General features: G+C 49.9%; 106 protein-coding genes, 2 tRNA genes and 1 pseudogene (1 of these 109 running past the window's edge). 56 read left to right on the top strand and 53 right to left on the bottom strand.

The window, feature by feature from the left end:
* Positions 1-1386 precede the first annotated feature (1386 nt).
* The 3 genes from MMIC_RS04450 to rnr form a co-directional block, all read right to left on the bottom strand.
* Positions 1387-2613 (bottom strand): tyrosine-type recombinase/integrase, encoded by a 1227-nt coding sequence (locus MMIC_RS04450; RefSeq protein ID WP_072659263.1) that lies wholly within the window; start codon positions 2611-2613, stop codon positions 1387-1389.
* A 190-nt stretch (positions 2614-2803) separates the two neighbouring features.
* Positions 2804-2890: transfer RNA gene (locus tag MMIC_RS04455), tRNA-Leu, on the bottom strand.
* A gap of 58 nt (positions 2891-2948) precedes the next feature.
* Positions 2949-5114: a ribonuclease R gene (gene rnr / locus MMIC_RS04460; protein WP_083530441.1), complete on the bottom strand. Its 2166-nt coding sequence runs from the start codon at positions 5112-5114 to the stop codon at positions 2949-2951.
* A 58-nt stretch (positions 5115-5172) separates the two neighbouring features.
* Between rnr and MMIC_RS04465 the strand changes: the two genes are divergently transcribed.
* From MMIC_RS04465 to MMIC_RS04475, 3 genes are all read left to right on the top strand, one after another.
* Positions 5173-5259 (top strand) — tRNA-Leu (locus MMIC_RS04465).
* Positions 5260-5784: 525 nt separating this feature from the next.
* Complete coding sequence (locus MMIC_RS04470) at positions 5785-6690, top strand: site-specific tyrosine recombinase XerD (RefSeq protein WP_072659264.1); 906 nt, start codon at positions 5785-5787, stop codon at positions 6688-6690.
* A gap of 77 nt (positions 6691-6767) precedes the next feature.
* On the top strand, positions 6768-7940 hold the full coding sequence (locus MMIC_RS04475) for a citrate synthase (RefSeq protein WP_072659265.1): 1173 nt from the start codon (positions 6768-6770) through the stop codon (positions 7938-7940).
* On the opposite strand, the gene MMIC_RS04480 is transcribed toward MMIC_RS04475, so the two are convergent.
* Genes MMIC_RS04480 through gcvA form a run of 5 tightly spaced genes read right to left on the bottom strand, consistent with a single transcriptional unit; the run spans position 7937 to position 11867 of the window.
* A complete protein-coding gene (locus MMIC_RS04480; RefSeq protein ID WP_072659266.1) occupies positions 7937-8515 on the bottom strand; it encodes a YqiA/YcfP family alpha/beta fold hydrolase in 579 nt (192 codons plus the stop codon). The genes MMIC_RS04475 and MMIC_RS04480 overlap by 4 nt on opposite strands.
* Before the next feature lie 18 nt (positions 8516-8533).
* Complete coding sequence (locus tag MMIC_RS04485; RefSeq protein ID WP_072659267.1) at positions 8534-9475, bottom strand: bile acid:sodium symporter family protein; 942 nt, start codon at positions 9473-9475, stop codon at positions 8534-8536.
* Positions 9476-9485: 10 nt separating this feature from the next.
* Entirely contained in the window at positions 9486-10361 is an 876-nt protein-coding gene (gene metF, locus MMIC_RS04490; RefSeq protein ID WP_072659268.1) for a methylenetetrahydrofolate reductase [NAD(P)H], read from the bottom strand.
* Between the two features lies 1 nt (position 10362).
* Entirely contained in the window at positions 10363-10932 is a 570-nt protein-coding gene (gene dcd, locus MMIC_RS04495) for a dCTP deaminase (protein ID WP_072659269.1), read from the bottom strand.
* 59 nt (positions 10933-10991) lie between these two features.
* Positions 10992-11867 carry a transcriptional regulator GcvA gene (gene gcvA / locus MMIC_RS04500; protein ID WP_072659270.1) on the bottom strand — a complete coding sequence of 292 codons (876 nt, stop codon included), beginning with the start codon at positions 11865-11867 and terminating at the stop codon, positions 10992-10994.
* A gap of 113 nt (positions 11868-11980) precedes the next feature.
* Here gcvA and leuC point away from each other — a divergent pair, with 113 nt between their 5' ends.
* The 5 genes from leuC to MMIC_RS04525 all read left to right on the top strand — a co-directional run bounded on the left by leuC (position 11981) and on the right by MMIC_RS04525 (position 18020).
* Positions 11981-13384 carry a 3-isopropylmalate dehydratase large subunit gene (gene leuC / locus MMIC_RS04505; RefSeq protein ID WP_072659271.1) on the top strand — a complete coding sequence of 468 codons (1404 nt, stop codon included), beginning with the start codon at positions 11981-11983 and terminating at the stop codon, positions 13382-13384.
* A 9-nt stretch (positions 13385-13393) separates the two neighbouring features.
* Positions 13394-14035 carry a 3-isopropylmalate dehydratase small subunit gene (leuD, locus tag MMIC_RS04510; protein WP_072659272.1) on the top strand — a complete coding sequence of 214 codons (642 nt, stop codon included), beginning with the start codon at positions 13394-13396 and terminating at the stop codon, positions 14033-14035.
* Positions 14036-14161: 126 nt separating this feature from the next.
* Complete coding sequence (locus MMIC_RS04515; RefSeq protein ID WP_072659273.1) at positions 14162-14458, top strand: antibiotic biosynthesis monooxygenase; 297 nt, start codon at positions 14162-14164, stop codon at positions 14456-14458.
* A 21-nt stretch (positions 14459-14479) separates the two neighbouring features.
* Positions 14480-15607 (top strand): FIST signal transduction protein, encoded by a 1128-nt coding sequence (locus tag MMIC_RS04520; RefSeq protein ID WP_072659274.1) that lies wholly within the window; start codon positions 14480-14482, stop codon positions 15605-15607.
* On the top strand, positions 15600-18020 hold the full coding sequence (locus MMIC_RS04525; protein WP_083530442.1) for a PAS domain-containing hybrid sensor histidine kinase/response regulator: 2421 nt from the start codon (positions 15600-15602) through the stop codon (positions 18018-18020). The genes MMIC_RS04520 and MMIC_RS04525 overlap by 8 nt, the downstream gene beginning before the upstream one ends.
* 83 nt (positions 18021-18103) lie before the next feature.
* Here the strand turns inward: MMIC_RS04525 and MMIC_RS04530 are convergent, their stop codons facing one another.
* Genes MMIC_RS04530 through MMIC_RS04550 form a run of 5 tightly spaced genes read right to left on the bottom strand, consistent with a single transcriptional unit; the run spans position 18104 to position 21307 of the window.
* Positions 18104-18307, bottom strand: coding sequence for a hypothetical protein (locus MMIC_RS04530; protein ID WP_072659275.1), 204 nt, complete (start codon positions 18305-18307; stop codon positions 18104-18106).
* Positions 18304-18819, bottom strand: a complete 516-nt coding sequence (locus tag MMIC_RS04535; protein WP_072659276.1) for an RDD family protein — start codon at positions 18817-18819, stop codon at positions 18304-18306. Before MMIC_RS04535 ends, MMIC_RS04530 begins: the two co-directional genes overlap by 4 nt.
* Before the next feature lie 55 nt (positions 18820-18874).
* Positions 18875-19699 (bottom strand): metal ABC transporter permease, encoded by an 825-nt coding sequence (locus tag MMIC_RS04540; protein ID WP_072659277.1) that lies wholly within the window; start codon positions 19697-19699, stop codon positions 18875-18877.
* On the bottom strand, positions 19692-20558 hold the full coding sequence (locus tag MMIC_RS04545) for a metal ABC transporter ATP-binding protein (protein ID WP_227819356.1): 867 nt from the start codon (positions 20556-20558) through the stop codon (positions 19692-19694). Before MMIC_RS04545 ends, MMIC_RS04540 begins: the two co-directional genes overlap by 8 nt.
* Complete coding sequence (locus MMIC_RS04550; RefSeq protein WP_072659279.1) at positions 20492-21307, bottom strand: metal ABC transporter solute-binding protein, Zn/Mn family; 816 nt, start codon at positions 21305-21307, stop codon at positions 20492-20494. Before MMIC_RS04550 ends, MMIC_RS04545 begins: the two co-directional genes overlap by 67 nt.
* A 268-nt stretch (positions 21308-21575) precedes the next feature.
* On the opposite strand from MMIC_RS04550, the gene MMIC_RS04555 reads away from it, so the two are divergent.
* From MMIC_RS04555 to glmM, 7 genes are all read left to right on the top strand, one after another.
* Entirely contained in the window at positions 21576-23795 is a 2220-nt protein-coding gene (locus MMIC_RS04555; protein WP_072659280.1) for a hypothetical protein, read from the top strand.
* A gap of 8 nt (positions 23796-23803) precedes the next feature.
* Positions 23804-24778: a tRNA lysidine(34) synthetase TilS gene (tilS, locus tag MMIC_RS04560; protein ID WP_083530443.1), complete on the top strand. Its 975-nt coding sequence runs from the start codon at positions 23804-23806 to the stop codon at positions 24776-24778.
* A 113-nt stretch (positions 24779-24891) separates the two neighbouring features.
* Positions 24892-26826, top strand: a complete 1935-nt coding sequence (gene ftsH, locus MMIC_RS04565) for an ATP-dependent zinc metalloprotease FtsH (RefSeq protein ID WP_072659281.1) — start codon at positions 24892-24894, stop codon at positions 26824-26826.
* On the top strand, positions 26826-27656 hold the full coding sequence (gene folP / locus MMIC_RS04570; RefSeq protein WP_072659282.1) for a dihydropteroate synthase: 831 nt from the start codon (positions 26826-26828) through the stop codon (positions 27654-27656). The genes ftsH and folP overlap by 1 nt, the downstream gene beginning before the upstream one ends.
* A gap of 66 nt (positions 27657-27722) precedes the next feature.
* Positions 27723-28520 carry a diadenylate cyclase gene (locus MMIC_RS04575; protein WP_072659283.1) on the top strand — a complete coding sequence of 266 codons (798 nt, stop codon included), beginning with the start codon at positions 27723-27725 and terminating at the stop codon, positions 28518-28520.
* Positions 28520-29218 carry a CdaR family protein gene (locus tag MMIC_RS04580; protein WP_072659284.1) on the top strand — a complete coding sequence of 233 codons (699 nt, stop codon included), beginning with the start codon at positions 28520-28522 and terminating at the stop codon, positions 29216-29218. The genes MMIC_RS04575 and MMIC_RS04580 overlap by 1 nt, the downstream gene beginning before the upstream one ends.
* On the top strand, positions 29215-30558 hold the full coding sequence (glmM, locus tag MMIC_RS04585) for a phosphoglucosamine mutase (RefSeq protein WP_072659285.1): 1344 nt from the start codon (positions 29215-29217) through the stop codon (positions 30556-30558). Before MMIC_RS04580 ends, glmM begins: the two co-directional genes overlap by 4 nt.
* A gap of 1 nt (position 30559) precedes the next feature.
* On the opposite strand, the gene MMIC_RS04590 is transcribed toward glmM, so the two are convergent.
* From MMIC_RS04590 to ubiG, 5 genes are all read right to left on the bottom strand, one after another.
* The gene (locus tag MMIC_RS04590; RefSeq protein ID WP_083530444.1) at positions 30560-31132 is read right to left on the bottom strand and encodes a YqgE/AlgH family protein; all 573 of its coding nucleotides are present in this window, start codon (positions 31130-31132) and stop codon (positions 30560-30562) included.
* 40 nt (positions 31133-31172) lie between these two features.
* On the bottom strand, positions 31173-32192 hold the full coding sequence (gene pdxA / locus MMIC_RS04595) for a 4-hydroxythreonine-4-phosphate dehydrogenase PdxA (RefSeq protein ID WP_072659287.1): 1020 nt from the start codon (positions 32190-32192) through the stop codon (positions 31173-31175).
* A 6-nt stretch (positions 32193-32198) separates the two neighbouring features.
* Positions 32199-33902 (bottom strand): peptidylprolyl isomerase, encoded by a 1704-nt coding sequence (locus MMIC_RS04600; RefSeq protein WP_072659288.1) that lies wholly within the window; start codon positions 33900-33902, stop codon positions 32199-32201.
* A 61-nt stretch (positions 33903-33963) separates the two neighbouring features.
* On the bottom strand, positions 33964-36051 hold the full coding sequence (locus MMIC_RS04605) for an LPS-assembly protein LptD (RefSeq protein ID WP_072659289.1): 2088 nt from the start codon (positions 36049-36051) through the stop codon (positions 33964-33966).
* A gap of 104 nt (positions 36052-36155) precedes the next feature.
* Complete coding sequence (ubiG, locus tag MMIC_RS04610) at positions 36156-36860, bottom strand: bifunctional 2-polyprenyl-6-hydroxyphenol methylase/3-demethylubiquinol 3-O-methyltransferase UbiG (RefSeq protein WP_072659357.1); 705 nt, start codon at positions 36858-36860, stop codon at positions 36156-36158.
* Positions 36861-36958: 98 nt separating this feature from the next.
* On the opposite strand from ubiG, the gene MMIC_RS04615 reads away from it, so the two are divergent.
* From MMIC_RS04615 to MMIC_RS12885, 8 genes and pseudogenes are all read left to right on the top strand, one after another.
* Entirely contained in the window at positions 36959-38173 is a 1215-nt protein-coding gene (locus MMIC_RS04615; protein WP_072659290.1) for an EAL and HDOD domain-containing protein, read from the top strand.
* A gap of 59 nt (positions 38174-38232) precedes the next feature.
* Positions 38233-39156, top strand: a complete 924-nt coding sequence (locus MMIC_RS04620; RefSeq protein WP_072659291.1) for an ABC transporter permease — start codon at positions 38233-38235, stop codon at positions 39154-39156.
* An 89-nt stretch (positions 39157-39245) separates the two neighbouring features.
* Positions 39246-40052, top strand: a complete 807-nt coding sequence (locus tag MMIC_RS04625; protein ID WP_072659292.1) for an ABC transporter permease — start codon at positions 39246-39248, stop codon at positions 40050-40052.
* A 36-nt stretch (positions 40053-40088) separates the two neighbouring features.
* Positions 40089-40361, top strand: a pseudogene (locus MMIC_RS12965) (type II toxin-antitoxin system RelE/ParE family toxin).
* A 15-nt stretch (positions 40362-40376) separates the two neighbouring features.
* Positions 40377-40640: a HigA family addiction module antitoxin gene (locus tag MMIC_RS04635; protein WP_072659293.1), complete on the top strand. Its 264-nt coding sequence runs from the start codon at positions 40377-40379 to the stop codon at positions 40638-40640.
* A 59-nt stretch (positions 40641-40699) separates the two neighbouring features.
* Positions 40700-41329, top strand: coding sequence for a hypothetical protein (locus MMIC_RS04640; RefSeq protein ID WP_072659294.1), 630 nt, complete (start codon positions 40700-40702; stop codon positions 41327-41329).
* 123 nt (positions 41330-41452) lie between these two features.
* Entirely contained in the window at positions 41453-42334 is an 882-nt protein-coding gene (gene nagZ, locus MMIC_RS04645) for a beta-N-acetylhexosaminidase (protein ID WP_072659295.1), read from the top strand.
* 107 nt (positions 42335-42441) lie between these two features.
* On the top strand, positions 42442-42573 hold the full coding sequence (locus MMIC_RS12885) for a hypothetical protein (RefSeq protein WP_265331364.1): 132 nt from the start codon (positions 42442-42444) through the stop codon (positions 42571-42573).
* Positions 42574-42608: 35 nt separating this feature from the next.
* On the opposite strand, the gene MMIC_RS04650 is transcribed toward MMIC_RS12885, so the two are convergent.
* Positions 42609-44735 (bottom strand): two-component system response regulator, encoded by a 2127-nt coding sequence (locus MMIC_RS04650; protein ID WP_171966455.1) that lies wholly within the window; start codon positions 44733-44735, stop codon positions 42609-42611.
* 269 nt (positions 44736-45004) lie between these two features.
* Positions 45005-45391, bottom strand: coding sequence for a PilZ domain-containing protein (locus MMIC_RS04655; RefSeq protein WP_072659296.1), 387 nt, complete (start codon positions 45389-45391; stop codon positions 45005-45007).
* 235 nt (positions 45392-45626) lie between these two features.
* Between MMIC_RS04655 and MMIC_RS04660 the strand changes: the two genes are divergently transcribed.
* The 8 genes from MMIC_RS04660 to MMIC_RS04695 all read left to right on the top strand — a co-directional run bounded on the left by MMIC_RS04660 (position 45627) and on the right by MMIC_RS04695 (position 53759).
* Entirely contained in the window at positions 45627-46949 is a 1323-nt protein-coding gene (locus MMIC_RS04660; protein ID WP_072659297.1) for a dicarboxylate/amino acid:cation symporter, read from the top strand.
* A gap of 235 nt (positions 46950-47184) precedes the next feature.
* Positions 47185-47457, top strand: a complete 273-nt coding sequence (gene rpsO, locus MMIC_RS04665) for a 30S ribosomal protein S15 (protein ID WP_072659298.1) — start codon at positions 47185-47187, stop codon at positions 47455-47457.
* A gap of 93 nt (positions 47458-47550) precedes the next feature.
* Positions 47551-49647, top strand: a complete 2097-nt coding sequence (gene pnp / locus MMIC_RS04670) for a polyribonucleotide nucleotidyltransferase (protein ID WP_072659299.1) — start codon at positions 47551-47553, stop codon at positions 49645-49647.
* Positions 49648-49731: 84 nt separating this feature from the next.
* On the top strand, positions 49732-50988 hold the full coding sequence (locus MMIC_RS04675; protein ID WP_072659300.1) for a M16 family metallopeptidase: 1257 nt from the start codon (positions 49732-49734) through the stop codon (positions 50986-50988).
* Positions 50985-51722 carry a serine O-acetyltransferase gene (cysE, locus tag MMIC_RS04680; RefSeq protein ID WP_072659301.1) on the top strand — a complete coding sequence of 246 codons (738 nt, stop codon included), beginning with the start codon at positions 50985-50987 and terminating at the stop codon, positions 51720-51722. The genes MMIC_RS04675 and cysE overlap by 4 nt, the downstream gene beginning before the upstream one ends.
* A gap of 87 nt (positions 51723-51809) precedes the next feature.
* Positions 51810-52307, top strand: a complete 498-nt coding sequence (locus MMIC_RS04685; protein WP_072659302.1) for an Rrf2 family transcriptional regulator — start codon at positions 51810-51812, stop codon at positions 52305-52307.
* Complete coding sequence (locus MMIC_RS04690) at positions 52291-53436, top strand: cysteine desulfurase family protein (protein WP_072659303.1); 1146 nt, start codon at positions 52291-52293, stop codon at positions 53434-53436. The genes MMIC_RS04685 and MMIC_RS04690 overlap by 17 nt, the downstream gene beginning before the upstream one ends.
* Complete coding sequence (locus tag MMIC_RS04695; RefSeq protein WP_083530447.1) at positions 53433-53759, top strand: HesB/IscA family protein; 327 nt, start codon at positions 53433-53435, stop codon at positions 53757-53759. The genes MMIC_RS04690 and MMIC_RS04695 overlap by 4 nt, the downstream gene beginning before the upstream one ends.
* A gap of 48 nt (positions 53760-53807) precedes the next feature.
* On the opposite strand, the gene MMIC_RS04700 is transcribed toward MMIC_RS04695, so the two are convergent.
* Entirely contained in the window at positions 53808-54200 is a 393-nt protein-coding gene (locus MMIC_RS04700) for a DUF2846 domain-containing protein (RefSeq protein ID WP_171966458.1), read from the bottom strand.
* Between the two features lie 373 nt (positions 54201-54573).
* On the opposite strand from MMIC_RS04700, the gene MMIC_RS04705 reads away from it, so the two are divergent.
* The 10 genes from MMIC_RS04705 (at position 54574) to MMIC_RS04750 (ending at position 63075) form a co-directional block, all read left to right on the top strand.
* Positions 54574-55413: a phosphate ABC transporter substrate-binding protein gene (locus MMIC_RS04705; RefSeq protein ID WP_083530448.1), complete on the top strand. Its 840-nt coding sequence runs from the start codon at positions 54574-54576 to the stop codon at positions 55411-55413.
* A 179-nt stretch (positions 55414-55592) separates the two neighbouring features.
* On the top strand, positions 55593-56051 hold the full coding sequence (locus tag MMIC_RS04710) for a hypothetical protein (RefSeq protein WP_227819357.1): 459 nt from the start codon (positions 55593-55595) through the stop codon (positions 56049-56051).
* A 57-nt stretch (positions 56052-56108) separates the two neighbouring features.
* Complete coding sequence (locus tag MMIC_RS04715; RefSeq protein ID WP_072659305.1) at positions 56109-56642, top strand: glycine cleavage system transcriptional repressor; 534 nt, start codon at positions 56109-56111, stop codon at positions 56640-56642.
* A gap of 18 nt (positions 56643-56660) precedes the next feature.
* Complete coding sequence (gene def / locus MMIC_RS04720; protein ID WP_072659306.1) at positions 56661-57152, top strand: peptide deformylase; 492 nt, start codon at positions 56661-56663, stop codon at positions 57150-57152.
* A complete protein-coding gene (gene mutM, locus MMIC_RS04725) occupies positions 57153-57968 on the top strand; it encodes a bifunctional DNA-formamidopyrimidine glycosylase/DNA-(apurinic or apyrimidinic site) lyase (RefSeq protein WP_072659307.1) in 816 nt (271 codons plus the stop codon).
* A gap of 320 nt (positions 57969-58288) precedes the next feature.
* Positions 58289-59995, top strand: coding sequence for an arginine--tRNA ligase (gene argS / locus MMIC_RS04730; protein ID WP_072659308.1), 1707 nt, complete (start codon positions 58289-58291; stop codon positions 59993-59995).
* A 31-nt stretch (positions 59996-60026) separates the two neighbouring features.
* Positions 60027-60740 (top strand): SPOR domain-containing protein, encoded by a 714-nt coding sequence (locus tag MMIC_RS04735; RefSeq protein WP_072659309.1) that lies wholly within the window; start codon positions 60027-60029, stop codon positions 60738-60740.
* Positions 60730-61713 carry an aminoglycoside phosphotransferase family protein gene (locus MMIC_RS04740; RefSeq protein ID WP_072659310.1) on the top strand — a complete coding sequence of 328 codons (984 nt, stop codon included), beginning with the start codon at positions 60730-60732 and terminating at the stop codon, positions 61711-61713. Before MMIC_RS04735 ends, MMIC_RS04740 begins: the two co-directional genes overlap by 11 nt.
* Positions 61714-61781: 68 nt before the next feature.
* On the top strand, positions 61782-62261 hold the full coding sequence (locus MMIC_RS04745; RefSeq protein ID WP_072659311.1) for an FKBP-type peptidyl-prolyl cis-trans isomerase: 480 nt from the start codon (positions 61782-61784) through the stop codon (positions 62259-62261).
* A 190-nt stretch (positions 62262-62451) separates the two neighbouring features.
* Positions 62452-63075 (top strand): response regulator transcription factor, encoded by a 624-nt coding sequence (locus MMIC_RS04750; RefSeq protein ID WP_072659312.1) that lies wholly within the window; start codon positions 62452-62454, stop codon positions 63073-63075.
* A gap of 6 nt (positions 63076-63081) precedes the next feature.
* Here MMIC_RS04750 and prmC read toward each other — a convergent pair whose 3' ends face one another.
* The 4 genes from prmC to MMIC_RS04770 are packed head-to-tail and all read right to left on the bottom strand — an operon-like array spanning position 63082 to position 66729.
* Entirely contained in the window at positions 63082-63918 is an 837-nt protein-coding gene (gene prmC, locus MMIC_RS04755) for a peptide chain release factor N(5)-glutamine methyltransferase (RefSeq protein WP_072659313.1), read from the bottom strand.
* 5 nt (positions 63919-63923) lie between these two features.
* A complete protein-coding gene (gene prfA, locus MMIC_RS04760; RefSeq protein WP_072659314.1) occupies positions 63924-64997 on the bottom strand; it encodes a peptide chain release factor 1 in 1074 nt (357 codons plus the stop codon).
* Positions 64978-66306, bottom strand: coding sequence for a glutamyl-tRNA reductase (gene hemA, locus MMIC_RS04765; RefSeq protein WP_072659315.1), 1329 nt, complete (start codon positions 66304-66306; stop codon positions 64978-64980). Before hemA ends, prfA begins: the two co-directional genes overlap by 20 nt.
* A gap of 3 nt (positions 66307-66309) precedes the next feature.
* Complete coding sequence (locus MMIC_RS04770) at positions 66310-66729, bottom strand: hypothetical protein (protein WP_143144880.1); 420 nt, start codon at positions 66727-66729, stop codon at positions 66310-66312.
* Positions 66730-66864: 135 nt separating this feature from the next.
* Between MMIC_RS04770 and MMIC_RS04775 the strand changes: the two genes are divergently transcribed.
* Complete coding sequence (locus MMIC_RS04775; protein ID WP_227819358.1) at positions 66865-67809, top strand: M23 family metallopeptidase; 945 nt, start codon at positions 66865-66867, stop codon at positions 67807-67809.
* 196 nt (positions 67810-68005) lie between these two features.
* Here the strand turns inward: MMIC_RS04775 and MMIC_RS04780 are convergent, their stop codons facing one another.
* The 3 genes from MMIC_RS04780 to MMIC_RS04790 all read right to left on the bottom strand — a co-directional run bounded on the left by MMIC_RS04780 (position 68006) and on the right by MMIC_RS04790 (position 71408).
* Positions 68006-68581: a VIT1/CCC1 transporter family protein gene (locus MMIC_RS04780; protein ID WP_227819359.1), complete on the bottom strand. Its 576-nt coding sequence runs from the start codon at positions 68579-68581 to the stop codon at positions 68006-68008.
* Between the two features lie 14 nt (positions 68582-68595).
* Entirely contained in the window at positions 68596-68865 is a 270-nt protein-coding gene (locus MMIC_RS04785; RefSeq protein WP_072659318.1) for a DUF211 domain-containing protein, read from the bottom strand.
* 275 nt (positions 68866-69140) lie between these two features.
* Positions 69141-71408 carry an NADP-dependent malic enzyme gene (locus MMIC_RS04790; protein ID WP_072659319.1) on the bottom strand — a complete coding sequence of 756 codons (2268 nt, stop codon included), beginning with the start codon at positions 71406-71408 and terminating at the stop codon, positions 69141-69143.
* 109 nt (positions 71409-71517) lie between these two features.
* Here MMIC_RS04790 and MMIC_RS04795 point away from each other — a divergent pair, with 109 nt between their 5' ends.
* A complete protein-coding gene (locus MMIC_RS04795; RefSeq protein ID WP_072659320.1) occupies positions 71518-72426 on the top strand; it encodes a ketopantoate reductase family protein in 909 nt (302 codons plus the stop codon).
* Positions 72427-72543: 117 nt separating this feature from the next.
* Here the strand turns inward: MMIC_RS04795 and MMIC_RS04800 are convergent, their stop codons facing one another.
* From MMIC_RS04800 to MMIC_RS04885, 18 genes are all read right to left on the bottom strand, one after another.
* Entirely contained in the window at positions 72544-74478 is a 1935-nt protein-coding gene (locus MMIC_RS04800) for a bifunctional diguanylate cyclase/phosphodiesterase (protein ID WP_072659321.1), read from the bottom strand.
* Positions 74479-74491: 13 nt separating this feature from the next.
* Positions 74492-75238: a transglutaminase-like cysteine peptidase gene (locus tag MMIC_RS04805; protein WP_227819360.1), complete on the bottom strand. Its 747-nt coding sequence runs from the start codon at positions 75236-75238 to the stop codon at positions 74492-74494.
* A gap of 117 nt (positions 75239-75355) precedes the next feature.
* Positions 75356-76759, bottom strand: coding sequence for a flagellar hook protein FlgE (locus tag MMIC_RS04810; protein WP_072659322.1), 1404 nt, complete (start codon positions 76757-76759; stop codon positions 75356-75358).
* A 25-nt stretch (positions 76760-76784) separates the two neighbouring features.
* Positions 76785-77453 carry a flagellar hook assembly protein FlgD gene (locus MMIC_RS04815; protein WP_072659323.1) on the bottom strand — a complete coding sequence of 223 codons (669 nt, stop codon included), beginning with the start codon at positions 77451-77453 and terminating at the stop codon, positions 76785-76787.
* 10 nt (positions 77454-77463) lie between these two features.
* Positions 77464-79047 (bottom strand): flagellar hook-length control protein FliK, encoded by a 1584-nt coding sequence (locus tag MMIC_RS04820; protein ID WP_171966456.1) that lies wholly within the window; start codon positions 79045-79047, stop codon positions 77464-77466.
* A 224-nt stretch (positions 79048-79271) separates the two neighbouring features.
* Positions 79272-82133 (bottom strand): hypothetical protein, encoded by a 2862-nt coding sequence (locus MMIC_RS04825; RefSeq protein WP_227819361.1) that lies wholly within the window; start codon positions 82131-82133, stop codon positions 79272-79274.
* A gap of 72 nt (positions 82134-82205) precedes the next feature.
* Positions 82206-82892, bottom strand: coding sequence for a MotE family protein (locus MMIC_RS04830; RefSeq protein ID WP_072659325.1), 687 nt, complete (start codon positions 82890-82892; stop codon positions 82206-82208).
* Positions 82893-82894: 2 nt separating this feature from the next.
* Positions 82895-83335 carry a hypothetical protein gene (locus MMIC_RS04835; RefSeq protein WP_072659326.1) on the bottom strand — a complete coding sequence of 147 codons (441 nt, stop codon included), beginning with the start codon at positions 83333-83335 and terminating at the stop codon, positions 82895-82897.
* Positions 83280-84734: a FliI/YscN family ATPase gene (locus tag MMIC_RS04840; RefSeq protein WP_227819362.1), complete on the bottom strand. Its 1455-nt coding sequence runs from the start codon at positions 84732-84734 to the stop codon at positions 83280-83282. The genes MMIC_RS04835 and MMIC_RS04840 overlap by 56 nt, the downstream gene beginning before the upstream one ends.
* Complete coding sequence (locus tag MMIC_RS04845) at positions 84685-85332, bottom strand: FliH/SctL family protein (protein ID WP_227819363.1); 648 nt, start codon at positions 85330-85332, stop codon at positions 84685-84687. Before MMIC_RS04845 ends, MMIC_RS04840 begins: the two co-directional genes overlap by 50 nt.
* A gap of 104 nt (positions 85333-85436) precedes the next feature.
* Positions 85437-86438, bottom strand: coding sequence for a flagellar motor switch protein FliG (fliG, locus tag MMIC_RS04850; protein ID WP_072659329.1), 1002 nt, complete (start codon positions 86436-86438; stop codon positions 85437-85439).
* Positions 86435-88078: a flagellar basal-body MS-ring/collar protein FliF gene (fliF, locus tag MMIC_RS04855; protein ID WP_072659330.1), complete on the bottom strand. Its 1644-nt coding sequence runs from the start codon at positions 88076-88078 to the stop codon at positions 86435-86437. The genes fliG and fliF overlap by 4 nt, the downstream gene beginning before the upstream one ends.
* Positions 88079-88090: 12 nt before the next feature.
* Positions 88091-88399: a flagellar hook-basal body complex protein FliE gene (gene fliE, locus MMIC_RS04860; RefSeq protein ID WP_072659331.1), complete on the bottom strand. Its 309-nt coding sequence runs from the start codon at positions 88397-88399 to the stop codon at positions 88091-88093.
* A gap of 9 nt (positions 88400-88408) precedes the next feature.
* A complete protein-coding gene (gene flgC, locus MMIC_RS04865; RefSeq protein WP_072659332.1) occupies positions 88409-88855 on the bottom strand; it encodes a flagellar basal body rod protein FlgC in 447 nt (148 codons plus the stop codon).
* A complete protein-coding gene (flgB, locus tag MMIC_RS04870) occupies positions 88855-89262 on the bottom strand; it encodes a flagellar basal body rod protein FlgB (RefSeq protein ID WP_227819364.1) in 408 nt (135 codons plus the stop codon). Before flgB ends, flgC begins: the two co-directional genes overlap by 1 nt.
* 49 nt (positions 89263-89311) lie before the next feature.
* On the bottom strand, positions 89312-90673 hold the full coding sequence (locus MMIC_RS04875) for a sigma-54-dependent transcriptional regulator (protein ID WP_072659333.1): 1362 nt from the start codon (positions 90671-90673) through the stop codon (positions 89312-89314).
* Positions 90670-92631, bottom strand: coding sequence for a tetratricopeptide repeat protein (locus MMIC_RS04880; RefSeq protein WP_143144881.1), 1962 nt, complete (start codon positions 92629-92631; stop codon positions 90670-90672). The genes MMIC_RS04875 and MMIC_RS04880 overlap by 4 nt, the downstream gene beginning before the upstream one ends.
* A 206-nt stretch (positions 92632-92837) precedes the next feature.
* A complete protein-coding gene (locus MMIC_RS04885) occupies positions 92838-94235 on the bottom strand; it encodes a sigma-54-dependent transcriptional regulator (RefSeq protein WP_072659334.1) in 1398 nt (465 codons plus the stop codon).
* Positions 94236-94566: 331 nt separating this feature from the next.
* Here MMIC_RS04885 and MMIC_RS04890 point away from each other — a divergent pair, with 331 nt between their 5' ends.
* The 4 genes from MMIC_RS04890 to MMIC_RS04905 are packed head-to-tail and all read left to right on the top strand — an operon-like array spanning position 94567 to position 97487.
* Positions 94567-94827, top strand: a complete 261-nt coding sequence (locus MMIC_RS04890; protein ID WP_083530452.1) for a hypothetical protein — start codon at positions 94567-94569, stop codon at positions 94825-94827.
* Between the two features lie 2 nt (positions 94828-94829).
* Complete coding sequence (locus MMIC_RS04895; protein ID WP_072659336.1) at positions 94830-95318, top strand: response regulator; 489 nt, start codon at positions 94830-94832, stop codon at positions 95316-95318.
* Positions 95318-96901: an HD domain-containing phosphohydrolase gene (locus tag MMIC_RS04900; protein WP_072659337.1), complete on the top strand. Its 1584-nt coding sequence runs from the start codon at positions 95318-95320 to the stop codon at positions 96899-96901. Before MMIC_RS04895 ends, MMIC_RS04900 begins: the two co-directional genes overlap by 1 nt.
* On the top strand, positions 96894-97487 hold the full coding sequence (locus MMIC_RS04905) for a PilZ domain-containing protein (RefSeq protein ID WP_072659338.1): 594 nt from the start codon (positions 96894-96896) through the stop codon (positions 97485-97487). Before MMIC_RS04900 ends, MMIC_RS04905 begins: the two co-directional genes overlap by 8 nt.
* 143 nt (positions 97488-97630) lie before the next feature.
* Here the strand turns inward: MMIC_RS04905 and MMIC_RS04910 are convergent, their stop codons facing one another.
* The 4 genes from MMIC_RS04910 to yhbY form a co-directional block, all read right to left on the bottom strand.
* Positions 97631-98872 carry a GGDEF domain-containing protein gene (locus MMIC_RS04910; protein WP_072659339.1) on the bottom strand — a complete coding sequence of 414 codons (1242 nt, stop codon included), beginning with the start codon at positions 98870-98872 and terminating at the stop codon, positions 97631-97633.
* A gap of 13 nt (positions 98873-98885) precedes the next feature.
* A complete protein-coding gene (locus tag MMIC_RS04915; RefSeq protein WP_072659340.1) occupies positions 98886-99266 on the bottom strand; it encodes a hypothetical protein in 381 nt (126 codons plus the stop codon).
* A gap of 93 nt (positions 99267-99359) precedes the next feature.
* Positions 99360-99602, bottom strand: coding sequence for a BolA family protein (locus tag MMIC_RS04920; protein WP_227819365.1), 243 nt, complete (start codon positions 99600-99602; stop codon positions 99360-99362).
* Positions 99603-99625: 23 nt separating this feature from the next.
* Positions 99626-99904, bottom strand: a complete 279-nt coding sequence (gene yhbY, locus MMIC_RS04925) for a ribosome assembly RNA-binding protein YhbY (protein WP_072659342.1) — start codon at positions 99902-99904, stop codon at positions 99626-99628.
* A 98-nt stretch (positions 99905-100002) separates the two neighbouring features.
* Here yhbY and MMIC_RS04930 point away from each other — a divergent pair, with 98 nt between their 5' ends.
* From MMIC_RS04930 to MMIC_RS04960, 7 genes are all read left to right on the top strand, one after another.
* Positions 100003-100914, top strand: a complete 912-nt coding sequence (locus tag MMIC_RS04930) for a GGDEF domain-containing protein (protein WP_171966457.1) — start codon at positions 100003-100005, stop codon at positions 100912-100914.
* A 59-nt stretch (positions 100915-100973) separates the two neighbouring features.
* Positions 100974-102473: an adenylate/guanylate cyclase domain-containing protein gene (locus MMIC_RS04935; RefSeq protein WP_227819366.1), complete on the top strand. Its 1500-nt coding sequence runs from the start codon at positions 100974-100976 to the stop codon at positions 102471-102473.
* 1 nt (position 102474) lies between these two features.
* Positions 102475-103596, top strand: a complete 1122-nt coding sequence (locus MMIC_RS04940) for a hypothetical protein (RefSeq protein ID WP_143144882.1) — start codon at positions 102475-102477, stop codon at positions 103594-103596.
* A gap of 1 nt (position 103597) precedes the next feature.
* A complete protein-coding gene (ispG, locus tag MMIC_RS04945; RefSeq protein WP_072659344.1) occupies positions 103598-104692 on the top strand; it encodes a flavodoxin-dependent (E)-4-hydroxy-3-methylbut-2-enyl-diphosphate synthase in 1095 nt (364 codons plus the stop codon).
* A 6-nt stretch (positions 104693-104698) separates the two neighbouring features.
* Positions 104699-105940 carry a histidine--tRNA ligase gene (gene hisS, locus MMIC_RS04950; RefSeq protein WP_072659345.1) on the top strand — a complete coding sequence of 414 codons (1242 nt, stop codon included), beginning with the start codon at positions 104699-104701 and terminating at the stop codon, positions 105938-105940.
* A 62-nt stretch (positions 105941-106002) separates the two neighbouring features.
* The gene (locus MMIC_RS04955) at positions 106003-106839 is read left to right on the top strand and encodes a phosphate/phosphite/phosphonate ABC transporter substrate-binding protein (RefSeq protein ID WP_072659346.1); all 837 of its coding nucleotides are present in this window, start codon (positions 106003-106005) and stop codon (positions 106837-106839) included.
* Positions 106840-106912: 73 nt separating this feature from the next.
* Positions 106913-109063 carry a hybrid sensor histidine kinase/response regulator gene (locus MMIC_RS04960; protein ID WP_143144883.1) on the top strand — a complete coding sequence of 717 codons (2151 nt, stop codon included), beginning with the start codon at positions 106913-106915 and terminating at the stop codon, positions 109061-109063.
* Between the two features lie 198 nt (positions 109064-109261).
* Here MMIC_RS04960 and MMIC_RS04965 read toward each other — a convergent pair whose 3' ends face one another.
* From MMIC_RS04965 to MMIC_RS04975, 3 genes are read right to left on the bottom strand one after another with little or no spacing between them, the layout of a single operon-like run.
* Complete coding sequence (locus tag MMIC_RS04965; protein ID WP_072659369.1) at positions 109262-110203, bottom strand: PLP-dependent cysteine synthase family protein; 942 nt, start codon at positions 110201-110203, stop codon at positions 109262-109264.
* Positions 110204-110240: 37 nt separating this feature from the next.
* Positions 110241-111140, bottom strand: coding sequence for a tRNA glutamyl-Q(34) synthetase GluQRS (gluQRS, locus tag MMIC_RS04970; RefSeq protein WP_072659348.1), 900 nt, complete (start codon positions 111138-111140; stop codon positions 110241-110243).
* Between the two features lie 2 nt (positions 111141-111142).
* Positions 111143-112993, bottom strand: a complete 1851-nt coding sequence (locus MMIC_RS04975; protein WP_143144884.1) for a cation:proton antiporter domain-containing protein — start codon at positions 112991-112993, stop codon at positions 111143-111145.
* Positions 112994-113191: 198 nt separating this feature from the next.
* Between MMIC_RS04975 and MMIC_RS04980 the strand changes: the two genes are divergently transcribed.
* Together MMIC_RS04980 and gpmI are read left to right on the top strand one after the other, a co-directional pair.
* The gene (locus tag MMIC_RS04980; protein ID WP_072659350.1) at positions 113192-114559 is read left to right on the top strand and encodes an MFS transporter; all 1368 of its coding nucleotides are present in this window, start codon (positions 113192-113194) and stop codon (positions 114557-114559) included.
* Positions 114560-114561: 2 nt separating this feature from the next.
* Positions 114562-115343: the 5' portion of a 2,3-bisphosphoglycerate-independent phosphoglycerate mutase gene (gene gpmI / locus MMIC_RS04985; RefSeq protein WP_072659351.1), read on the top strand. The gene runs 844 nt beyond the window's last position; the window shows 782 of its 1626 coding nt (coding positions 1-782); its start codon is at positions 114562-114564; its stop codon lies beyond the right edge, outside the window.

Genomic DNA, 115343 nt, shown 5'->3' on the forward strand with positions numbered 1-115343 from the left:
CATGGAAGCATTTACGAAACGCTCGCAAAACCTTGTTCAAAACAATCTTTGGGCAGAACAACGAGGCAGCATGAACTATAAACCATGCGATCAGCTTTCAGACTCATTTACGGATTGGAAAATACTGGTAAATGCGTGCACTGAATATCCCAAAGGTACTGTGAAGCCTTGCGGGTCGAGGGTGATTCGCGCTGCAACGGTTCGCTATTTACGATTTTTTTTGAAATCATGTTGTTGTTATGTCCGTAAACTGTTGGAGCCTCAGTGTTCCAGTCCGTTGATATAACAACTCTAGTCTCATATGGCCACTGTGATGTCTCGTTTTCTGCAAAGCATGAGAAGAGTTGTCTTGAAACGACATAATGCGTACATTGTTTCAATTGTTTTCGTATATATCGAATGTTCACAGTGCGAATTACCCGTGACGGCGTCCCCTTTTCAGTACCTGTGTCTGCAGAGATTGCGTGAAGGGTTCAATTTACCTAGTACGGAAATAACAAAATAGATAGTTACAATAAGTTACAATAATTAACACGGGCTTTGTTAATTATCTTTTCACCGTTAGGCGTTGGTACTACTACATAATATATAAAAAAATAAATAATTAAATAATTACATACCCTACACTCTTACCCCTAAATACTAGACTGTGAGAATAAGTGCCCCCCCTGTAATTATGTTAATTATTAAATTATCTATTTTGGGAGAGAGCAGGATGCTTGAGGAAAAGGCTTCTTTTTGACCATACAAAGTTGCCTCTCCCGCGGGCATCGCCAATCGGATAAAGGCTCAAGTGATGCCAGTAAGATCGCAACCAAGTTCGATTGAAAGTCCGCTCTGCCGAATGACCGCCAAAAATGGGCATTCGATTTGGCACTTATCTGTGTCTACTGTTCTAATGGGAGTCCACACAACTACATGCTGGGCAGCTTGTAGGCAGAACCGTGCCCTGTGATTTGATCCGGCAAATGGCATTAGTATTGATGGCGTCGATGACCTTCATAAACGGAGGTTTAGTGTATCAATGCTCATTATGTACCGACGATCTAACGCTTTGGAGGCAACTATGGTAGAGCGTAGCCAGCCAAAAAAACAACACGATAATCCGCATTAGGAATGTTTTGATGCCCTATGGTATTATTGATTTCCCGCATGGGAACCCGAAGGCCCTTTTTGAGTTATTCCATGTGGCATAGGGAAAATATTATTCTGCTTCATCTTAAGGTGGATCAGTCAGGGAATCATAAAGCAGGATTGCCATGAGGCCAAAGCCTGCAAGTAGAGCAGCGGGGCCATATATAATCATAAAGTAAAAGGTTGCGAAGGGAATGATAATAGAGAGCAAGGTGACAGCTGCGGTTTTCATTTCATGTACTCCATGAAAATTTATATTGTCGCATTGGCATGGCCTATCGGTATCACGCTTGTGCCATCACGTAGTCCGTCTAGATAGTCTGCCCAGTGCTGCATCATTTTCACTCGCTCTGGGAGGTGTCTGGCGTGGTTGTATGCAGCTTTGATTGCATTTCCTTCTTTATGGGCTAGCTGACGCTCTATGGCATCACTTTCCCATCCTTGTTCATGCAAGATCGTTGAAGCCATGCCACGGAAGCCATGTGCGCATATTTCTTCTTTGCTGTAACCAATACGGCGAAGTGATGCGTTGATGGTGTTCTCGCTCATTGGGCGGGATGGGTTGCGAATAGAAGGGAATACGTATTTGCCTGAGCCTGTGAGTCTCTTTACTTCATTCAGGATGGCTAGGGCTTGTTTTGAAAGCGGTACGATATGGGTCACCCTCATTTTCATCTTCTCTGCGGGTATGCGCCACTCAGCCTTGTCAAAGTCTACCTCAGACCATTCAGCATGCCTCAGCTCCCCGGGGCGGGCGAACACATAGGGGGTCATTTGTAGGGCGCACTTCACAACCGTTGTGCCTTCGAATACTTCAATCGCCCGCAATAGGGCGCCGATTGCTTTTGGGTCTGTAATAGTCGCTCTGTGCGTGTTCACAACCGGCGTTAAAGCACCCTTCAGGTCTCTGGTTGGATCGCTCTTGATGCGACTGGTGGCCACACCATATCGAAATATCTGACTGCACAGCATGCGAAGTCGGTGCGCGGTCTCAAAGGTGCCACGGCTTTCCGCCCTCTGAACTACGGAAAGAATGTCTGATGCTTCAATGTCGGCAATGGGCAACGAGCCAATCCATGGGAAGATATGTTTATCCAGCATAGCTTGCTTGTTTACCGTGGTGGTTTTCACCCATATTGTCGATTGTTTCGCCATCCATTCAGTGGCTACTGATTTGAAAGTGGATAGGTGGTTTTTTATTGCGTGGCGCTTTTTTGCCTGTTTGTCTTGATTGGGGTCGATACCTTGGCTTAATTGGCGCTTGGCATCATCTCGAGCCACACGGGCCTGTTTCAATGAAATGGATGGGTATATCCCAAGGGCTAATGTTTTTTGTTTGCCAGCAAAGCGGTAATTTATACGCCAGTATTTGCCGACAGGGGTGACTTGTAAATATAGGCCGCCAGCATCGGATATTCGGATTTGTTTCTTCCCATCTGGAACCGTTGCGGCCTTCGCTTTTATATCTGTTAATGCCATGCATCACCGCCTTGGTTGATGGTATTTCATTGCCTGAATGTAGATATTTTTAGGACGTACCATCACATGTACCATCTAAGTTGTTGGTATGTCAGTAGGCACTATGATGCATAGTGAGACATGAGTGCAATATAAAATATTGAAAATACAGAGGTTTTGATGCGTCATGAGACGTGTTGATAATTGTAAATGGTACCGGGAACGGGAGTCGAACCCGTACAGCATTGCTGCCGAGGGATTTTAAGTCCCTTGTGTCTACCAGTTCCACCATCCCGGCATGCAACTGTTTTTGCGGCGGCAATCCTGCCAAAGCGACAGGATTGCGCAACAGCGGTTTACTCTGAACTTGGTGCGATGCGGACATTGATTTGTCCGCGCACCGGATCAGTGGAATCGATGACTATGTTCAGCTGATCTCCGAGATGATAAGAGAGGCCCCCTGCCTTGGCGCTTAACTGATGCCCTGCATCATCAAGTACAAATGAGCCCGGCAGATCATCTACATTCATGCCGCCTTCAGCCATGGTGGGCTCAATTTCAAAGAAGATGCGGCGTTTAGTCAGGCCTGCAATGCGTGCAGGCATGGTTTTCCCAACATCTTTGGCATGGAATAGCGCAGCCAGCATGGCCTGTGTGTCCCACTCGCCGCGCTGTTGTTTGCGTTCCTGAGTTGAAGTTTGTACGCCAATTTCTGCCAGTGTATTGGCAGGTTGGGCACGATTCGGATCTTCACCCTTGATCAGCGCTTTCAGACGACGATGTACAATCAGATCGGCATAACGGCGAATCGGGCTGGTGAAGTGTGCATAACAGTTATAAGCCAGTCCGAAGTGGCCCGCATTATCAGGCGTATATTTAGCCTGTTGCATTGAGCGCAGCACAAGCCTGTGCAATACATGCGCAAACGGTTTGCCGGCAGACTTCTCCAGTATACGCTGCACATTGCCAGGTTTAACATGAGCCTTTTCAGCTTTGGCTTTTGGCAGGGCCACGAAGAGGCCAAACGGAGCAAGGAATTCGTTGAGTGTTTCAATGGCTTCGCGCTCGGGAGCCGGATGTACACGATAGAGCAGGGCGCACTCCTTATTCTCCATGAATTCGGCTACAGCAGTATTTGCCGCCAGCATCATCTCTTCAATCAGACGGTGGGCAATGTTGCGCTCGGAAGCGGCGATATCCACGACGACATCATCGACAAGTTTTGCGCGAACTTCGGGCATATCCAGATCCAGCGCACCGCGTTGAGCACGTTTATGTTCCAGTTTTCGGAACAGGCGGGATGTATCATCCAGCATCTGACGGATTTCAGGTTTTTCGACTGCAGTTTCATCACCCGTTTCAAGCCATGCAGCTGCCTGTGTATAGGTGAGCCTTGCCTGTGAATGAATCACAGCTTCATAAATATGAATCGAGCGGCGTGTGCCATTGGCATCAAAGCGCATACGCACAGTCATGGCGAGCCTGGCTACGTCCGGATTGAGTGAGCACAAGCCGTTGGAAAGTTTTTCCGGCAACATCGGGATGACCCGGTCCGGGAAATAGAATGAGTTGCTGCGCTCCAGCGCTTCTTTATCCAGTGCAGACTTGCCTTTCACATAGTGGGCAACATCGGCAATGGCAACCCATGCCTCAAAACCTTCACCGCGTGGCAAAACACAGATGGCATCATCAAAGTCACGTGCATCTTCGCCATCAATGGTGACAAATGGTAGGTGACGCAGATCTTTACGGCCTTTGATGTCGGCATTATCCACACGGTCTGAAAATTTGCCGCTTTCAGCAATGACGGTGGCGGGGAACTCTTCTTCAAGTTGCTGTTCGGCCACAATCAGATCAATCAGACGCGATGGACTGAGATCGCTGCCGAGTACTTCCAGCACCTTGCCGCGCAGGTGCCCCGGGCCGCGTTTGGTCTGAATGCGTACCCAGTCACCATCTTTTGCTGCACCGGCATCTGAGCGGGTGATCATGATGGTTTGCGGCATTTTGCGTGAGCGTGGTTTGACCAGGCCGAGACCTTGCTGAATGATAAACTGGCCGACAATAACATTCGGCGCATGCTCGACAATACGGACCACCTCCGCTGATTCGCGACCACGACTGCGTACAGGCTGTACCTCTACAAGGTCACCATGCATGAGATCGCGCATTTGATCCGGTGGCAGGAACAGCCCTTTTTCACGGCCTTCCACATCCACGAAGCCAAAGCCATCCGGGTGTGCGGAAACCTGACCAGTTAGCGTTCCCTGAAGTTTTCCATGGTTTTTTCTGGAGCCATGATCTTTGCGGAAACTTTTTCCTGTATTGCCCTTACGACTTTTTTTTCCGGCATTTGCCCAGGGTGATGCAGGCTGTGCCGGGTGCTCAGATGAGGCCGATGATTCAGGCCTTTTCCTGCGTCCGGGCTTGCGCGAACGGTGGTCGCGCTCGGTAGTCCCGTGCCTGGCCGATTTGTCAGACCGTTTGGCTTTTGTTCTTTTACTATCTTTCTTACTTGACACTAGTGTGCTCCATCCTATGATTCGCCGCCTCTCGCAGCCAAGCTGCAAGAGACCATATGCCGAGGTGGCGGAATTGGTAGACGCGCTGGCTTCAGGTGCCAGTTTCCTCACGGAAGTGCTGGTTCGACTCCAGTTCTCGGTACCAACAAAGAAAGGGGGAAGTGACTTGATGTCACTTCCCCCTTTCGCGTTAGTTTTAAAAAGCCGTTGCTTTACGCAGCGGCTTTTTTAATTCCCGCATCAGCAACCGGAGTCACTGAGCATTCGCGTCAGGGGGAAGCAGGTAAATCCTGCGACCTGTAGTCTCATCTGAACCTTTATTGTTCAGTGAGAGCGATTGTCTGTATTCCACATTAAGCAATATGTCACTGCCGAAGGCCTCGTTAGTCAAAACATCTTCAGCTCACTGTTGATGTTTATCAATTGTTGTGACTCCCGAATATAAACATATTCGATGAGCCGCGTTAGTTAAAATCCGGTCATGATACGGGCTGCTGCTTTTTTTGCTTTAAATCAGAGGGTGATACGCTAAGTGTCCGTCTAAGCGAAGAGCTTGAACCTGTTTTATTGCATGTCGCAAGCCTGTTGCCAGACCGGGTTGGCGGGCAATATACCACAAAAGCGCATCAGCTGCGATGACTGGCGTGTTTGAAGTGATTAGGGTGCAAGCATGGATCAGGCGACGTCAGACATCGAAGAGCGCATCACCGGTAGGCTACAGCGACTGGCTATGCTGCGCGGCTGGTCAGCACAAACAGCGCAGTCATATCGTTCTGACCTGCTACATGCCAGTGCATTTTTTCAGGCCAATCAAACAACCCTGATGCAGGCGGATCAGGCTGCCGTACTTCATTATCTGGCATCATTACGCCGTGATGGATTGAAGGAAAGCACGATTCAGCGTCGCCGCAGTGCGCTCTCCACATGGTTTACCTATCTACAGGATCAGGGCCAGCGCGAGGATCATCCGGCAAGGCATTTGCCGCGTCTGCGCAAGAGCCGGCCATTGCCCAAGCTGATGGGCGAGCAGGATGTGGAAGCACTGCTCAATGCTCCGGACATTCATACTACGACGGGTTTGCGTGACCGTACTATGTTGGAGGTGCTCTATGCGACGGGCCTGCGTGTGAGTGAACTGGTGCATCTTCGTCTGTCGGATATGGATATGGGGGCAGGATTGGTGCGCGTGATCGGCAAGGGGGATAAGGAACGACTGGTTCCTTTTGGTGAAGAGGCAACGCGTTGGTTGCAGGAATGGATGGCTATGCGACCGACTGAGCCTGCAACTCCGTTTCTATTTGCAGGCCGAAAAGGTGCGGCAATGACACGCCAGAATTTCTGGCTCAGGATTAAACAGTATGCCCTGCAGGCGGGTATCAAGCCGCTGCCATCACCACATACCCTGCGCCATGCCTTTGCTACACATCTGCTTAACCACGGTGCTGACTTGAGAGCAGTGCAGATGCTGCTGGGACATGCGCATGTCACTACAACTGAAATTTACACGCATGTAACCCGTGTACGCCTGCATGATGTGGTGAATCACAGTCATCCGCTTGGTCAGGCGGTGAAATAATAGGAACAGCTGTGATGATTTGTTATGCTGCGACCTCTTTACAGACCAATGGGTAAATGTATCGCTGGAGAAATGAAATGGCAGATCACAACACAGATAATTCAATATCCTGTTTTTCACCCGGTTTAGCCGGGATTCCGGTGGCTGAATCGGCAGTATCTTCAGTCGATGGTAAAATCGGTTATCTGGAATATCGCGGTATTGATATCGAACAGCTGGCAGAAAGGTCCTCATTTGAAGAGACCTCCTACCTGCTGCTGCATGGCGTATTGCCGACTGCTGAACAACTCAGTGATTTCGATGCCAAGCTAAAGCATCATCGTCGTATCAAGTTCCGTATTCGTGATATGATGAAATCCTTTCCTGAATCTGCCCATCCCATGGATTCGCTACAGGCAACTGTTGCGGCGCTGGGCATGTTTTATCCTTTTCCCAAGAATATATCCGGTGAAATGGATAAGGCTACGGTGGACAGTGTTTGCATTAATCTGATTGCCAAGTTGCCGACGCTGGTGGCAGCACATGCCCGCATGCGCCATGGCGATGATCCGATTCCACCAAGGGATGACCTGTCGCATGCCGCCAATTTCTACTACATGCTGACGGGTGAAGAGCCGTATCATTTGACAGAGCGAATTCTCGATGTGGCTTTTATTGTGCATGCCGAACATACGATGAATGCGAGTACCTTCTCGACGCTGGTGACCGCTTCCACGCATGCCGATCCTTATACATCGATCAGTGCAGCGATTGGTGCGCTTTCCGGTCCACTGCATGGTGGCGCCAATGAAGATGTATTGGATATGCTTGATGAGATTGGCACAGTTGAAAATGCGGAGGTTTATCTGAACCGCAAGCTGGCCAATAAAGAGAAAATATCCGGGCTCGGTCATCGCGTCTACAAGACCCGGGACCCGCGTGCAACGCTGTTGGTGAAATTGTATAAGCAGCTGACAGACAAGATCGGTGTCGATATTGACTACCGTATTGCACGTCAGATTGAAAAATTATCCGAGAGTACGCTGGGTGCGAAAGGTGTCTGCCCGAATGTCGATTTTTATTCCGGAATCGTTTACCGTAAACTGGGAATTCCAACCGACCTGTTTACGCCGATCTTTGCCATTGCGCGAGTTTCCGGCTGGCTGGCACACTGGAAGGAGCAGCTCGGCAGTGGTCGTATTTACCGTCCGGCGCAAATCTATGTGGGCAAAAAAGGCGACTCTTATATTCCGATAGACGAACGCGGTTAAGTTCGTTGCCGGCCATGCCTGCCGATGTAGTTACTCATGATCGGCAGAGCTTCATCCATGTGTTCAAAGCGGTGTGAGCCGCCATCAAAGCAGTGAATCTCTGCCAGGCCGTCAAAATGCTCTGCGGCCATACGACTGTCCAGCAGTTCATCCTGTTCATCCAGTAGCAGCAGCGGTTTGATAGCCAGCTTGGTTGCTGAAACGCGCATGCTGTCCAACTGATCGCAATGCTCTGTCGTCCATTCATATTGCTCATCGGTATAATAGTTGCGCTGAGGCCCGATCTGCTGGCGTAAGAGTGTCTGATCTACCAGCGGATTGATCAGAATCGAGGCCAGTTTGTATTTGTGTGCCAGATAGACAGCGTAAAAGCCGCCCAGCGATGAGCCTATGACAGTAACGGAGCTGTGAGATTCCAGACCACTTTCAATCAGGGTGCACAAGTCAGTGATTGCATCGGCTGGAGCGTAAGGGCAGTCGGGCGTTAAAACGGATCTGTCCGGGAATGCCTTGATCAGGCGGTATGCCTTGTCACTGTTGCCGGCGCTGTTAAATCCGTGGATGAAAATCAGCATGTTCGATACTGTGCTGGCCTATACTGCAGCAGCAACATCAGCGGTTTTTTTGTGCAGATAGCGTGTCATGCCTGCCGCAGTGACGATGCACCAGACAGCAAACAGTGCACCCGGCAGGGCGGTTTCCGGCTCAAAATGTTTCAGTGCCAAAGCCACTCCCAGACCGGCATTCTGCATGCCGATTTCAATGGAGAGGGTGATACGGTAGCTGTGCTCAAAACGAAACAGTCTGGCTGCGGACCAGCCGAGCACATATCCGAGCGCATTGAGCAGTATCACCAGAAAAACAACAGTCATTGGCGTATCTGCAATGCGTTCCTGATTACTTGCCACTGCATAGCTACATATAATAATGATAGCGATTGAGGCAAAACCCGGCGCGATCTGTTCCGCAAGTTGAATGTTGTTGCCCAGACGCGTGCGCACCAGCATGCCAAGTGCCAGGGGTGTTACAACGGTTAGAATAATAGTCTGCATCATTGGCCAGAATGGAATATCCATGTAGGCGCTGCCAAGCAATTCGACCAGCGTAGGTGTCAGTAGCGGAGAAAGCATGGTGGCAACCATGGTCATGGCAATTGAGAAGGCTACTGCGCCACCTGCCAGATAAGTGATCACATTACTGGCCATGGCACCCGGCGCACAGCCGACAATAATGAAGCCGAGAGCCATGGCAGGTGAAACGCCCTGTAGTGTGCAGATCGATGCCGCGGCAAACCCCAGCATGGGCATGATCCAGTATTGCATGGTGACACCGAGCGCAATGGTTTTCGGTTTGCGCAGTGCAGAGCGTGCATCTTCAGGGTGCAGGACCACACCAAGTGCAAACATGGTGGCGGCAAAACACCAGAGAAAGACATCTTTGAAAACCAGAAACAGCATTGGAAACATGTAGGCCATGACAGCAAAGATGATGGTCAATAAAGCCATCTTGTCGGATAGGTATCGCCACAATGCCATGTTTCAGTGACTACAGCAGGTCTTTGATCTGCTGGTGGATGGCGATGGTCGCTTCTGATTTGTTCAGGGTATAGATATGCAGGCCGGGTGCATCTGCTTCCAGCAGTTCACGACACTGTTTCGCCGCCAATTCAATGCCCAGTGCTTTGACGGCATCCAGATCATGCTGGATCGGGGTCATCTTTTCATGCAGCCACGCTGGAATCACTGCACCACACATGGATGAGAAGCGTACGATTTGTTCAAAGTTTCCGACCGGCATAATGCCCGGAATAATCGGTAGCGTGATGCCTGCAGCATCACACTGGTCACGAAAGCGAAAAAATGTATCGTTATCAAAGAAATACTGAGTAATGGCACAGTCAGCGCCGTTATCCTGTTTCATCTTCAGATAGCGGATGTCATCAGCAACACCACCCTTGGATTCAGGGTGTCCTTCCGGGTAGGTGGCACAGGCAATGGAGAAATCGCCCTGCTCGCGCAGGAATGCAATCAGATCTGTGGCGTAAGAGAAGCCTCCAGCCACTGCTTCAAAACTGTTCATGCCTTCCGGCGCATCGCCGCGCAGGGCAAGAATATTATTAATGCCGGCAGCTTTGTATTCGGCCAGCAGTTCACCCAGTTGTGTTTTGCTTGCACCAACGCATGTCAGGTGCGCCACCGGTGACAGCCCGGTTTTATCCTTGATGCGGCTGACTATGCCCTTGGTCCGGTCCTGTGTGGTGCCGCCTGCACCATAGGTCACGGAGATATAGGCTGGATTAATAGCCTGTAGTTCTTTCAGGCAGCTCCACAGGTTCTCCTCACCCTTGTCGGTGCGGGGCGGGAAAAATTCACATGAGAATAGTGGTTTGTCGGCAGAGTTGAGGATGTCAGAGAGTTTCATATCAGAGCCGTGGTACCGTTACGCCGGTCTGGCCCTGGTATTTACCAGATTTGTCTTTGTAGGATGTCTCGCATACTTCATCTGATTCAAGAAAGAGGAACTGGGCTACGCCTTCACCTGCATAAATTTTGGCTGGCAGCGGCGTGGTATTGGAGAACTCCAGCGTAACGTGGCCTTCCCACTCAGGCTCAAGAGGCGTGACATTGACGATAATGCCACAGCGCGCATAGGTGGATTTTCCAAGGCAGATGGTTAACACAGAGCGAGGGATGCGCATGTATTCCATGGTGCGAGCCAGTGCAAACGAGTTGGGCGGGATAATACAGACGTCGGATTTCACATCGACAAAGCTGTTGGCATCGAAGTCCTTCGGGTCAACGATGGCCGAATTGATGTTGGTGAAAATCTTGAACTCGTCAGAGCAACGTACGTCGTAGCCATAGGAAGACAGGCCGTAAGAGACCATACCGACACCGTCCTCACGCTTCTTGACCTGACCATCGACAAACGGCTCAATCATGCCGTGTTCCTGCGCCATACGGCGAATCCACTTATCCGATTTGATGGACATGATACCCCTCCAGAAATATTGAGTCCCGCAGGATAGCGAGAGTAGCCCGAATCAGCCAGTCACTTGCGAGCTTCATTCAGAAGCCAGATGCGAAAAGCCTGCAGTGAAACCGAGGGTTCCCTCTCGGGTGGTGAGACCAGATGGTAGGCATTCTCACTTGGCAGAGACTGGGCAAAAGGTTGAATCAGACGACCGGAGAGCAGTTCATCCTTCACCAGAGCGGGGTCAACAATGGCGATGCCAAGGCCATCAATGGCTGCCTGAATCGCAAAATTGCGCGTCTCATAAGTTTGTTCATGGGCTGCACGCAACCCGTCAGCACCGGCTGAATGTAACCAGATATGCCAGTCATCCGGCCTGAGTCTGGCATGCAGCAGGGTTTGCGATCTCAAAGCCTCGGTGTTGAGTAGTTGAATCTCAGGGCTACATACCGGCGTGAGTTGTTCGGAAAATAGTTTGTCCACATGCAGCTCTGGCCAGTTACCGTGTCCGGAACGGATGGCACAGTCGACATCCTCCCGTTTGAAATCGACAGGTTCAATCGAGGTGGAGATGCGCACTTCAATGTCCGGATGCAGCTGTTGAAAGCGGGCAAGGCGGGGGATGAACCAGCGCATGGCAAAGGTGGATAACATGCTTACGGTTAGAACATGTTGTTCAGCTTTTGCCTGTAAGCTGTTGATGCTGTCGCTGAGTAGTTTGAATGCCTCCTGAACATCAGGCAGGAGTTTTTCTCCAGCGATGGTTAACTTCAGCCCATGCTGGTTGCGATGAAAAAGCTGCATGTCCAGGTGCTGTTCGAGTCCGCGGATCTGGTGACTCAGTGCTGAAGGTGTGACAAACAAGGCTTCGGCAGCGGTTTTTAGATTCAGATGTGCACCAACTACAGCAAATGCTCTGAGTGCATTGAGCGATGGTAGCTTTACTTCAGACATGAGAAAAACTCAACTTCATATAGAGAATAATTCCTTTTGGATATTGCTAAGTCAACGCTATGATTCAGTCTTGGTTGAGATTAACTCTTCTGAAGTTGGGTATTGGAGTCGAAATGAGTCAAACATTATTCGATAAAGTCTGGCAACAGCACATCGTGAAACAAAATGATGATGGGTCCATGTTACTGTATATTGATCGTCACCTCGTACATGAGGTGACCAGTCCGCAGGCATTCGAAGGTTTGCGCCTGGCTGGACGCAAGCCGTGGAAAGTCAGTGCTGCAGTGGCTACACCTGATCATAATGTGCCGACAACAGACCGGGGGCAAGGTATTGAAGATCCTGTTTCCCGTGCGCAGGTCGAAGCGCTGGATGCCAACTGTGAAGAGTTTGGCATTACCGAGTTTGGCATGAACGATATCCGTCAGGGTGTGGTGCATGTGATGGGGCCGGAACAGGGGCTGGTGCTGCCGGGTATGACTGTGGTCTGTGGCGACTCCCATACATCCACACATGGCGCTTTCGGCTCGATTGCTATGGGTATCGGTACCTCCGAGGTGGAGCATGTGCTGGCCACGCAATGCCTGATTCAGAAAAAGCCGAAGGTGATGCGTATCAGTATTGAGGGTGCTTTGCCTGCTGCAATTACCGGCAAGGATGTGGCGTTGTTCATTATTGGGAAAATCGGAACTGCAGGCGGCACAGGTTATGCGCTGGAATTTTCCGGTGAGGCTATCCGCGCCCTTTCCATGGAAGGACGTATGAGCCTGTGCAATATGGCGATTGAGGCTGGTGCACGTTGCGGCATGGTTGCCGTTGACGATGTGACTATCGAATATGTGAAGGGACGCCCTTATTCACCAAAGGGGGATGCCTGGGAAAAAGCTGAAGCCATGTGGCGTGAACTCTACTCTGATGACGATGCGGAATTTGATGCAGAGCTGGTTTATCAGTCATCTGATATTGTGCCTCAGGTGAGCTGGGGAACCAGTCCTGAGATGGTATTGCCTGTAACTGCAGCCATCCCTGATCCGGCGATGGCCCGGGATGAAGTGCAACGCGAAGGCTGGCAGAGGGCTCTGGAATATATGGGGCTTGAAGCCAATACGCCGATTGCTGATATTGCTATTGATAAGGTGTTTATCGGCTCCTGCACCAATGGCCGCATAGAGGATTTCCGTGCAGCAGCAGCTATTGTGAAAGGCAAAAAGGTGGCGGCAAATGTGAAGCTGGCACTGGCTGTGCCGGGCTCGGGCCTGGTGAAGGCACAGGCAGAAGCTGAAGGTCTGGATGCGATTTTTACGGCAGCAGGTTTTGAGTGGCGCGAACCCGGTTGTTCGATGTGTCTGGCCATGAATGCCGACCGACTGGAGCCCGGCGAGCGCTGTGCCTCCACGTCCAACCGCAACTTTGAAGGTCGTCAGGGTATGGGTGGGCGTACCCATCTGGTCAGCCCTGCCATGGCTGCCGCTGCCGGTATAACCGGTCATTTTGTTGATGTTCGTGATTGGTCATAGGAGATAGATATGCAGGCATTTACTACTTTGAACGCTTTGGTTGCACCTATGGATCGAGCTAATGTCGATACCGATGCGATTATTCCCAAGCAGTTTTTGAAATCGATCAAGCGTACAGGTTACGGCCCGTTCCTGTTTGATGAGTGGCGTTATGAAGATCGCGGCGAGCCGGAAATGGATTGTACCAATCGCCCCAAGCGTGCCGATTTCGTACTGAATTTACCGCGTTATCAGGGGGCTCAGATTCTTCTGGCTCGTGAGAACTTCGGTTGTGGTTCATCGCGTGAACATGCGCCGTGGGCGATTCTCGATTGCGGTTTCAGCTGTGTGATTGCTCCGAGCTTTGCTGATATCTTTTATAATAACTGTTTCAAGAATGGTATCCTGCCGATTGTGCTTGATGATGCGATTGTTGATCAGTTGTTTAAAGAGACCTATGCCTCAGAAGGCTTTGCGCTGACAGTTGATCTGCAGGCGCAGACAGTGACTACGCCATCGGGTCAGAGTTTTGCATTTGAAGTTGATGCTTTCCGCAAGCACTGCCTGATCAATGGTCTGGACGATATTGGTCTGACCTTGCAGGAGGCAGATGCCATCCGAGCCTATGAACAGAATCGAAAACAGCAGGCTCCCTGGCTCTTCCCTGTCTGAGGTGAACTGGAGCTCGGGCTGCAGGAATGATTTGTTTCCTCAGTTCGCAGCTCAACGGGTGGATACTTGTTTGATAGCTGTTTCAAGTGTTAATGTAAGGTCTCAGTAGTTTCTTATGGAGGGGCCATGCATACAACGATAGTTCATGTCCATGTTAAACCTGAGCGAATTGATGCTTTTATTGAGGCGTGCCGTTTGAATCATGAGGCTTCCATTCATGAGTCGGGCAATCGGCGATTTGATGTGTTGCACTCCTCTGATGACCCATGCCGGTTTGTGCTCTATGAAGCTTATGCAACTGCTGCAGGTGCAGCTGCCCATAAAAATACCGAACATTACCAGCAGTGGCGGGATACGGTTGCCGATATGATGGCCAGCCCGCGTCAGGGCGTGCCATATCAGGGGCTGTTTCCAAAAGGGTGATTGAACGGCGGGAGCTTTCATATGTATATTGATCGAATCGACACAGCATCTCTGACTGAAGCAATAACAACTGCTGCCGCACCCTATGACTGTCCTGTGGCTGTGATATTTCTGTCAGAAAAACATGCAGACGCCGTACCTGATTTGATTGACAGACTTAAGGCTCTGGCTGTTCCGTTTATTGGTGGTGTTTTCCCGGCTCTGATTCATGGTGAAAGAGCCTGTCATGAAGGTGCGGTTATCAAGGTGTTCCCGTCGATCCATGCTCCAGTGGTTGTCAGTGGTCTGGATGGAGAAGATTACGCTGTGCCTGAGTTGGCTGATTTGCTGGAAGCCAATAGTGAAAATCAGCCGACAGCGATTGTGATGATGGATGCCATGACTGCCAATAACACAGCACTGCTATCCGGTCTGTTTAATCATGTAGGAAATAAATTGCACTTTTTTGGTGGAGGAACCGGTTACAGCGACTTGCAACACCGCCCCTCGGTTTTTACTGAGCATGGTTTCATCCAGGATGCCGCGGTCATTGCCTTTACCGCCCTGAAGAGCTCCATCGGCGTCCGCCATGGCTGGCAACGCACCAGTGATGAGCCGATCATTGCGACACGTACTCACAAAAATACGGTACATGAATTAAATTGGGAACCTGCTTTTGATGTCTACAAAGCATCTATCAAAGCGTATGGCCAGGTTGATATGATGCCCGATCAGTTTTATGCCACATCAAGTCTGTTTCCATTTGGCCTGTTCAGGGAAGGACAGGAGGATGTGGTGCGTGATCCGATTGGTGTCAATGACAATGGCGATATTCAATTTGTTTCCAGTGTGCCGGAAAACTCTGTTTTGCATCTGCTGCATGGAAACAGTAATACCCTGGTTGAGGCTGCATCGATGGCAGCAGATGATTGTCAATTGCCTCATGATCAGCAGGCCAGTCATTGCCTGATTATCGATTGCTTTTCCCGCACGCTTGCTTTGGGTGATAAGTTTGAATCCGAGCTCAAAGCAGTATCTGACAGGCTGAATAAACATGGTCAGCAGGCGGTGCCGGAAGGGGCTGTGACGTTGGGTGAAATATCTTCGTATGGTGACGATTATCTTGAGCTATTTAATAAAACGGTAGTGATTGGTTTGCTGCATGACTAAGACCCAGCCTAATGCAGCTATCATAAATGATGTGCTTGTGTTGTATGAACTGTCTCTGGCTATCGGCACAGCGTTGGATCCGGTAGCAAATTGCAGGGGATTTTTGAGTATTCTGCAGGCCAGAAAAAACATATCACAGGCTTCTGTCTGGGTGGAGTCTGATCAGTTGCCGGCTGCGAATGATGCCCCCTTATCATTATTGTATGCAAATCCCAGCAGAAGCGGCGGCTCGGTACATGTATCCGGTAGTCAACATCCTTTTGCCAGGGTGATGGAGAGCAGAAGGCCATTGCTGGTTGAGGCGGGAAGTGCTGAGGCTGAGTTGATGATGGATGGCAGAACCTTTGTCGGAGGTGTGTTTATTCTCTATCCGCTGGCAAATCTGGGCTTGCTCGAATTGTATTCGACATCCGATGCCGCTTCTCACCCCCCCAAATCAGTGAATCAGTTGAAGAGCGTGATTGATAAGTTTGCCAATTCACTGGTCGGCTCACTGTCGCATTACAGACTGCAAAAAGCCGAAGCATTGCTGAAGCAGAGCGAGAATAAATACCGTATGTTGGTTGAAAATCTGCCGCAGCGTTTTTTCTTCAAGGATACCAATTCGAAATACATCTCCGGCAGCAAGAATTATGCAGATGACCTGGGTACAAGCCCGGAGGCTCTGGTTGGCAAAACGGATTATGATTTTTTTCCGGCACATATTGCTGAGGGCTATCAAAGAGATGATAAGCGCATCATGTCATCGCTGGTTACGGAAGATATCGAAGAGAGCATCGTTTTTGATGGAGAGGAACGTTTTATTCATACGGTAAAAGCACCGGCACTGGATGAGCACAATCAGGTGATCGGTGTGTTGGGTATGTTCTGGGATATCACTGAGGAGAAACAAGCCGGTGAGCAGATGGCACGATTGGTGGCTTCAGTCGAATATGCTCAGGACGCGATCATTATTTCTGATCTGGATTCCCGCATGCAATATGTGAATCCGGCCTTTGAGAAAATGACCGGTTATTCAGCCGAAGAGGCTGTGGGCCAGTATACTAAAATCTTGCGTAGCGGCAGACACCCGCGTTCCTTTTATGTCGATATGCTGGAAACGGTCAGGCAGGGCAATATCTGGCGAGGCGAAATGATCATCAAGTGTAAGGACGGCAGCTTTCGTTATGTTGAGCGCAATGTTGCTCCGGTGCTGGATGAGCAAGGTGATATCATTTGTCAGGTCAATATTCAGCGCGATATCACTGAACACAAGCAGATGGAAGAACAACTACTGCAATCCCAGAAGATGGAGTCACTGGGCACGCTTGTCGGTGGCGTGGCGCATGAGTTTAATAATGCACTGGCCGGTATGACCGGACGGTTATTTCTGCTTAGAGGCAAAGCTTCTGAGTTGCCATCGGCATTGCACGATATTGATATGATGGAAAAGCTCTGTTTTCGCTCAGCTGATATGGTCAAGCAGATGTTGGCCTTTGCCAGGAAGAGTCCGTTGCAGATGAAAGATGTTGATTTGACGGTTTTTGTGAAAGAAACCTTTAAACTGCACCGCCTCAGTATTCCTGAAAGCATAGATGTGCGAACACGGTTTAGAGCGTCTGCACTACCGGTGCATGGTGACACGACCCAGATTCAGCAGATAGTGATTAATCTTCTGAATAATGCGCGTGATGCCGTGGGCGGCGAAGAAAATCCTGAGATAACACTGGAACTTGATACGTTCAATCCTGATGTCGCCTTTCTCGACGTTCACCCGGACAGCAGGGGCAGGCGGTATGCCCACTTATGCATATCTGATAATGGTTGCGGCATCAACCAAAAGAAGCTGCAGCATATCTTTGACCCATTTTATACCACCAAGGAGGTGGGTAAAGGCACAGGTCTCGGATTGGCAATGGTTTATGGGGCATGTGCCATGCACAAGGGATATGTCGATGTGATATCCAGAAGTGGACTGGGTACCAGCATGCATGTGTATTTGCCGCTGCTTGAGGAGAGGCCCGGCACAAGCAAGGCCACTCTGACTCAGGTCATGGGCGGTCAGGGAGAGATGATCCTTCTGGTTGATGATGAAGAGATGCTCAGAAGCACAGGCAAGGCTGTGCTGGAATCGCTTGGTTATATCGTTTTGGAGGCATGTGACGGAGTTCAGGCGGTTGAAATATTTGAGGCGCATCAGCATGAGATAAGGCTGGTGTTGATGGATGTGGTGATGCCGCATATGGGAGGGGTTGAGGCTGTTAAAAGAATGCAGCATATTCGTAAGGACGTTCCCGCCATCTTCTGCACAGGTTATGACAAGAGCGATGTGTTGGCCGATAGTGGTGTCGGTGACGAGATGATTCTCAGCAAGCCTTACAGTGTTGAGGAGGTCAGTAGAAAAATTCGCACATGCCTCGCTGATGCAAGCTGAGGGTCAGTATTTCATCTGCAGCTTACTCCAGCTTGAACCATTGAGCCGGAGATCAGTTTGACCAGAAGTAAACTTTAGTCGCTTCACCGCTTCCAGATGTTGAAGACGCCGCCTATGATGATTGCGCCGAGGCCGCCAGCGCCGCAGACGATCCAGACCATGCGCCAGTCGATGCCGTCGGTGCTCATCACATCGAGCCATGAGAGCATGAATACCAGTGCAGTGCCGCCTGCGCCGAGCAGCCAGGCAGAAAGGCCGATCTTGAAAAAGATATCGCTGGCTTTCATTTCAGTTTAAGCCGGTAAACGGTAGAGCCCGAGATCAGGTCGTGCAGTGCCAGCTTTTCTTTGCTCAGAGTCATGACCAGTAAACTGATGGCCGGGATGCTTGCTGCAACAAAGAAGAGAAAGTGACCGGTGTCTTTGGTGGCGATGTACCAGAGCGTCATGGCCAGAGCCAGCCAGGTGAGGATCAGCCCTGCAAAGCGGACGCTGGCAGTAAAAGGACTAAGCGGGTCACCGGTTTCAAGCATGGCGAGGCGCAGCTTCCATGGGCGCATGCCAGTGGTCGCCCCACCTTTGACCCAGAAGCCGATAAAATAGGCGGCAACAACAGTCAGGAATAGCAGTCCTTTCAGCCACTGGGGAGGTGTTACACCAAACATCTCTACGCTGATGGTGATTGGCAGGCCGACGAATAACATGGTCACACCAAACAGGATGGTGAGGTCGTAAGCACTGGCAAAAATGCGGACGATAATGCCTGCTCTTGCTCCCTGGTCGCGTGCAGCTTTTTGCATGTGTTTCTCTCCCTGTTAAATGAACAGTATTACGATTTCTGTTTGCGCAACGATGTCAGCGTTGCGTTGGCATGATGGTTTTAACCAGCCAGCTGACCACGAAGAGCCCGCATAATGCCAGCACAACCGATGCACCGGAAGGCCATTCATAAGCATAGGACCAGATCAAGCCGATCAGCGTGCCGCCTACAGAGAATGCAGTCGACAGTATCCAGAGTTCGGCCAGTGATCTTCCCCATATCCAGGCGCAGGCTGCGGGCAGGACCAGCAGGCCTGCAGTTAATACGATGCCGGCAAGCTTAACGCAGAGGATTACTGTTAGTCCGACCAGTCCGTAAAGCAGCAGGCGAAGCGCATTCACCGGAAGGCCGGATGCTTCAGCTGTTACTGCATCAAAAGCGATGCTCCACCATGCACGCGAAGCCAGTAGCATCATCGCAAGAATCAGGCTACTCAGCAGATACAACCACAGTTTTTCATCTGCAGTGACGGTCAGGATGTTGCCGAACAGCAGGCCGAACAGATCCACGCGTGTTGTTGTTGCGGTTGAGATCAGGACGATGCCGAGTGCCATGGAACCGGCAAACAGGATGCCTGTGCCTGCATCTTCAGAGATTCCCTGGCGTTTGGGCATCAGCGCCAGCAGTAGAGCGATAGCGACGGAGAAGAGGGTGGCGACTGGCAATAGTGGCAGCGATAACGATACGGCGATGCCCAGCCCTGCAAGCGATGCGTGTGAAACGCCAACAGTGAGAAACGATAATCGATGTGCCATGACCATGACCGACATGGATGCGGTAACTACAGCAATAAGCATGGCTGGCAGCAGGCTGGCTGTCATTACAGTGCTTGAGAGGAATTCGGTTATTAATTCAATCATGATGGTGATGGGTCTCGTCCGAGTCGGGGCTGCAGCCGATGCAGCCGGCATCATGTGCGACAATCTGGATATGCTCGCCATACATGGCGCGCCAGACGTCATCCGGGATGTTTTCACCCTTCATGGCGTGGTGGTGAATCTGTCGATTCAGGCAGGCGACAGAGTCGACATGAGAGCTGATGGCTGCAATATCATGCTCCACCATAATCGCACACATGCCGGTCTCATCACAAAGCCTTCTCAGCAGACGAAACAGCCGATCCTGACTGACGCTATCCAGCGCAGCAGAAGGTTCATCAAGCAATAACAGCTTTGGTTTTCTGACCAGCGCACGTGCAAGGCGAACGCGCTGTCTCTGGCCGCCTGAGAGCTGACGAAAATCATTGTTTGCCAGAGGCTCCAGATCAACAAGGGCCAGTGCATCCAGAATGGCTGCCCGATCATTGCCACGTTGCCACGGCATCGCATAAGCAGGCATTCCCATGGCGACCACATCGGATACACGCATAGGCAGTCTTGGTTGATGATCATGCAACTGATGTAAAAAACCAATCTGTTTAAGTAACCGGTGCCGGCTGTAACGTGTCAGGCACTCACCCATCAGGTCGATATGACCGCCATCGGGTTGCGTTAGCCCTGCAATGATGTTGATCAGTGTGCTTTTGCCTGCGCCATTTGGCCCGACGATGCCCATGAAATGTCCGCCTTCTACATTCAGGCTGATGTTGTCCAGAATCGGTTTGCTGGCTGGTCCGAAGCGCAGATGGCTGATTTTAACAATGCTTGAACCCATCAGTGAGTGGCCTTTGGTAGCTGCTGCAGGTTTTGCAGCATCAGGTTTTCCCAGTTGGTATCGCAATCAGCCAGCGCATCAAGCTTGATGTGATCTGGAGTCTGGACACTGTGTTGTTTCAGCCAGTCGAGTGCGCGATTGTTGTGTCCTGAATCGCTGATTAACCAGGCTCCAGGATGATCTTCCAGCATATGCAGCGAATCATCGAGAGCATGCGGACCATGCTCGTGGCCGTGGTGGCCAGACTCAAGTATATTCAGGATTGGCACCTGCATATCATTCATCAGTCGGCGCCACGATGGATGTTGCATGATCACGCCCGATGTCTTAACCGGGACCAGTGCCAGTTCCCACTGTTTTTCAATCACATGCGTGATTGCAATCGCCTTGCTCAGGTTGCTGTTGATTGCATTAATCTGCTCCGGATGAAGCTTGCTCATGGCTTCAGCAATCGCGGGAAGGACGGCGCGCACCTCTTTGGGGCTGACCCATCCGTGATCCTTATTCGACCAGAGATCGAGTATGTTTTTGTGATTGGGGGGCAATGGCCAGCCGCCATCATCAAATGAGGAACGAAGCAACAGCCTGCTTCTGGCCAGCTTTTCTATGGTGCGTGGCTGCAGCTGGAATCGATGCGGGTCAGCGCCTGCTGGCAGTAGACACATGACATCTGTCTGTGCGTCCAGCATTTTTACCAGTCCGGCCAATGGTGGCAGCGTCACCGCAATCTCTGCTGCTGCAGCGATGCGCGGGGTGGATAGAGATAACAACAGGGATAGTGCACATGCGGCAATGGTATGAAAGACAACGGGCATGCGGGCAATGCTAGCATGTTACCGGAAAAGTCCATCTATAGATTTAGGGGTGCTCTGAATGACGACGTCCATGTAGTTGTTCAGCAGGAAGAAGAAAAAGTGCGATTTTCCCTTTTCTCACCAATCAGGCACCTGTAGTGCACGATTTTAACAGGGCGTCCATGGCCTGTGCGGACACTCTGACTTATTCAGAGTATCCCCGGTTTTGGCATTGCTTGTGCTATCGTAACTTGATTAAAAGAGGGAATGAAAGGATTATACCTAATCTATGATTTCACCAGATTATTTCTCATTTCGATGGAGTTGGTACAGCCCTGTTCTGAATCGTCAGGAGCAACCGGCAGAGCGTTGCGCTATTGAGGTGAGGCGTTTGCCCATTCGTGTTTCAGGCCGGGATGCGGGCGAATATATCCCTTATGCAGTGCATCCTGAGATAAAGAAAACGATCTCGGCCTCCCTGCACCGATTGCAGGATTATGCTATTCGCTACATGGTGAGAGGAGAAAAAGTTTCTGCCCACTCATTGCCGGGTATGGATGAACGTATGCGCTCGATGGTGGCACATTTGCGCAAGCAGAACCCGCATCTTTCACGCGACATGCTGCATCATTGGTGTGCTGACCCGAAAGGGGCTACCGCACTTTTGAAAGTCTGCGAGGTGTTGTGGGAGCAGGGCTGGAAACAGGATCAGATGGATGCAGCACCCTGGGTGCCAGCAGTGAATGTACTGTTGTTGAAGATGATCAGGCATGGCATTGCATCGCTATCCAGTGAGGAAAGCGGTACTAGTAACCACGTCATGTTGTGCGTGGTGGGCGGCCTTTATGTCTGGGCATTGCAGGCGTTTCTAAAGCGGTATCTGGAAGGGGTGGTCGAGGTTTCTCGCATCGCTTCCTATGAATCCATGATGTTGCCGGTTACGCCCATGGTATTTTTGCACCATCAACCTGAATCGAATCTCCTGTCTGATGATAGCAGGCTGATCCGGTATTACGGACTTGAACCTGAGATTGTACCGCAACTGCGCTACCTGCGTGGTAAAGTGGGTTTCAAGAATGAGGGAGGCATGCTGGCCCTGCTGGGCAAAGACAAGTTGGGTGAACACTTGTTGCGGCGCAGTTGGGCGCGATTGTCACTTTGGAAACTGGCCATGAAATCCGGGCATGGTGCATGGATGCGCTGGGTGCTCGATGCCAAGCTGCTGGACAAACTGCTGGCTGGTCAGATGCAGCCTGATGCCGCAAGTATGGAAAACCTCAAGACTCATGTGGATGAACCGGTTGCAGCATGGCTGCTGGCACATCTTTCCGGAGGACGGGCTGCGAAAAATGCCGGTGAACCATGGCTGCGTGATAATATTACGCTGCTCGCTTTCAGGGTGTTTGATGAGGATGTGCGGGTTGAGATTGCCAGGCGAGAGGCTGAGAAGTCCTGGATAGATAAAGCTGTGCATAGTGCCCCGGCCAGAAGTTCAATACAGGGGGGTTCCTCGACTGCGCGGGGAGTCGGAGGCTTGCGAAGTACAGCTAATGTGCAGCTTGCCCATGACCTTGAACAGGCATGGCAGGATGGTGAACTGGTTCTGATTCAGCCGGATGCAGGCAAGGCTTTGCATAGTGGCAAAGCCCTGTCGCTCAGGCATGGCTGTATGCGTATTGAGTGGTCCGAGTTTCTGGCCGGAATGCACGCGATATCCGGTCCATCTGCAGCTGAATTTCTCGATAAAAAGTTTTTGCCCAATCTGCTGTCTGTTGTTAATGCAAATGAATCCATCTTCCTTGATGAGTGTTCTGCGTCCGGCTGTTTGTTGCGGGGTTCTGTGCTCGCATTGACTGAAACAGGCGTGCTGTTACGAAAGTCTTTACACCATCTTTATGATGAACTTTGCGAACAACGGGCTCTGGATGCCGATACGCTGGTTTATCCGCCACTTTCAATCTGTATGGATATGACGGGTGAATGGATATTTTCTGAACAACAGCATGCGCGGCTCGGTAGTCAGCGCATTGCATTTTCTCTGGCTGTGACTCAGGTCGATGCCGGCGTCTGCAGGGATAGTAATGTTGAACGATTGATGAAAACATGTGTTGGAAAATACGGTCTCAAGCCGATTGGCGGAGTGAATGTGGAGCCGGTGCCGGGAAACGACGGCGTGAAAGTACAATTGCTTCATAATACAGGTTTTGCCATGACGTCATCAGCGATGAAAGAGTTGACCAGCGTATTGTCCAGCCGGGCCGAGATCCGGGAGTTGCGCCCTGATCACAGGGATCTGGCGAGTATTCTGGATGAGTATCAGTTTCCGGCGGGAGGCCTGGATCTGCTGGTCATTCAGCGGCATGGCGAGAAGGAACAGGAACCATGGGTGTTGATGAAGGCGGGTAAACCTTGCCTGGCGGGCGTGGATGTGGACCTGTTCGAATTGCTGGACGAAGATGCTGCTGCTACCCGACAGATTGTAGATCATGGATTGGCCCACTGGGTTTGATGTCATAAATGCAAACGGAATTCCAGAATAATTGGCTGGATGGACAGTGCATAGCTCCATTGTCTGAACCGGTGGCAGTGGGCTGGTCGGGCGGCGCTGATTCAACTGCGCTGCTGCTGGCATTGAGGTCAGCTGGTCACAGGGTTCAGGCCTGGCATGTGGACCATGCATGGCGAACGTCGTCAAAGGATGAAACTGAGTTGCTGGCAATCAGGGCGGAGCAGTGGGGGATTCCGTTTTATTCTGCAAGACTTGAGAGACCAACTGGAAAAAACATCGAGGCTGAGGCGAGAGCCGGTCGTTATGCCTGTTTTGAGCGCTGGGGGCAGAAGCTTGGTGTGAAAACACTGTGTCTGGGACATCACCAGGATGATCAGGCAGAGACAGTATATATGCGTATGCTGCAGGGGGCCGGAGCAGCCGGGTGCAGAGGTATGCACAGAGAGCGAATGCTTGGTGATTTAAGATTGTTGCGACCATTGTTGCATGTGCCGGGTGGTCTGCTGAGGCAGATTTTAAGAAAAAGCGGAATTGAGTGGCTGGATGATCCGAGCAACAGCGATTCACAGTTGTGGAGAAATCGAATCAGGCACAGGGATTTTGCTGCCATGCATCTGGCAGGCGTTGATCCGGGGGCACTTTTTTTGCGCTGGAAGAGTCAGGCTGATCGGCTAACGGACAGGCTGGATATGGCAGCAACAGCATTGCTGAAAAAAGATATGTTGTTTGAACAGGGGGTTGTCTCATTCCCCTGGAAGGCCTGGTATGCGAGTGAACCGGCCGTGCGTGCTCGTGCTTTACAGAAAATGATGGCGGATATGCTTGGTGCGGGCATCACACCTGGGCGGCGCCATATTGAGCTGGTTGAAGCATGGACAATAAAAGATGGCAGGGGGGGGCTTGATTTGTCACGTTGCCGTCTCTATAGAAGGCAAGGACGCTTGCACTTGCAGCCGTCTGTGACAGGAAATATATCGCAATAGTATAATATTATAATAAATAGGCTTATTATTTAATCGAACTTTCATGCATAATAGGCCACGCTTGCGCGATTGTAATGAAAACCCGTTTCTGACGGGAGTGAGGATTTGAACTGATGGGTAAGAATTTACTGCTTTGGCTGGTGATTGGCCTGACCATGATGAGTCTGTTTAATATGTTTTCGGCACCGATGTCGAAAGCAGATAAAATGGCTTATTCAACCTTTATTGAAAAGGTAGACAATGGCATGGTTGAAGCGGCAACCATCAAAGATAAACAGGTGATCGGCCAGTACCGTGATAAATCGGGAGATCTGAGAAACTTTGATGTGAATGTTCCGAATGATCCGACGCTGTCACAGCGTTTGCTGGACAATCATGTTGTGGTCAATGTGAAAGAGCCCGATGAAGTTCCATTCCTGCTTTCAATCCTGATTTCATGGTTCCCTATGTTGTTGCTGATTGCCGTATGGGTATTCTTTATGCGTCAGATGCAGGGTGGCGGTAAAGGCGGCGCGATGGGCTTTGGCAAGAGTAAGGCCAAGCTGCTGAACGAAAATACTGCACGTGTGACATTCGAGGATGTTGCAGGTTGTGATGAGGCGAAACAGGAGGTCACCGAGGTGATCGAATTCCTGCGTGACCCTTCCAAGTTCACCCGCCTTGGCGGTAAGATTCCCAAGGGCGTATTGCTGGTGGGCCCTCCGGGCACAGGTAAAACGCTGTTGGCGCGTGCGATTGCCGGTGAGGCGGAAGTGCCTTTCTATTCTATCTCCGGTTCTGATTTCGTGGAGATGTTTGTCGGTGTTGGTGCATCTCGTGTGCGTGATATGTTTGAACAGGCCAAAAAACATGCGCCATGCATTATCTTTGTCGATGAAATTGATGCGATGGGCCGTCACCGTGGTGCAGGTATCGGCGGTGGTAATGACGAGCGCGAACAGACATTGAATCAGATGCTGGTTGAGATGGATGGATTTGAATCCAACGACGGAGTGATTCTGGTGGCTGCGACCAACCGGCCTGATGTGCTGGATCCTGCTTTGTTGCGCCCCGGTCGTTTTGATCGTCAGGTGACTGTGCCGCGTCCCGATCTGCTGGGCCGTGATCAGATTCTTAAGGTTCACATGCGCAAAGTGCCGCTGGCATCAGATGTGGATACTAAGGAACTGGCGCGTGGCACACCGGGATTCTCGGGTGCTGATCTGGCCAATCTGGTGAATGAAGCTGCATTGAATGCTGCTCGTTTTGATCGTGATAAGGTTGGCCGTGCCGATTTTGAAACGGCCAAAGACAAGGTGATGATGGGCACTGAGCGGCGGTCTATGCTGATTTCCGATGATCAGAAGGAGACAACTGCTTATCATGAGGCGGGTCACACACTGGTGGCCAAGTATCTGAAGCATGCTGATCCGGTACACAAAGTGAGTATTATCCCTCGCGGTCAGGCACTGGGCATTACCATGCAGATGCCGGAAGAGGACAAATTCAATCATGATAAGGAATATCTGCGTGACCAGATCTCTATTATGATGGGTGGGCGTCTTGGTGAAGAGCTGGTGCTGGGGCAGATGACGACCGGTGCATCCAATGACTTTGAGCGCGCAACGCAACTGGCTCGAAATATGGTAACCCAGTGGGGCATGTCCGATGAGATGGGGCCGATGGTATATGGCGAGCGCGAGCATGAGCCATTTCTGGGGCGTGAAATTACCAAGCAGACCAATATTTCAGAAGAGACTGCACGTAAAATTGACAATGTTGTGCGCAAGCTGATCGAAGATAATTATGATCGTGCCAAGAAGATCCTCGAAGATAATATGGACCAGTTGCATCTGTTGGCCAAGGGTTTGATCAAATACGAGACACTGGATACGACTGACATTGATCGTGTAATGGAAGGCAAGGAGCCCTTACTGATCAAAGAGTTCGAGCAGAAATCGAAACCTTCGAGTCAAACACCGCCTGAAAAGCCATCGGCAAAAGTTGATGTGGGTAAGGAATCTGATGAAGCCAAAACATCCGGTGATGAGGCAGGTCAGGTTCACTGATGTCTTCACGCTGGCACCGCCCGCTGACTGAACACAAGCGGGGCGATGCATGGATTATGGGGGTGCTTAATTGCACCCCCGATTCGTTTTCGGATGGGGGAAGTTTCCTGGATATTGAGGCCGCCGTACATCACGGCTTTTCAATGTGGCAGGATGGAGCCCGTCTGATTGATGTCGGTGGCGAATCGACGCGGCCGGGAGCAGCGAGTGTATCTGAAGAAGATGAATTAAAACGCGTGATTCCGGTGATACGTGCGCTTAGTGATGCGGGCTGCGCCGTATCGGTTGATACCATGAAGGCAGAAGTGATGTCTCAGGCCATTGCTGCAGGCGCGGTGATGGTGAATGACGTCAGTGCACTCAGATACGATCCTGACAGTCTGGGCGTGGTTGCCCACAGCGGCGTGGATGTCTGCCTGATGCATATGCAGGGGGATCCCGAAACCATGCAGAATAGCCCGCAATATGATGATGTTGTCGAAGAGGTGTCAGCTTTTTTTGAGGAACGAATCGAGAAGGCTCTGGCCGCAGGTATTCAGGCATCCTCGATTCTGCTTGATCCGGGTATTGGTTTCGGCAAACGGCTTGAGGATAACTTGCTTCTGATCCGTTCACTGGCTGAATTTAAAAAACGATTTCATCTGCCTGTACTGCTCGGTGTGTCGAGAAAATCATTTCTCGGCTTGCTCACAGGTTGCCCGGTTGAAGATCGCGAGATGGAAACGGCAGTGGCCGGGGGCATAGGTATTATTAACGGTGCTGATGTGTTGCGGGTGCATGATGTAAGACTGCAACACAGAGCAATGAAAATCGCATCGGCCTTGTCCTGAACAAGCTTTGCTTGCATGCCGGTTCAATCGAACTACCCTTACTGTTATGAATAACAAGGTGCGCATATGAGCGGCTGGCAGTTTGGAATCTCGGATGTAGTGGATATCACAGTCGTTGCCATCGTGGTCTACTTCTTCTTGCGCCTGATCCGTGGCACCCGCGCCGTACAGATGTTAATCGGCGTGGCCATGGTTGTGATTGTTTATCAGATGGCACAAGTCTTTGGTCTGTTCACCGTTGAATGGATATTCGGGCACTTCTTCTCCGCTTTCATGGTGATTCTGGTCGTGCTGTTCCAGCAAGAGATTCGCCGGGCTCTGGTACGTGTGGCGGTGAATCCTCTTGCATCTGGTTCGACACCGACAGTAACCCTGCTGGATGAACTGGTGGAGTCAGCCTTTTCTCTGGTTCACCGTGGATGGGGTGGTTTGATCGTGATTGAGCGTGATACCGGCTTACGTCACCTGTTTGAATCCGGTGTTGAAATGAATGCCCCGATTCGACCTGATGTGATTCAATCGATTTTTTGCCCTGATGCTCCAATGCATGATGGTGCAGTTATTGTTTGCCGCGATTCACGAGGTGGGCGTGTTGTTGCTGCACGCGTGTTACTTCCGTTGGCGCAGATTACAGCACTTCCGGGCGATTTCGGCACCCGCCATCGTGCCGCGGTTGGCCTCTCTGAAGAGAGTGATGCACTGGTTATCGTGGTATCTGAAGAGCGGGGAGATGTTCATCTGGTTGAGGAAGGAGCATTGGGTGAAGCTCTGAATAGTCGCGAGTTGCACAAGGCTCTGGAAAACAGCCTGTCATCCATGCTCAATATGCAGGGCAAATCGACAGATATGACAGGTAAAGCCTGATGCGTTTGTTCATGCAGCAGTTTCGCAGGTTCAATCTGCATATCTGGGCTATCATTATTGCAGTGGCACTATGGTTACAGGTGCATGGTCAGGGTGAAGGCTCGCTGAATATGGATATTCCTTTGCAGATTCAGGGATTGCCTGCGGGTATGGTGATAGTGAATGATTTGCCGGACCACGTGCGTGTGACCGTAACGGGGCTGCAGACGCGTTTGAAAGACCTGCATCAGCAGGATATGTCGCTACCACTGCAGATCAGTGATATTACAACGCCCGGGGTGGTTGAGCGTGCGCTGCAGGTCGCAGCAGTATCGCTACCGGTCGGATTGCATATTGAGAAAGTACAGCCGGATAGACTGGAACTGCAGGTGGACCGGCTGGTGACGCGCTCTATTCCTGTGAAAGCCCATTTTGAGTTGCCGGAAGGCTGGAAGGCGGCAAAAGTCACTGTCGAGCCGAAACAGGTGCATTTAATTGGTCCGGAAGTATGGCTGGATACCTTAAGGCAAGTGGAAACCACCCCAATCAGGCCTGTATTGAAAGCTGGGACATTCAGGGCGATATCGGGCGTTGAAAGCCCCTCAGGTAAAGCAATCCGCCTGGTTGAAAATAATGTGAGGATTGAAGTTCGCGGTGTGCTGGTGCAAACAGATGCTCCTGTTATACCTGATGGTTTGGGTGGAGGAGAGCAGCAATGAGACGATATTTCGGTACTGATGGTGTGCGTGGTCCGGTCAATCAAACGCCAATGACAGCAGAGTTTGCCTTGTCCCTGGGGCGTGCAGCAGGCCATATTCTAACCCGTCATTTGAATCATAAACCACATATCCTGATTGGCAAAGACACGCGACTCTCCGGTTATATGATTGAATCGGCACTGTGCGCAGGATTAACAGCACAGGGTATGAATGTACTGCTGGTCGGGCCTGCACCAACGCCTGCCGTTGCATATCTGACGCGCAGTTTGAGAGCTGATGCGGGAGTCATGCTGTCGGCATCCCATAATCCTGCCGGTGATAACGGCATCAAGTTTTTTGCCGCTGATGGTTTCAAACTGCCGGATCAGCTTGAACTGGAAATTGAAGATTGTATGGACAATCTGCCTCCTTTGCCCGCGGCGCTTGAGGTTGGAAAAGCGGCGCGCGTGGATGATGCACGAGGCCGTTATGTTGAGTTTCTCAAGGGCTCTCTGCCGCGTGGATTGCGTCTGGATGGTTTGAAAGTTGTGGTCGATTGTGCCAATGGTGCAGCCTATGATGTTGCGCCGCGCATTCTGCAGGAGCTCGGCTGTGATGTGATTGCCATGCATTACAAACCGGATGGATTTAATATTAATCGGGAATGTGGATCGACCTATCCGGAAGATATGACTCGAAAGGTCGTAGAAGTTGGTGCCGATATCGGTCTGGCGCTCGACGGTGATGCGGACCGCCTGATTGCCTGCGATGCGCAGGGTCGAATTGTTGACGGAGATCGGGTTATCGCCATTCTGGCAGAGCATGCCCACAATCAGGGTTTGCTGACCGGTGGCGGGGTAGTGACAACTCTAATGAGTAATATGGGGCTGGGCCGATACCTTGAAACGATCGGCTTGACGATGCACAGGGCTGCAGTTGGTGATCGATATGTTCTCGAAATGATGCGGGAAAAAGGCTGCAATGTTGGTGGTGAACAATCCGGTCATATGATCCTGCTTGATTATAACACGACAGGTGATGGTTTGATGAGTGCGCTGCAATTGCTTTCAGCTATGCAGGCACAGGACAAGGCGCTGGCGGACATGGCATCAGGCATGTCTCTGTTTCCTCAGAAGTTATGGAATATCATGATGACGGAACGTAAGGACGTTATGGCTGATGAACAGGTGCGCAAACTTGTTGCTGATGCAGGGCAGCGTCTGGGTGACAGTGGCCGTATCAACGTGCGTATGTCAGGCACTGAACCAAAACTCAGGGTGATGGTTGAGGCAGAGGATGAAGATTTAATGCTCAATGTGGGCGGAGAATTAACCGAGGCAATTAGCCAAAGGGTGTGTTGATTCAGGCGTGTCCAATTTGATCAGATAGCTGGCTGCGTTTAATGCCCATGCAACGGGCACCAAAATCCCAGCGTTGTTCCGGCGGTTCCTGAAAGACAATGTGCTGGCTGGCCGGAGCAATCAGCCAGTCGTTATTGCTCAGCTCGCTTTCGAGTTGGCCGGTTTGCCAGCCCGCATAACCCAGAATCAGCATGAAATGCTCAGGGCCTTCACCTTTCGCCAGATCCTCAAGGACATCGCGTGATGCTGTCAGGTGTAATTCAGACGTGATTTCCATGGTTGAATCGTAAACCTGCCAGCTATCATGCAGAACAAAACCACGAAAATCATCAACGGGACCACCTTCAAAAACACGCTGGATATCAGGGTTCTGGCCGGGCAGTTGTGCTATATCCTCAATGCCGAGGTCAACGAGAACATCCGATACGGAGATCTCTTGCGGTCGATTAATAATCAGCCCCATGCAGCCATCATCATCATGATGGCAGATCAGGATTACTGAGTCTTTGAAGTTTGGATCCTGCAGGGTCGGGGTTGCCAGAAGCAACTGTCCTGCGAGTTTGTTGATCTGCACGTTGCCTCCTTGCATGATGACAGAAGAAAGCGCTGTCAGATTAAGACGATGCTTTCTGTGCCATCGTAATGGCCATCTCAATGGCTTCGACCAAGCTAGAATAAGATACGTCTTCTGACCCCGCAAGGTCAAGCGCGGTGCCGTGGTCAACGCTGGTGCGGATAAAAGGAAGACCAAGTGTGACATTAACCGATTCTCCAAAGCTAATGGCTTTGATCGGGATCAGGGCCTGATCGTGATAGCAGCAGATGATAGCGTCGAAATTGTGACGATTGGTCGCAGAGAATGCAGTGTCTGCAGGCAAGGGATCTGTTACATCTATGCCGTCCAGGCGTGCTGACTCTGCTGCCGGCATCAATATTTCAATCTCTTCACGGCCGAAATGTCCCTGTTCACCGGCATGTGGGTTTAATCCGCACAGTGCCAGCCTGGGCTTGGGGATGCCAAAGCGGTGAATCAGGTCACGCTGCACAATGCGTATGCAATCAATGGTTGCCTGCATGGAAATGGTTTCGGGAACGTGCTTGATGGCAAGGTGCGTGGTGAGTAGTGCCACGCGCAGCGATGCGGAGGCAAGCATCATGACGAAGTCGGTCTCTGCTTCAGCTTGCGGTTGGCGCGACAGATGGGCGAGAAATTCAGTATGACCCGGGAAGTTGAAACCGGCACTGCGTAATACGGCTTTTTCAATAGGGCCGGTAATCATTCCGGCAGCATGCCTGGCTAAGCAGCTTTCTGCAGCGGTTTGAATACAGCAGATGACTGCCATAGCAGTCATCTGTGACGTTTTGCCCATTACGACCGGGCCGGTAGCAATATGGGATGGTACAGGGTTCCAGCATCGCAAGCCTGTGGCCTTGGCCTGAATGGCACTGTTCAGCGTTGAAAATTCAAATATAACGGTTGGTATATCTATCTGTGTTGCACGCTGCTCCATCCAGAGCCCGGGTGTTACGATGATGATGTGATCGAACAGTTCAGGACGGTTCTTATAGGCCCGAATAATGCAATCCGGACCAATTCCTCCCGGCTCGCCTAAGGTAAGCAGTAATGGTTTCATTCAGGTTTAGAGGAAGGTTAATTCGCGGATGATTTTCCAGCTGTTTCCCTCTTTTTCCAGGACAAGTGCCTTTTTATCACGACTGGAATAGATATCAGATTTATAATCCTGCGTGAATTCACAGCGGACATGCTTATCATCAACAGCTGTAAGCTTCAGATTGCTGATTGAAATACGGATATAGGCTTTGTTTTCAATCATCTCTTTTCGATATGTTTTCCATGCAGCGATAGATGTGTGGGATTTTCCAACATGGAAGTGATCGGAATAGTTGGCAAGGTATGCTTCCAGATCTTTGGAGCTCCATGCCTTGCGCCAGCTTTCAACTACGGCCTCAGGTGTGGTCTGTGTCTCAGCTTTTTGCACTTCGGGTTGAATCTGCGGCGCTGTAGCTCTTTCCCTGCTGATGCCTTCACAACTGAATTTTTCAATCGATGCTGAGGCCTTCAGGCCGGCTAACCAGCGCGGTAGTTGTTCCTGCATGGCGCTGTTGGTGAGGATCTGCTGAATATTATCGCGGTGGGCTTCAAATGAGTTGGGATCGATGTGGCGCTGGTTGATGACGCGGATGATATGCAAGCCAAAGCTTGTCTCTACAACGCCACTGGTTTCTCCGGCTTTGAGTTTAAATGCGGCTTCTTCAAATTCAGGGATCATCATGCCTTTTTTGAACCAGCCCAGATCACCGCCTTTGCTGGCACTTGGTCCCTGTGATTCTTCCTCGGCACGTGCAGCAAACTCTTCATCTGTTGCACCGTTCATTTCCCTGGCTATAACTTCCGCACGCTGTCTGATTTTAGCTTCTGTGCTTTCATCTGCGAGTGGCGGGATTTGCAGCAGGATATGGCGAGCATGAGCTTCATAGTAACTTTCCCCCATCTGTTCAGGGTCCTGCCATCTTTCTTCAAGGACTTTGATGATGTGAAATCCGGCAGGTGCGCGAATGGGGTCGGTGATGCCGTTCACAGGTAAATCCAGTGCTGATGCGAAGCGCTGGGAGATGCCACCATGCATGAACCAGCCCATGACACCCTGCTGTTCCACTTCCGCGGACTGGGAGTAGTTGGTGACCATCTGGGTGAAGTCCTTGCCTTCAACAAGTTGCTGGTGAATCTGACGAACTTTATCGCGAACCTTACTGAGCTGTTCCGGTGTTGGTTCATTCGGGACTGACAGGAAAATCTGGGCGAGTCGCACCTCTCTGCGAGGTTTCGGGTCGGCCAGATATTTACGGTGATATTCCTTCATCGCCTCTTCAGATATGTTCAATTTACTGCGTACGCCTGTGTTGATGAGTTTGCCGATGAGCATCTGGTCTTTCAGGGTTTCTTTGTAATCTTCAAAATCCATGCCCTGCTGCTCAATGGCTTCTTTCAGTTGTCCTGGCAACAGATTGTTTCTGCTTTCAATATCCCGTACGGCATTGTCGAACTCTTCATTCGTGACGCTCAACTCCAGTTTTCGGGCTTCCTGCACCTGCAGCAATTTGTCGATTTTTCCATCAAAGGCCCTCTGTTTCAGATCGTTGTATGATAGTGGGGATGACTGGCCTGATTGGCGGATTTGGGCAACGGCAGTTTGAATTTCACGCTGAACTTCATAACAGCTGATGGCTTCGTTGTTGACGATGGCTGCGATGGAATCAAATGTTTCAGCTTTCGCGGCTGAGATAAAAGTCAGCAGGCTGGTCAGCAAAATCAGGAAGCGCATGTAAACTCCGGGTGAATGGGGTGGTCATAGATATATGGCGGACAATGGGTGGTCCGAAATCTCACGAACCGACGCTACCTAGCCCTTTGAATTCAAGCAAGATTCTGAACCCCAGGTTGGATGCTTTGGCAGTGCCTGTACGGCGGTTGATACGATATCCTTCCGCTCCGAGCTTCCAGCAGGGGTGCTGATACTGCATGCCCAGCGAAGTATATTGGGAGATCTTCAATAGGTGATCATATTGCCAGCTGCCTTTGGCCAGCCATCTGTTGCCCAAACGAAGACTGGCAGCGACATTCAGCAACTGTGATTCTGTGGTGTAGCGTGCATCGGTCAGTTGGTGGGAGAGCGTCAAATTACCCATCTTGCCATTCAGGTTAATGGCTGAGCTGATTGTGGCCCAGTATCGATCAACTGTATTGTATTGCCCCGAGCTATACATACTTATGCCGGAAGCTGGTTGAAAGGTAATTTCGGCGAGCAGATTTGAGAATGGCCGGGTTGCCGCCGGTTTCAGTGCGGCATCAACAGTTTGCCGCTGCAGGCTGTATGAGGCACCGGCGCGAACGACCAGAAAGTCTGTGGCTGCGGATTCAGGATTCACTTTATGCTGTAGACGGTTTTCAAGTACCAGGCTGAATCTGTTGGCTTTTTCAATGCGATCGAAACCGGAAAAACGGTTGCCTGACATCAGATTGCTCCAGGAAAGCAGGCCGAAGGTCGAGTCAAAATTCGGAAGATTACTTTGATCCGGTGCGCTGACAAAATCATATCGCAGGATGGGCGAGATGGCGTGGCGCCATGTGCGCTCACTATTGATGCCTTCAAAATCACTGCGTACTTCCAGGCTGGCCTCAGCCGTGGTTCGCGATGGATTGCTTTGAGCATTGGCAGCCAGCTGTTTGAGCCAATAACGGGTGTGATGTGTTCCCACATGCAGTTTGGCTGAAATACCACCGCCTGCCAGTTCTAACGGGATTTCCATGAATGGATGCAAAACCATGCGCCAGCCATCTACGCCAAGTCTGCGATCAAAGCGGGTGGTCTGCTGTTCAAAACCGAGCGTCAGGCTGGGCAGTGCAGGCCAAATTAAGCTGCTCTGCAGTCGTGGCAGAATCTGCAGTGTTGTTGCATTGCTTGTTAACAGCAGATCCTGCTGATGTTGCGCGGTAAGGCTCAGCTCTTCTTCCAGGTTATCATAGATGCCCGATTGAGAAAGTGTTGCGCTACTTTGCAGATAGCGTGTGCTGCTGCCCTCTTCAGTGCCGAAATCAGCCAGGTAATCACTGTCGCTGACATGGTCGGCCTCCACATCAAAGCTGAAGCCGGCTGGAAGATGCCAGTGTATGTCAGACTGTAATCGGACACGTGATCTGGCCGTTAATGTGTCGTTGATACCGGCTGCAGACATTGTTTCCGTGCCTATGGATGATGCGTGGCGAAATTCCGCTTCACCCATGAAGCCGCGTGCACTCATCCAGCGCGGCGTCAGGGTGGCATCCCAGCTTTCAGCCGGAGCAAAATAAAACGGGAGACCTATCTCGGTGCCTCTGCGGTTGCCACTGCCTACCGATGGCATAAGCAGGCCGGATTTGCGCCTGAGAGGTTGCTGCCACCATGGTGCATAGAGCACGGGCACTTGCCAGAGTTCAAAGCGAGCATCTGTCGTGGTTAAGCTGCCATCCTGCTGGTCGAGCAGGGCGTGATTGGCTCTGACTCGCCATGATTCTTCATTAATCGGGCAGGCGGAATAAATGATCTCTTCAGCTTCAAAGGTCTGATCGTCAATGCGCTTCAGGCGGGCAGCCTGCAGGCGTTCACCCCCCGGCAGCGTAATCACGGCATTTAAAATATTACCTGTCTGGCTTCCCGTATTCATCACTGCTTCATTGGCGCGAATGGTTGCCTGCGGGGACTCAATAACAACATGGCCACGGGCTTCCAGTACCTGTTGTTCAGTACGATAAATCACTTCATCAGCATACAAGATGTCGGCGACTCGTTTGATGATGACATTGCCTTTAGCGACAACGGTACCGTCGGGATTGCGCGCGATTTCATCCGCAGCAATATCAACTGGTGCGGCATAAGCTGTAGACGCCATGAAAAACATGGCTGCAATAAAAAGCAGTCGGGGTAGTTGAAGCATGGGGTGGCAGGCTATCCTGCAATTTCTAACCGTCCACTAAAGTAAACAGGCCGCATGCAATGATCTTTATTGCTTTTGCCCGCTTAAGTCTTCAGGCGGAGCATTTATTCAGGTTTGATAGCAAAACCCAGATAATTCACAGACAGATCATCAGACAGCGTGAAATGATCGGTCAGCATGGCATAGGACATGCCGCGCAGGTCTTTGATTTCCAGCCCTGCGTGCCGGAGTGCCGTATTCATTTCAGAAGGTTTGATAAACTTTGCATATTCATGGGTACCTTTGGGCAACCAGCCGAGGATATATTCAGCCCCCAGAATCGCCTTGATATAGGAGACTGGATTACGATTGAGAGTGGCAAAAAAGAAATGGCCACCGGGTTTAATCATAGCGGCGCAAGCGGAGACAGTGCGTGGCACATCCGGCACATGTTCCAGAACTTCCAGACAGGTTACTGCATCATAATGATCCTGATGCGATTCAGCCCAGCTTTCAGCATCATTCTCGATATATTCAACCGGCACACCGGATTGCTCGCTATGCAGGCGCGCAACTGCCAGTGCTTTGGGGGAGCGGTCAATACCAGACACTGTGGCACCGCGTGATGCCATGCCTTCGGCCAACAGACCGCCGCCGCAACCCACATCGAGAACGCGTGCTTCTGGCAGATCTACCTGACGCGCAATGTAATCGAGTCTGATTGGATTGATTTTGTGCAGCGGTTTGAATTTACCGGTGGGGTCCCACCACTCCTCTGCCATGGCTTCGAACTTGGCAATTTCTTCCGCGTCAAAATGTTGTGTCTGCATATGCGAAATCATGTCGATGCCGCTCGTGCATGGCAAGGCCTGTTTGATGGCATAATAATTGCATGCCTACATAGCATTGTTTTCTTTGGGAGATTCACATGTCGAATGAAATTCTGATTGGTCGCCAACCTATTTTCGACCGTGACTACAACGTGGTTGCATACGAGATGCTGTTTCGGGGCGGGGCTCAGGGTTCCGATGTTGAAATGACCTCGCAGGTGATGGTCAACGCTGTCATGGATATCGGACTGGAAAATATAGCTGGCGCATTGCCTGTTTTTTTCAATATAGATGAGTCATTTTTATTGCATGAGACAGGACTTTCTCAGGCACTGCCACAGCAGCAAGTGGTTCTGGAGGTGCTTGAACATGTGAATCCCGGCCCCGCTGTATTAGAGGCTTGCAGAAACTTAAAAGATGCGGGTTATACCCTGGCTCTCGATGATGTGATTAGCGTTGAACATGCGCGGCCATTTGTCGACCTGGTGGATATTATCAAAGTGGACTGGATTGAGGCTGAGGAAGATCCGGGTAATATCATCAGTGCGTTCAGGCATGAAAATGTAAAGTTTCTGGCTGAAAAAATTGATTCATATGAAGAGGCTGAAAAAGCCAAGGCTCTGGGTTTCGATCTGTATCAGGGTTATTTCTACTGCAAACCCGATATTGTCAGTGGCAGCAAGCCGCCGGAATCACGCATGTCGGTTTTGCGCGCAATGCAGCAGGCTATGACTGCGACCTCGATTGATGAGATGTTTGATGTGGTGAAGCAGGATGTGACGCTCTCCTACCGCTTGTTAAAATATATCAACTCAGCGGCTTTTGCGCTCAGACGTGAGGTGCAGTCGATTGAACAGGCATTGAGTTTGCTGGGGCTGAGTAATATTCGCCGCTGGCTGACCCTGCTGACCATGACATCGCTGGCTGAAAATAAACCGAAAGAACTGATTCGCCAGGCCCTGTGGCGTGCCCGTTTTCTTGAAATGCTGGCAAGGGCGATGGGAGATGAAGCTATCGAGGATGATTTCCTTACCGGCCTGTTTTCCATTCTTGATGCGCTGCTGGATTGCTCCATGCAGGAGTCACTCGTTGAAGTGTCTCTGGCTGAACACGTCCATAACGGATTGATTGATGCCCGGTCAGCAATGGGTGAAAAACTTGCTGTAGCCAGAGCTCTTGAAACGGGTGACTGGGATGTGATCAGGTTGTTCAGTAATGATGGTAAACGCATCACATATGCTGAACTGACACGTCTGCAGACTGAGTCGATGCTCTGGGCAGACCAACAGATGGCGGCACTCTCCGCGTTATAAATAGCTGTTCTCAATTTAGAGGACTTCTTTCCGACCTTCTTCGCGGCTAGGCTGGCCGGGTGTTCGGTCAGATTATATTAACCCGCCTGCTGCAGGCTATTCCCACACTGCTGGGGGTGGCCACACTCGTGTTCTTTTTGCTGCATATGGTGCCGGGAGACCCTGTTGATGCCTTGCTGGGTGAGACAGCCATGCCTGCAGACCGGGAGGCTTTGCGTCAGGCTCTGAATCTCGATCAACCGATTCTTTATCAATATGCCACTTATCTCTCGGGACTTGCCACAGGTGATTGGGGCACAAGTCTGATTGATCACAGACCTGTGCTGGAACGTATTGTTGAGCGTGTGCCTGCGACTGCCAAACTTGCAGTCATCAGTCTCCTGCTGGCTGTGCTTCTGGCGCTACCCCTGGGTTATTGGGCTGCCCGCCATGCAGGCAAAGCACAGGATGTGGGGGCGATGGGGTTCTCCCTGATTGGTGTCTCTATTCCTAACTTCTGGCTTGGCCCCATGTTGATGCTGTTGTTTGCAGTAGGCCTAGGTTGGCTGCCGGTTTCCGGCATGGATCAGCCGGGCTCAATAGTCCTGCCTGCCGTGACACTGGGTACGGCGCTGGCAGCAGTACTCTCGCGCATGGCCCGCTCCTCATGGCTGGAAGCGATGAGTATGGATGCAACTCGAACTGCGCGCGCATTCGGCGTGGCTGATCGTATCATCTGGTGGCGCCATGCTGCACGCCTGGCCGCAATTCCGGTGATTACCATGTTTGCCCTGCAGTTAGGGGCCGTACTTGGTGGTGCGGTGATTACCGAAACCGTATTCGACTGGCCGGGGCTGGGGCTATTGACGATTGAGGCGATACAAAGCCGTGACTATCCGCTGGTGCAGGGCTGTGTGCTGCTTATTGCCGGGTTTTATGTCTTGGCGAATCTGCTGGCCGATCTGCTGGGCATGTGGCTCGATCCGAGGCAGCGGCATGCGTAACGGCTTTTTCACCGCAGAGTACGCAAAGTTACGCAAAGTAAAGTTGATGGGGCGCATGTATGTCTTGAGTCAAAGATTGAGGGCGTTGTATGTCTAAATCGGCACTGAGGCTGGCAGGTTTCTGCCTCTCTTTCCCCTTGCTGGTGCTACTCGTGGCGGCAGTGAGCGGGGAGAATAGTCATGCCATTGATCTCGATGCGGTGTTGCATGGCATGGGCAGTACTCATCTGCTCGGCACCGATGCCTTGGGGCGCGATGTGCTGGCCAGGCTTTCCGAAGGGCTTCAGTTATCCCTGACGGTTGGCGTTACGGTGGTGCTGTTTGGTGGTGCGGTTGGCATTGCTATCGGCATGCTGGCTGGTTGGGTTGGCGGCTGGGTGGATGCACTGCTGATGCGTATCGCCGATATCGTACTCTCTTTTCCGGGAATTTTGCTGGCCATTGCTCTGGCGGCAATGCTTGGCCCCGGTATTGATAATCTGGTCATGGCACTCGTTGCGGTTGGCTGGGTCGGATTTGCACGCCTCTCCAGAGTGCAGGTTTTATCGTTGAAATCAGTACCCTTTGTAGAAGCTTCTATCGCCAATGGAACAGATTCAGCTTACATTGCAGTTCGTCATCTGCTCCCGAATATCGCGGCTCCACTGCTGGTGGAGGCGAGTTTCGGTTTAGCCGCTGTGATTATCGGCGAGGCAGGCCTCTCATTCCTCGGTGTCGGTGTGCAGCCGCCCGATGCTTCACTTGGCACGATGATCCGCGAAGGCACCCGTCTGATGTTGGTCTCCCCCGGTCTCGTTATCTGGCCCGGCCTGATTCTCTTCTCTCTGGTCATGGCCGTGAACCTTCTCGGTGACGCCTTGCGCGATAAACTCGATGTGCGCATGGAAAAAACATAATCGCTCATCGTAAGGCTGGTGATGATTGATTAGGATATAATTGCACTTTACAGTACTGTTCGCGATAAAAAGTTTTTTCAGACCGGCAGCAATGCTGGCATTCAGGCAAAGCATGCACAAAAGCTGTGACGACAACTGGCTCGACTTGATGCTTCGATTTCTCCTGAAGATATGGATATTCCCGGCTGGAAGCTGTATGCACTCAAAGGTGACCTTGAATGTCATTGGTCGCTTTGGGTGAATGGAAACTGGCGCCTGACATTCGCTTTTGAGGGCGAAGATGCTGTGCTGGTTGATTATCAGGATTAACATTAGGAGGTCAGAATGAGTCGTATGTTTAACCCGCCTCACCCTGGCGTATTACTAAAAGAAGATGTGCTTCCCAGTCTGGGGATTTCAGTGACCGATGCGGCCTCACAACTGGGTGTGACGCGCCTAACCCTGTCCAAAATCATTAACGGAAAGTCGTTCATCAGCCCGGATATGGCCCTGCGCCTGGCTGCCTGGCAGGGCATGCAGATGGCCTATGACCTCTGGCAGGCTGAGCAGCAAGTCCCGTCCGAATATTGTTCCGCCCGAGAGATTTAACGCATGTATTACCAAGTTATGTGTCAAAAAAAGACCCTTGTGGCCAAGAGGTAAAAGAGATGTCAGATTATAAAGAAAGGTTAGAGGCAACACTATCGGGGACTAATTGCGGCACGTTTTCTCATGACTTTTCGAAGAATCTAATAAATATAGATCAGCGAGTGCAGTTACTAATTGGTTTAAGAAAGCCGACAGTAACCTTCGAAGAGTGGGTAAATATTATTCACCCTGAAGATAGAAGCATTGCTTTCCTCATACAAAAAGAGTTAGAAAATCAAAGTCCTCATATAAATGTATCCTATCGTATTATCAAAGATAACAACGATAGTTACATAAAAGTTGATTCATTCGTCAAATACAAAGATAAAGTCCCACTAACAACATATGGATTAGTTCAGGATATTACTGATTTGATGAGCCAGAAAGTAGAGCTGGAAATAAAGAATAAAGAGCTAGAATCTATAACCAAACAACTACAAGCTGCGCTAGAAGAAGTAAAAGTTTTAAAAGGAATAATTACTATCTGTTCATATTGTAAAAAAATTCATGCTGACGATGACTCATGGCAACAAATAGAATCATATATAGCCACTCACTCCGAAGCTCAATTTAGCCACGGCATTTGTCCAGGCTGTAGGGATAAACCGATAAAAGAATTAAAGGAGTGGTTAAAGAAAAAAACTTATTAGCCTTACGAAATATCACATCACTTATTGAACTGTTTGATGACTGCTTTTGGCCGAACGCGGACATTCAGAATTAAATTACACAGTTGTTATTCGGCCAGTAATTCTGAAGGAAAGCAGTATTTAATGAATAAACATTTGATTGTCGGGTTGGAAAGTTTGCAATTAACTGAGCTGGAGCGGGTCTGGTTGAAAGAGAAGCCGCCGCTCGGTGTGATTCTGTTTGCGCGCAATATCGAGAGTCCGGCGCAGGTGAAGGCGCTGCTGGATGAGGTGCGTGCATGTGCGGGTAATGATACCTGGGCGGCAATCGATGAAGAGGGTGGCAGGGTCAATAGAATTCCATGGGCGCCATTTAATCAACGACGACATGCTGCGGAGTATGGAGAGATGTATGCCCGCAACGCAGGCACTGCTATCCAGGCTGTATACCAGGACAGTTTTATTACTGGTGAGGCCTTGAAGGAGCTTGGATTTACGCACAACTGTGCGCCGGTGCTGGATCTGTTTTGCACTGAAGGGCATTCAATTATTGGTAAACGCTCCTTCGGGGAAGATGTGGCTCAGGTTGCTGCTCTGGCCACGGCCTGTATGCGCGGCTTGAGCGATGCTGGAATTGAAGCTGTAGGAAAGCATTTTCCCGGCCATGGTCGTGCGAATGCCGACTCACATGTGGCCGTGCCTGAGGTGAGAGCAGAGATGAATACCCTGTTTGACGAATCCGAACCATTTTCAGTCCTGATTAAAGAAGGGTTGAAACATATTATGACTGCGCATGTGGTTTATTCAGCCGTGCGTCCCGAGGTGGCAACGCTTTCCCCATTTTGGGTGCATCATGTACTCAGGGAGCGTATGCACTTTTTCGGACGCATCTGGTCGGATGACCTCTGCATGAAAGGGGTGGGCGATGACGTAGTGCATGCGGCCAAGGCCGCTTTGAACGTCGGTTGTGATGCATTGCTGGTTTGTGAGCCTGAGGGCGTGGCAGATGTGTATCACAGCTTATAGTGCTTTCTGAGCCAAGGTTGATTCAAAGTATAGTGATCCCTGTCACATCAATTTACAGGTTTTTTTGACAACGTAACTGTTACATCCAGCCAGAAGGAGGGATAGTTATGGATAGCAGGCATGTGAATCAGTTTCACCACGATTATGGCACAACGCCGACTATTGGCATGATGGTCCTTGTCACTCTTGTTCTGGTTGCGATGGCCGGTTTAAAGCTGCTAATCAATTATCTTCAATAAACCTGCCGTCCTTCCATGTCGCATATTCTGACTTGTTAAACTGAAAAAGGTTTGTAAATCATAGGTCCGGCTTTTTCGGACGGGACAGGTGGGCTGAACAGGAAGCCTTGAATCTGATCGCATTCACAGCTGCGCAGGAATTCCAGTTGTTCTGTGGTTTCCACACCTTCTGCAACCACGTTCAATTCCAGCGCCTTGGCCAGTGAGATGATGGCTGTGGTAATTGTAATATCCTGTTTGTCCTGAGGAATATCCATAACGAAAGATCGGTCGATTTTGAGCACATCGAGCGGAAAATGTTTGAGATAGGCCATGCTGGAGTAACCTGTGCCGAAATCATCAACAGATAGTTTCATTCCCATCTGTTTCATTTCATTAAGCACCCTCATGGCGGTTTCCGCATCTTGCATCAGGACACTTTCAGTGATTTCAAACTCGAGTAGCTCTGACTCTACGCCTGTTTCATTGATGATTTGTTCGACTGCCTCCAGCAACTGATGGTCTGAAAACTGGTGGCATGAGAGGTTTACAGCCATGGTGATTGGCTCTGCACCTGCTTGCCGCCAGGCTTGAAGTTGTTGGCAGGCCGTTTTAATCACCCATTTCCCCATCGGGATAATCAGACCGGAATCTTCTGCGACCGGGATAAAGTCGGCCGGGGAGACCATGCCTTTTTCAGGGTGAATCCAGCGAATCAGTGCTTCAAACCCTTCCACCTTCAATGTATTGGCATTGATTTTGGGTTGATAAAACAGCGTCATCTCATCGTTTTTCAGTGCTTTGTATAACTCACTTTCAAGCTGGAGCCTGTTCTGGCTCTGCTGACGCAGTTCATCGTCATAAAAGAATACGCCATTGCGCCCTTTATATTTTACCTGATACATGGCGGCATCGGCGTGTTTAAGCAGTGAATCAATTTCGTTCCCATCATCAGGGTAAATTGAGACGCCGATGCTGGAGGTGACCACAACGCGATTACCCACCAGCATGATCGGTTCACTCAGACTCTTCAGGACGCGTTCGGCAACGGTGCTGACATGATGCAGATCTTTGATGTCAGTCAGCATAAGAGTGAATTCATCGCCACCAAGCCTTGCAAGTGAATCGGAACTCCCCTGAATATCTTTCGTTGCGACATCAGTACCGCGAATGCATTGCTGTAAGCGACTGGAAATTTCAGCAAGCAGTTGATCGCCAGCCTTGTGCCCCAGACTGTCGTTGATGCGTTTGAAGTTATCCAGATCAAGAAACATGACGGCTATTCTGGTGCCGTTGCGCTGGGCTTGCTGCAGGGCCTGCTGCAGGTGTTCTTTAAACAGGGTTCGGTTCGGTAGTCCGGTAATGGCATCGTAATAGGCCAGTTGCCGGATTTCAGCTTCGGCGTTTTTCCTCTCGGTGATATCCTGAAATGTTCCGAATAGCTGGGTTGTTGTTCCGTCAGGGATACGTTCGGCATGCATGTGTATATCGCGAGCGGTGCCGTTCGGCAGAGTGGCTGTGAATTCAATGTCGGAGGGGCAGTCGCGCTGAGCTTGTTCAACGGCCAGATCAAAAGCAGCTCTATCATCAGGATGGATGGATTTAAGCAGCATCTGATAGAATACACAGGGGGAAGTGCGGGGCACACGGAAAATGTGATAGGTGGCTGCTGAAACGAGCATCTCTTTTGTGTCGGTGTCCCAGCTCCAGTTGCCTAGCTTGGCGATACGTTGGGCTTCGGAAAGTAATTTGGCATTGAGGGTGGCTTCCTTTATTGCCTGACTGGCTCGCAGGGTGTACTGAATCCGGTGTCCAATGACCGGCCAGTTAACAGGTTTGGATATAAAGTCTGTGGCGCCGCAATCGAAAGCTTTTTCAATGGCTTCAATGTCATCCTGCCCTGTCATGATAATGACAGGCATATTGCGACCATTTGGCAGTTGGCGAAGATTTTCACAGAAATCATAGCCGTTCATGACCGGCATCATGACATCACAGAGGATCAGGTCGACAGGGGAATGTTTGAAAACGTCCAGTGCTTCCTGACCATTGCTGGCCACCACAACGGTATAGCCATCTTCTTGCAAGGTCTCAGCCATGACCTCACGCAGTAACTCATCGTCATCAATGACCATGACCGTGTGCAGGCCATTGTTGCCTTTATGAATATCAATCCCACTCATGGCAAAGTCCCGAGCAAATGCTATGCCACAATTCCTCATGATTGAGGAATTGGACGAGCTTCAGCTCGCCTGAAAGGTGAGGGGCAGGAGCCCCGAATCACCATTTGGAAGGAAAGCCAAATGGGACGACTGTATAGTCGCCCTTTGGGTGAGGGGCAGGAGCCCCGAATCACAATCCCGAGCCATGTTCACAACGCAGGTTTTCAGCTCGCCGAAGGGAGAGAACTTTCAACAGCGACGCTCCCGCTGCGCGATAGTGTTCTTTCTAATTAATTATTCGGATTGAATATCCATCCACCATTTTGAGAGAACTCTACTTCAACCTGCTCTGGGTCTTCAGCATGATCTATGATGAGACTCTGAAGGCGGGGAGTACTATCAATTTTTACCGATTCAAATTTCAAGGCGATTCCTGTCTCAATGGTGCGGACGACAATGCCTGCTGCCTCAATCGGTAATTCATGTTGAAAGTGGCCCAACAGGATGCTGACGTTGCACGGCGTACCCGGATCCAGTTTAAGGTCAGTTTGAAGAAGCGCACCATTCATGCTGACATCCATAACCATCACTTCGACGGGCTCCATATTTTCAAGTGTTAATAATGCCGCAACGGAAACCTGGGACCGGCTGAATTTGCGGTGATTGGGATTAAACAATAACTCCTCCCTGTGGAACAATGTTAAATCATGTGTCCCCTGAGTGTATACGGATTGAAGCATATGATAAACTGTGTTGTATGCCTTCGCTATGCTAAAGCTTGTGGAAGCTGCACTCCCCGCAACCTCAATATATACAGATGCGCATTTGGAACATTGACGCCGAGGCAGACGAATCACATGGTTGTGCTGAACATGCAAACTGCTGCCATGTGCAGGGGAGGCAGGAGAAGGGATGAGTAAAAAAATGAATATGACCAACAAAATTCTGATCTGGATGGTTGCCGGCCTGATTGTCGGAAGCCTGATCAATAATTTTGCATCTGATAATCAATGGGTTCAGACCTATCTGGTGATGGGGCTGTTTCATGTCGTGGGGGCAATCTTTATCAGCATGTTGAAGATGCTGGTCGTGCCTTTGGTAACCTTCTCTCTGATCTGCGGCGTTTGTGGTATTGGAGATATTAGCAAACTTGGTCGTGTTGGCGGGAAAGCATTCGCCCTGTTCATGCTCACTACGGCTCTGGCCATCAGTCTGGCCATTGCTGTTGCAACATTCTTTGCCCCCGGTCAGGGCTTTGAACTTGCAGCGGCATCCACCGGATCTTTTACCGCCCCTGCTGCTCCTCCATTGAGCCAGGTTTTTATTGATCTTGTGCCGAGCAATCCGGTTGCCGCTTATGCCGAAGGCAATATGCTGCAGATTATCTTTTTTACCATTCTGTTTGCCGTCTGTATTCTGATGGTCGGGGATAAAGGCAAACCCATTATCGATATGTCCGAACGTTTAAATATGGTGATGATGGAAGTGGTCAATGTGGTGATGCATGTGGCTCCCATCGGCGTATTTGCCTTGATGGCTAAAACCTTTTCCTTACAGGGTATGAGCATGATTCTGCCGATGCTCGGTTATTTTACAGTTCTGGTTGGAGCCCTGATCCTGCATGGCACAGGAACGCTGATGATTCTGCTTAAAGTTCTTGGGCGGGTCAGTCCACTGCAGTTTCTGCGTAAAATGCGTTCTGCCCAGATATTTGCATTCAGTACCTCCAGCTCGAATGCCACCATTCCGATCACCCTGCAATGCGTTGAGAAACGTATCGGGGTCGATAATTCCACCGCCTCTTTTGTCGTGCCCTTTGGCGCCACCATCAATATGGACGGCACTGCTATCATGCAGGGTGTAGCAACCGTATTCATTGCCAATGTTTACGGCATTGATTTGGGTCTAACCGGTTACCTTACTGTTATTGCCATGTCCGTTCTGGCATCGATCGGTACAGCAGGTGTGCCCGGTGTAGGGTTGATTATGCTGGCCATGGTATTTAATCAGGTAGGGCTGCCTGTTGAGGGAATCGCCCTGATTATCGGTGTGGATCGCCTGCTCGACATGATCAGAACCGCAGTGAATATCACAGGTGACGCAGCGATTACTACCATCGTCGCCCGCAGTGAAAACAGCATTGATATGGCAATATTTAATGATCCGGATGCCGGTCATGCGAAAGATGTGACACTGCCGGGTTTTCAATCCGATACCAGCAAAGTGGCATCGTAGTAGTAAAATATTCAGTGTGTAATAAAAATACTCGCTGCTCTGTTGTTGATCAGGCTTTCGGTTTTCCTTGAGTTTCGCTCGTAGTGTTTGTCGCAGGAAAGCTTATAGCCGTTGATAAATCAGCTGATGTGCAGCCGTGAGCAGTGGTAATAATAAATATTTGCATGCCAGTGACGCTGTCGCTATTGTTCGCCGCCCTAATGAAAAGGAAAGTAAATAAGAGGTAAGAACGCTCATGTCTTTGGCGCTGGAAGAAAAAAACACAATTATCGAGAAATTTCGTCGCAATGAAGGCGATACAGGTTCACCTGAAGTACAGGTCGCTCTGCTGACTGCACGTATCAATCAGCTTTCTCAGGATCATTTCAAAACAAATCATAAAGATCATCACTCCCGTCGTGGATTGCTGAAGATGGTTGGCCAGCGTCGTAGCTTGCTGGGTTACCTTAAAGGCAAAGACTTCGGTCGTTACCGCACCCTCATCGAAAGTTTGGGACTGCGTAAGTAAAACAGTTTTCGGCGGCCCCTTGCGGGCCGCCTTTTTTCTTTTTATCGGTTCTATCCACGCCAAAGGCAAGCGCGTTATAAAAGGAATGCATAGATGTTTGAAGTAAAGACTACCAAGGCCGAAGTAGCTGGCCGTACAATCTCATTTGAAACAGGGCGCGTAGCCCGTCAGGCCGGTGGTTCGGTCCTCGCTCAGGTTGGTGACGTGGTTGTTCACGTTGCTGCAACAGCGGCCAAGCAGCCACTGCAGGGCGTAGATTTCATGCCGCTGACTGTCCATTATCAGGAAAAAACATACGCAGCAGGCCGTTTTCTTGGCGGCTTTTTCAAGCGTGAAGGTCGTCCTTCCGAAAAGGAAACCCTGACCTCTCGTCTGATTGACCGTCCGATTCGTCCACTGTTCCCTAAAGGTTATTTCCACGAAACACAGGTGATTGCGACTGTTATCTCTGCTGATGAGGGTACCAATCCGGATATCGTTGCCATTAACGGTGTTTCTGCAGCACTGGCTATTTCTGATGTGCCTTTTGCCGAGCCGATTGCGGCTTCCCGCGTTGGTCTGATTGATGGTGAATTTGTACTGAACCCATCTTATGAGCAGGTCGCTGAATCACAGCTTGATCTGATCGTTGCAGGTACACGTGATGCGGTGCTGATGATTGAATCAGAAGCCAAAGAGCTTTCTGAAGAGCAGATGATTGATGCGATTATCTTCGGTCAGGAAGGTTATCAGCCGGTTCTGGATGCAATTGAAGAGCTCGTGAAAGTTGCCGGTAAAGAGAAGCTGGTTGTAGAACTGGCCGGTAACGACAGTGTGAAAGATGCCGTAAAAGCAGCTTTTGAAGCTGAAGTTCGTGATGCTTACGCGACTGTTGATAAGTCTGCTCGCGCAGCCAAGATCGAAGCTTTCCGTGCTGCGGCACAGGAAAAACTGGCAGGCAGTGAAGAAAATCCGGGTGAGTTCACCTCCAATGATGTTTCATCCGCGATGAAAGGTCTGGAAAAAGATGTGGTTCGTCGCTCTATTATTGATGGCAACCCGCGTATTGATGGACGCTCAACTGATCAGGTACGTGCCATTGATTGCCAGATCGGTGTTCTGCCTCGTACACATGGTTCTGCCCTGTTCACGCGTGGTGAAACTCAGGCGCTGGTAACCATTACCCTGGGTACTGAATCTGATATGCAGATGACTGAATCTCTGGAAGGCGTAGCCAAACAGCGTTTCATGCTGCACTACAACTTCCCGCCATACTCTGTCGGTGAAGCGCGTCGTTTCGGCCCTCCGGGTCGTCGTGAGATCGGCCATGGCCGTCTGGCCCGTCGCGGTGTTGAAGCTGTTCTGCCTGCAATGGATGATTTCGGTTATGCGATCCGTTCCGTATCAGAAATTACTGAATCGAATGGTTCTTCATCTATGGCTTCAGTTTGTGGTACTTCGCTGGCGCTGATGGATGCCGGTGTTCCGACCAAGGCAGCCGTTGCCGGCGTGGCCATGGGTCTGATTCTGGAATCAGACGGTTATGCAGTTCTGACTGACATCCTCGGTGATGAAGATCATCTGGGCGATATGGATTTCAAAGTGGCCGGTACCCGTGATGGCGTTACCACGCTGCAACTGGATATTAAAATCGGTGGTCTGACGCGTGAAATCATGCGTGAAGCACTGGGCCAGGCACATGCTGGTCGTATGCATATCCTGGATGAAATGGCCAAATGTATTGATACGGCACGTGAATCCATTGCTGACCATGCCCCTCGCATGATCACCATGAAGATCAAGGCGGACAAGATTCGCGAAGTGATCGGAGCTGGTGGTAAAGTGATTCGTGGTATCGTTGAAGCAACAGGTGCCAAGGTTGATCTTGAAGATGATGGTACAGTGAAGATCTTCGCGGTAACTGGTGAAGCTGGTGAAGCGGCTAAGAAGATGATTGAAGATATCGTGGCTGAAGTTGAAGTTGGCGCGGTCTACACAGGTAAAGTTGTGAAGCTGATGGACTTCGGCGCATTCGTGCGCGTTGTTGGTGGTACTGATGGTCTGGTACACATCTCTCAGATTGCCAACCACCGTGTAGAGAAAGTGTCTGATGAGCTAAAAGAAGGTCAGGAAGTTCGCGTAAAAGTTCTGGAAGTGGATCGTAACGGAAAAATCCGTCTTTCCATGAAAGAGCTGCTGACTGAAGACTAAAACAGAGGCGGGTGAAAGCTCTGTCTTTTGAAAATGATGAGATAAGAGGCGGGCTTGCCCGCCTCTTGTCGTTTGCGGGTTGGAATGCTTAATACCTTTTATGAGGAAAGTCAGATCTACGATGGTCCGCTGGTGCTGACACATGCTATGCCTCAGGCGCAGAGTGTGGCGATTGGCGTATTCATCGATATCGGTGCGCGGGATGAAACGGAAGCTGAGGCCGGTATAACCCATGCTCTGGAACACATGTTGTTCAAAGGAACGGCTAAAATGGATGTGCATCAGCTGGCTGAAAGGCTGGATGAACTGGGTGGCAATGCCAATGCATTCACCTCGCGGGAACGCACCTGCTTTCACCTGCATGTGTTACATGAGCACTGGCGCGATGCGCTGGAGATCCTTACCGGTATGGTGAACGAGGCAGCACTTCCCGATGCAGAATGGCAACGCGAACGTGAGGTGATCTATGCAGAGATGGCCATGGTGGACGATATTCCTGAAGAGTGGATTACCGATCAGCATGTGTCAGCCCTATTTCCTGACCACGCTATCGGTAAACCGGTTCTGGGTAACCATGACTCCCTGGCAGCCATCAGCAGCGAGCAATTGAGTGACTATTTGCAGCGCTGGTATAACCCGCCGGGTTTAATGATTGTAGCAGCAGGCCGTATTGAACATGCTGAACTGGTGGATGCTCTGGCTGGTATGCCGTGGGCTGCAGGCAACAACAGAGTTCAGCGTGCTGTGCCGGGCAGTATTAAAACAGGCATTCAGGCCTTGCCGCGGGAGATGGAACAGGCACAAATGGTGGCTTCTGCCCCCGGCATCCATGTTTCGTCGACCGAACGGCCTGTCTCATGGCTGGCCAATCAGATGTTGGGCGGCGGCATGAGCTCCCGGTTATTCAGGGAAGTACGCGAAAAACGGGGGCTTTCTTATAGCGTGGGGTCACATATGAACTCACTATCTGACACAGGCATCTGGAGCATCACATGTGGTGCTGAGACCAGCCGTGCGGCTGAATGTGTGGATGTCATTGCTGATATTCTGGCTGGTTTTGCAGATGGGATTGGTGAAGATGAGCTATTGCGAGCCAAGCGTCAGTTGGAAGTACAGTTTCGTATGGGGTTGGATTCGGTTGAGGGTCAGATGTTGTATCTCGGGGCAAGACTAGACGAAGAAAGGCTTGTTTCTCCGGTGGATTGGGTGAAGCAGATTCATGCTACTGATATCGATGCAGTCAGAAGCTGGGCCGCTGACAGGCTTTCACAGGGTTTACTGTGGAGTATCGGCGCACCTGAGCAGGCACTGCCAGAAATTTGTGATAGAATTCGCGCATGAACAGAATGCGCGAAGACATCCACACTGCTTTTGATCGTGACCCTGCAACCCGTTCGGTTTGGGAGGCTTTGACCTGCTATCCGGGTCTGCATGCGATCTGGATGCACAGGCTTGCCCATTGGTTATGGAATGCAAAGTTACTTTGGCTGGGGCGTTTTGTTTCACATCTGGCTCGCTGGTTGACCGGTATTGAAATTCACCCCGGTGCAACTATTGGACGTCGTTTTTTTATTGATCACGGCATGGGCATTGTGATCGGTGAAACCACGGAGATTGGTGATGATGTTACTCTGTATCACGGTGTGACACTTGGCGGTACGACCTGGGAGAAGGTGAAACGCCATCCCACGCTGGAGAATGGTGTGATTGTCGGTGCAGGTGCCAAGGTCCTCGGAGCGATTACTATTGGAGAACAATCCCGTATCGGTGCCAATTCTGTCGTTTTTCGTGATGTGCCAAAGCACTCGACCGTGGTTGGTATTCCCGGCACTGTGGTGGGGTCAACCGAATCACTGATCGAGGATGGTAAAATCAATCTCGATCACCATCTGCTGGCAAACCCTGTTTCAGAAGCCCTCGGCCATGTGTTGAAAATGATTGATGATGTTAATGCCCGCATTGACACCTTCCACCCTGATGCCAAGGGCAGCAAGGGCAAGCTATCTGAGGATCTTGAAAAGGATATGCTCAGTGAGCAGGAGAAGCTTGAACGCTTTCTGGGTGGCGGGATTTAATTCTTTCTTGATATTTATACTTGACTAAAATGGTCGACTTTATAATATCCGACTCTTCTACAGGGGTATTTCCCCTAGGAGGTCATGATGCGATTAACCAGTAAAGGACGTTATGCCGTTTCTGCGATGGTAGACTTAAACAAGCAGCAGACAGAAGGGCCGGTTACACTGGCTGCAATTTCTGAACGCCAATTTATTTCACTTTCCTATCTTGAACAGTTGTTCCGCCGCCTGCGTGAAGCAGAGCTGGTCAAATCTGTGCGAGGCCCCGGTGGTGGATACCTGCTGGCAAAAGAAGCCGAAGATATTTCAGTTGCAGATATTATCCGTGCGGTGAATGAGCCTGTTCGCACCACCATGTGTGAAAATGGCGTGCGCGGCTGCCATCGTGGCAATCGTTGTGACACGCATCAGCTGTGGGAATCACTGGGTCATCATATCTACCGGTTCCTTGATGCAGTCAGTCTGGAAAGAGTTTGTAATAGTAATGTTGATCTTGATCAGGTTGTGCTCGGTGACGTGGAAAATTATCTGAACCAGCCACAGCCTGTCGAAGCGAAGGTGGATATTGCAACGATATCTTGACTTTAATGCTACATGTCCACCGCTGCGAGTCGCTTTAGAAGCCGCCAATAAGGCGGCGAGCGAAGCGCCGGGAAACCCTTCCAGTCTTCACTGGGCCGGGCGCGCAGCGCGCAGGTTTGTTGATGATGCACGTGATAAAATTGCGGCATACATTGGCACGGAGCCGGGAAGTGTAGTGTTCACTTCAGGCGGCACAGAATCCAATAATATAGCTATTCACAGCGTGTTGTCCGTTTCCAGGCCGGGTTCGATCATCACTTCTGCAATAGAACATCCGGCTGTACTTAAACCGCTGGAACGTTTTTCAACGGCCAGTGCGAAAGAGCAGGGTTGGTCTGTAACTCAGCTGCGACCTGACACCAGTGGTGTGATTGATGCTGACAAGATGATTGCTGCAATTAGTGCGGATACGCGGCTGGTCTGCTTGATGCTGGCCAATAATGAGAGCGGAGCTGTGCAGCCAGTGCAGCAGGTGGCTGATTATTGCCGTGAGCATGGCATTCCAATGCTTGTTGATGCAGTACAGGCACTGGGAAAGGGGCGTCTGGACTTTAAAGCTCTGGGCATTGATTTCATGAGTCTGTCCGGACATAAAATTGGTGGTCCGAAAGGTGTCGGGGTACTGCTTGTGCGCCGCGGTGTGAAGCTACTTGAACTCAGTCCCGGCGGTGGTCAGGAGCGAGGACGCCGTTCAGGCACAGAAAATGTGCCCGGTATTGCCGGTTTTGCAGCAGCACTCGGTGAGATTGATTTCAATGCCTTCGCGCCGATGCGTGACCTGTTTGAGGCGCAGATGGCTGAACGTTTGCCTTCAGCTTCTATTATTGGCCGAGACGCAGAGCGCACGCCCAACACCAGCCTGGTGATATTGCCGGGCATGGATGGGGAAACACTCCTGATGCAGCTGGATCTGGCAGGTTTTGCCGTAGCTTCGGGCTCTGCCTGTTCATCAGGTAAACGCGATCCTTCGCATGTATTGATGGCGATGGGCATGAGCGAGCAGATGGCGCGCAGCTCCATCCGGGTCAGCTTTGGACCGGGTAACAGTGAAGAAGATGCAATGGCTTTGGTGGATGCGCTGGTGACAGTGTATCAGAGACTCAGAAAGATGGCGGGAATGGCAGCATGATTGATATAGAATTAACACCAGCGGCGGTAAATCGGGTGAAAGCAATTCTTGTGGCTGAAGATAAACTGGCGCTGAGGCTGGCTGTAAAAACAGCAGGTTGCTCCGGCCTGGAATATGTCATGGAAACTGTCGAAGAGGGATCTGCCGATGATCTGGTAAAGTCATTTGACGGTTTTGAACTGTATGTGGATGCAGACTCTTACAATACTGCTCTGCGCGGCTTGCAACTGGATTTTCAGCAGGATGCCCTGTCATCAGCATTTGTGTACAACAATCCGAATGAAAAAGGCACCTGCGGCTGTGGTATATCCTTTTCTGTGTGACCGTTGCAATTAAGGCCCGACCCTTTGGCCTGACCTTATTCGCTCACATTATTTCTCAGTTTTAATAATGGTTCCTGGCTTAAGGTTCTTAACACGGTATTTTCCTTCGATGTTCTGAACCTGGAATAGGCTGTTTCTGGCCATAATCAGCCCCATTTCCGGGTTTTGTTGTAGGAAAACAAGCTCCCCATCAGCTGGGTTGATTTGAATTTCTGCCCAGTTTTCTGCTTTAGATTTGATCGTATGCGGCCCAGGTGAGACTGTGAAATAGATGTACTGACTTCCTCGTGTATAGCCCATTTCAGAGGACGCTTCTTCGTCATCAAGAAATACATTAAATCGAATCAATGTTCCTAAAGATGAAGGACGAACAACATAAACAATAGCTTTTCCCTGTTCTGCAGGTTTCGGAAGATTATAGTCTTTTAGTTGTTCTTTCATTTCAGCATGTGTTGGCAGTTTGCTGGCACAGCCCTGCAAAAAGAACCCGGATAATAATAACATTGATATAGCTACAGTGCGTGTTTGTGTTCTCATTTATTCCCCATGTTTGCTTACGTTGTTTATAATTTGCAAATAGTAATTATCGGCAGGTGGTTTGTATGTCCCCCAAACAGGGGACAAAAAAGGCTGTATGGATAATGTAGCCGTGAACTTGCCGCAGAGCTCACAGGTTGTGATTGGCATGCTTCTGAATTAACTTTCGCGTCATTGGTTACGTGCGAATAAGCAGTGTGTGAAGGCTCTAGCCTGGCTGCATCAATCAGAAAAAATTCGATTGTTTTCTTGCTACAGAACATCAGGAGAAATTGATATGAACATACATGTGCTGCTAGCTGGCATAGGGGTGATCTGCATGGTGACGCTCCCGGCAGAGGCCACGGTGATTACTACCGCAGGTTCTACAACAGTGTTACCCGCCGTAAAAGCATGTGCCAAAAGCTATCAGGCAAAACATGCAGGTATCCATGTGATCTCTGCCGGAGGTGGATCCAGTAAAGGTGTCAGCACAGTCGGTCGCGGCAAGGTGGACGTTGGAGCTGCATCGCGTGCGGTGAAGGGTAAGGAAAAATCAACCTATCCGGAGCTTAAACAGTATCAGTTGGGTACCGACGGTGTTGTGATGGTTGTGCATGCGGACAACGATTTGTCTAATCTGACTGCCGATCAGGTGAGTAAACTGTATAACGGTGAGTTCGCTAGCTGGGCAGCGCTTGGCGGAGCTGAAAGCAATGTGAATCTGGTTACCCTGGGCAAGGAGCACGGTACGTATGAACTGTTCAGCAAGTATTTTAAACTGCGCGGCGAAGAGTCTGAGGGCAATATCGTATTCGGCAAGGGTCATGCATGGATCGCATTCTCCCAGGATGTAGCTCTGGATCGGGTGGCACATGACAAAAGCGGTATTGCATTCGCTTCAATCGGTGTGGCCAGTGCATTCGCGGAAAAGAGTGGTCGGGTGAAGTTGCTTTCTATTGATGGTATTGCGGCAACGGAAGCTAATGTAAGCAATGGTAGTTACAAACTGGTGCGGCCACTACTGATGTTGACCAACGGTGATGCCAAAGGTGAAGTGAGAAATTTCATGGATTATCTGCTCGGTCAGGAGTGTCAAGCCACAGTGAAGGCATTGGGCTATATTCCTGTGCGATAACAAACCTGTGTCATCCTTTGTGGACAGCGTTATGGATATGTGGAACTGATGGTGTCGTTGAATGGCACTTTCGTGAGTAATGTTGCAGGGCGGCTTGCAAAAAATAAATATGAGCAGAGAGATGTATGCGTTTGAAAAATATTCTTGTTTTATTGATGTTATATCTTGCTCCGGCTGTAGTGCATGCCGGTGCAGCCGTCGAAGGTAAGAGTTTTAATTTTATTATCTTTTTGAATGAGGATAAGTCCTATCAGTTTGATCCGATCATGTTTGGCGATTTTCCCGGTTTTATATCGCAGATGAAGACATCAAAGCTGCTGCTGCTGTCACACAATCCCGGTGTAATTGGCGGAGATGTGATTAACCTGCAACAGGACATGCTGAGAAGCACTGGCGGTGATCGCTTCAGCGATGCAGGGATCAACTGTCAGCTCTCGCTGGCCAGCGAAGCGGAAAGCTATCATCTTGCAGGAAACTGCCAGATCATTGATAAATTTCATGGTAAACAGCTTACGCTGCGGGCAAAAGTGACCGATACTGAGTTGCCGGACATCACCGAGGGAAGGCCGGTTTGGATCGAAGTGTATGAGGATGCAAGAACAGGAATCGCCTTTTATGCCAACATTGGCAATCGCTGATTACTTGTTAAAAAATGGCTGGCGTTTACTCTTTAGGAAAAAGGTGAGGAGTGTCTGATGTCCAATGTACTGTTATCCATTTCCGGCCATGATCGTGCCGGTATTGTCCGTGATGTTGCTGATGCGCTGCAACATCTGAATGCTAATATTGAGGATTCATCCATGACCGCACTGCGCGGTCGTTTCGCGATGATGCTGATTGTTCGTCTTTCTGAAGATCGAAGTATGGGAGAGCTGAAGGCGGCTCTGGCGGAGCTGGAGCAGCGTACACGTCTGACCGTACAATCGCAGGTGATCAGCGATGAAGAGATGGCCGCTGAGCCGATGGAACCTGATTATGTCATTACCGTTCATGGCGCTGACAAAGTGGGCATTGTTCATGCCGTGACTGAGGCGCTGGCTGATCTGGGCGTATCCATTGTCGATCTCTCAACGCAGTCGCGTTCATCTGATGACGGTGATGTTTATATGATGGCGCTGGAAGTTGCTTCAAATGGCCACGGGGCTGCAATCAAGCCTGCACTGAACAGTGTCGCGAATGATATCGGTGTTGATATAGATCTGCATGAGATGGATGACGCCGTTCTGTAATTACTGAATCACATCCTTATGCCTGTACGCAAGATTCTAAAACAGCCTGATGTACGCCTGCGTCAAATGGCAGACGCTGTAACGCTGTTTGATGAGAAGCTGGAAGAGCTGTTCGAAGAACTTGAGGAAACCATGCGCGCTGGTCCCGGCGGTGTCGGTATTGCTGCTCCCCAGATAGGTGAAAGCCTGCGTATGATCGTTGTAGATTGTCGGGCAAGCTTGAGGCCGTGCAAAAATCATGGGCTGCTTCTCATGGCCAATCCGTTGGTCGAGGAGATGGATGGTGAATCGCTCGGACGTGAGGGCTGTCTGTCAGTACCCGATTGGGTTGGTATGGTGCCTCGCGCTAAAACCATTCTTGTCAGTTATGATGATTTGCATGGTCAGCGACAGCAGATTGAGTCCATTGGTTTTGAAGCGCGCGTGATTCAGCACGAGGTAGATCATCTAGAGGGTGTCTTGTTTACGGACAGGGTGATCTCCACCAAAACACTGGTCAGGCGGCTGTAGATGCCGGAGTTGCCTGAAGTTGAAACGGTTCGTTCAGGGCTGGAGCCCGTATTGGTTGGCAGAACGATTAATGATGCCATCTGTTATCGCCAGTCGTTGCGCTATCCGCTGCCTGATTTTTCGAAGCTCACAGGCAGTAAAATCACATCTTTAAACAGAAGATCGAAATATCTTCTATTTGCTCTTGATGATGGACAGACGCTGGTCTGGCATCTGGGTATGACTGGTCAGTTCCATGTCTTACCCGGAGAGGATGCCAGGGCCAAACATGAGCATGTCCGTATTGATCTGCATGACGGACAGAGTTTGAGATATCGCGATGCTCGCCGATTCGGTTATGCAGGCCTGCTTGCATCAGATACTCTGATGTCACATGCATGGTTTGCAGGACTCGGACCCGAGCCATTGGGCGATGAGTTTCATAGCGATTATCTGGTGGGACTCTGCAAGGCAAGAAAGGCACCGATTAAAACCATTATCATGGATGCGACGAACGTGGTTGGCGTTGGCAATATCTACGCTGCCGAATCCCTGTTTCGGGCCGGAATTCATCCCGCTAGGGCGGCTGGAAGAATATCGAAGCAACGTTTGGCTATGCTGGTCGAAGTCATCAGGCAGGTGCTGCGGGAAGCGATAGAGGCCGGTGGCAGTACGATCAGTGATTTTGTTAAGGCAGATGGTAAGCCTGGATATTTTGCGCACAGCTTTCAGGTCTATGGCCGGGCTGACAAGAGCTGTTTGCGTTGTGGTAAAGTCATTAAGCGCATGACTCAGGCTGGTCGTAGTAGTTTTTACTGCCCCCACTGCCAGCGCTGATGTTATAGTTTCACCGCAAAGACATTAATGCAAAAGAGATCGTGTGGCCCTGAGTCACCTCAAAGTACTGCTCTTTCTTGCGTAAGCGTGTCATTCCTGCGCAGAGAATCATGCTGCTGCTATAGCCATTCGCTCATGCCTTGGATGACTGAGTATCAATAACTACAAATGAATAATACCCTGCGTTCTTTGCATCTTCTGTGGTGAACTGCCTGTCCTGTTTAGATTCTCCGGATTCTAATCCCGTGAAAAAGAACAGTGATACGGTTAACATGCGCCGACTTTTCATGGGCACTTATTTACAGGTGCCGGAGGTATAAGTGAAACAGGCATTGGAACAGGCATTGCAGGCGGCTCTGGAAGAGTTATTGAATGATCACCCGGAAGCTGAAGCACCAGCGGTGCATCTGACGCGTCCTAAAATGAAAGAACATGGTGATTATGCTGCCAATGTGGCTATGCCACTTGCGCGTGTACTGAAAAAGAGCCCGCAGCAGATCGCAGCCAGCATCCTTGACGTAGTGCAGTGGCCGGATGCTGTGGAAGGTGCAGACATTGCAGGTCCGGGTTTCATCAATATTCGTCTGCGTCAGGCCAGTGAAGCAGAAGCATTGAAAGCAATCGTGCTTGCCGGTGAAAGTTACGGCAAGAAAGCTGTAAGCAGTGATGCTGAAAAGGTGAACCTTGAATTTGTTTCGGCCAACCCTACCGGTCCTATGCATGTCGGACATGGTCGTGGTGCGGTTGTTGGTGATGCGCTGGCCAGTGTGCTCAAAGCCGTGGGTAAAAATGTGCAGCGCGAATATTATATTAACGATGCCGGGGTACAGATCGGTGTATTGGCCAACAGTGTCTGGCTGCGTATGCAGGAGCTGCAGGGTGAGACCATCGAGTTTCCTGAAGCTGCATATCCGGGTGAATATATCGTTCAGATTGCCCGTGAACAGCTTGCAAAGCATGACTATCAGGCCCTTCTGTCGATGAATGAAGAAGAACGTTTCAATGTTATCGGAGCTGAGGCTATCGCTGCCAATATGGCAATGATCCGCGATGATCTGGCAGCAATCGGTATCAATTTCGACCTCTATTTTTCTGAGCAGAGTCTGCATAATAGCGGCAGTGTTACCGAGCTGATCAAGAGGCTTGAGTCCGAAGGGGTTGTGTATTCGGGCACATTACCTCCGCCAAAGGGCAAGGAAGTTGAAAATTATACGCCGGTTGAACAGTTGCTGTTCCGCACCACGGACTTTGGTGATGATGTAGATCGTCCCCTGGCCAAGCAGGATGGTACACCGACCTATTTTGCTGCTGATATCGCGTATCATTATGACAAGTATCAGCGTGGTTTTGATCGCATGATTGATGTCTGGGGTGCAGACCATGGCGGTTATGTGTCGCGTGTTCAGGCAGCCATGAAGGCTTTGACTGAGCGTGAAAAACAGCCGGATGTGTTGTTGGTTCAGATGGTGAATCTGACGCGTGACGGTAAACCTGTGAAAATGTCCAAGCGTGCAGGCACTTTTGTAACCCTGCGTGAAGTGGTTGATGAAGTGGGTTCTGATGCCGTACGTTTCAATTTCATGACGCGCAGGGTTGAGTCACAGCTTGATTTTGATCTGGAAGCAGCCAAACAGAAGAATGACGAAAATCCGGTCTATTACGTGCAGTATGCGTATGCACGTATCGGTGCGATATTGCGCAAGGCTGAAGATGAAGGTCATGTGATGGGTGAACTGGACGATGTGGATGTTTCCGTGCTGACGTCGCATGAAGAACAGCGACTGGTTGCGCATCTGCTGGCTTATCCGGAAGCGCTGCAAAAGGCTGCGGATAGACTGGAAGCTTACCGCGTGGCGACATTTGCCATGCGTCTGGCTGCTGATTTCCACAGTTTTTATCACAAGAATCGGGTTGTTACCGATGATGTCGTGTTAACCCGGGCTCGTATGCTGCTGATCAAGGCAGTTGCTCAGGTGATCAGTAATGCATTGACCGTGCTGGGTGTATCTACACCTGAGCGCATGTGAATAAACAAACGGTATCGAGGTAAATAGCTAGATGGCCAAGCGTGACTACGCCAAGGTACAGGCTCCAAGTAAATCTGATTCAACGGCTAATGCATCGATATTACCTGCATTTGCCATTGTGATGGTCGCAGCGGTTTGTTTTGCCGCTGGTTACTGGCTGGGTGGTGAAAAGGCAGCCAATGTCAGTAGTGTGGATCAATCTGAAATGAATCGTGTGCAGGCAGAGCTGGATTCGGAACTGGCGAATTCCAAACTGTTGCAGGTGAAGGTTGACGAGTTACAGGATCAAATTGAGCTGTTGCAGAATCAAGCCAGGCAGGGTGCACACACCAAAGTCGGTGAATTGAAGTTTTATCAGGAATTGCCGAAACAGTCGATAACACCGGCACCTGTAGCTGAAACCAGTCCGGCAGAAGCGCGTAGCATGGATGGTAATAATAATCCCGTTCTGCCTGATACAGAGCCGTTGGTGGAAGATCCGGCTATCGGGCATGTTGATTTGGGGCAGGATGCACATAAAGTCCAGATCGCATCATTCAAGACAAAGTCCGAAGCAGTCATCATGCAGAAAAAACTGATGAAAGCCGGGGTCACATCTTTTGTGCGCAAAGTGAAGCTGGATGACCGGGGTGTATGGTTCAGAGTATATGCAGGACCGTATGCTGATAAGGAGAGTGCCCGCAAGGCCGTGAAAGACATTCAGAAAAAAGCAGATATCAGAGGCCTTATTGTTCGTGGAAACTGACAGAGCAGAAGTCAGAGGGCGGTGGTTAAGACAGCAGCTGTCTGACAATTACCTTGTAGCACCGCTGGCCGGAGATGCATCGTTTCGCCGTTATTTCCGCGTAAAACATGCAGAAAAAGATTATGTGCTGATGGATGCACCGCCTCCGCATGAAGATGTAAGCCTGTTTCTGGCTGTACGTGACTGGTTTGAGCGTGCAGGTCTGCGCGTTTCAGCATTATACGGCAAGGATATCGAGCAGGGTTTTCTGTTATTGGAAGATTTCGGTGATATGACCTGGTCCTCATACTATGCAGCTGGCAAAGCGCCGGGGCCTTTATTTGATGATGCGCTCAGGCAGTTGCAGCTTCTGCAGGCCTCTCAACCTGGATTGGTACTGCCCCAATTTGATGTGGCGAGAATGCAACGTGAATGCGATCTCTATCTCGACTGGTATCTGCCGCATGTGGCCGGAGTCGTGCCTACAGATGTGCAGCGCCTTGCATTTCATCAATCACTGAGAGATACATTGTCTGCGATTGCATCTTTGCCGCAGGTGCCGGTGCATCTGGATTACCATAGTCGTAATCTGATGTTGCCGGGCGGTAAGCTTCCTTTGGGGCAGATTGATTATCAGGATGCTGTGCGTGGACCTGTTACCTATGATCTGGCCTCGCTGTTATATGACTGTTATCAGGATTACCCGGAAACAGAGCGTTTTGCATGCAGTGCCCATTTTTTTGAATCACTGCCGGCTGTTCACTCGGGGGCCTTTTCAGATGTGGACGAATGGCATCGTCTGCTGCGCTTGACGGCACTGCAGCGGCATATCAAAGCCATCGGTATTTTCGGGCGTCTGGCCCATCGCGATGGCAAGTCTCAGTTTCTCGATGAAATTCCGCTGACACGCAAGCATCTGCATGAAGAGATGCAGGTTCTGGGTATGAAAGAGTCGGCATTTCCTCTGCTGTATATCGAGCCTGTGAACCGTTGATAGCCCTCTGCGCTTGAATCTATAGCGGCTTTGCGTAGTGTCGCGCCCCTTAAAATAAGGAGTTACGCATGCAGATTGCCAATAATAAAGTTGTTTCATTTGATTATACCCTGACCAATGATGCCGGAGATACGATCGATTCATCACAGGGTGGTGAGCCGCTGGTATATCTGCACGGAGCCCAGAATATTATTCCGGGTCTGGAGAGTGCGCTTGAAGGCAAAGTTGCTGGCGATGCATTGCAGGTGGCAATTGAACCGGCTGATGGTTATGGCGAATACAATGCGGAACTGACCCAGGTTGTGCCGGGTAGCATGTTCCAGGGCGTTGATAAGATTGAAGTGGGAATGCAGTTTCAGGCTGAGACGGCCGAAGGCATTCAAGTTGTGCGTATTGCCAAGGTTGACGGTGACGATGTCACGATTGATGGCAATCACCCGCTTGCCGGTGAACGTCTGAACTTTGATGTCAGCATCAAAGAAGTGCGTGACGCGAGCGAAGATGAACTTGAACATGGTCATGTGCATGGTGAAGGCTGCAGCCACTAAGCCGCATAATGTGATTTGAAGCGCCTTGCACTACAGTGCGAGGCGTTTTTTTTGCTACCCTGATATTTTCGTATGGTCATTGCCTTGTATCTCTGGCGTGCCGGAGACTTCAGTTCTTTGCCCTTGTGTTATAGGTTCGCTGGTAGAAGTGGGGGGAGATGGAAGTTCTCAAGATGAATCATCGGTATTTATGTCTGTAGGCGTCGAAAACAAAATTCTTATCGTCGATGATGATGAAATTATACGCATCTATTTGCAGCATGCTCTGGAAGAACACGGTTATGCTGTCACGCCGGCTGCCGATTTTGGTGCTGTGAAAGATGCAATGCATCATGATCAATACGCGCTGGTGTTGATGGATCTGGTATTTGTCGACTGCAGCTATGACGGTTTTGATATTCTTGATTATGTTCGCTCTTTAAGCGAGACATGCGGCATCATAATCATGACCAGTTACCCTGATACTGATTCGGCGGTGCAGGCCATACGCATCAAAGCATCCGATTACCTGACCAAACCGGTGAAACAGAATGAGTTGATTGCCACTGTAGAGAAAGTGCTCAGTGAAACCTCTCTGCCAGCTGATAAAACCGACACGCTGGCAAATCCCGGTGATTACGGCCTTTCCAGCCGGGAGATGGAAGTGCTGAAGATGTTATATAAAGGTTACAGCTACGTTGAGATGTCCGCTGCATTGGGCTGCGGCACCTCTACGGCCAAAACTTATGGTAAACGTGTATATAAAAAGCTCGGTGTAAAATCACGGTCCGAAGCAGTTTATGAAGCACTGCAGTTAAAACTGATCAAGCGCTAAACGCTTTCAAACCTGTTGGTATCTTGCGCCGCGCAGCAAACCGGCCAGATCAATAATATCTTTATCCTTGTGTAAACCTTGCGGCGTATCGGGCAAACCACATGTTCCTGTTTCTACAATAATGTATCCGCGAGGCTGCAGGTATGGCATGCCCTGATTAAGGATAATTGACAAAAAGGAGAGCCCGTCTTTCGCATCAGTCAAAGCATGCTGTGGCTCATGGCTCAATTCACTTTCCAGTCCATCCATCTCATGCAGTGCCACATATGGCGGGTTGGAGATGATGGCATCATAAGTAGCACTATCATCGGGTAGTGCTTGCAACATATCACCCTGGTAAAAGCTCACACGATCAGCGACCCCCAGTCGTTGTGCATTCTGTTTGGCGATTTGCAGGGAGGCCGGAGAAATATCTGTGGCGGTGATTTGAGCATGCGGGTATTCACAGGCAAGTGTGATGGCAATGCAGCCTGAGCCGGTGCCGATATCACAGAAGCTGAAAGGGGCCTGTTGATCGGGAAATACCTCGAGTACAGCTTCAATCAGATGTTCAGTTTCTGGTCGTGGAATCAGGACATCAGGGGTGACATGAAAGGAACGTGACCAGAACTCTTTTTCGCCGGTAATATATGCCAGAGGCTGACGTTGCTCCCGCCTTACCAGCATGACTTCAAAGGCTTGTGCAATAGCTTCGGGGATTGTGTCATTGGCGCGGATAATCAGCTCGGTGCGCCCAAGCTGCCAGGCGAACATTAGCAGCAGTTCAGCATCAAGCCTGGGTGCATCACAGCCTGCCTGCTTGAGCCTGCGTGTGGCTTGCAGCAGCAGCTCCCGTGTATTCATGCTACTCAGGAGGATTGGGCGGCGAGTAGTTCTGCCTGATGATGGGTGATAATCGCATCGATTAATTCACCCATTTCGCCACCGAGAATCTGATCCAGTTTGTACAGGGTCAGATTGATGCGATGGTCTGTTACGCGTCCCTGTGGATAGTTATAGGTTCTGATGCGTTCGGAGCGATCACCTGAACCCACCATGCCTTTACGGGCTTCGGCGCGCTCTGCATGGGCTTCAGACTGTTCTTTATCAAAGAGTCGTGCCTGCAGCACTTTCATGGCCTGCGCTTTGTTTTTATGCTGACTGGCTTGATCCTGACAGGTGACAACAATGCCACTTGGCGCATGCGTAATACGTACAGCAGATTCGGTTTTATTTACATGCTGGCCACCGGCACCCGAGGCGCGGTAAACATCAATGCGGATATCATCCGGGCGAATGGCAATGTCCACTTCTTCTGCCAGAGGCAGTACAGCCACTGTACAGGCCGAAGTGTGGATGCGCCCGCCTGATTCGGTTTCAGGCACGCGTTGTACGCGGTGTACACCGGACTCAAATTTGAACTTTGAGAATACGCCTGCGCCGGTAACCTGGGCGATAACCTCTTTATAGCCACCGATACCGGTATCATTGGCGGATAGAATTTCAACCTTAAAGCCCTGCAGTTCGCTATACCGGCAATACATGCGAAACAGGTTGGCAGCGAACAAAGCGGCTTCATCGCCACCGGTGCCGGCGCGAATTTCTAAAATAATATCGCGTGTATCGTTGGGATCTTTGGGCAGTAGTAATAAGGAGAGTTTTTCATCACTCTCAGCCATGGCAGCTTTGAGTTCTGGAATCTCACTTTCAGCCAACTCTTTCAATTCCGCATCACAGTCCGGGTCGGCTATCATCTCCTGATTGTCCTGCAGTTGCCGACTTAGTTGCAGATAGTGCTCAGCCTCTTTGGCAACAGGTTCAATCTCGGAGTATTCGCGGGATAATTGGGTGAAACGCTGGTTGTTGCTGGCGACATCGGGGTCGGAAAGTGAGATGGCGATCTCTTCACGTCGCCTGAGAATGTTATCCAGACGATTGTTCATTATTCCCCTTGTCGTTAGATACTACGGTAAGCTGCTTCGACGCCAGCTTATCAAGGTCAAACAGGCGCGTTGCAGCGCCCATTAGCAGATCGCCTTCAATATCATCAGGCAGGCTTTTAAGTGTTTGCAGAGATGGATGCATATAACGTTTCATCAAGGCTTTACTAAAGCGCTCAACAGCTTCGATCTGCTCGGCATTGAAATCCTTCATGTAACGCATGGCCTTTTCCAGCTCTTCGAGCCTGCGCTGTTCCATCTGTTGCTGGATATTGCGGATCAGTGGTACGGACTCTAGTGATTTCAGCCAGCCAAGGAATGACATGGCTTCTTCTTTGAGGATATCACGCGCCAGCTCTGCTTCTTCCTGCCGTTGTTCTACATTGCCTTGCACAACCTGTTGCAGGTCATCGATGTCATACAGGTATGCACCGTCAAGATTACCAATACGCGGATCGATATCGCGTGGTACTGCGATATCCACCAGAAACATCGGGTTGCCTTTGCGTTTCTTCATGGCCGCCTTCACCACATCGGGAAGTAGAACAAAGGTGCTGGCACCCGTACTGGATACCACAATATCGGCTGCATCCAGATATTCGGGAAGCTGCTCCATGGTTAGCGCATGCCCCTCAAACTCGAGTGCCAGGTTCTGGGCCCGTTTGAGGGTTCGGTTGGCTACGAGAATGTCAGTGCAACCATTGGCGCGGAAGTGGGTGGCGGCAAGTTCGGCCATTTCACCTGCGCCCATCAACAAGACTGTTTTTCCGGCAAGGTCACCAAAAATCTGTTTGGCCAGTTCAACTGCACAGGATGAAATATTTACAGCCTGTTTGCCAATTGCAGTTTCAGTTCTGGCTCGTTTGGCAGCAGCAAACGTAGATTGATAGAGTCTGTGCAACACATGCCCGGCAGTATTTGCAGTCAGAGCATGTTCATATGATGTTTTTACCTGCCCGAGAATCTGTGGCTCACCAAGCACCAGTGAATCAAGACCCGAGGCTACGGCAAACAGGTGCTGAATCGATCGGTCCGTCGTATAGGAGTAGAGATGGTCGCGCACTTTTTCCAGGTTCATATCGGACTTTTCGGCGAACCATTCATGTACAGCTGCAATGGCTGCATCCGGATCATGGGTGACGACAGTCATTTCCACACGGTTACAGGTGGATAACAGGGCCGCTTCACGTATAGCAGGATGTTGGATGCGAGCTTTAAGGATTTCAGTAATGTCCGCTTCAGCAACGGCGAGACGCTCGCGCAGTTCAACCGGCGCGGTCTTGTGATTCAATCCTATATGGCAGATTCTCATGCGCTAAACTCTAGCCTTTGCCAGGGATGGGGTACAGACACCATCCTCCAGCATTTCCAGCTCCAGAGGCTGGCTTAATTCTATGTCGGAAAACAGCAGCGCATCGGTTCTGCCTTTATTTCCGCATTGCAGTACCATATAACAGTCGGGCTCACGCCCGGTCGCTTTAATAAATTGCTGTTGCAATGAAGATGGGCGGGCGGGGGCAATTTTACCTTGCTCATTGCTCCTCAGATATACACCGAGTAAGGCTGCAGGATCTACGGACTGGGCAGTGCGGCTGTTCGAGCGGATCAGCTGTCCGGAACCGATAAGGAAGCCATGGCAGTTCTCCTGATCAAAGATCAGCGACTGATGAATCAGTTGCTGCATACAGTGGCGGTGGATAGATAGTTCTTGCGCGGGCAAGTAGGCAGATTGCATGGCGTAAGCATAAAAACTTTGAGAAATCAGTCAATTAAGTTAGTTTGCGCGGCGCTTTTTGTGCTGCGTGAACAGTTTGGAAAGTCAGATTCCGGATGGTTTCTGTTATATATTAATGGCTTGGAGGCCTTCTTTTTGCTGAAATTAAAGAAACCGTTGATGGTATCTGCATCCTCTTCAGGACAGATTTTCGGCATTGTTATCGGCCGTAAAGCATTGTTTGCTGGCTTGATGATGATGTCAGCAACCATGGGTTTTGGTGTTTGGGGCTTGTATGGTATCTACCAGGCCGATCAGATGTCAGTGGCGTTGCAGCAGACACAAAGAGCGCTGGATCATGCACAGATGCGAAAAGATGCCAAATTGGCTGAACTGCAGATGCAGATGTTGGCAGATGAGAAGAAACTGGCCGTATATGCCCGTGCACTGGGGCAGATGCAGGCGCGCATTTCCCGTCTCGACATGCTTGGTGCCAAGCTCGTGAATGTAGCCTCTCTTGATAAATCCGAGTTTGATTTTGGTCTTGAACCTGCTTTTGGTGGGCCGCGACAGAAACAGCTTACGCACAACACTGGCACAGATATTGAAGATCGTATGACAAGTCTGGATGAGCGTCTGAAACAGCTGGGCACGCAACTGACAGCAGTAGACTTCATTTTGGAAAGCAAACGTGATGCACAGGCTGCCAGACCACATGCTTGGCCGACTGAAGGTGGCTGGATCAGTTCACGTTTCGGTCCCCGCCTGGATCCGTTTAACGGAACACCATCACAGCATTACGGTGTTGATATTGCCAATCGTCATGGTGCGCCAATTATGGCCTCCAGCCGTGGCGTAGTGACCTTTGCCGGCAAGATGGAAGATTTCGGTTATGTTGTAGATGTTGAGCATGGCCACGGTTACAAAACACGTTATGCTCACATGGGAAGCATGGTCGTGAATATCGGTGATGTGGTTGAATCCAATCAACTGATTGGGCGTATTGGTTCTACCGGACACTCTACCGGCCCGCATCTGCACTATGAAGTACGTCGTTATGGCGAGTTGATTAACCCCCGTTCCTTCATGCCTCGCGGCTGATTTCTTTACAACCAGCTTGTTATGAGAGTTTTTCTGCCATATTTGGCAGTTCACATGGCTATTATTCTCACCCGGCTCGAAAAACCCGTTGTAACTCGAACCAATAATTGCGACCGATTCTTTCTCCCGCTTGGAAGAAGCTATTGAAAATCAAATGAGGCATATCTGTTCTATCTTGTTTTGTAACCTGATGCCTTTAGCTTTTTTCGATAAGGTAAATTAGCGATATTGTGAGTAGCGCGACTAGTAACGTCTGAATACCGCTTCGTAACCAGGAGGTTCCGGCAATGCGGCCAAGAAAAACTCCAAGCAAGAAGATCAGAAATAGTGCAATAATAATCGCCAGATGAAGAGGTGGTAGCGGTAGCACTGTGCCGGCACCCGCAAGCCAGAGTGGGATAAGAATCAGTAATGAGATGATTAGCGGCGCCAGACCATTGACCAGTGCAACCAGTATTGGCATCCAACGTGAAGCCTGGCCGTGCGCACTGTTTTGAAGGTCAGTGACCATAGCCTCTTCAAGTTTGTCGAGGGCTCTTTTTCGCTCAGCAACTTCGCTTACATAAGCACTGCTCATACCGCTCACCCCCAGCGCAATAGCCGCCCCCAGACATACGTTGATTATCACATCTATGTTTTCGGAAGAGCTGATCAAGAAGCCGATAATGAGCCCAAGCATCGTGAGCGCACCATCAAATCCGTTAACTACAAAATATCGACGAGCAATATCTTCTGTGCGGGTAATACGAAGCAGGAGTTTTACTTGTTCCATGAACGGCATGGTGTTTATTCAGTGTCTTCTTCACTCAGCACTTCCACTTCATCAATGCTGTGCAGAGAGCCTCCCAGGCTGGTAATGGTGGCCTGTACCGCTTCAAAATCGATACTGCTGCCGATAATCTCAATTTGCAGTGTTTCGGTGTTCTCATCCACCTCGACCACAGTCAGCTTTACGCGATAATCATTTCCAACTTCAGCGATGGCCTTGGAAAACTCCAGTGCATTGGGCTGATGTGGTTTAAGAACATCCAGAACTACTCGTTTGACAGACTCCATACTCAACCTCGTTAGTTTTTCCTGCTTTAGTACAGCAAAACAGAGTGCATTATAGCATGTCTATTTATACACTGATTCAGTCGCAGTGTATTCATTAACAGATAGTTATGCCTGTGTATGATGAGGTCAAGCCTCTCAAAAAAAGTTGTAACAGCACTATTGCTGGGAGTACTGCTTAAAGCCTGAGTAGATTTGGGCGGGCGGACTGGGGAAGTTTGATAAGGCTCAAACCAGGATGTTCAAGGCAGAAGGGGCTCCCTTCTGCCCTTTATCTTTTATTCGTCGGCGGCTCTGGCTGCAGCGATGGCGGCCATGTTGACGATATCATCCACGCTGGCACCGGTGTGCAGCACATGTGCCTGATGCGGCAGGCCCAAAAGGACAGGTCCGATGGCTGTGCCCCCACCGAGTTCACGCAATAGCTTGTAAGAGATGTTACCTGCCTGCATGGTCGGGAATATCAGCACATTGGCAGGTTCCTTGAGTTTGCTGAATGGATACTGTTTCAGGATCACATCATTCACGGCTGTATCGGCCTGCATCTCGCCATCGACAATCAGGTCAGGCAGCCGCTCATGTAACAACTCTGTGGCATCTGCAACTTTACGTGTTTCAGGGTGTTCGGCACTGCCGAAGTTCGAGAATGAGAGCATGCCGACGCGGGGTTCAACACCCAGAGAACTTGCAGTGCTGGCGGCTAACTCGGCAAGGCGGGCCAACTCATCAGCATTCATTTCCACATTCACAGTACAGTCAGCCAGGAAGTAGGCGGCATTTTCCATAATCATCATATACATGCCAAAAACATGGTGATGTTTGCCGCTGGCATTGTGGCCCAGAATCTGAAGCAGAGGGCGAAGCACATTAGGATAGTGGGCTGTGCGCCCTGAAAGCATGCCGTCAGCAAAACCCTGACGTACCAGCATGGCACCAAGAATATTCACATCACCGCGCAGGGTTTTTACAGCATCTTCGCGTAAAACACCGTGACGCTTGCGATCAAAATAGTAGGCATCGGCGAGACTGGAGAAGCGCGAGTTTTCATCAAGTGGATCAATGACTTCGATGTCATCCAGTTCAAACTGGGCATATTTACACAGCGCATCAACCCGGTCTTTTCTGCCAATCAGGATAGGTGTTGCAATACCCATCTCTTTCATTTCGATAGCTGCGCGAACAACAGTTTCATCTTCGCCTTCAGGCAGCACCATACGCAAAGGATTGGCTCGGGCTTTATCCATAATATTGCGCATAAACAGGCGCGAACTGTCGATACGACCAGCCAGGGATTGGGCATAAGAATCAGCATCCAGCATGGGCTTGCGTGCCACATCTGTTTCAGTTGCTGCTTTGGCTACAGCAACAGGAACCACCTCGATCAGGCGTGGATCGAAGGGTTTAGGCAGGATGTATTCAGGCCCGAAACGAAGCTCCTTGACGCCATAGGCCTTGAGCACGGATGCAGGCACATCTTCACGTGCAAGCTCTGCCAGCGCATAAACAGCCGCCATTTTCATCTCTTCGTTGAATGCGGTGGCGCGTGCATCCAGTGCACCACGGAAAAGGAACGGGAAGCCGAGTACATTGTTTACCTGATTCGGGTGATCGGAACGACCAGTTGCCATGATCAGATCCTGTCGAGTTTCCATCGCCAGATCATAGGCAATTTCAGGGTCCGGGTTGGCCATGGCAAAAACAATAGGATTGGCAGCCATCGAAAGGATCATCTCTTGCGTGACCATATTGCCCTGAGAGAGGCCGACAAATACATCGGCACCATTGATGGCTTCTTCGAGTGTACGTTCGGAGCGCTCGCTGGCGAAATAAGCCTTGTGAGGTGGCAGCTCTTCGTCACGATCTTTTGTGATTACACCTTTACGGTCCAGGAACATGATGTTTTCACGTTTGGCACCAAGTTGTTCGATCAGTTTCATACATGCGAAACCGGCAGCACCGGCACCGAGACAGACGATGGTGACATCCTCGATTTTTTTGTTCTGTAGAATCAGCGCATTGATGAAAGCTGCTGCAGTAATAACAGCTGTACCATGCTGGTCATCATGCAGAACCGGGATGTTCATGCGTTTCTTCAGCTCTTCTTCAATAATAAAACATTCCGGAGCTTTTATGTCTTCAAGGTTAATGCCGCCAAACGTAGGCTCCATACGCTCCACAGTTTCAACAAATTTCATCGGGTCCGTTTCATCCAGTTCAATATCGAACACATCGATATCGGCAAAACGCTTGAACAGCACACCTTTTCCTTCCATGACAGGTTTACCGGCCAGTGCACCGATATTCCCCAGACCCAATACGGCTGTTCCGTTACTGATGACGCCAACCAGATTGGCACGCGAGGTGAATTCATCTGCCAGTTCAGGATTCTCTTCGATGGCCAGACAGGGCTCGGCCACGCCGGGGCTATAGGCCAGCGCCAGATCCCGTTGAGTCAGACAGGGTTTAGTCGGTTTAATGCTGATTTTTCCTGGTGTCGGAGAACGGTGATACTCAAATGCATCATTGCGTAAGGTATCTTTTGGCATGGTTAGCTCCTGTGGTGTAAAGTCATCGCGAGACCGGATTATAGCGGCAGATTGCTCAGGAATCGCTGATTAATTCAGCAGTTCCTGAAATTAGTCCTGGAGGTGTCTGTTGAGAATTGGTTTTGCTGGAGCAGGAGCTGTCGGTTGTCATTATGGCAGCAAGCTTAAACAAGCCGGAGACGACGTGGTTTTACTGGCTCGCGGTGCCCATTTGCAGGTGATACAGAAACAAGGCCTGCAACATGAATCAGAAGGCAGGCAGAAAGTGCTGCAGATAGAAGCTAGCGATGATGTTCATGCATTATCCAGCTGTAAGGTGATTGTCATCAGCTGCAAAATGACCGGCTTGCCCGCCATGCTTGAAACACTGAAGCCGGTTGTGAAACCGGACATGCTGCTGGTGACAATGCAGAACGGGGTAGAGGCGCCGGATTTGGTCAGTACAGCATTTCCCGGTGTGGCAGTTGTCGCAGGGACCGCCTTTATCGGGGCGCGTGTAGAGCGACCGGGTTTTGTGATTCATTCTGCAGCAGGTGGTATTCGCCTGGGAATCTGGCGGGAAGGGCTTGGAGCGCAGTTATTGCCGCTGTTACTGGAGAGATTTAACGCTGCAGATGTCCCAGCGCGAAAAGATGATGATGCAGCCGCAATGCTATGGCGAAAACTGCTGTGGAATTGTGGCTTTAATGCCATGACTGCGATTACCCGACGCTTTGCTAAAGATATTGCAGCCAGTGATGATACCCTGCTCTATATTCGTCGGGCCATGCTTGAGGCTGTTGATGTTGCGCTAGCCCTTGATGTGTCGATCGATGCATCGGATATAGACAAACACGTCGAAGTCACACTGGCCATGGGGCCGGTAAAAACCAGCATGTGGCAGGATATTGAAGCCGGCCACAAGACTGAAGTGGATTTCATCAACGGTTATGTAGTTCGAATGGGGAATGAACAGGGCATAGATACTCAGACCAATCACATGCTCACCACCTTCATCCATGCCATAGAAATGGCATAGCTCACGGTGATTTGTCGATGATGACTGTAGGCGATGTCCGGTCTGGTACTACTGACCGGACCTGCTCAGCGCAAATCATGGTTGAACAGTCTTATGCTTCCCCGAAGGAATGTTGCCTTAGCTGATCGGTTGCGGTTCTCCGAAGTAATATCCCTGCATGGCATTTATGCCCAGCGCCTGCAGCGCATGAAAATCATCAACATTCTCGACATGTTCGGCGATCACCTGAATATCCAGCCCGTGCGCAATATCTGTGACGGTCTGCAGAAAGAATCGATTATCACTATTGTCAGCAATATTGCGGACAAAGCTGCCATCGAGTTTGATATAATCGAGTTTCAGCTGCCGCAATGACTGAAATGAACTCAGACGTGTACCAAAATGTTCCATGACGATGCGGGCACCGTTTGCCTGGGCGATATCAACAAAATGGTTGGCTTCACCAAAGCTTTGCAGAACGCCATGCTCTGTGATTTCAAACAGCAGTCTGGCAGCAGCTTTGTTGTGTGTTTGCAGATGTTTTTCCAGCCATGTGGAAAATGTGGAAGATTTGACAGAAGCTGCTGAAATATTAACGCCAAGTATCGAATTCTGATCAGTAGCATGCTCCAGCAGTGTCGTAGCACGCTGTATGACGAATTGATCCAGTTTCTCGTTTAGCGCCAGTCGTTCGGCCATGGCAGCAAACGGGCCGGGGCGAATCTCTTTGCCTGCATCATCAATAACGCGCATCAGTAATTCGCTGTAGATACTGTTTGAATTCTGATCCATCACGGGTTGGGCAATAAAGCGTACATTATTGTGTGATAAGGCGTTCTTGATAAGCGCAGCCCATGCCTGATTGCCCATGGCATCATTGTTTGAGCTGAGGATGTTATATTCATTGTTACCCTGGCTCTGGGCTGAAGCGAGTGCTGTATCCGCATCTGCCAGAATGTCACCAAAGCTGCTGTTCTGATGAAAGGATGCCAGACCGATATGACCGATGGCTTCAACCTGATGATTTGAACTCAACCCCTCCAGTGAACAGGATAGTTCATGACCGAATGCACTGGTAGTATCCGGATCGGCAAGCGGTAGCAGTACTGCAAAATCGATACCACCGATACGCGCAGCCGTTGAACCATGATAGCTGTCGCACAGGCTATCGATCAGTCTGGCTACTTCGATGATCAGATTATCACCATCCTGATGCCCGTGTTTCTTGTTATATGCAGCAAAATCAGCAAGTCGTATCAGGGCTACAAAACCGGAACCTGCATGTTCCTGATCTTTGATACAGTTTTCTACGACTGCCTTAAAGCCATTTCGATTCATCAGGTGAGTCATCTCGTCGTAGTGCGCCTGTTCACGGTATTTCTCCGCCCGCTCGGTTAACATGGAGATGAAACTCTGAACTTTGGCTGTCATCATATTCATAGCCTCAACCATCTTTTTCAGTTCACGGGTTTTAGGAATGTCAGTGACAACAGGGAACTCACGATCACAAATTGCCAGAGCCTGTTTCTCGACCGCGTACAGCGGTTTCAGGATAGCCTTGAGCGCCATAAATGAGACCAGAAACGAGATGATAATAACGAGGAGGGACCACCACAGCATTGCGTAACTGGTGTCCCACAGCTTCTTGTATGCAAACCCCGGATGGGCTTCCAGATTTAATGTGCCGGACTGCGTCCAGCCGGTGGTAATGATGGAGCTGGCTTGTGGTGAATCCAGTTTTAAGCCATTGATAAACCACTCTGGGACGTCCTCAATGCTGCTGGTGTTCTCACGTTCGATGAGTACTTCACCCTGCATGGATTTTAGCGAAAGGGATTTGTAGTAACCACTGTCAAAAACGGCATTGATCATAGTATCCATGACGGCAATGTCGCGCGCTTTCATATGCGGAACCAGAGAGAGACCCAATGAATCGGCTGTGTTCTGGGTCTGAGTGGCCATTTGCAGCATCAGGTAAGTGCGGGTGTTATCGACACTGATCAGCCAGGTGCCTGCCCCCATCATGACAGAGACGCTGAGAATTAGTATGTAGAGTTGCCGGGATAGTGTCATAAGTATTTCCTCTCTATCTGGTCATGCTTTTTGCAGTATAGCTGTTGCCGAGTTCTCTTTCCTGCTTCATGCGGATATTCAGATCCCGCCAGAGATTGATGCGCTGAGAACCGCCGGCAATTTTACGACCCTGACCGCGCTCCTTGGACATCCATAGATTGTTACCGTTAAAGCTGTATACGGGTAACAGGTCGTTGCGTCTGGACGCAGGTTTAATTCTGGAAATCAGGTTGTCGAGAATCAAAGGTTCGCTGTCAGGTTTTTCATAATAGGCCAGCACCATGTGCGCCTGATTCAGTCGCAGTGCCTTTACATAGGTGATGCGTAAACGTTCGTCGGGGATGCCAAGTTCCATCAGGGTGAAATACTTGGCAATTGAAAAATCTTCACAGTCACCACCATTGGTGGAAAGTAGTTCTACTGGTGTCGCCCAGTAATCAGCACGGCCCCAATGACGGTCATCAGAGATAAAACGAACCCGATTAAAAAATTCGTTTACGGCATGAATGGTCTGCCATTCACTGTCACCTTTACTATCTTCAATAAGCTTCTGCCAATCGATGATGCGTTCTTTGGCTTGGTTGCCAAACTGCTTTGCGATTTTATCAAGAAATTCCGGAGAAAAACCACCATTGCCTGCCGTTGTGATTGAAACAGCAAGGACCAGCCAGACGAATAATAACTGTTTGAGAATTCTGGTACTCAGCGTTGGCTCCTTGGATGGTCTGGAGCCATTGCGGACTCTTTGTAACTCTAGCACAAAAGAGGCCATCCGGAAGAGAGGCGGCTGAAAAATGAAAAAGGCAGGAGTTCCTCTCCTGCCTAAGCCTTAGCTTGCGTGATGCTCTGAAGACTCAGGCATCACGCAGCTATCTTATTAACGTTTCACCTGCATCAGAGATGAAAGCATCTGGTCGGTGGTCAGAATGGTTTTCGAGTTGGCCTCATAACCACGCTGTACAACGATCAGTTTTACGAATTCAGCAGCCAGATCCACATTGGACTGTTCCAGCGCATAAGGTGAAATTGTACCCATACCACCAGCACCTGGCAGACTCAGTACCGGTGAGCCGGATGCAATGGTTTCACTGAGCAGGTTGTTACCATCATGGCTCAGTACCGCATCGTTCGGGAAGTTGGCCAGAGCCACCTGGAACAGGGCACGACGCTGACCGTTGGTGAATACACCGAATATTTTTCCGGCGGAGTCGGTTTCCAGTTTATCCAGGAAGCCGGATGCGAAACCATCACGGGTCATCTGGCGTGTAGCGAAGGAACCAGCCATCTGCACAGTACCATCGAGGCCGTTACCGGTGATTCCCTGAGCATCTGCTGCAGCGATTGGGTAGAGCACCCCCTGACCTGCGGCATTACCGAAGTTCATATCGATTGTGCTTGGCGTGGCATTAGCCCAGTTGAACGTCAGTGTTGGTGAGTTTTCCTGAACCAGTTCACCACTGGGGCCAAAAACGACGGTTTGAGTTCCCGGGGTTGTGACTACACCTGCAGTCAGGACCGAGGCGGTTGGAGCACTGATTTCAGTTGCAACGCCAGCTGTACCACCGGTGAGTTCACCACCATCCACAGAGGAGTGCCAGTCCCAAACGATGTTACCTGAAGCATCCTGTCCGACTTTGGTGAACTGCAGGCTTACTGCATGTGTCTGGCCAAGAGAGTCAAATGCATTCACTTCAGTCTTGTAGTGGAATGTTGTTGGGTCAGTGGGATCAAAGACAGTACCGGTTGGCAGTACTACTGCATTGGAGTCCAGTGTGATGCCTGCGGTAACAGTCGTTGTGGACTGAGCCTGTGCAGCCAGATTGGAGAAGGTAATATCTGTCACATTACCTACAGCTGTTTCGGTAGTGGCATCTACTGCAAAGCCCTGTACCACGTTACCCTGACCATCGATAAGGTTGAAATCCTTATCGAGGATGAAGGCTCCGGCTCGGGTATAGGATAGCTCAGCCGTAGCAGGATCACGCATAGCAAACAGACCGTTACCGTTAATTGCCATGTCGGTAGGGCTGGTTGTGTTCTGCAGTGAGCCCTGCTGTTGATCTCGTGTGATTGAACCGATTCGCACACCGTTACCAACCTGGTTGGCAATATTGGATCGTGTTACGCCCACAGTCTGGGACAATACGTCCGAGAAATTGACGTTCTGGCTTTTAAAGCCCAGAGAGTTGACGTTGGCGATGTTGTCACCAACTACGCGCACAGCCTCACCGAATGATGAAAGACCGGAGGCGCCGATGAAGAGTGCATTATAAATACCCATGATTTACTCCTTTGTTTTGGTCCGTCTACAGACGGATTTCTGTGATTTCGTTGAGTGATGCGGAAACACCACCCACAATTAATTCAGTACCACCGCTTGAGAAACGAACTGCTTCTACAACACCTGAACGATGGACTGATGACGCTATGGTGCCGCCATTGAGATTGAGTGCGCTGATATCAACGGTGTAATATCCCTGTGGTGCTTGAGCACCGGAATCCATTGTGCCATCCCAGACAATCTGATTTGAACCCGCGACCATATTAGCCATAGGCATGGTTTTCACCGGTTCACCATTGCTGTTGAAAATATAAACCATGGCATCAGACGATGGTTCATCTAATACGGCAGAGAAGGTTTGGTTTGTACCGTTGTATAAAATCTGATTCTGATTCACGGTGACATTGTGTCCCAGATAGTCGGCACCACTGGTGACAGGGGCAGCATTATTACCAACGCCGCCTGCAGCCACCAGTTGCTGCAATAACTTGTTACTTTCGGTCTGCTGTTCAACCATGTTGAACTGCGCCAGCTGGGATGACATCTGGGTTGCATCCTGAGGTTTGAGCGGATCTTGGTGTTCCATCTGAGCGACCAGCAGTTTCAGAAAGATGTCTTTTTGGCCAAGATCATTTTTCTTGGTGTTATCAATATTGGCCGCATTGGCTGTGGGTGAAATGGTAGGTGTTAACATGGATAGCCTCCTAAACCCGGATACTCAGGCTGCCATCAGCACTACGCGTTGATTGCTGTTGCACAGGGTTGCTGCTATTGCCTGTCGAATGATTATCGCCATTGTCAGCCAGATTCCTTGAGCTATATCGGCCTGATTCAGCAGATGATTCCTGTTGTCCGTTTGAGCCCATGGAAAAACCTGAAAGGTCAAAACCCTGCTGTGACAGCGCTGCCCTTAAAGTGGGTAGTTGTTGCTCAAGTGCGGTTCTGGTTGTGCCCTGATCCACAACCATATGAACCTGCAGCTGCTTGGCTGCATCGGTCTGCAGGGTGATCTGGATTTTACCAAGATTTGCAGGATCCAGCTGGATCTCCAGTTTGGTCTGACCATTTGCAGCTGATTGCGCAATATGTTTCATACTATCAAACACAGACATGGCTGGGGTGGTTTTGCCGGTCATATAATTCTGAAAGTTTGCATTATTCGTTGATGTAGCATTGCTTGATTTCGCATCACCGGATAAAGCAGAGGCCATGCGACCCTCCTGGCTTCCTTTGTCTGAACCAGAGCCAGAATCTGTCAGTGAAGCATCGGATGTGCTGGTCTGTACTGAAGTAGAGACTGCGGCAGTCGCAGGATTGCCCTGTGCATGCGAGACTTGAGCAGGTTTACCCTGTTGAGGTTGCGCGGCAGCTGCGACATTGATGCTTTCGGGTTTAGCCTGCATGGCGGGTTTGTCAGCAAGCTGTTTTGCTGTGGTTTCCAGGCTTGCTGTGGCTTTATTACCTTCCTGCAGTATTGGAATATCACTTTTGAGTTCTGCAGTGTTTGCCGACACCTGTATATTCGCAGAAGTCTGTCCGCTTACTGTTGGTTTATGTACATGGCCCCCCAGATCAGTAGTTCTGGTCGTTGCTTTTGAGTCCTGAGGTCTGCTGTCTACAGTATTCGTCTGTTCAGCATTTTCGGAAAGACTGACTGATGCCATGCCCTTGCTTCCAGTAACTGATGTTGCAGTCGTAGGTGTTGTGGCTGTTGCTCCGGTCGGCAGAGGTTTGTTAGCGAGCTGAATGCTCTCTTCTGCTTCTGCAGTTTTGTTGAAGGTGGCAGCTGTAACTTTGGACTCAGCTTGCTGGGCCACCTTTAGAACAGGACTTGCCTGTTCGCTATTGCTGTTGACCTGCTGGCCTTGAGTAGCAGTTTTACCATCAGCAATCAGCACCGTTGCTTTACCAGCAAGATCTGCTTTTTTACTTTGCAACGGTTGATTCATTATGACTTGATATGCAAGCAGGGGGGCGGCGGTTTCTTCTGCCTGAGTTTCACCAGTCAGTTTCGATTTGGCAGCCAGTGCTACAAGTTTCTTTCCCTTTGCGACTGTGAGCGGCTCAGCCTTTTGCATCAAGGGTAATTCACCCGTGCCGGACATGGTGGTTACAGTTTTAGTTTTGCCGAGACCGGCAGCGTTGAGTTGCAAACCTTTGCCCTTGCCGGTGGCAAGGGCGTGTTTGTCAAACATGGCGAGCAATTTGGCAAACAGGCTGTTTTTTCCCTGCTTGCCAGACTTTCCTGTAATGCCGGATAGGCCGGTGCCGTTTATTTGTTCGATCATGCCAACCATAGAGCATGAAGCAGGCCAGAGTATAAGTCCTTTTAAAACAGTACTTTGTGGCATGTATGAAGGTATTGCTGTGGAAAAGATTGCCACCTGGGTGGAAAAAAATTCCTTACGAACCTTTTTAGTATGAAGCTATGATTTACAGGTGAAAATTAAAAAGCCCCCTTAGCTAAGGGAGCTTTTGTTTACTCTGGATTGAAATGTATGATCAGAGCTTATTAGTCAGTTTCATGTTCACCAATTACAATTAGTTCGACAATATTGTCTCGGAATTCAGTCCATGAATGGCGAGAAACAGGGTTTCCAAATGGATTTAGAATGATTTGGTGCTGTCTTAAGCAAGAGTAATCTTCCTCCCTTGGGAAAAATTTTCTAATTGTATTTTGAAGTGGGTCGTTCCAATTATAGCTATCTTTTAACCGGTAGCCGATCCATACATAACCCTCAGAAAGTAAATATGAAAACAGTGATTCTGCATTGTCTGGTAGCGCTTCATTTACCTGTAGTGTTTGTATGTCCATTTCGTCTAAATCACCCACATCTCCCATCAAGTCGTCGATAGTATGACGCAATGTACGTTGTAGTTCATAGGCATCAGGATTTTCTGAGCGATACATGTGGTAGCTGGTATGGGCAACATAAGTACCATAAAATTCATCAGGTACAGTAACGTGAATTTCTAGCCCTATGTTGAATCGGTCTAATTCTTCCTGAAGTAGCCGGGCTTGATCTCGACCCTCCAGAATTGGAAAAATGTCCGGATTTCCTCCCTGCTCTTTAACGATAGTAACCAAGTGGGATAGAACAGTTGAAATGCCTGCATATGCATTTGTTTTCATATGCTGAGGTCGAGACAGTAAGATTCGGTCTGCCGTTTCTATGTACGGTCTCAGAAAGTTCATATTACTGAAATCCCATGTTACCATATCAATGCTGATGCGATCACATGCACCTGCTGTTTCATTGACCCGTTTTTTGAGATACGCTGTTTGATCAGCAAGTTCTTCATGGGTCAGATCATCAATCAGGGTTAAGTGAATTCGATCAAAGTCATCAAGTAGCCGCTTCAATAGCAATGGCAGGCTTCCAACCCAACCAGAAATGAGAAGGTTTAATTCTTTAGAGACAGCTATTGGTTTAAATGTCATCTGAACAGGGGAGGCTGCTTCAATGGCATTGAATTTTTTAATGGTAAAAAATGTTTCTGAAAATAGTGCATTTGGACTAATTGCCACAGCAAGTATAGATGGAACACGAATTGGAAGGTTTAATTCGCATGCCTTATATAGTGGACGTGAATTCCCGCTTTCATCTGTTATTGCAACAAGGGTAACCCCTCGAACCATAAGTCGTGAGGCCAAGATATCTAAAGGCATGGAGTGAGTGCCATCAGGTAAACTGAGGGTGATCTGATCGCCTTCCTGTTGCAGGGTTCCTCCCCACTCTGAAATTTGTAATGCAGAATCTTCAGTACGATCAGGGATCATCAGGCGTTCCAGGATCTGATCAAAGTCTCGATAAGAAAGTATATTACGAAGGAGATTCGCTCTTACGTCAGCCTGAGACAGTACAACCGTAGGTTTGTTATAGAATTCTGTAGTGTCCCAACCTACCTGAAGCATATGATGGTGAGTGTCCAGATGTGGCTCACTCATCCCTGGGGTGGCTACATTAAGGTAGATTTCAGGGTTTACTTTTCTTACGGCAATTAATGAAAAGGTGGCATGGGCTAAATTGTCAGCACTGGAATGTCCATCAGGAATATTAATGATGGCCTGTCTTGCATGACCCAGGTTGATGCGTTGGAGGGATTTTACATCCTCCAGGTCTCCCCAGCGGAAGGAAACCCAGTTATGTTCGATTAGCTCATCAGGTGTTTCCTGAGAGCTATTGAGGACAACTAACTTCAGCTTGGAAAAACTGCGTTCAGAGATAGTTTTTAAACGCGACACCATAAATGGAGCAACCTTTGACCAACCGAGCATCACCATATGATTGGTGATATTTAGTCGCTCATTACGTAATTTTGCCATTAAGCCAGAGACAATGTGTGCTCCGATACCGATAAAGAATGCGAAAATGAATACGCCAACAATAACTGCCAACACAGAGAACACTGCGATGGATGTCTCGTGGGGGAACATGACCGTATTACCGGGGTCGGTAAACATGCGGAACGCGAACCAAATCGGAGCAAACATCCCTTGATCTGTCGGGTCCAGCACACCATTTTGGCTATAATCAAAATCTGCTTGGGTGTAGTGCCCGATGACACCGCCACCTATGGATAATACAGCCAACAATAGTACAATGAGGTTGATTTCCTGCATAAACTGGCCTTCACGCATGACCTCTTTGAGATTGCGAACAATAACCATCCATGGGCGAAGCAGCCTGACCAGACGAAGCATTCGAAGTGCCCCGCCATATGGAATAAAAGCAAAGGCAGGAATCATTACGATGGTGGCTATGGTATCTATCCACCAGTATCCCCATTCAATCATTTTGTCTCTTTTCGACTCATAGGACATATGCCGCATAATCAGGAGTCGAATGGCCAATTCGACTGCAAAGAAGATAATAATAATCCACATCAGTGTATCTTCTGCAAAAAACGAAAGCAGAATAATCAGTGAAATCAGCATGCCGTATGTCGGGGAATACATTGCGCTCTGGATGTCTAGATAACGGAACATGCGCAGTGTGCGCAGCAGATAAAATGCTCGAATCAATCGAGCGGCTGCAGCATTTTCTGCATCAATGGGAATATCAAATACGGTGATCAGTAATGAGGCGATGCCGACGATGTCCAACACAAGGAACAGAGCATCAATTTTCTGGTTCAATGATGAACGGTATGGATTAGTACGCCTTTTATTTAGCATGATGGCAATACGCATGCCTAACTCGCCAACAAAGAACAGGAACAATATGGCAGCCAGAATTTGATTGTGGGTGAATGAGAGTGCGATCAGTCCCATCATCAGGAAACCAAAACGCGGATGCATCAGGATCCACTCCATATGATGGTAGAAAAGCGGCCTGTCGCTTACAACCGATCGCATGTCACTTTTTTTCATATTATGCCTCTTCTCGTGTATGTTTATAGAGATGTTCTCTTGAATCCAGACTGAACAGGTGCTGGATGGAACTCATTTAACGCTACTGATTTGGCGGGTAAGAGCCTGACTAATCAAAACCGCTTTTTCAGGTGGCAGGAATGACAGAATCTTGCCGACTTTCTTCTCATCCATGAGCAGGAAAATTTTAACCACCGTGGCCAGCTCCATCTTGGCGATTACTGGTGCTGCTCGTTCAGGTTTCATGCCTTCATAAACAGCTGTCAAACGTTTGATCTTTTTGCTTTTGACTTTGGATTCGTCCAGTAGCCGCTGTTGAATGCTTGCCTCAAGCTGCTCAAGTTCGGTGATGCGTTGTTTTACCTGCTCTTCGGCTTCATGCAGCTTTTGTTCACGCTGATCAAGCAGACTTTTGCGGGAATCAAGTTCACTTTTGTATTCTCTTAATTTAACCAGAGTACCATCTTCGGAAATGCGCGAGATTTCATTGGAAGGTGTATCATTGCCGGCTGCTTCAGCCTCAGGAAAAATATAGTTTTCCAACAACAACAGGGATTGATCCACACTGAGCTCGGTTACATCCTCCAGTCCTGCAGTTTTTACCTGTACGGATGCATCAGAAATATTGACGGGGATTGATGCATTTATGCTTGCCTCGGTGTGAGGCTTTGTAGGTGCCAAAAAGTTTATGCCGACTTTGGCGCTGAGTGACAAACCGACCATGGCGAATAGTAGTATGGAAATTTTGCGATATGACATGATTACACCGACTGCGCTGATTTGCGTGAGGCAACGATGTCGTCAAGTTGTCTCTGAGATTTGATGTCGTCCGCTCTTGATTGTTTGCGGACGGCTTTTTGATGCAAGTCGTCATAAGTATGGTGAGTACGCTGGGCTTCTGCCAAACGGCCTAAAATAAGCTCTTTCTGCTGCTCGAGTGCACTAATAGCACCAAGCATGGCAACCTGGATATTCTGCTGTTCACGAAAAGCCGTATCGAATGCCTGCAACAGGGATGCACTGTGACGGTTGCGCATCGCCTGATCCCGCTGTCGATTCAGCTGCTGAGTTTGCTCTACGGATGACTGGTGCTGTTGTTCAAAAATATGTTTACGCCCATTGATCTCAGCCAGCTCAGCTTCTACTTTACTGCGCTCTTGTTCGCTGAGTTGCGTTAGTATTCGGGACGTTTCGAGTTTCATTGAAGCTCTCCTCATTACTCATCTTGCTAACTAACTCTAGCAATCCCTGTGCCGATTCTTCGCGGCTGCTGGAGGAATGAAGCTCCTGTTGTAGAAATCTGCGTATTTCAGGCATGATCGAAATAATCTGATCCAGTTCCGGGTTGGTTCCATGTTCATATGCACCAAGCGAAATCATGTCTTCCATACGTTCATAGAGTGACATTTTTTTACGGAATTTGCGTACTGCCTGCATGTGATGAGAAGGTAGTAACTGGTTGTCCAGACGACTGACGCTTCTGAGTAGATTGATGGCAGGGAAGTGACCCTGCTCGGCAATCTTGCGGTCCAAGATGATATGCCCATCCAGAATAGACATGGCTGAATCCGCAACAGGATCAGCCTGTAGATCATCACCCTCAATCAGAACGGTATATAGACCGCTGATATCACCTGGGTTTACGCCGGGGCCGGAGCGTTCCAGCAGATCGGCCATAATAGAGAAACAGGATGGTGTATAACCTTTACTTGCCGGAGGTTCGCCCAGCATCAGTCCGATTTCACGTTGAGATTGGGCGATGCGCGTCAGACTGTCTACCATGAGCAGTACATTCTTGCCCTCATCACGAAATGCTTCGGCGATTGTCGTGGCGATATATGCTGCCCGAACACGAAGCACTGGCGGCATATCGGATGTAGCGACTATCACCACACTGTTTTTCAGTGCTTCTTCACCAAGCGCAACATCGAGGAATTCACGCACTTCACGGCTTCGTTCACCGATCAGAGCAATAATATTGACTTCAGCATCGGAGTTTCTGGCCAGCATACCCAACAGTGAGCTTTTGCCAATGCCGGCACCGGCAAAAAGCCCCAGCCGTTGACCTCTTCCCATTGGCAGGCAGGCATCCATGGCCCGCACACCGAGTTGCATGGGGGTGTCAATGACATGGCGGTCAAATGGATTAAGCTTGGTTCCACGAATATTGGTCTCTTTACCGCTTACCGGCATCGGCCGGTTATCCATCGGTTTGCCCAGCGCATCGAGAACACGTCCGAGCAAATGGTCACCGGTACGAATCGTAGGCACGCTGGCGAGCGGGCGAATCGGGTCGCCGGGGGCAATGCCTATCGTACTGCCAACCGGCATCAGCAGAGTATGATCACCACGAAAACCCACGACCTCTGCTTCGATCGGACTACTGGCGCTACAGTGAATCTCACATGCATGGCCAATGCTGGATTTCAGGCCCGTAACTTCAAGCATCGGGCCGAGAACTTTGAATACTTTACCACGAACCGGGAATGGATTGTGATATTGTTGCTGCTCCAGCAGGGACTTTCTGAGTGTTTTATCCCACAGCGGCAGACTAGGCCTGTTCTGTTTGTCCATCATCCGACCGCTTGTTGATTTTGTCATCCATATCCGCTGTTTCACTCAGCATAGCCGGAGCAAGTTGCTCCAGATAACCGGCAACTGCAGCCACCGGATCAATGAGAATATCCTGCTGTGCAGAGACAATGCGACAGGTTCCATTTGCGGTGTTAATGTCGGAAGTCAGCACTGTCAGGCTGTTGCTCTCTTCAAGCAGGCGTTTGAACGATGCGTAATCATCAACTGAAACTGCAACTTTTAATTCAGTTGTATCCGGCAACTGGGCAGCAGCCTGCTCGGCAATCTTCAGTAATTTACTGTGGTCCTGTTCAATGGCTTTGCCGACAATTTGTTCAGCAATATGTCTAGCAACATCAAAAACGGCTTCGGAAAATGCCTGATGAATGGGTGCTAATGACGCCTCTACACCATGCAGTGACTCTTCAATAGATTCCAGAATCTGCTCTGCACGTTTTTTGCCAAGCGCCATGCCTGCTTTTTCTCCAGCTAGGTAGGCTTTGTCATAGGCTTCTTTTTCAACGATTTCAGCACGCCCCTGAGCTTCGTGTAACATCTGTTCGAGTTGCTTCATGCGCGTGGCGCTGTCCACACTGCGTGGTGCACTATCAGTGGGCGGTTGCATCACTTGAAGAGAAGAGAATGGAAAGTGACTTTTCTTTTCTTCTGCAGAGGAAATTTCTCCGTGAGGAAAAGAGAGTGGTTTTATGTCGCTCATAAGGAGCCGTCTTAAACCATGTCATCTGAGGCGCTTAGGGTGATCGCGCCTTCATCGTCAAGTTTGCGAATGACTTTCAGCGTTGCTTGCTGTGCCTCATCAACATCGGAGAGTTTCATTGGCCCCATGACTTCCATATCTTCGCGCATAATCTCAGCCGCTCGCTGCGACATATTGCCAAAGAAACGTTCTGCAATTTCTTCAGAAGCTCCCTTAAGTGATTTTACGAGATCATCGGAAGAGATATGTTTGAGGATGGTCTGGATATCGCGATCAGAGAGATCTATCAGATCTTCGAATACAAGCAGCAGCCGGTCTACCTGAGTAAACAGCTTTTCATCCTTGTCTCTTAATTGATCCAGAATCGGCCGGGCCACGGCTTTTTCCAGGCCCTTAAGGATATCCACAACGCTGACCATACCGTCGAAGCTGATTCCCGAGTCGCCCTGCATATCTGAAAGCTCCCTTTCCAGAGTCTCTTCAATATCCTTAACCAGTTCACGAGGCACAGATTCGATTTTTGACATGCGCATGACTACGGAGAGCTGCATGTCTTCAGGAAGTAAGGCAATGACCCGGCTGGCAACAGAAGCGTCAATATTACCAAGAATCAGTGCGATGGTTTGCGGGTGTTCGTCTGAAATAGATGATGAAATCATGTCAGGCTTCAATCGCGACAGCTTTTCCCAGATGGTTAGTGTTTTCGGAGCGGACAGTTCATTGAGCAGCCGGTCAGCGCGGTCACTTTCGATGGCATACTTGAACAGGGAAACCACATCTTTATGGCCGGAGCGAAGCATGGGGTCTTCAGAGCGGTGCAGTTCCAGATATTCTTCAGTAACACTGTTAAGAACATCGGCATCTACTTTGCCTAATTCTGCCATGCGACGGCCGAGCCTGCTGAGGGTGTTGTCATCCATGCCTTGAACCAATGGAGCAGATGCCTCAGGGCCAAGCGCAAACAAGAGGATGGCGGCTTTATCTTCTCCTGTTAGTTGAACTTTTCCTTTCATGCCGGATCCACCCATTCACGTAATACCTTGTTGGCACGATCAGGATCACTTGCCACATTGTGTTTGACTTGCTCCATATTGGCCAGACGCGCATAAGCTTCGCTGGAAAGCTGATTCGAGCTGCCCATGCCAAGTGCATTGGCAGATTTTTTCTGAGCTTCAGCTGACTCCTGCATGCGTTGTGCCAGCGGGCGAAGTACAAACCAGGCAAGTAGCAGCAGTGCCAGGCCCGCCAGACTGTAGCGTGCAATCTGCATATAGAATGCCTGATTTTCAGCTGCAGTCAGCGCTTCGCTATCGGCCGAACTCGAGATATCTACCAGCGGCATGCTTTGCACATCTACGGAGTCCCCGCGGTCTTCATTAAAGCCCATGGCGCGCTCAACCAGCTTCTGGATATTTGCCAGTTCCTCCTTGCTTTTCGGTGTAAAACTCTGAGCGCCATCTTCACCGGTCACTGTTGAGCCACCAACAATGACAGCCACTGAAAGCTTATTGATGCTGCCAAAGGGTATAATGCGATGTTCGCTGGTACTGCTGATTTCATAGTTGTTCACATCTTCAATACGGCTGGCCTGATCCTGTGGCTGAGGTGGCTGAGCAACAGAGCCATCAGCAGTAACAGGGTTTGCACCCGGTGTGTTCGACGCAAGGCCTGGAACGCCAAGTGGGGCACCACTTACTGAACTGCGTTTTTCCTCAATGGATTTGCGGCTGCGCAGAACCTGCTCATCCGGATTGTAACGGGTGTTTTTCTGGTCGATAAATTCGCGGTTGATGTCAGCAGAAGCACGTACCACGGCCTGACCTTCGCCGACGATCTGCTCAAGCATGCCGGTCAGACGACCTTCAAGACGTTGCTCAAGGCGACTCTGGTACTCGGCAATGGTCTGTCCTTCAGACATTGGTGCTTCCTTATCACTGCTGGAGAGCAGGGAGCCGGCAGCATCAACGATAGTGACATCACTTTGATCCATTTCAGGGATGCTGGCTGAAACCAGGTTCTGAATAGCCAGTACTGATTTTTTGGGTAGTCGCTGACCACCGGAGAGCTGCAGCATGACAGAGGCAGTAGCTTTGCGATCCCGGTCAGTGAATGCAGATTCTTTCGGCATGACCAGATGTACGCGAGCCGCACTCACTTGTGGCATCACTTCAATCGTGCGCGCAAGTTCACCCTGCAAGGCACGCTGCAGATTAATTTTTCTGGTGAAATCACTCAGGCCGAACTCATTACTCTGATCGAAAATTTCAAAGCCGGTGGTTCCACTTGGCGTCACGCCCTGACCAGCCAGAGTTAAACGAACCTGATAGACCTGATCTTCCGGAACCATAATGGTGCCGCCGCCTTCAAGGCGATAGGGGATATGTTCTTTCTGCAGCATTTCAACGACACCTGCAGCATCTTTTTCAGCCATGCCTGCATAAACAGCGCGATATGGCTTTTCCGAAGACCAGAGCACAAGGCTGATAAAGCCGGTTAACATCAGGCAGGCAGCAGCAAACAGGAGGATTCTCCTGTACTTGGCCAGCATCTGTGGCACCTGAATCGTTGCCCCTTCAGCTCCCCCGGCAGTCTGGGCAGAAGCTTCAATGGTGTTCGGGGTCATCGGGTTATGTGGCGTTAATGAGTCAGCCATGATTTATATCCTCTATACCTGCATGCGAATAACTTCGCGGTACGCGTCGACAAGCTTGTTGCGTACGCCAAGCATCATTTCAAATGACAAGCTTGCCTTCTGGATGGCCAGCAGGGTTTCTGATGTGTTTAGACTTTCACCTGCCGCAAGTGATTCACCTGCTTTGGCAGCGGCTTTAGTGTCGTGATTGACCTGTTCAGTATAAGCTTTAAGCATGGAGGCAAAGTTTTCTCCTCCGTTCGTCACGCTTTTCTGATCACCAACCGGCATGCTATTGGAGTTAGTAAGGCCTGATACAGTCTGGTATCCCTGAATATTCATAGTGATCTCCTATCGCAGCAATTCAAGTGATTTGAGAAACATGCGTTTGGATGCTTCCATGGTAGTGACATTGGCTTCAAAACTGCGTGCTGCTGAATTCATATCCACCATCTCTTCAACCGAATTCACATTCGGCAGATTGACGATACCTTTCTCATTGGCATCAGGATGTGAAGGGTCAAACACCTGACGAAATGGCGTCGGGTCCTGAGCTACATAGGCCGCTTTGACTGTCTGAAGGCGATCTTTCATGAAGGTGCTGTTGAAAATACCTGAAAAATTTTGCTGTTCAGGGGATGCCTGGAAAACGACCTGTCTGCGTCGATAAGGGCCTCCTTCAGATGTGCGTGTGGATTCTGCATTGGCAATATTTTCCGCTACGATGTCCATTCTTGTCCGTTGTGCGGACATGCCGGATGCGCTGATGTGCATGGAGCTTAACAGATCATTACCCATTAGCGGTTACCCTCCTTGATCGCATTGGTGAGACCGGAAAGCTTACCTTTGATCAGGCGCATGGATAACTCATGCATCAATTGATTTTCAGCCATGCGTGCCATCTCTTTCTGCATGTCAACGGTATTGCCATCCATTCTGCGAGATGACTGTGAGTGAAACAGACTGCTATTAGCTAAACGACCGTTATTGCTGTCTTTAAAGTGTGATGCGTGCGTTGTGGCAACAGGCCCGGCAGTGTGGCCGCTTTGCCGCTCGTTGAGAAAATCAGCAAAGGTTCGAGCATCTGCCCTGTAATTTGGGGTGTCTGCATTGGCAACATTACTGGAATGTACGCCTTGTGCTTCTTCTCGAGCCACAAGGGCTGATTCAAGTCGTTGGAAACCGCTTCCAAATATGTCGATCATGATATCTGCCTCCGTCATTAAAATGTCGCTGTTCCTCAGACTTGTGCATCTATCCAGCAAGTGACATGCCAGACTCATAACCATGCAGTTTATTTCTCAGGGTTCGGATGCTGATGCCGAGTAATTCAGCCGCTTCTGTGCGGTTGCCCTGCACGTGAACCAGAGTTTTTTCAATCAGGGCGCGTTCCATATCGCGGATGGAGACACCGGCCTGTACAGCATCCGAAGAATTATTCTCCTCATTGTTGAAATTGTCGGGAACGAAATCGAGGGCCAGATGCTCCACATCAATCCGGCTATCCATGGCCATCAGGAATGCGCGATGCATACAGTTTTCCAGTTCGCGGGCATTTCCCGGCCAGGGGTGGGTGCTCAGGTGTTGAATGGCCTGCTCGCTAAGCTGGGGGGCTGGCCGTTTATACATCTGACTGAAACGTTCAAGGAAATGCATAGCTAAAGGAAGAATGTCACCTCTTCGGTCCCGCAAGGGAGGGAGCTGAATGGTGACCACATTCAGGCGGTAATAGAGGTCCTGACGAAACTCTCCGTTCTGTACGGCTTTGGTAATATCCCTGTTACTGGTGGCAATCACCCGCACATCAATTTTTACCGGTTTGCGCCCGCCGAGCCGGTCTACTTCTCCTTCCTGCAATACGCGCAGCAGTTTGGCTTGTAGATGGATGGGCATTTCAGTGATTTCATCAAGCAGTAGTGTACCCTCGTGAGCCAGTTCAAATTTACCTGGCCGGGCTGCTGTGGCGCCGGTAAACGCACCTTTTTCATGGCCGAACAGTTCTGCTTCGAGTACACCTTCCGGGATGGCGGCACAGTTAATAGCAATAAAGTTCTGGTCATTGCGGTTGGAACAGGCGTGAACATAGCGGGACAGGCGTTCTTTACCGGTACCGGACTCGCCGATTACCAGTACTGAGGCACAACTGGGGGCGATCAGGGCAACGCGGTCGAGCAGGCGGCGTGTTTCGATATCTTCGGTTACGAAAACATCCTGTTTGTTTTTTGCACTGGATTGTTGTTCGCTGGCCTGCTGAGCAAGCGCGCTCTGATGGCCGCTTTTACGGATGTAAATCTCCAGCACATCATCAGGAACTGGCAGTATGCGGTAGTCAATAGCGCCCAGATGCATTAGATCTGCTGCGCGTTCGCTTTGACCATTATGACTCAGAACTACGATGTTGGCCTGGGGATTGTGGTCAAACAGACGCCTGACTATGGATGGAGAGGTGACCGAATCCCAGATGAAAATCAGGGTATCATTGCTGCATTGCAGGTCGAAGGTTTCGGCTGGTGGGGATTCAATAAATGTATCCGGCAATAACTTGCCCAATTGCACGCGTAGTTCGGCATCCTCATGCTGAGGAAAACCAATCAAAACAATTTTGGATAAACTCATGGTTTTGCTCCGAGTAAAATTTTTGCCTGTTGATTGGCCAGTGCCAGCTTGGCCAGCGAGCTGTAAGTGCCAGCATCTTTTTGTGATGCAAGCTTTTGCAGACGCTCTATGGCTTGTTTGGTTTTCCCGGTTTTTAATTCGCAAATCGCAGCATGATAAAACCACGATGCATCACGTTTTGTTTCGACTATTTTGCTGTACAGCTTGTAGGCGGCGGCAAACTCTTTTGCTTCAAAATGACTGCGGGCCTGATTGTTTAATCCGGCATGTTGATCGGCATTTTTACTGTTGCTATATTCTCTCCACGCGCTGGCGGCACCATGCCACCTCTGCAGCGCCTCAGATATTTCAGCCTTTATTTTCCAGTAGCTGGCACGCGATTCCAATGCTGTATCAGCGGCATGAACAGTATTGATGGTTTGTCGTGCAGCTTCATGCTGGCCCTGTGTAAACTGAATACGGGCGACGGTGACCAGTATTTCAGGTCTGTAGATGGTGAACTCATTGCGATTAAGCCAGCGCATGATTTTTTCAACGCCATCTTTGTCCTGCCGGTCCATCCATAGCTTTGCAAGCTCCATCATTGCACGCTGGCCTCGAATATTGGAGCCGTTTTCTTTGTGTAAAGCTTTCAATAGCTCTTCCGAACCAGTGAACAACATCAACATGCGCATGGCATGGGCGATGCCGAGACGGAGGTCTTGAGAGCTCCGGGGTTCCGGGCGCAGCTGAGGGTATTGCTGCCAGATACTTACGGCTTTGAGCCACATCTCCCGTTTAAGCATCTCCTGCAGACTTTTGTGCAGCCAGTGAGCCCCTTCCTTGGAAGCTGCCTGAGCAATGCGGGTGTCGTTGGATATGGCCGCGCGTGCATAGGCTTGCAATGCAGGTGAATTCAGCTTGTCGGCAGAAGGTTCATCAATGCGGGTCCAGAGTCTGGCCAGAGCAAGCATCGCTTCATCTTCGATCAATGAGAGCTGGTTGGTATCGGCTATTTTTTTCAGCGCAATCATGGACGGTAAGAGTTTATCTCTCTCCTGCTCATCACGAGTATCCAGCATTAACTTGCGAATAAATGCTTTTCGTCCGATAGCCGTTTCAGCCTGCGTGCTGGCCAGTATGCCATACTCTTTAATGGCCAGGGGAACAGTACTGTTGTCGGTAGCCAGAATATCTGCACGAATCAATCGTACGGATGCTGCTTCCGGCTTGTTGATGTGTTGTTTGATAAAGGTCTCAGCAAGTTCGAATGCCTGTTTCTGTTTGTCATATTTATGCAGCAGGTGAATAAATGTGGAATACAGGATCGGTTCGCCGGTGATGATATCGGGCCATTGCTGATAAATTTTTTGCAGGCTTTTAAGCGCAACAGCAGGACGGGACTCTCCCTGATCCACAATGGACAACCATGCCATGCCGATAGCCTGCTCACGGCTCTTATGCTTCACTTGCAGCCCGTATTGGAGCAGGTCGCTGCGTGCATATGCGTAGTGTTCCTGTTGCAAGTGGATGCGCGCCATCAATAGCCAGGCGCGACGAAGGTTATCTGGCTGCTGGTCTATGGAGATAATTTCACGGGCCGAAGTAACGGCTCTTTTGCTGTCACCTGCTTTCCACTGTAACCAGGCCCGTCGCCACCTGAACTCAGCAGCTTTCGGATTATCAGGAAACTCCCGGTTCACGCTCTCAATCGCACGGATAGCCGCCTTGATATTGTCAAAATGTTTGTGCGTTGCACGCATATCTTCAGCTTCAGCAATCAGGCTGAGCAGGCCAAGCCTTTCTGAAGGAAGGGTGTCTGCATTCTTCAAGTGTCTTTCTGCTGTGCGGATAGCTTGTTCGGGATTGCCACTGTTGAGGTAAATTCTGGCACCTCTGATGCGATCACTCTCCTCAGCCTGGCCGACTGCGGGTGATAGCAAAATGATACTCAGGAAAATGAAGAAAATGCGAATCATGCCAGCACTTCGCAAGTTTCATGCCGAATCTTTCATGCTGTTTATGGAGAAACTTAAGAGCCTTGCCTGGGTACTCGATGCAAGGTCTGGTGTTTGCGTTAAGGTTGTTTGTTGCCGCTCTTAATGCGTGAGGTTGACTGTCAATAAACCAACTGTCGCAGCAGGCAAGTTGTTCAAGATGAAAAAAGTGGATCGCTCCGGAGCATTCATGCCAGTTCGGATGGCTGCAAGCCCTTCTTTTTGATTTTCTCTACCAGTGTTGTTCGATTCATCGCCAAAAAATTGGCTGCACGGTTTTTGTTCCAGTCGAAGCGTTTCAGTGCCGAGAGGATGAGATGGCTTTCAAACTCATCCACAGTAGCTTTCAGATCAATGCTGTCAGCGGATTGTACATCCATCTGGAAGCTTTGCAGAACACGTTCTTTATCGCTGATCATGCGGGATGGGAGGTCCTCTATCTCAACTTCCCCCTCTCGTTTCAGTGTGGTGACGCGTTCAATCAGGTTCTGTAATTCACGCACATTTCCTGGCCATGCATACGATAGAATGGCGCGTTTCGCATCTTCAGAGAAGCCTGTGATTTGAGCGTTTTTCTCCTCATTGAATCGGGAGATGAAATGTTTGGCCAGCAGCAATACGTCGTCACCACGCTCTTTTAATGGTGCCAGGTGCAGCGGGATGACATTCAAGCGATAGTAGAGGTCTTCCCGGAAGCGCCCCGCTTTGATCTCTTCTTCCAGATCCCTATGTGTGGCCGCGATTACCCGCACATCCACCTGAATGCTTTGCTGACTGCCAACAGGTTCAAAGCAGCGCTCCTGCAAGACGCGTAGTAGTTTCACTTGAAGTTTGGCGCTCATGTCGCCGATCTCATCGAGAAAAATAGTGCCACCATTGGCGATTTCAAAGCGGCCGGGGCGGGCGCGGATGGCGCCGGTAAAAGCACCCTTTACATGTCCGAACAGCTCGGATTCAAGCAGTTCTTCAGGGATGGCTCCGCAGTTGATAGATACCATGGGTTTGCCCGAGCGTGTGCCGGATTTATGCAGCGCTTTCGCCAGTACCTCTTTGCCGCATCCGGATTCTCCGGAGATCAAGACAGTACTGTCGGAATTGGCAAGAAGCTGGATGGTCTCCTGCAGCTTTCGAATCGAATTGCATTGCCCGATCAGGCCGACCGCACTGTCTTTGCTGCGAATCTGTTCGCGCAGGTTCTGATTGTCCTTTTTAAGCTGACGGGTTTTCATCAACTCACCGATACGCACCAGCATCTCATCAATATCAAATGGTTTCTTCAGGAAATCATTGGCGCCCAGTCGAACTGCATCCACGGCTGTATCTACCTCTGCATAACCCGTCATGATAATGATACCCATATCCGGATCGCTTTGACGGAATTCACGCATCAACTCAATGCCATTGCCGTCGGGGAGGCGGACGTCAAGAATGGTCAGATCAAATTTGCCCAGCAGCATAGCTTCACGGGCTCGTGTAGCATTGGCAGCACTTGTGACGTGGTAGCCGGCGGTCTCCAGTGCTTCCTGAAGAATCAGCCGAAAGTCTTCATTGTCTTCAACCAGCAGTATGAATGCAGACTGTTTCACAGCGCGTGTCTCCCTTTCCTATTCTAACTTTAGGCACTTCCAAGTCAAAATAATGACGCATGAAATTAGAAATGCAAGGCAATCATGAAATGGATACGCGTTTATGCATGGTGAGGCTAAATCATGCTCGCCAAATTTGCTTTGCACTTTACGATGCAGGATTATTCTGTCATGCAACCTATTGATTTAAAAAGAATCTTTGAGTGCTATTTGTGAGCGGGAGGATTTTGACGCTTTATATGACTAAAGTCACCGTTTTATGAGCCGATATGTTTAATACTACAAATCACTTTATATTGTGTGGTTCGGGTGGCTTATGGAGGTAAATCAGATGGCAATTAGTATTCAGCCTGTCGATGGATTGATCAATAGACTTCTCCATCAGAATGGTAAAAGCCCTTCCATATCAAATAGTAACGCGCCTTTAGCAAAACCTGCAAATGACCATGTTAATATTTCACCCAAGGCTCAGGAGCACCAGTCCCTGCTTGCTTCCGATAGCCAGTCGCACCCGCAACAAAAGCCAGGTGAGAAGGCTTTGGAATCACACTTGCTTAACCTCTATAGATCGAATGATAGATTTGGAGGTTAGTAGTGGCTCGATCCAGATTATTGTTGGCCGAAGATGATGATGCTTTAGCCTCTCTGCTAGAGGAGTATCTGCTGGAGGCTGAATATGACGTGGTTGTTCATAGCCGGGGTGACACAGCGCTTGAGGCGTTGAAGCAAGAGCACTTTGACCTTTTGTTGAGTGATATTGTCATGCCCGGGGCAGACGGCTTGACACTACTCCGCTACATCCATGAAACCCCATGCGATACGCTGGTTATTCTGATGACCGGTTACTCAGGTATTGAAAATGCCCTGCATGCTGTAGAGCAGGGGGCATACGATTTTGTCAGCAAGCCTTTCCAGTTGCCTGAAATTCGCGTCAGGGTGGATAATGCAATCCGCTACCAGCAATTGCTGCGCAAATGGAATGAGATGACCGGAGAGACTCACCAGTTTGGCGAAACGTTGCAGAAGTCCGGTGCGGCAGCTGTAAAAGCCTATGGCCAAAGTATGACCGGAAGTAAATACTGATGCTGAGTTTGTTGATAGTTGAAGATCAACCTGCCGTTAGAGAGGTGGTTGCTGAAATCGCCGGTGAGCTGAGTGAGGATGCCAAGGTTACTCAGGTCGGAAGTCTGGAAGAGGCCAGGGCTGCACTGACTTCTGAGCAGTGGGGTGGCCTGATAACAGATATGAGCCTTGGCGACGGTAATGTTCTGGAGTTGATCGCCAAGCTGAATGAAGAAGGCGTGATGATGCCACCGACCATTCTCATGAGTGGTTTTCTGACTTCAGCCAGAATGGCGCAGGCCTTGCAGTTGGGAATCGAGCATGTGCTGGCCAAGCCATTTGCCCCCGATGTATTGCTTGAATGCCTGGAGAAAATGCTTAGTCAGCATCCGGAGGCTGCCGCGCCTGCTGTGAAGCCCAAACGTCCGATTCGTTCTGCAGACCGGCTGCTGCCTGAGATGTTTGAAATGGATCGTCGAATGGGGCTGGTCTACCGCATGTTCGATGAAATTCCGGCGCATCATGATGTCTCTTCGGTGTGTGCATCTGCATTGAATCTTGCTGTTGAAGTTGTACATGCGAAAGGCGGTTATCTGGCTTTCTTCGAGCGCAATCAACATAAGCTGGTCATGGTTGCGCAGCAGGGCATTGGTGATGTTGAAACATCATGCAGTCTGGATGCTACTCACTTCAAGACGCTGATCAGTGGTGAAGAGGAGCTGATCCAGTCATCTGATGAAGCCCCCGGGGGTGAATGCTGGCCAGGTTTGAATGAGCCACACCATATTGCTATCCCGGTGCGTCTGCAGGGTGTCTGCATGGGGGTTCTTTGTCTGCTTGAGCCAGCATCTAAAACAGTTTTAAAAAGTGAAACAAAACAGATTCTTGGCCTGCTGGTCAAAGAGCTGGATACCCTGCTGGATAACCGGGCAGTACATGCTGCACTGGCAGATAATATGCGTGAGACCCTGATTGCGCTGGTGCGCTCGCTGGAAGCGCGTGACCGTTACACCAGAGACCACTCAGGCAGGGTTGGAGCGCTCTCAGCCGTATTTGCTGAGGATCTTGGTCTGGAACCTGATCACGTTGATTTGATTCGGACCGGTGGATTGCTGCACGATATCGGTAAATGCGGCATTCCGGATGCGGTGCTGCTTAAACCGGGTCGCTATTCTGATGAAGAATTTGCCATTATGAAGGCGCATCCGGCAATTGGAGATAATATTCTTCAGAACATGGACACCATGGTGCGAGAGCGTTTGATGCTTCGTCATCACCACGAGCGGTATGACGGATTGGGTTATCCCGACCAGCTTGCGGGAGAGGATATTCCATTTGAGGCGCGCATTGTGTGTGTGGCAGATGCCATTGATGCGATGACCACACACAGGGTCTATCGTATGGCCCGGCCTCTGTCATTTTGTCTGGAGCAATTGAAAAAAGGTTCTGGCACGCAATTTGATCCAAGAGTGGTAGAAGTTGCGATTGCTGCAATTGAACGTGGTGTGGTTCATACGCAAGCTGAAGCACAGCATGAGTTGGAAGGCGTGATGCCGATATCAGCCCTGATTACAGTAAAGACTGAGGTACGAAATTATGGTTAAAGCTATTGATGAACATGGCAGGCAGGACTTTCGCGTTGACGACATTATCCCTATTTGTGATGAAAAAATGACAAGGGAAGCTTTTGAGGTCAATAAATCCAAGGTGGGTATCAAATCCAGACAGAATAGCATGCTTCAGAACATGGTGGGTAAGGATATTTTTGCCGGCGATGGTCAGGATGTGAACCCGGAACTTTCAGGTGCGCTTGAGGCGCTTGATGCCAAGTTGAATTATCTGATTGGTGTAAATATGCTCAATGAAGCCAGTCATAGCGATATGCAGGATAAGGCCGTTAATCTGAGTGTTACCGGGGCCAGTTTCATCTCGGAGAATGATTATCAGGTCGGTGATGTCAGTAAAATCACCCTTATGCTGCCCTCATTTCCACCTTCCACGCTTGAGTTGCTGGCCGTGATTAAACGTGTGGATGCCTCCCAGGATGGGCGCAAGCGCATTGGTGCACAGTTTTATTACCGCTGTGATGAAGAAGAGGATACCGTAGCAAAATACGTGTATCGCCGTCATCGCGAAATGATCAGGGCAAGAGGCCGTAATGCTGAACTTGATTCAGAAGTGAATTCCTGAGCTTGCTAAACGTAGCACGGTCCTCCTTTTATTAATGCCGAGGGCTTGTTGGTGACGGGTTAATCACAATCACTCTTCCTGGTTTTATAGCTTTGTGGTTGTTTCATATGTCTCTTGTACGGTTCCGTATAGCTGCACTCACATCAATGCTTTTCGACGGGCGCACAGGTAACCTGATTGCGTCCATGCGTTTTGGCATGATATAACGCTTCATCTGCAGCCTTGAAGGTGATGCTGTGTTCTTTTCCAACGATATGCTCTGCAACACCAATGCTGATGGTGAGTTCGATAATGCCGCCGGAAGTTCTGAATGGCATCATGGCAATGGACTCTCGCAGTGATTCGGCCAATCGGGCGCTGGTAGTCAAATCTGTTTGTGGAAAAACAATGCAAAATTCTTCGCCACCGACCCGGGCAGCCAGATCTGTTTTTCGAGTGCAATCATCCAGCATATCGCCGACCTGTTGCAGAATCTCATCACCAACATCATGACCATAGGTGTCATTGATTTTCTTGAAATGATCAATGTCGACAACTACAAAACAGAAATTGGACTGTCCGAGTTCTTTCAGGAATTCCGCCAGTCTTCTGCGGTTTGACAGGCCGGTCAGCGGGTCGTTGCGAGCTTCTGTTTCTGCCTCTACGAGCTGCTGAGACAGTTGTGAGAGCTGTTGCATGTTGTTTTGCAGGGTTTCGTGCAGTTTTTCACTGGCGGAAGTGATTTTGTTGCCTGCCTTGAGTATGCCCTCGCGGGCCGTTTGCAGCATGGCCCGGGCCTGATCTATATCATCCGGAAGATCCTGTTCCAGTAGCTGTTTGGCCAGTTTAAGGTCAGGGGATTCTTCACCGGCTTCTTCCAGCACTTTGGAAATTGCTTCAAGTGACGGGCTGAATGCATTGATTAGTTGATGCAGTTCTGCGCGCAGGCTACTGTCTTGTTGTAAGCGTTGTTTGATCAGGTTTTCCAGATGCTGGGCTCTCTCTTTAAGGGATGCATCAACAGCTGTGTGCTTGCCGATCAGGTTGCTGCTTCGGTCGAGAATGCTGTATGTCGCAGGCAGGTCGCGTTGCGCCTCCTGAAAGAAATTCAACCTTTCCATGGCCTGTGATTCAAGTTTGGCCCTGCTTTCTGCCGGGATGGTGCCGCTATGTGTGGGGCGAAGCATTGCGCCATGTTCGACGTCGAGAAATTTGGCAAACAGCTTGATTACCCAGACATATGTATCATGGGGAATGCCGGGGGACTGTCTGAGCTGTTCTAGTATCGAAATCATGCGACGTGTTTTATTGCGCAGTTCAAAATCATCGGGCATGGCTGCAATCACGATTGGACGAATGTCGTCCATATCATCAAGTAACTGATTCAGGTTTTCCATCTGACTCATGCTGAATACCGCTTTATGATTGAAGTGAACGAATGCGTTCGGCTTCTACAGCAAGCAATGTTTCTGCATCCATGAGTTCGTTCGAGCCGGTGTTTGTTTCCAGCTGTTGGCGTAGTTGGGAGCGCAGGAGGTCGATATTGTCGATCATCTGGGCTGTTGGCATGTCTCCGGACTCAAGGCATTGCATGGCCTGATCCAGCAGGGAGACACTCTCTTGCAGTGCATGCCAGGTTTGTTCGTTGTTGTGCTGGGGGTGCTGCTGCGGCTGATTGCTGACCGGTTCAACCGAAACCATTTCAGACTCAAGCAGCGTTTTGAAAGCACCACTGGTGCTGGTCTGTTTTGATTTCTGAGTTGGCTTTCCGTTTATCGGAACGTTGTTGTGCACTTTCATAAGCTGGCCTCTGTCCTGGATTCACAGTTGTTCACGCTATTGGAAAAGAAGCTCGCAAGAATTGGGCCAGAGTGATGGTCGTATGATGTCAACCTAAGAGGCATTCTCCGCTTCGGCCCGAATGCTTAAAGCATGTATGTGTCTCGGAAATAGCGATTGCAGGCAATGATGGATCAGTCGATGGCTTTGCATGCGATTTAAATCATTGAAATGGTGTGACTTTATCTCAACTACAAAGTGGCCGCCGCCGGATTCTCTGGCTCCGGCATGGCCTGCATGTTTCCACGACTCGTCGGTAATGCTGAGACTTGAAGGTTGGAATTCAGCTTCAAGCATCTGCCTTATTTGCTCTACCCTGTTCATGAATCGGCTGGTTTTTGCCTGTACAGGATGCATGTTTTACCTATTTGTGAGACCAGTTCGGCCCCGGACTGTGCGGCCAAATCGCTGCCGGACTGTTGGCGCGACTCACGATCATCATCTGCGATGTGAACTTTAATCAATTCATGGATATCCAGCGCATTATTGATTTCCATCATTACATTTTCAGTAATGCCCTTTTGCCCGATTCTGACAACCGGCTTGAGATGATGTGCTTTGCTTTTGAGCGCTTTAATCTGCTTGTTGGATAATGGCATGCTTTCCTCCGAGGGGTGCGCATGGTAACAATTTTATCGGAGAATGGTATGAAGTTTGCTACAGTTTCACCATATGTTTTAACGGGCAGGGTAAATTCATGGGAACATTACGAGAAGATCCTCATCGGGCTGTTATTCTTGGTGCAGGCATCGGTGGCACTGCAGTGCTGGAAATGCTGCTGGAGGAAGAGTTGGTGACGGTGCTGGCAGTGGTGGACCGGGATCCTTCTGCTCCCGGCCTGAAACTGGCTGAGCAACATCAGGTTGCAGTATATACCGATGTTGAACAGGCGTTGAAGAAATGCACGCCCTGCGTGGCGTTTAATATGACCGGCAATGAAATGGTTGAGGCTGTCGTTGCAGAGGTGCTTGGCAGCGGTGGTGTGATTGGCGGCATGGAAGCAAACCTGATACTGAGTATTATCAACAATCTGAAAAAGGCCAAGGAAGATCTGAAATTTCAAGCCAGTCATGACCCGTTAACCGGCCTGCGCAATCGCAGATATATGATGGAACAGCTGCAGCAGGGAGTATCGCAGGCGCTGCGTTACAGGCACCCCTTTACCGTTGTGATGCTTGATCTGGACCACTTTAAAAAAGTTAATGATCTGCATGGTCATGTTGCAGGAGACAAGGTGCTTTCACACATGGCACGTGTATTACGAGGTGGAATGCGCGAGTCTGATACGCCTGGCCGCTGGGGTGGTGAGGAGTTCCTTGTTCTGCTTCCACATACGGATATAGAGGGTGCACATCAGGCCGCTGAGCAGTGGCTGAATCATCTCACATCCGCGCCGCTTTTGCTTGATAACGGTGCTTCGGCTGCTGTTAGCTTTTCAGCCGGAGTCGCCTCCCTTGATATGGTGGAAAAAGGTGTTGATCTCAAGGTGGCTACAGATGCATTGTTACACTTGGCAGATGCGCGTATGTATCTCGCTAAAGAGCAGGGGCGTAACAGAGTGTGCGCGATCGGAGAGCCATCTGAAAGCTTTAATGGCGGACAAAAGTAAGGTTTCGTACCATATAATCCCATTATTGCCCGGGCAGACACTTTGGATAGAGTGGAGCTGTGCGTGATATCGAAATTGAACCTGTAGATATTCAGACATCAGAAAGTGATACGGTGGAGCAAAGCAAAGAAAGGTTTGCCCCGCGTATTCCCATTCGATGGCGCTGGATCATGCTGGTCGGAATTACTGTGACAGTCGCTATCGGTGTGCTGTTTTTCATTATTCTTGATATAGAAAGAAGCGCCTGGCTGGAAAGTCAGGCTGCACAGGCAGAGTTACAGGTGGATCGTCTGACTGATGAGCTGAAGCTGCCGATGCTCTCCGGCAGCAGTGCAGAAACCGACCTGGTTGTTCAGGGCTTTTTAGAGAAAGTACCCTCTGTGATGGGCGTGTTGCTGAAATACCCTGATGGCAAAACCAAGGCTTACAAAGACGTGGGTAATGAAAACAAGCTGGCGAAGATGCTTGTTGTCAGCGAGGAAGTGAAGCGGCTGTCGATCAAGCAGCTCTGGTACGCGAAAACTGTAATTTATGCAAAAACTGCTATGGGTACGATCGGTGTACGTTTCTCGGAGCAGGCATGGGAAGAGATAGCAGGAAAACTTGTGCAGAGGATTTTATTGGCGGCTCTGGTGGTTGTATTCCTGTCCGTTGTGGCGGTGTACTGGCTTGCCGGCCGTATGAGTGAACGGCTGGAATTGCTTGCCGATGGCGCAGCCCAGGTCGCCAAAGGCGATTTCCATGTGAAGTTGGCAGTGCGTGGCAATGATGAAATTTCCGATGCCGTCTCCCAGTTCAATGTCATGGTGGCAGAGTTGGCTCACAAGCAGGAACTGCGTGATGTGTTTGGTCGTTATTTGAATCCCAAGCTGGTTTCTGATGTGTTTGAAAGCGGAGAAGTGAAGGTTGAAAACCACAGGCAGGAAGTCACTGTACTGTTTGCTGATATGGTGCAGTTCACTTCATTTTCCGAGTCGACTGAAACAGAGGCGGTTGTCGCAGTACTGAATAGTCATTTCGAAGTGTTTCATCGTGTGATTGCCTATTATGGTGGTCATGTAGATAAGTATATTGGCGATGCTGTGATGGCAGTTTTTAATCATCCGGTTGGCGATGAAGATCATGTCAGGCATGCAGCAAAAGCAGGATTGGCGATTGCTCAGGCTTGTGAAAAACTGGGTTTCAAGCGTGAAGATGGCTCAACGATTTCATTCAGGGTCGGCCTGAACTGCGGGCAAGCAATCGCTGGTAACATTGGTGCAGCCAAACGTATGGAATACACAGTGATAGGTGATGCTGTGAATGTCGCTTCGCGCATGGGTGGTTTAGGTGAGGGTGGTGATGTTGTAATGTCCCATTCAAGCTTTCACAAACTGGGTGATGGCTTCGTGTTTCATCCTATCGGCGAGTCCGAGATGAAAGGTGTGAGCCAGAAGATAGAAGTGGGCACAGTAGAGGTGTCGAGCAAACATGTTCGCAGAAACATCGAACATGTGGTGGAGTTGGCTTTTAATCTTGATCTGCCAACCGATGTGCGCCAGATCGCAGGAGATGCCTGAGTTGAGAATACGTCATGTGATGATTTCTGTTATCGTAGTCATGTTGCTGACCGCGTGTGGCGCGGGCGGTAAGCTGATTTCTCGTACTGGCAGTATGAATAGCTATGACATGATTCAGCATGAGTATAAGAACGGTCACATCATGAAGGCACGCGCCATGGTGTTGGAGCTGGACAAGGCCCATACTGATTATGCTCGTGCGCACAGGCTATTGAATGAGAAGATTGAGCCGGCACGACGACGCATATTTGTACATTATCTGCGTCTTGCAAAAGATTCCGAGAAGAAAAAGCTGTGGGCACAAGCAACCCTTGCTTATAAACAGGCCAAGGGCGTAACCATTAAACCTGAGCTGATGGAGCAAAAACGTGTCGAGATGGAACACAAGATGCGCCAAATGCGTCTGGAAAAGCTTATTGAGCAGCGTCGCAAGGAAGATGAAAGTCTGTGGAGCTATGCCAGTGCATATGTGCCTGCAAACGGTTTAAGTCCCAAGGATGAGGTCTATCTGCGTCAGCAAGAGGTCTATAATGATGCTTTGGATGAGCGCGCTGCCCGTGCTTACAAGGAGTCCAGACGTTACCTTCGCGCAGAGCTGTATGGCCCTGCATATGTGGAAATCGAGTCACATTTGCGTTTGCAGCCGGACTCCGCACGTGGGGTGAAACAGATGCAGGCCATTAAGCAGGCGATGCCAGCCTGGTTGAAAGTGCCGAAAGTGCAGGCTGAGACAGAAAAAACAATCAAGGCTAAAAAGCGAGTGACTGCACCGAAAGAAGTAAAACTCAGTGATATCCAGAATGCGATCAAGAAGGATGAACTTCCCACTGCTAAGCGCCTTGCTCAGGTTTATCGACGCAACGGAGGCAAGGGGGCGGATAAAATACTCAGTCAGATACAGAAGAAGCTGGACACCCGATCTGCCGAGTTATTTGTGATGGGAAGCCGTGCATTCCGGCAGGAGCAATTGAATTTAGCGATTCAAAACTGGGGAGAAGCCGTTGCCCTGACCCCCGAAAATACTGAATACGTTGAAGCTTTGAATCGCGCCAAACAGCTGAAAGAGCGCTTGAATCTGCTGCGTAGTCAGAAAGATAACGACCCGATACCGGAAGAGGAATAATATGCAGGATCAGATTGTGATGCCGCGGCGAAAAACGCGTCAGATGTTCGTTGGCGATGTTGCCATAGGTGGTGATGCTCCGATTGCTGTGCAGTCGATGACTAATACACTGACTACGGACATTGATGCGACCGTTGCCCAGATTCAAAGGCTGGAACAAGCCGGTGCGGATATTGTCAGAGTGTCAGTGCCTGATCCGGAATCTGCTGCGGCTATGCCCGAAATTCTAAATCAGACCAAAGTACCCTTGATTGCTGATATTCATTTTAGTTATAAGATGGCATTGGCATCACTTGATGCCGGTGTGCATGGCCTGCGTTTGAATCCGGGTAATATCGGCGGACGTGATCGTGTTGAACGGGTGGTGAAAGCGGCATCAGAACGTGGTATTTCTATTCGCATCGGTGTGAATGCGGGTTCTCTGGAAAAAGAGTTGAATGAAAAATATGGTGAGCCATGTGCAGATGCCATGGTGGAATCGGCTTTAAACCACATTCGTATTCTCGAGGATATGGACTTTCAGGATATCAAGGTGTCACTGAAGGCGAGTAATATCCCCATGACCGTGGCTGCGTACCGCAAGTTAGCGGAGCTGGTTGATTACCCGCTGCATATGGGCATCACAGAGTCCGGCAGTCTGTTTGGAGGCACGGTGAAGTCTTCGGTAGGCCTGGGGCTGTTATTGGCCGATGGTATCGGGGATACCATTCGGGTATCACTGGCTGCTGAACCGGAAGAAGAGATCAAAGTTGGGTTTGAAATTCTTAAATCGCTGGGTTTACGTCATCGCGGTGTAAACCTGATTGCCTGTCCGAGTTGTGCGCGGCAGAAGTTCAATGTTATTGATACCGTGCAGGAGTTGGAGAAGCGCGTTGCGCATATTCATGAGAATATCGATGTGGCGGTGATCGGTTGTGTGGTCAACGGGCCTGGAGAAGCGCGGGAAGCTGATGTCGGCATTACCGGCGGTTATCCTGTGCACATGCTCTATCGTGATGGAGAAAAATCAGAAAAGTTAAAGCAGGCTGAAATGCTGGATCGTTTGGTTGAAGACATTGAACAGCGTGCGGCAACGATTCGCGCCGGACAGGAGTAGAGGACGATGGCAGGGAAAAGTCTGCAGAGTATTCGTGGCATCCATGATGGATTGCCGGCAGAGGTAAGAGTCTGGCAGCGGATTGAAGCCGCCGCGCGAAAGGTGTTTGCCAGCTACGCATTCTCGGAGGTGAGGCTGCCGGTTCTGGAGCCTACCGAGCTGTTTGTACGTTCAATCGGTGAAGCAACCGATATCGTTTCCAAAGAGATGTACGCATTTACTGATCAGGGCAATGATCATATCTGTCTGCGCCCTGAAGGCACTGCGGGTTCCGTACGCGCATATTTGCAGGGTGGTTTAACGCGTTCGGGAACACAACGCTGGTTTTATGTCGGACCGATGTTTCGTCGCGAACGACCTCAGAAGGGGCGTCTGCGTCAGTTTCAGCAGATTGGCGTGGAAATGTTCGGTGCATCAGGGCCTCTGGAAGATGTCGAGATGCTTGCCATGGCGCATGCCTTCCTTTCCGAGCTGGGTATATCGGGCCTGAATCTTGAGATAAATTCACTCGGATGCAGTGCATGCCGACCGGCATATCGGGATAAGCTGGTGGCATATCTGAATGCGCGAGCCGATAAACTATGTGAAACCTGTAACGAACGTATTGAAAAGAATCCGATGCGTGTGCTCGACTGTAAAGTGGCATCCTGTCAGGCCGAACTGGGAGATGCGCCGGAAATGGTGGATCATCTGTGTGACGATTGTGAATCCCATTTTACCGGCCTGAAACAGGGGCTCGACGCACTGGCTGTTCCTTATCGCATCAATGCTCGCATTGTACGCGGGCTGGATTACTATAATCGAACTGCTTTTGAAATTGTTACCGATCAGCTGGGAGCGCAGGGCACGGTACTGGCAGGTGGTCGCTATGACGGCCTGGTTCAAGAGCTGGGAGGCCCACCAACGCAGGCGATAGGTTTTGCTGCGGGGCTGGAACGTCTCGCCATGCTGCTGGCTGAATCGGATGCCGCAGTTGTAGATGTCGCTGTTGCAGCACTTGGTGAAGCAACCATTACCCATTCATTGCAGCAGGCTGCTTTTTTGCGGAGTGCCGGCTTGAATGTAGTGCACTGTGGTGGCGGTAGTGCCAAGCGTCAGTTCAAGGTGGCTGATCGCGAAGCTGCCCGTTTTGTCGTCGTCATCGGTGAAGATGAGATGAATAGCGGTGTTGTCACCCTGAAGAATCTGGCCACAGGCGAACAGCAGTCCGTACCTGTCAATCAGATCGTTAACCAAGTGTTCGCATAGGCTGGAGCCTGATTACATCAGGGCCTGATTGAAATTGCGCAAATCCTTGCTACGCTCACTCAATGAGATTTAAATTTATAGCCTGTGCTGCATTGTTGATATTGTTGCCTTTTGCGAACAATGCCCATGCTGCAAAGCTGGCATTTTCCGGCGTGATCCTTGATCAGGGAAATAACCCTGTTCTCAGTGATTTTACTGACTGGTTGTCAACACATGGTGATTATCCGCTGGAGCCTGCATATACAGAGAGCTATCAGGCGCTCAGCGATGCACTGAAAAAACATCGCAACGATATGGCCTGGACATGCGGTGTACCCTTTGTGGAAGATCATGCAAGAGATGGTCAACAGCTGGTGGCCGTGCCCCTGTTCAGAGGAGAGGCAACCTATTATTCAGTGACTGTCACCAGGGCGGGGAGAGCTGAAAAAAAACTGGGCGATTTTAAGGCCGGAGTCCTGGCCTATTCTGATCCGCGTTCCAATTCAGGCTTTGTGGCTCCTGCATTTGCATTGCAGCAGCAAGGACTTGATATCAACAAGCATTTTCGTCTGTTGCTGCACACCGGTCTGCACGAAGGATCTATCAATGCTGTGCTCAATGGCCTGGCAGATGTTGCCAATGTGGATGAGTATATTCTGGTTGAGTATCTTAAATCGCACCCGCAGGACAGTGATAAGCTGGTAGTGCTGGAGCGTTTTGGGCCATTTCCATTCACGCCGATTGTTGCTGGCAGTAAAACACCGGAAGATGTTATCAAACGCCTTCAGCAGGCGCTTGTCAGTATGCATGAAGATGCTGAGGGGAAGCGCATTCTTGACCTTCTGGGTTTAGATGGTTTTGTCATCAAGCCCACCTCATTTTATCAGCCTGTTGCATCCATGCTTGAGTCTCTGAAGTAGACCAGTGCTGAACGGGAGGCTTTCAACACAGGTCGGGGCTGTTTTCTTTGTCTCTATCGCACTGCTTGTGTCCATGATGTCGTGGCTGCAGTACAGGAGCCTGACAGAAGAACTGCCTGCTCAGATTGAACATGAAGCGCAACAACATACCGAAATCATTTCTGAAAGCATTGCCAATAATGTGCTGTATAAAAAATCATTCCCATTGTGGAACCAGATGAAAAAAACAATGGAACGGTTTAATAGTGACCCATTGATTCAAATGGACTCTTTTGCCGTTGTGGATGAACATAACCGGGTGCTGGCGCATTCGGATACACTGAACCACCCACTGCTGAGCAGCCTGAAGCTGGGTGAGGCTCAGCTAGCCTGGAATGAGAATACACTAACAGTCGTGACTCCGGTTTTGCATCCCTTAAATTCACGCTACCTGGGTTCATTGGCGATCAGCTTTGAAGCTTCGGCCATTGAATATAAGCTGGATCAGGCGAGGGATGAGTTCCTGCTGTTTTTATTGTTGGCGTTTGTTCTTTCCAGCATTCTGGCTTTGGGAATCAGGCAGCGTGTTGCACAGCCGTTAAAAGAGCTTAAGGCCCTTTCATCGCTGGTTGGGACCGGAGGCCTTGATAGCTCAGCCTTCCATGCCAAACCGAAAGAGCTGCGTGAGCTGGCTGATTCCATGCAGGCATCAGACGATGCAATCGTCGGTAAATCCAGAGAAATCAAGCAGCTGGCAACTGTCATTGAGCAGGCGGATGAACTGGTGATTCTGACCGATCTGGATGGAATTATTCAGTACGTAAACCCGACATTCGAGCGAATTTCCGGTTTCAGTAGCCAGGAAGCGATCGGCAAGACGCCAAATATCGTCAAGAGCGGTGAACATGATCAGGGTTATTATACTCGCATGTGGGATGCGCTGCTTGAGGGTAAGGCATGGCGGGATGATTTCAAAAATCGGCGTAAAGATGGTTCGATTTATCAAGTGACGCAGACGATTTTTCCGATCAAGAGTGATGATGTGATTGTCGGTTTTGCTGCAGTACAGAGGGATGTGACTCAGACTCGTCTGGTGGAAGAGAAGCTACATCATACTGACCGTGTTGAATCACTGGGCGTATTGGCAGGGGGGATCGCACATGATTTCAACAATCTTCTGACCGCTATACTCGGCAACTCGGCACTTGCGCTTAAAAAACTTGATCAGACCTCGCCTGCAATCAGCCACATCGAAAGCATTGAGGCGGCCAGCCATAGTGCGGCCGATCTGTGCCGGCAGATGCTGGCCTATTCTGGCAAAGGGAAGTTTATTGTTAAACCTGTGAATCTGACGACTCTGGTTGAGCAGATGAGCAAGCTGATTGAGGTGTCGATAGCCAAGAGTGTAGTCATGAAATATCAGTTGCTTGAGCCGCTACCTATGGTGGATGCGGATGTGGCGCAAATTCAGCAGATTGTACTGAATTTGATGACCAATGCTTCAGAAGCCATTGGTGAGAACAGCGGTATTATCACGCTGGCAACCGGAGTGATGCATGCAGAATCGCGTTATCTGTATGGTAGCATTGGTGATGATCATCTCGATGAAGGCCGATATGTCTATCTGGAGGTATCCGATACCGGCTGCGGTATGGATGCAGAAACGCAGAAGAAGATTTTTGATCCGTTTTTTACCACCAAGTTTACCGGTCGCGGGCTCGGTATGAGTGCCATGCTGGGCATTGTAAAAGGACACAAGGGTGCGATGCGTATCTATTCCGAGAAGGGGCAGGGTACAACGATTCGCGTGTTACTGCCGGAGTCTGCGAATCAGAAATGGTTGGAAAAGGATGATGTCTCTACTCCTGTCTTACAGCATTCGGGCTTGGCTCTGGTGATTGATGATGAAGAGTCGGTGCGAGAAGTGGCTGAGGCAATGCTGGAGGATATGGGCTATCAGGTATTAAAAGCCTGTGACGGCATTGAAGGCCTGGCCGCATATCGTGAGCGCTGTGATGAAATTGGTATCGTATTACTCGATATGACCATGCCGAGAATGAATGGGGAAGAGTGTTTCCGCCAGCTCAGGCAGATTGATCCTGATGTTTGCGTATTACTCTCTTCAGGTTATAACGAACAGGAGGCGACCAGCCGGTTTGCGGGCAAGGGTTTGGCTGGTTTCATTCAGAAACCGTATACACCACAACAGTTATCAGAGAAAATCGACGCCATTAAAACTGGCTGATTAAGCCATCCCTGTTGAGGCTGTGGCCAGCGATGGTCTTAGCCAAGGAATAATGTAATCAGAAGGCTCAGGCCCAAAAGCGCAATCAGCGCAATGAATACACCGTTCTGGTATCTGTTTTTTTTGATTTCATCCTGCTGATCCATGATTACTCCTGGCTGAGGCTGTTCGTTTCACGGAAACAGGATCAACTGATTGTTATATGCCTTCGGCGTAGCTTACGCGGTCACTGGCGGCAAAGACAGGGGTGGAGAGATATTTTTCTCCGCCATCCGGGAAAATCGCAACGATTTTTCCAGACTTTCCTTCATCAGCCAGTTTTTCGGCCACTTTCAGTGCTGTTGCCAGGGCGCAGCCGCAGGATTGGCCACAGAGAATGCCCTCTTCGGAGGCCAGACGTTGGGTATAGGAATAGGCTACATCGGTATCAATGCCGATTTTTTCGTCATATACCGTGGCATCATACACTCCCGGCACAATACTGGATTCGATATGTTTCAACCCTTCAATGCCATGGAACGGAGAGTCCGGTTCAGCAGCGATAATCTGAATGTCGGGGTTGGTCTTTTTAAGGAAGCGGCCGGTACCTACCAGCGTGCCGGAAGTGCCAAGTGAGGCGATAAAATGGGTGACTTTGCCATCGGTGTCGCGCCAGATTTCCGGCCCTGTAGACTCTTCATGCGAACGCGGATTGGCCGGATTATTGTACTGGTCCGGTTTGAAATAGAGATCGGGATTATCTTCATAAATTTTGCGTGCATCCATAATCGCACCATCAGACCCTTCCAGAGGATCTGAGAAGATCAGCTCAGCACCAAAGGCGCGGCAGATACGTTTACGCTCATCCGAGACGTTGCCCGGCATGACAAGGCGCACGCGAAAGCCCATATTGGCACCTATCATTGCCAGTGCGATGCCCGTATTGCCGGATGTGGAATCGAGAATAATTTTATCTTTACGCAACAATCCACTCCTCAGGCCGTCGCGAATCATCCACAAAGCAGGTCTATCCTTGACCGAGCCGCCGGGATTAAAACGCTCAAGCTTCGCATGAATACGGATATTATCCGGCAGATGGCTGGTGATATGCTGAATTTGCACCAGTGGGGTGTTGCCGATCAAATCGAGAATTGCTGTCACTTCAACCGCCTGGGTTCGTTCGTTATATGGAGCATGCTTAAGCCAGTTGCCGGATGATTTGATCATGGTCATCAGGCGCAAATGGCCAGACCGGATTTTCTACATCAAGCAGGAACTGTTTCAGCTTTTCAGGTTTCACACCTAACTCCTTCAGGCTGCGAAGTGTGGTTGAGCAGTTTCGTTTGGCAAGCCTTTCCCCGTTGAGGGTTTCAAGCAGACCATGATGAATGTAAGTCGGTTCCGGCAGATCGAGCAAATTTTGCAGCAATCGGTGGATGCCGGTACTCGCCTCGAGATCTTGTCCCCGAATGATGTGGCTGATGTTCTGCAACGCGTCATCCACGACAACTGAGAGATGGTAACTGAATGAAATATCCTTGCGCCCGATCACCACATCATGATCAATGTTCGCCGGATGCGCTGCGCCGCTCTCATCATGCCATTGCAGTGGCCGGGCCATCAGGGTCATAGCTTTTTCGATATCCAGGCGCCATGCAAATGGGTTGCTCAGCATGCGCTGCGATTGTTCATCAACATCCAGGTTCCGGCATATGCCCGGGTAGATGGCGGTAGCCTCTTCAGCATGTGGTGCCAGGCCGATGCGTTGTATCTCCGCCTCGATGCTTTTGCGGGTGCAGAAACAGGGGTAAATCACACCGAGTTCGCGCAAGTGCTCGATTGCCCTGCGATAATCATCGAAATGTTCACTCTGAATGCGCACTGGTTCAGGCCATTTCAGCCCCAGCCAGTCCAGATCCTGAAAAATGGCCTCGGTAAATTCAGATCGGCAGCGGGTGAAATCAATGTCTTCAATTCGCAACAGCAATCCCGCCCGCTTGCTCTTGCTCCATGCCTGGCAGATGAGTGCAGAATACGCATTGCCGACATGTAACAGGCCTGTTGGACTCGGGGCGAAACGGGTTTTTGGCTGCTGCACGCTTAGATCGACTTCTTCATTTCCGCGGGCGGCAGGATCAGGGGTTGATCACCCGGCATGCGATCAGGACGCATAAGAATTTTGATTTCATCACCAGCTTTAAATTGCACATCATCATCCGGTATAATCGTTAAACCTTCACGTACAATTGCAACAGGCTGAACACCATGCGGAATGCGTACATCATGCATGCGCTGGTCAATCAGCAGAGAGTCCTCTTCGACAAAACGTGATTCATATACAAGACGTTTGCGGTGAGCCTGATCGTTCCAGTAGGTGAAATTATAAGGCTTGGCGAACAGCCTGCGGGTTTGCAGCTGGTGAATCAGACGGGCATGTTTTTTGAAGTCATCATCCTGCATGGCAACGTAAATTTCAGGGGTGTGGAAGTTGTCATGAGCCAAGCGTGCGATAAGCAGATTGTGATCGGATGAGCCGGTCATGACCAGTACGCAGCCAATTTCTTCGGCATGAATGATTTCCCAGAACAGAGGGTCGAGTGCATTACCACAAACGGCATCGTAACCGGAATTTTTCAGGCTGCTGATGACTTCAGAGTTCAGGTCAAGAAAACGTACCTCACGATCCTCTCCCAGTGCACGCCCGACTTCAGCACCGATCTGGCCGCCACCTATGATTAATACAGAGCGGTCATCACCACCGTTGATGGCAAGTAAGTTCTTTAATGGCCGGGCAAGCAGGCTGTAGCCGAGTACTGATACAATGATAATGATATAGACCAGAGCCATAAGTGTGTCGCCCTGAGCATTGCCGCTCTCTTTCAGAATCAGGGCGAACAATGAAGTGATACCAGCTGCAACCACGCCGCGAGGGGCCATGCCAGCCAGATACATACTCTCATTCAAGGACAGATGACTGCCTGCTGTGGCAAACAATACGCTTAGAGGGCGCGCATAACAGGCAAGAATGGCGAAGATGAGCAGTCCTGAATATAAATGTTCGATTAAAACGGCCAGATTCATGTTGGCGGCAAGCAACACAAACAGTACAGAAATCAACAGCATGGACAGGCTGCCTTTGAAATGTTTGAGACGCTGAATGTCGTGTACTTCCATGCGTTGCAGCGTTGCACCCATCATGAGTACAGCCAGCAGTCCTGCTTGAGAACTGATGCTGTCGGCAAGCAGGAAAATACCCCATGCCGAGGACAGGGTGAGGATGGTGCGAATCTCCACATCTTTGGACCAGTTACTGGAGAGTAACTTGGCCAGCAGGAAGCCACCCATCAGTCCGATCAGGGTGCCTGCTATGATTTTGTAGAAAATTTCCTCTGCTATAAGCAGGTTGGAAATCCCCGGCGTCAGTGCCACTTGCAGGAACACAATGGCCAGAATGGCACCAACCACATCGATGAGCATCGCTTCAGCTGTTAACACATGGCTAATATTGCGGCCAAGACGCATCTGACGAATAATCGGCAGAATCACGGTTGGTCCACCCACAGAAATCAATGCCCCGAACAACAGTGCCACCGGCCAGTCGATGTCAGCAATCATGTGGGCGGTGATCGCACCTATGGCGATTGTAATGAGCGGTCCGAACACGATGAGGCGACCAACCACCCAGCCATTGGCGCGTAACTCTTTCAGATTAAGGCTTAATCCACCCTCAAACAGAATGATGGCCAGGCCGAGCTCGATCAGCGTGTGGAGGGCCGCCTCCATACTTTCCACATGCAGTGCATGCAGACCAAACGGGCCTAACGCCATACCCGCCAGCAACCAGAGCAAGATTGGCGGGAAACGCATGCGGTGCGCCAGCATCTGGGCGGCGGTAGCAACTAATACGGCGACAACGAAAGTCGTGGTTGGGCTGGCGGTTTCCGGAAACATTGCCATACAGGCTGCCGCCAAGTTAATTGTGCGGCAAGTGTTGAATAGAATAACCACGATACATAAATGGTTGTGGGTAAAGCTCTGCTGCATGCACCAGATAGCATCTGGTGCTACTATGCGCCGCCAGACTGGCACTGCGCATGGCGTTGATGTGGCCGGTCTTATGTTTTTTGTTTTTTAAGGTGTGATAAAGTCATGAACAGTGCAGAAAAAAATAGTGTTTTTTCCATAGCAGGTATTTATGGCCTGCGCATGCTTGGTCTGTTTCTCATTCTGCCCGTATTTGCGCTTTATGCCGAGGGTTTGGAAGGCGTAACGCCGACATTAATCGGTTTGGCATTGGGTATTTATGGTTTTACCATGGCAATGCTGCAGATTCCATTCGGCTGGCTTTCTGATCGCATTGGTCGTAAACCGGTTATCGCTGCCGGACTGTTGATATTTGCTGTCGGCAGTGTCGTCGCTGCGATGGCCGATACCATCTGGATGGTGATTATCGGTCGTGCACTGCAAGGTTCAGGTGCCATTGCTGCAGCCATGATGGCCTTGCTGGCAGATCTGACCCGCGAAGAAGTTCGCACCAAGGCGATGGCGACTGTGGGCATCACTATCGGCATGTCGTTTACTGTAGCTCTGATTGCGGGGCCGCTGTTGAGTTCATGGATAGGTGTGGATGGTATTTTCTGGCTGACCGCAGTGCTTGCGCTACTCAGTATCGCAGTGCTGTTCAAGCTTGTGCCCGATCCTGAAAAGCTCTCTACGCACCGCGATGTGGAAGCCGTGCCCGGTGAATTCGGAAGAATTCTGCGAAACGGACAGTTGTTACGCCTGGATGTGGGCATATTTATACTTCATGGCATTATTATGTCACTGTTTGTGGCGCTGCCATTTGTATTGCGCGATCACCTTTCCATCGAAGCACATGATCATCCATGGGTCTATCTGCCGGTGTTGCTGGTGGCTGTCGGGTTTATGGTGCCGTTGATCATTATGGCGGAGAAAAAAGGCAAAATGAAGCAGGTGTTCCTGCTCTCCATTGGCCTGATCGCATTGGCGTGTCTGATGCTTGCACTATGGCATGATTCCATGATTTCAGTGATTGCGGCACTGCTGCTGTTTTTTATCGCCTATAACGTGTTGGAGGCAACACTGCCCTCTCTGATTTCACGTATGGCCCCGATTGATGCCAAGGGCACAGCGATGGGCGTCTACTCCACATCGCAGTTTTTCGGAGCCTTTATAGGTGGTGCGGTCGGTGGCTGGTGTTATGGACAGTTTGATGTGCAGGGTATCTTTTTCAGTACAGCACTCTTTGCTCTGCTCTGGTTGTTCGTGGCGATGGGAATGCAGATGCCGGTGATGCGTTCTTCAGTGATGGCGCATGTGGAGTCTGATGTGGATGCCGACACGTTGGAAAGCAATATTCTGGCTCTTGCCGGTGTTTTTGAAGCCAAGGTTGTGCCAGAAGAAAACACAGTTTTTCTGCGTGTAGATAAAAAAGTGTATGATGCGGATGCCTTGAATGCGCTGCTCAACCCGGCATCGCAAGCGGCTGAGGGCTGAGAATGACGAATACTGTGAACAAACCTGTACTACTTATTGTGATGGATGGCTGGGGTATCGGCTCAGGCGGCCATGAAGATGCCATTGCGCAGGCCAATACACCTGTTTTTGATCGCCTCTGGTCGGGTTATGCACATACGCGACTATTTACACATGGCCCTTACGTTGGCTTGCCTGCCGCCAAAGATATGGGCGGTTCGGAAGTCGGTCATTTGACCATGGGCGCAGGCATGATTCTTGATCAGGGGCCGACGAGGATTAACAAGGCGATTGCCGACAACTCTTTCTTTGCATCATCCGCTTTACAGCAGGTGATGGAAGTAGTTGCCAATGGCACTACACTGCATCTGGTCGGTTTACTCTCTGATGGCAATATCCATTCACATTTGAATCATTTCAAAACCTTGATCGAATATGCTTTTGAACAAGGTGTGAAACGCTTGCGGGTGCATGCCCTGCTTGATGGGCGCGATGTCGGTATCCAAACGGCACAGAAGTATGTATGTGAACTGGAAGAGGACTTTGCTTACATTAACGGCAACGAAGGATTCGATTATGGATTCGCCAGTGGTGGTGGTCGCGAACGCATAATAATGGATCGCGATTATGACTGGTCCAAGGTTGAACAGGGCTGGAACATGATGGTGCATGGTCAGTGTGAGCAGCGTTTTCCATCCATGCTGGCCGCGATCAATCATTTCCGTGAAAGGCAGCCCGACATTGTCGATCAGGACTTGCCGGGTTTTGTGATTGTTGATCAGGATAATCAAGCGCTGGGTAAAAT

The sequence above is a fragment of the Mariprofundus micogutta genome, from assembly GCF_001895085.1.
Classification (GTDB): Bacteria; Pseudomonadota; Zetaproteobacteria; order Mariprofundales; family Mariprofundaceae; genus Mariprofundus; species Mariprofundus micogutta.

Coding starts and splice junctions, on each gene's coding strand:
- MMIC_RS04450 (WP_072659263.1), bottom strand. CDS start 2,613: ATGGCATTAACAGATATAAAAGCGAAGGCCGCAACGGTTCCAGATGGG.
- MMIC_RS04470 (WP_072659264.1), top strand. CDS start 5,785: ATGGATCAGGCGACGTCAGACATCGAAGAGCGCATCACCGGTAGGCTA.
- MMIC_RS04475 (WP_072659265.1), top strand. CDS start 6,768: ATGGCAGATCACAACACAGATAATTCAATATCCTGTTTTTCACCCGGT.
- MMIC_RS04480 (WP_072659266.1), bottom strand. CDS start 8,515: ATGCTGATTTTCATCCACGGATTTAACAGCGCCGGCAACAGTGACAAG.
- MMIC_RS04485 (WP_072659267.1), bottom strand. CDS start 9,475: ATGGCATTGTGGCGATACCTATCCGACAAGATGGCTTTATTGACCATC.
- metF (WP_072659268.1), bottom strand. CDS start 10,361: ATGAAACTCTCTGACATCCTCAACTCTGCCGACAAACCACTATTCTCA.
- dcd (WP_072659269.1), bottom strand. CDS start 10,932: ATGTCCATCAAATCGGATAAGTGGATTCGCCGTATGGCGCAGGAACAC.
- gcvA (WP_072659270.1), bottom strand. CDS start 11,867: ATGTCTGAAGTAAAGCTACCATCGCTCAATGCACTCAGAGCATTTGCT.
- leuC (WP_072659271.1), top strand. CDS start 11,981: ATGAGTCAAACATTATTCGATAAAGTCTGGCAACAGCACATCGTGAAA.
- leuD (WP_072659272.1), top strand. CDS start 13,394: ATGCAGGCATTTACTACTTTGAACGCTTTGGTTGCACCTATGGATCGA.
- MMIC_RS04515 (WP_072659273.1), top strand. CDS start 14,162: ATGCATACAACGATAGTTCATGTCCATGTTAAACCTGAGCGAATTGAT.
- MMIC_RS04520 (WP_072659274.1), top strand. CDS start 14,480: ATGTATATTGATCGAATCGACACAGCATCTCTGACTGAAGCAATAACA.
- MMIC_RS04525 (WP_083530442.1), top strand. CDS start 15,600: ATGACTAAGACCCAGCCTAATGCAGCTATCATAAATGATGTGCTTGTG.
- MMIC_RS04530 (WP_072659275.1), bottom strand. CDS start 18,307: ATGAAAGCCAGCGATATCTTTTTCAAGATCGGCCTTTCTGCCTGGCTG.
- MMIC_RS04535 (WP_072659276.1), bottom strand. CDS start 18,819: ATGCAAAAAGCTGCACGCGACCAGGGAGCAAGAGCAGGCATTATCGTC.
- MMIC_RS04540 (WP_072659277.1), bottom strand. CDS start 19,699: ATGATTGAATTAATAACCGAATTCCTCTCAAGCACTGTAATGACAGCC.
- MMIC_RS04550 (WP_072659279.1), bottom strand. CDS start 21,307: ATGCCCGTTGTCTTTCATACCATTGCCGCATGTGCACTATCCCTGTTG.
- MMIC_RS04555 (WP_072659280.1), top strand. CDS start 21,576: ATGATTTCACCAGATTATTTCTCATTTCGATGGAGTTGGTACAGCCCT.
- tilS (WP_083530443.1), top strand. CDS start 23,804: ATGCAAACGGAATTCCAGAATAATTGGCTGGATGGACAGTGCATAGCT.
- ftsH (WP_072659281.1), top strand. CDS start 24,892: ATGGGTAAGAATTTACTGCTTTGGCTGGTGATTGGCCTGACCATGATG.
- folP (WP_072659282.1), top strand. CDS start 26,826: ATGTCTTCACGCTGGCACCGCCCGCTGACTGAACACAAGCGGGGCGAT.
- MMIC_RS04575 (WP_072659283.1), top strand. CDS start 27,723: ATGAGCGGCTGGCAGTTTGGAATCTCGGATGTAGTGGATATCACAGTC.
- MMIC_RS04580 (WP_072659284.1), top strand. CDS start 28,520: ATGCGTTTGTTCATGCAGCAGTTTCGCAGGTTCAATCTGCATATCTGG.
- glmM (WP_072659285.1), top strand. CDS start 29,215: ATGAGACGATATTTCGGTACTGATGGTGTGCGTGGTCCGGTCAATCAA.
- pdxA (WP_072659287.1), bottom strand. CDS start 32,192: ATGAAACCATTACTGCTTACCTTAGGCGAGCCGGGAGGAATTGGTCCG.
- MMIC_RS04600 (WP_072659288.1), bottom strand. CDS start 33,902: ATGCGCTTCCTGATTTTGCTGACCAGCCTGCTGACTTTTATCTCAGCC.
- MMIC_RS04605 (WP_072659289.1), bottom strand. CDS start 36,051: ATGCTTCAACTACCCCGACTGCTTTTTATTGCAGCCATGTTTTTCATG.
- ubiG (WP_072659357.1), bottom strand. CDS start 36,860: ATGCAGACACAACATTTTGACGCGGAAGAAATTGCCAAGTTCGAAGCC.
- MMIC_RS04615 (WP_072659290.1), top strand. CDS start 36,959: ATGTCGAATGAAATTCTGATTGGTCGCCAACCTATTTTCGACCGTGAC.
- MMIC_RS04625 (WP_072659292.1), top strand. CDS start 39,246: ATGTCTAAATCGGCACTGAGGCTGGCAGGTTTCTGCCTCTCTTTCCCC.
- MMIC_RS04635 (WP_072659293.1), top strand. CDS start 40,377: ATGAGTCGTATGTTTAACCCGCCTCACCCTGGCGTATTACTAAAAGAA.
- MMIC_RS04640 (WP_072659294.1), top strand. CDS start 40,700: ATGTCAGATTATAAAGAAAGGTTAGAGGCAACACTATCGGGGACTAAT.
- nagZ (WP_072659295.1), top strand. CDS start 41,453: ATGAATAAACATTTGATTGTCGGGTTGGAAAGTTTGCAATTAACTGAG.
- MMIC_RS12885 (WP_265331364.1), top strand. CDS start 42,442: ATGGATAGCAGGCATGTGAATCAGTTTCACCACGATTATGGCACAACG.
- MMIC_RS04650 (WP_171966455.1), bottom strand. CDS start 44,735: ATGAGTGGGATTGATATTCATAAAGGCAACAATGGCCTGCACACGGTC.
- MMIC_RS04660 (WP_072659297.1), top strand. CDS start 45,627: ATGAGTAAAAAAATGAATATGACCAACAAAATTCTGATCTGGATGGTT.
- rpsO (WP_072659298.1), top strand. CDS start 47,185: ATGTCTTTGGCGCTGGAAGAAAAAAACACAATTATCGAGAAATTTCGT.
- pnp (WP_072659299.1), top strand. CDS start 47,551: ATGTTTGAAGTAAAGACTACCAAGGCCGAAGTAGCTGGCCGTACAATC.
- MMIC_RS04675 (WP_072659300.1), top strand. CDS start 49,732: ATGCTTAATACCTTTTATGAGGAAAGTCAGATCTACGATGGTCCGCTG.
- cysE (WP_072659301.1), top strand. CDS start 50,985: ATGAACAGAATGCGCGAAGACATCCACACTGCTTTTGATCGTGACCCT.
- MMIC_RS04685 (WP_072659302.1), top strand. CDS start 51,810: ATGCGATTAACCAGTAAAGGACGTTATGCCGTTTCTGCGATGGTAGAC.
- MMIC_RS04695 (WP_083530447.1), top strand. CDS start 53,433: ATGATTGATATAGAATTAACACCAGCGGCGGTAAATCGGGTGAAAGCA.
- MMIC_RS04700 (WP_171966458.1), bottom strand. CDS start 54,200: ATGAAAGAACAACTAAAAGACTATAATCTTCCGAAACCTGCAGAACAG.
- MMIC_RS04705 (WP_083530448.1), top strand. CDS start 54,574: ATGAACATACATGTGCTGCTAGCTGGCATAGGGGTGATCTGCATGGTG.
- MMIC_RS04715 (WP_072659305.1), top strand. CDS start 56,109: ATGTCCAATGTACTGTTATCCATTTCCGGCCATGATCGTGCCGGTATT.
- def (WP_072659306.1), top strand. CDS start 56,661: ATGCCTGTACGCAAGATTCTAAAACAGCCTGATGTACGCCTGCGTCAA.
- mutM (WP_072659307.1), top strand. CDS start 57,153: ATGCCGGAGTTGCCTGAAGTTGAAACGGTTCGTTCAGGGCTGGAGCCC.
- MMIC_RS04735 (WP_072659309.1), top strand. CDS start 60,027: ATGGCCAAGCGTGACTACGCCAAGGTACAGGCTCCAAGTAAATCTGAT.
- MMIC_RS04745 (WP_072659311.1), top strand. CDS start 61,782: ATGCAGATTGCCAATAATAAAGTTGTTTCATTTGATTATACCCTGACC.
- MMIC_RS04750 (WP_072659312.1), top strand. CDS start 62,452: ATGTCTGTAGGCGTCGAAAACAAAATTCTTATCGTCGATGATGATGAA.
- prmC (WP_072659313.1), bottom strand. CDS start 63,918: ATGAATACACGGGAGCTGCTGCTGCAAGCCACACGCAGGCTCAAGCAG.
- prfA (WP_072659314.1), bottom strand. CDS start 64,997: ATGAACAATCGTCTGGATAACATTCTCAGGCGACGTGAAGAGATCGCC.
- hemA (WP_072659315.1), bottom strand. CDS start 66,306: ATGAGAATCTGCCATATAGGATTGAATCACAAGACCGCGCCGGTTGAA.
- MMIC_RS04770 (WP_143144880.1), bottom strand. CDS start 66,729: ATGCAATCTGCCTACTTGCCCGCGCAAGAACTATCTATCCACCGCCAC.
- MMIC_RS04780 (WP_227819359.1), bottom strand. CDS start 68,581: ATGGAACAAGTAAAACTCCTGCTTCGTATTACCCGCACAGAAGATATT.
- MMIC_RS04785 (WP_072659318.1), bottom strand. CDS start 68,865: ATGGAGTCTGTCAAACGAGTAGTTCTGGATGTTCTTAAACCACATCAG.
- MMIC_RS04790 (WP_072659319.1), bottom strand. CDS start 71,408: ATGCCAAAAGATACCTTACGCAATGATGCATTTGAGTATCACCGTTCT.
- MMIC_RS04800 (WP_072659321.1), bottom strand. CDS start 74,478: ATGACACTATCCCGGCAACTCTACATACTAATTCTCAGCGTCTCTGTC.
- MMIC_RS04810 (WP_072659322.1), bottom strand. CDS start 76,759: ATGGGTATTTATAATGCACTCTTCATCGGCGCCTCCGGTCTTTCATCA.
- MMIC_RS04815 (WP_072659323.1), bottom strand. CDS start 77,453: ATGTTAACACCTACCATTTCACCCACAGCCAATGCGGCCAATATTGAT.
- MMIC_RS04820 (WP_171966456.1), bottom strand. CDS start 79,047: ATGATCGAACAAATAAACGGCACCGGCCTATCCGGCATTACAGGAAAG.
- MMIC_RS04825 (WP_227819361.1), bottom strand. CDS start 82,133: ATGAAAAAAAGTGACATGCGATCGGTTGTAAGCGACAGGCCGCTTTTC.
- MMIC_RS04830 (WP_072659325.1), bottom strand. CDS start 82,892: ATGTCATATCGCAAAATTTCCATACTACTATTCGCCATGGTCGGTTTG.
- MMIC_RS04835 (WP_072659326.1), bottom strand. CDS start 83,335: ATGAAACTCGAAACGTCCCGAATACTAACGCAACTCAGCGAACAAGAG.
- MMIC_RS04840 (WP_227819362.1), bottom strand. CDS start 84,734: ATGACAAAATCAACAAGCGGTCGGATGATGGACAAACAGAACAGGCCT.
- MMIC_RS04845 (WP_227819363.1), bottom strand. CDS start 85,332: ATGCAACCGCCCACTGATAGTGCACCACGCAGTGTGGACAGCGCCACG.
- fliG (WP_072659329.1), bottom strand. CDS start 86,438: ATGAAAGGAAAAGTTCAACTAACAGGAGAAGATAAAGCCGCCATCCTC.
- fliF (WP_072659330.1), bottom strand. CDS start 88,078: ATGGCTGACTCATTAACGCCACATAACCCGATGACCCCGAACACCATT.
- fliE (WP_072659331.1), bottom strand. CDS start 88,399: ATGAATATTCAGGGATACCAGACTGTATCAGGCCTTACTAACTCCAAT.
- flgC (WP_072659332.1), bottom strand. CDS start 88,855: ATGGGTAATGATCTGTTAAGCTCCATGCACATCAGCGCATCCGGCATG.
- flgB (WP_227819364.1), bottom strand. CDS start 89,262: ATGATCGACATATTTGGAAGCGGTTTCCAACGACTTGAATCAGCCCTT.
- MMIC_RS04875 (WP_072659333.1), bottom strand. CDS start 90,673: ATGAGTTTATCCAAAATTGTTTTGATTGGTTTTCCTCAGCATGAGGAT.
- MMIC_RS04880 (WP_143144881.1), bottom strand. CDS start 92,631: ATGATTCGCATTTTCTTCATTTTCCTGAGTATCATTTTGCTATCACCC.
- MMIC_RS04890 (WP_083530452.1), top strand. CDS start 94,567: ATGGCAATTAGTATTCAGCCTGTCGATGGATTGATCAATAGACTTCTC.
- MMIC_RS04900 (WP_072659337.1), top strand. CDS start 95,318: ATGCTGAGTTTGTTGATAGTTGAAGATCAACCTGCCGTTAGAGAGGTG.
- MMIC_RS04905 (WP_072659338.1), top strand. CDS start 96,894: ATGGTTAAAGCTATTGATGAACATGGCAGGCAGGACTTTCGCGTTGAC.
- MMIC_RS04910 (WP_072659339.1), bottom strand. CDS start 98,872: ATGAGTCAGATGGAAAACCTGAATCAGTTACTTGATGATATGGACGAC.
- MMIC_RS04915 (WP_072659340.1), bottom strand. CDS start 99,266: ATGAAAGTGCACAACAACGTTCCGATAAACGGAAAGCCAACTCAGAAA.
- MMIC_RS04920 (WP_227819365.1), bottom strand. CDS start 99,602: ATGCTTGAAGCTGAATTCCAACCTTCAAGTCTCAGCATTACCGACGAG.
- yhbY (WP_072659342.1), bottom strand. CDS start 99,904: ATGCCATTATCCAACAAGCAGATTAAAGCGCTCAAAAGCAAAGCACAT.
- MMIC_RS04930 (WP_171966457.1), top strand. CDS start 100,003: ATGGGAACATTACGAGAAGATCCTCATCGGGCTGTTATTCTTGGTGCA.
- ispG (WP_072659344.1), top strand. CDS start 103,598: ATGCAGGATCAGATTGTGATGCCGCGGCGAAAAACGCGTCAGATGTTC.
- hisS (WP_072659345.1), top strand. CDS start 104,699: ATGGCAGGGAAAAGTCTGCAGAGTATTCGTGGCATCCATGATGGATTG.
- MMIC_RS04955 (WP_072659346.1), top strand. CDS start 106,003: ATGAGATTTAAATTTATAGCCTGTGCTGCATTGTTGATATTGTTGCCT.
- MMIC_RS04960 (WP_143144883.1), top strand. CDS start 106,913: ATGATGTCGTGGCTGCAGTACAGGAGCCTGACAGAAGAACTGCCTGCT.
- MMIC_RS04975 (WP_143144884.1), bottom strand. CDS start 112,993: ATGTTTCCGGAAACCGCCAGCCCAACCACGACTTTCGTTGTCGCCGTA.
- MMIC_RS04980 (WP_072659350.1), top strand. CDS start 113,192: ATGAACAGTGCAGAAAAAAATAGTGTTTTTTCCATAGCAGGTATTTAT.